Origin of the sequence: Cryobacterium sp. Y62 (assembly GCF_002929785.1) — a bacterium.
Taxonomy (GTDB): domain Bacteria; phylum Actinomycetota; class Actinomycetes; order Actinomycetales; family Microbacteriaceae; genus Cryobacterium.
In genome coordinates, this window is record NZ_PJJK01000112.1 from 1 (window position 1) to 107,010 (window position 107,010).

Here is a 107,010-nt window from a genome sequence, read left to right on the forward strand (position 1 = left end):
GACAGTTAGAAACCTAGACGGAGAGCGGCGTGTACTCGTTAAGGCGCTCGGAAACCACCCACGGTTACGTCAGGAGAGCCGTATTCTCTGGCTGTTCATCCATCTACCCGAGCAACCCTTGAGAACCGTGCACGAATTGCAGAAGTTATACCGCAGCCCGGTGCTATTCGGGCACAATGGGCCAGTCAGACGAACAGCCGAATGCTGAGTTAGGGTTTTCAACATGCCTGCCCCCGAGCGAACCCCGCTTCCCACCCAGCGCCCGCCGACCGTTCCGGCGTTCGTGCTCGCTGAGCTGCGACGCCTGATCGCCGTCGGCGAGTTTGCTCCCGGGCAGCCGCTGCGGCAAGAGGATCTGGCCGAACGCCTTGGCGTCAGCCGGGTGCCGGTGCGGGAGGCCCTCAACACGCTCGAAACCGAGGGGCACGTCGTGCACGAGCCGCATCGCGGCTACCGGGTGACCGAGCTTTCGCTCGCCGACCTGCTCGAGGTGTACCGACTGCGGCAGCTGCTCGAGGCGGAGGCCGTGCGCGCCACGATCGCGCGCGACGGCAAACAGGTGCTCGCCGATCTGCGCGCGGCCGCCGCCGAGGTAGAACAGGCCAATGCGGCCGGCAACCTGCTCGCCATGAACGAGGCCAACCGGCGATTTCACTTCATACTCGTGACGTCATCCGGGCTCCCCCGCCTGGAACGTATTTTGCGCGCGCTCTGGGATTCGACCGAAGCCTACCGCCGGCTCTACTACGAGCAGTCCAGCAACAGGACCTTGGTCGAGCACGAGCATGCCAGCATCGTCGACGCCTTCGCCGTCGGGGATGCCGTGCTCGTCATCCGCCTGCTCGATGAGCATCGCGGCCACGCCACGACCGCCCTCGACGCGCTGCTGGCCTGAGCTGCTCTGCTCTGCTCTGCGGGCAATCGGATGCCGCCGCGGATCAGATGACGCGGAACGCGAGCTTGCCAATCCCGTCGATTCCGGCGGTGACGTCGTTACCGGGCTCGATGCGGCCGACGCCGGCGGGAGTTCCGGTGAAGATGAGGTCACCCGGACGCAGCATAACAAAGCGGGACAGCGCGGCAATAACGCCGGGGACGGGCCAGATTTGGTCGGCGAGGTTCCCGTCTTGACGGGTGGCAGCGTCGACGTCGAGCCAAATGCGGGCCTCGGTCGGATGACCGATCGCGGCCGCGGCGACGATCGGCGAGCACGGTCCGGAAAAGTCGAAGCCCTTGGAAAGGTCCCACGGGCGGCGCAAGGCCTTGGCTGCATCCTGTAGGTCGCGGCGGGTGAGGTCGACGCCCGCGCCGTAGCCGAAGACGTGACCGAGGGCATCCGCTGCCGCGATGTCCGCGCCGCCAACACCGATCGCGACAACGAGTTCCATCTCGAAGTGCAGGTTGTCGGTCTCGGGCGGGTAGGGAACCTCATGCGTCAACACGCCCCGCGCGGGAACGCCCTCGGTCACGGCGAACACAGCGTCGGCCGGTTTGGCGAAGAAGAACGGCGGCTCCCGATCGGGGTTATTGCCCATTTCTCGCGCATGATCGGCATAGTTGCGGCCGACGCAGTAGACCCGGTTTAGATAGAACCGGCCGGCCGAGTCACTAATCGGCAGGCTGGTGGGTTTCGGTGGGGAGAACGGAGCCGGCAAGCCGGTCTCGGGGGTGCTGTGCGACATTTTCATCCTTTCGAGGGGCAAAATCACTAGGTGCCCGTGCACACCCGCGAAACGGCCGTGCGGTGACCCGTTCGATTTCGAGGGATTTGAGTAAAATCTTCGCAGTTCTGCCGGCACTCAGGCAAGGAGGGCCGCAATCACGAGCAGGGCGGGCATAGACAGGATCGTAGTGAGCAACACGGTGTCGCGGGTGACGACCATGGCCCGGTCGTAGCGCGAGGCGAAGTTGAAGATGTTCTGCGCGGTCGGCAGCGCCGCCACGGCGACGACGGCGAACAGTTCGGCGCCAGCGAGGTTGAACACGACGTGCCCGAACAGGTACGCAACGATCGGCATGAGCGCGACCTTGATCACGGTCGCGGCGACGACCTGTTTGCGTCCGGTTCCAGCCTTCAGCAGTCGCTGACCGTGCAGCGACATGCCAAACGACAGCAGCACCAAGGGAATGGCGGCGCCGCCGATCAGTTCGAACGGGGCGAGCACGGGTTCGGGCAGCGTGATTCCCAGCATGGCCACGAACACACCGGCGAGCGAAGCAATAATCATCGGGTTACGAATGGGCTGGGTCACGATCGACCGAAACGACGCCCGGCCCTGGGTGGCCAGGTCGAGAATGGTCAGAATGGTCGGGGCCAGAATGACCAGCTGCAGCAGCAGCACGGGAGCCACGTACTGCGCACTGCCGAGCACATAGATGGCTACCGGAAGCCCGATGTTGTTGGCATTGACATAGGTCGCGGTCGAGGCGCCGAGCACCGTCTCGGCCAGCGGTCGACGAAAAAAAAGGCGGGCGGCGATGATATACACGACGACACCGACCGCGATGGTGCAGACGGTGGAGAGCAGAAACTCGGAGAACAGAACGGTGACATCCGCGTGCGCGAGAACCGTGAACAGCAGCGCGGGAGTCGCCACGAAGAAGGCCATTCGGTTGAGCACTCGTCCGGTACCGACGCCGACGATGCCGAACCGCTCGACGAAGTACCCGATCAGGATCACAAATCCGATAATCGAAAACCCGACCAGTACACCGCCCATTATGTTGAGCCTAGGGGTTGTCATGGGCGGTGATGCTTCACCCGGACCGCGCATCAGGTCACAGCAGTCTCAGCCAATTCCAGCCATCGCACGAGCGCGTCCTTTCGGGCGCACCAGACGTAGCGCTACGCTCAAGCATGCCCAGACTCGACGTTCCAGGCGCTTCGCTCTACTACGAAACATTGGGCAACCCCCAATCTCCCGCACTGCTGTTGCTCCACGCCGGCATTGCGACTCTGCGCATGTGGGATCCACAGGTCGCCGCTCTCGCTGCCCACCACTACGTCATTCGCTTCGACGCCCGCGGTTTCGGCCAGACGACAACCGAGAATGTGGAATTCTCCAATCGAGCGGATGCCACGGCGCTGCTCGATCATCTCGACGTGGCTCGGGCGACCCTGATCGGATGCTCGCGCGGTGGCACGATTGCGATCGACCTGGCCGTGGCTAGTCCCGAGCGAGTGGCCGGTCTGGTCACGATCGGATCCGGCCCAAGCGGATTCCCCGACGTGGAGCTCACCGAGCGGGAAGACGCCCTGTTCGACAAACTGGATGCGGCCTTCACCGCCCGCCAGTGGCCCCGGCTGGCCCGGCTTGAGGTCACCCTGTGGGCGGTCGGGCCGACCCGCAAACCGGCCGACGTCGACCCGGCCTTTCTCGCCCTGGCGCAAGAGCTCAACCTGCGCAACGTCATCCACGCCACGGAGGCGCCGATTTTGGTACCGCTCGAGCCGCCCGCGCTCGACCGGGTCAGCGACATCGATGTTCCGGCGCTCGTCACCGTGGGCGAACTCGACGTCACCTCGGCGCTGGCCCACTACGAATTCCTGTTGGAGATGCTGCCGCAATCAAGCGGATGCACATTTCGCGGCACCGCGCACCTGCCCAGCGTGGAGCAGCCGCTCGAGTTTCAGCGAGTACTGATCAGTTGGCTGGCGACCAACAACCTCTGACTGGCCACTGCGCGGGCACGGGCACCAAAAGGTTGGTGCCCCGGTCCGTCACCGTGGTCACCTTACTGCGGGAAGAGAGCCAACAATGGGAGCGCGAGTGCCACAGCCACACAGGGGAACACTCAGATTTTGGCACCGCGCAAGCTTGATATTTGTCGAAATTCACACTTTCTTCGGCGATCTCGCGCGGCGAACGGGGGCCGCTACCCGCGACCGACCCACCGATCCATCGAGCGGTACACGCCGAAGACGCGACCGGCGACGGCGTCCCAGGCAGCCAGCGGCAGCACTCCGCGCAGCACCTTCGACAGGCTGACCGTCCAGGGCAACAGCAGCTGCGGCTTGCCGGCGAGCATCGCCCGCCAGACCCGATCGACGACATACTGCGGGGTCATAAGCGGGGTGAGCAGCGGCCCGCGCGCGCCCTCGAACATGCCGGTGTCGATGTAGCTCGGGCAGACCGTGGTGACTTTGACGTGGCCGTGACCCTGCTGCACTAGCTCGAGCCGCAGCGAATCGCTCCAGCCGATCAGGGCCGCCTTCGAAGCGGCATAAACACTCATGCGCGGGTTGCTGAGGGTGCCGGCGGCGGAGGCGATGTTCACGATGCGTGACTCACGCCATCCGCTCGAAATCATGGCGGGGAGAAACTCGCGGGTGATGTACATCGGGGCGAGCGCGTTGATCTGCATGGTCGGGCGGGTGTCTGCGCCGTTGTCGTGCTCCCAAAAATATTTGCCACGCACGATTCCGGCATTGTTGATGACGACGTCGGGGTCGCCGATCTCGGTACGCACGCGCTGCGCGGTCTGCGCAATGGCGCCCAGATCGGCGATATCCAGAACGTAGGGCGCGATCCGGGTGAGCCCGTTGGAACGTTCCGTCAGGATGGCAGCGGCCTGGGCGAGGGCAGCACCGTCACGGTCCCAGAGAATGACGGCTTTGGCCCCCTCCGCAACGCAGCGTTCGGCGTACAGGCGGCCCATACCCCTGGCTGCTCCGGTTATCAGCACGCGGGCTCCGGCGACGGTTCGACTCATACTCCCATCATGCCGCCTGCACGGGCCGTTCGGCGCAGTCTGCAGCAGTACTACGCTCGATCTAGCAACAGGAGGAGGCGCGGATGGACTTTCAGACCCTCGCGATCATCTCCGTGGTCGCGCTGCTCGGGCCACTCCTGGCGACGCCGCGCCGCTGGAATATCCCGGTCGTCATCGGCCAGCTCGCCGCCGGCATCATCGTCGGTCGAACCGGCTTCGGCCTCGTCGATGCCGCCGACCCCACCCTGACCCTGCTAGCGGATGTCGGATTCGCGTTGATCATGTTCGTGGCCGGCACGCATGTACCGGTTCGTACCGGCGCGATTCGCGCGGCGTTCTCGGCCGGCCTGGTGCGGGCGATGCTCGTCACGGTCTCGGCGAGCGCCCTCGGCGTAGCCATTGCGATGATGTTCGGAACGAATCACGCACCTCTCTATATAGTGTTGTTGGCCTCCTCATCGGCCGCGCTCGTGCTGCCGCTCATCCACTCCCTGGGGCTGCGTGGGCGCTCGATACTCGAACTCACGGCGCAGGTTGCGATCGCGGGCCGCGCGGCGCTGACCGTGGCCGTGTACCTCTTGCTGTCCCGTTTGGAAAAAAACGGCTCCCGCGCACGGCTGCACAAGCTGTCGGCGAACCGCAAGTTCGCCCTCGAGCTGCGCATCCAGCTGGCCATTCTGTTTGCCCTCTCGGCGGTGGCTGTGTTCAGCCATGTCTCGGTCATGCTCGCGGGGTTCGCGTTCGGGCTTGCCGTCGCGATGCTCGGTGAACCGCGCCGCCTGGCCCGCCAGCTCTTCGCCCTCGCCGACGGATTCTTCGGCCCGCTGTTCTTCGTCTGGCTCGGCGCTTCGCTCGCGCTGCGCGACCTAGCCGACCACCCGCAGATGATCGCCCTCGGCCTGACACTCGGCCTGGCGACCCTGCTGACCCACGCGACCACCCGTATGGTGGGCCTTCCCCTGTCGTTCGGGCTGCTGTCGGCGGCCCAGCTCGGAATTCCGATCGCGGCCGCGACGATCGGCTCCCAGCTGCACGTACTCGCCCCCGGGGAGGCGGCGGCGCTGCTGCTCGGCGCACTCGTGACAATCGTGGTGGCCGCGGCGGCGAGCGGATGGGCGCGGCCGCGCGCGGCATCCGCTGCCGAAAAAACGGTTGGTTAGACGAACATCAGCACGATGCCGGTCAGGCCGGCGAGCACGCCGATGCCGAGCAAGACCAGGCCGATCAGGCGCAGGCCCTTGCCGTCGAGTTCGGGGTCGTGTGTGCGGCAACGCTCGGGGTGGCGGTTACGAAACCACACACACACGTCGTCGCCGGGCACCAGGTGGTGCGTCTCGTGCGTATCGGCCGGGCATTCGTGTACATCTCCGTCGCCATCAAACCAGCGGATGACCGTGGCCGGCCCCGACGCGGCGATCACCGCGGTCGTGCGGGTCCAGCGGCCGCTGATGCCGCGCACGGACAGACCGACAATGTAGAGCAGCGCTCCGATGATGAGGCCGACGAAGGTGAGGATCTCGCTCATGATGCCGGCGAAGTCGAGAGCGTGCACTGCCACCGCCGTCCGTTTATTGTTGTCGTCCTGGCTCCAGAGTAACGTTTGACGCCCCTTCAATGCGGCGGTCCAGGCTGAAACCATACGATTCATACTGTTTGTATCCCCGGGGCTGGCGCCGCGATCTGGTCGGAATCGAACCTGCCGAGCAGTGGGCAACCATGAGCCGCCTGGCCGCCCACGCCGATGCCGGTACCTGGGAATTTATTTGGGAGAGATGGGCATTGGAGCTAGCTGGTACGAGCACGAGTGGCGAGCCTCTGGTTACGGGTTTCCCCTACCCGGCGAGCGCCTGGCCCGCCTCGACGAGGGCGTGCGAATCATGAAAAAGGCCTGGACCACCAGAGCCACCGGAGCGTCGAACTCTCGCAAATACCCCATAAATGGAGTGCTGCGGACAATACTGACCTGCGGAGGGTGCATCGTGTGGCCTCTTCTCGCAGGGAAAAAAAGCCTGCGGTGCGCTCTTGTCAAGGTTGCGCTGGCTAGTTGGGAAGGCCAGCGCCCTCCACCGTGTCTTGGTGATCACGGATGGTCGCGGCGGTCTGCATGACGTGAGCCATCATGCACACCGCTGCCCGGTCGCCGTCATGGTCACGCAGCGCCTCGTAAATCTGGCGGTGTTGATCCCACGAGCCGGCGGCCCGCGTGACGACGACCTGGTAGAAATACCAGCGAATTCGTCGTTGCAGCACTCCCAGCATTCGCGCAATCACCGAATTGTCGGCGGCCTTCACGACAATATTGTGAAAACGGTCGTTGAGCTCCAGCAGGTGCTTGGCGTCCTGGGCCGCGATCGCCGCATCACCATGCCCCAGCAGTTCCTGGAGTCGGGATAAATCGATATCTGAAATATTTTCGGCGGCCAACCGTGCGCAGTCGCTTTCCAACAGTGAGCGGGCGTGGAAAACCTCCTGCACTTCTTTGTCACTGGGGGCGTGCACAAACGCACCCTTCTTGCCCGCCCGGTGTTCGACGAATCCGTCGTGCACGAGCCGCTGAATGGCCTCACGCACCGGGTTTCGGCTCACGCCCAGCTGCCTGGCGACTTCGTCTTCACGCAGGTGGGAACCCGGTGCGATGACACCGTCGACAATGGACTCTTCCAACACCTCGTAAACCCGTTCGCCGAGGGTTTGCGCAGCTTTGAGCAAGCCCAACGTGCTCAAATCATCCCCTTTCGACTCTAAGACGTCCCACACTTCAACTACTCCTCCTTGGCCGTTCCTGCATCGCGGATCGTCATCTGCCGCCGCCCGGCGCGCATAAGCACTGTTGATTATGCCGCAGTTCTCTGGGCGCCTCGCTCCGTGCCCCGTGCAACTAGCGCCCGACGGCGTAGCCCTGGTTGCCCCGGGGGTTGGCCGCGGCCTTGAGCCAGCCGCCATCGCGCGCCACAGCGCTCACTCGCCCTTCGGACCAGGGCTCACCGACCACGACGAGGTGACCGCGGCACCGCAACTCGTCGAGAACGGCCGAATCAAACCGGCTCTCCAGATACACCTCGGCTGGATGCGCATCCCGTGGGAAGAAGGAGTTGGGCATGTGGGTGGAGTGAAAACCGGGCGCATCGATACCCTCCTGGAGATTCATATCCCCGTGCACGAGGTTCAGGAAGTAGTTCAACGACCACTGATCCTGCGCGTCGCCACCCGGCGTTCCGAACGCGAGCCACGGCTTGCCGTCGCGCAGGGCGAAGGACGGCGTCAACGTGGTTCGTGGGCGAGCGCTGGGGCGCAGGGAGTTCGGCAAGCCTTCCTGAAGCCAGAACATTTGTGCGCGAGTGCTGAGGCAGAAGCCCAGCGCGGGGATGGTCGGCGAGGATTGCATCCAGCCACCACTGGGCGTGGCCGAGATCATCATCCCGTTGGAATCGACAACGTCGACGTGGCACGTGTCCCCGCGGGTTTCCCCCGACTTAGCGATCGTCGGCTCGCCGGATCCGATCAAATTCTCATATCCAGCTGGAGACGCCGGGTAGCGCGGCAGTCGCGCCTGGGCTCCACCGGGGTTACCGGGGCGCAGTTCCACGGACGCGGTGTCGGTGATTAGCAAGCGCCGCTGGGCGTTGTATTCCGGGCTGAGCAATGCCGCCATGGGCACGTCGGTGAAATTCGGGTCGCCGTACCAGGCCTCGCGATCGGCAAACGCGAGTTTGCAACTCTCGAGGATGGTGTGCACCCAATCAGCGGAGCCGGGCCCCATCGCGGTCAGATCGAAGCCTTCGAGAAGCGCAAGCTGCTGCAGAAAAACGGGTCCCTGCCCCCATGGGCCCGTCTTGCAGACGGTGTAGTTGTGATAATCGTAGGTGAGCGGCTGTTCAACCGTCGGCTCCCACCGGGCCAGGTCGTCGGCGGTCAACAGCCCCCGATGACGCTCCCCCGAGGTGTCCATCACCTCATTGTGGGCACAGAAATCGCCGATGGCTTCGGCGATAAACCCGCGGTACCAGCAATCCCTGGCCGCGCGGATTTGCACTTCTCGCGACCCGCCGGCAGCTTCGGACTCCGAAATTATCCGGCGCAGGGTCGTGGCCAGCACGGGATTTCGGAAGCAACTCCCCGCTGCAGGCACCTGCCCACCCGGCATCCAGGTCGCAGCTGAGCTGGGCCACTCGTTCGTGAACAGCTCCTGCATCGTTCCGATGGCTGCGGATACCCGCTCGAGCAGTGGATGCCCCTCCTCGGCATAGTGGATGGCCGGTTCGAGCACCTGACGCAGCGTCATCGTTCCGTGTAGTTCCAAGAGCAGCGTCCACGCCCCAAAGGCACCCGGCACGACCGCGGGCAGCAGGCCCGTCCCCGGCATCACGTCAAGGCCCAACCCGGTCACGGCCTCGATCGTTGCCGCAGCTGGCGACACGCCCTGACCACAAATGGTGGATACCTGCTGATCGGTTTCCGACCAGACCAGAATCGGAACCTCGCCACCGGGTCCGTTGAGGTGCGGCTCAACAATTTGCAGTACGAAGCCGGTGGCGACCGCGGCATCGGCGGCATTACCGCCGCGCTCGAGCACGCTCATTCCGGTGGCCGAGGCGATCCAGTGGGTTGATGCCACCATGCCGACGTTTCCGATGAGTTCAGGACGCGTTGTGAACAAGATTCTTGTCTCCTTGTTTAATGTGCGGTGCACCGTTTTCTGCGGTGACGAGGTGGCATGCGCTCTGGTGTTCGGGGCTCGTTACGCCGAGCAGACGCGGCACCTCGGTTCGGCAGCGATCAATCGCAACCGGGCAACGGGCGTGGAACGGGCATCCACTTATTTCTTCGGTCGGACTCGGCAGGTCTCCGCTGAGAATGATGCGCTCACGACCGCGAGCGCTGGAGGGGTCAGCCATTGGCGCAGCCGAGAGCAGCGCCTGCGTGTACGGATGCTGCGGGTCACGAAACAGCTCAGCTCGCGTCGCCGTTTCTACGATTTTTCCCAGATACATCACCGCGATGCGATCGCTGATGAATTCAACGACCGACAGGTCATGGGTAATGAACAAGCAGGAGAATCCTAGTTCGACCTGCAAATCGAGAATGACGTTGAGAATGGATGCCTGCACCGACACGTCGAGCGCCGAAACCGGTTCGTCCGCGATCACGAGTGACGGGCCGAGCACCAGCGCGCGGGCCAGTGCAACCCGCTGGCGCTGGCCGCCGGACAGTTCATGCGGGTAGCGGCCTACCAGCTCCAGACTGAGCCCCGTGCGTTCGAGCATGTCGGAGACGATCCGGTTGCGCTCCGCCCGACCGCCACGGTGATGCTGACGCAACGGCTCGGTGACGATCTGGCCGACCGTCATGCGCGGATTCAGCGACGAGTACGGGTCCTGGAACACGACATGCACTTCGGAGCGGAGCGGGCGCATCTCCCGTCGACTCAGCGTGGAGATATCGCGGCCCAGCAGACGAATCGTTCCGCTAGTGGGCTGTGTGAGCCGGGCGATACAGCTGCCGACGGTGGATTTTCCGCTACCGGATTCACCGACCAGGCCGAGAATTTCACCACGCCCGATGGTCAGATCGACGCCGTCGACGGCCCGAACCACCGTGCGCCCTCCGCCCAACCGCGAACCGGATTGAAAGTGCTTCACCAGGTTGGAAACCTCGAGGACTGGTTGCTCGCTCATAGCATCGCTCCTACTGCGGGGTGGTAACAGGACACGGTGTGCCCGACCGCGACGGGCTCCGCAGTGGGTCGGGCGGCGGTGCACTCGATGCTGGCGCTGGCGCAACGCGGGGCGAATTGACACTGGTCCGGGTCGGTCGACGGTGAGGGCACCAGGCCGGGAATGTCGGTGAGGCGTCGGCGGCCATTGGCCTGCATGATCGCCCGCGACGGCAGCGCACCGAGCAGTCCACGCGTGTAGGGGTGGGTGGGAGCTGCGAAGATTTCGGCCGTTGACGCCATCTCTACGATTCGACCGGCGTACATAATCGCCACCCGGTCTGCGATATCGGCGACCACGCCGAGGTCGTGCGTGATGAGCACGATGGACGTGCCCAGATTGTCCCGCAGCCGACGGAAGATGTCGAGCACACCGGCCTGAATCGTCACGTCAAGGGCGGTGGTTGGCTCATCGGCGATCAGTACGAGCGGGTTGCACGCGACGGCGATAGCGATCATGACCCGCTGCCGCATACCGCCGGACAGTTCGTGCAGGAAAGCGGCCGTTCGACGCTGCGCATCAGGAATCCCCACCAGTTCGAGCAGCTCGACGGCGCGCGCCAGGGCAGCTCGCCGGGACAGCCCCTCATGCTGCAGCAGAACCTCTGAAATTTGGTTTCCCACGGTGTACGCGGGATTCAACGAGGTCATCGGTTCCTGAAAGACCACCGAGATTTCCTTGCCACGCACCTCCTGCATCCGCTTTTCGGAATATGCGGACAGATCGACACCGTTCAGGTGCACCGATCCACCGAGGGTGACGTGTGAATCGCCCAGAAGTCGGGGGATGGACATGGCCACCGTAGATTTTCCGCAGCCCGACTCGCCTACGAGCGAGAGGATCTCTCCCTTCTCCAGCGTGAACGACACATCTTTGACGGCGATGACCGGCCCATTCTCCGTGCCGAACTCAACCCGCAGGTGTTCGACCTCCAACACGCTCATCGGGTCTCCTTGGGGTCGAGTACATCGCGAAGTCCATCGCCGAGCAGATTGAAACCGAGCGCAGTGAGGGCAATGGCGATTCCGGGGAAGAGAGCCAGGTACGGTGCCTGGGCCAGGTATTGCTGCGCGCTGGTGAGCATGATCCCCCAGGACGACATTGGTGGCTGAACGCCCAGGCCGAGAAAACTCAGCGTGGCTTCGCCGATGATGGCCGCCGGGATGGCGACGGTCGCCTGCACGATGAACGCGCCCATAGCGTTGGGGGCGATATACCGGAACATGATCGTCCCGTCACGTGCGCCGTCGGCGACAGCGCCGCTGACAAATTCCTGTTCCCGAATCGCCATCGCCTCGCCACGCGCGATGCGGATCACCTCTGGAACCTGCGACACCGCCAGCGCGATGATGACGTTCGTGAGAGATGCGCCGAGAATCGCCGCCAGTCCGACCGCGAAGATGAGGAAGGGGAAGGCCAGCATCACATCGACGATGCGCATGACGATGACGTCAACCCAGCCCCGGTAGAAGCCGGTGATCAGGCCAATGGTGATGCCGATGATCAGTGCTAAGGCCGTGGACATGACGCCGGCCATGAGCGAAACGCGGGCGCCGTTGGCGATTCGAGCGAACACGTCCCGGCCCAGATCATCGGTGCCCAGCAGATGCGCAAGCGAGGGTGTCTGGAGGATGGCGGCGAAGTCCTGCTGGTTCGGATCGGACAACAGGATCGGCCCGAGCAGGGCGAACAGCACGAAGCCGACGACGAGAATCAATCCGGTCACGGCCATCGGGCGCCGGGCGAAACGCCGAACAACGCGCTGCCACCGCGGTCGCGGTATGCTGCTGACGGTTTTCCGTTTGGCCGTGATCAATTTCTGGCTCATCGAGCTCCTCCAGCCAGGCGCATACGGGGATTCAGGTAGGCATAGGCGATATCGACCGCCAAGTTGACCAGAACGTACCCGGTGACGGCTACGAGTACGGCACCCTGGAGGACGGGATAGTTGCGCGCCGACACGGCGTCAATGATGAGCTTGCCAAAGCCAGGAATGACGAAGATCTGCTCCGTAATGATGGCGCCGCCAATGAGCGCGCCGAGTTGGAGTCCGAGCACCGTGACGACCGTCGTCAGGCTGTTGCGCAGAGCGTGCTTGACTTCGCGACTACGGCTAACACCCTTCGACCGTGCCGTTCGCACGTAGTCGGCCGACAGCTGTCCCAGCAGAGCCGCTCGGGTTTGCCGCATCAAGACCGCCGACAGTCCGGTACCGAGCACCAGAGCCGGGAGGATCATTCGTCTCAGATTTTCGCCCGGATCTTCTGTGAACGCCACGTATCCGGAGGCGGGAAGGACCTGCAGATTGATGGCAAAGAACAGAATGGCCAGCATCCCGAGCCAGAAGTGCGGCACGGACAGCCCGATGAGACCGAACGCGTTGGCGGCGTAATCTGCGAAACTTCCGCGCTTCACGGCCGATACGATGCCCGCCGTCAAACCGATCAGTACACCGACCAGGATGGCCAGCCCGGCCAGTTCGAGGGTGATGGGCAGCCGCTGCAGCAAAATTTCGGCAACGGGAATGCGGTCTCGGGTGGACACCCCGAAGTTTCCTTGCAGCGCCTGCCCCACGTAGTTAAAGTATTGAATCCAGATCGGCTGATTGAGACCGAACTGTTCCCGGATTGCCGCGACAACGGCTGGATCAGCGGTCTCGCCCGCCAGCACCAGGGCGGGGTCACCGGGAAGAAGGCGAACCCCGACGAAGACGACGATGCTGGCGAGAAACAGCGTGACGATCGAGGTGATCACCCGTTGGAGCATGAAGCGAGCCACTGGTCCAGCCGTTCCGTATCGGTTTTCGAGCTACTTGGTCAGTTCAGCGGTCTTGAAGCGCGGGATCGCGTCGGCGGAGTACTCCACCCCGGTGATATCGGCCAGACCGAGGAACCAGGTGTCGTGATACAGGTAGATGAGCGGCTTGATCTCATCGATCCGATCGAGGGCCTGCCCGTAGAGGTCCTGGCGGGCATCCGTTTCGGTGACGGACGCCGCCTCGGAGATCAGGAAATCCACCTCGGAATCAGCCATTTGCGAGTAGTTATTGGTGCCGCCGGTGGTGAGCAGGTCGTTCATGTCGCCGTCCGGGTCCATGCGGCCAGACCACCCGATCAGGAACATGTCGAAGTCGCCGGCCCGGCCCAGGTCAAGCGCCGAGACGAACTCGACTGGCTTGATCGTGACGTCGAAGCCAACATCGTTCGCCATTTGCTGGATGACTTCAGCCGTTTTCTGGTCCGTCGGGCGCGCGGGGATCAGCAGTTCTACCGGAATCGGGAGCGTCTCGCCCGATGCCCCGACCAATGCGCGGGCGGCGTCGGAGTCGAAGTCCGTGCACTGGATGTCATCGGGTCGGAACGCCATTTGTTTCGGCAACGGCACGCAGTCCGGCGTGGTCTGACCGGCGAAGACCACCGTGTTCAGGGCATCACGATCAATGCTGAGTTCGAAGGCCTTGCGCAGTTCGACCGAGCTGGCCAGGGGGCTGGACGACATTGTTGGGTCGGTATTGATGGTCAGGCCCTGGTAGCCAATAGCGCTGACGTCGAGGACGTCGACTCCGTCCGCGTCCAGCTGATCGACATCGCTCGCGTTGAGGCGTTCTGCAACGTTGATATCGGATGAGCGCAGGTTCGCCGCCCGAATGTTCGGGTCGGTGATGAACTTATAGGTCACGCCATCGAGCTTGACCAAGTCCTTGTCGTAGTAATAGTCAGACTTGGTGAAGTTGATCTCACTTCCGGGAACGCGGTCCGTGAAATCGAACGGGCCAACGCACACCGGGTCGGTTCCAAAGTCGAGGCCGAGCGTCTCAAGTGCCGTGGGCGACATGATCGCCCCAGCACGGTCGGCGAGTTGTGCACCCAGGGGGCTGAATGGGCGCGAGAGGGTCAGGCGAATATTGTTCTCATCAACGACTTCAACGCTCTGCAGCGCAGCGAGTTCCTTCTTACGCGAGGAGGTATCGAGCGTGAGGTTGCGGTCGAGGGTGATCTTCACGGCATCCGCATTGAAGGGTGTTCCGTCGTTGAAGAGGATGCCTTCACGCAGCGCGATATCAACCGTCAGACCGTCAGCGCTGGTGACCGGCAGGGACGCAGCCAGTTGCGGCACGAGTTCGAGGCTGTCGTTGGAATCGTAGAGTTTCTCGCAGAAAGCGGTGAACACGACCCTGGCCACAAACGTGTTGGCGACCGTGGGGTCCAACGTGTCCGGTTCGTCCGACAGCGCGACAACGGCAATTCCACCAGCCACGACTTCGTCGGCGCTGGGCGAGGCCGAGGGCGTAGAGGCACACGAAACCAACATCAACGATGCCGCGGCTATACAACCAATGTTCAACGTTCTTCGAAGCATCATGTCTCCAGTGGAAGTAATGAAAAAGTCTGTCCGTTGTCTGGATACTGTATACGGTATAGAGACAGATCGTCTACGAATAGGACAACACGCATGGAAATTGAGATAGGCCTGCTCAATGGCTCGATTATCTTCGTGGCGGGGATCGTGGCCGGAATCATCAACGTGGTGGCCGGCGCAGGCACGCTGATCACTTTTCCGACCCTGCTCGCCCTTGGCATCCCTCCGATCACCGCGAATGTGTCGAACACCGTTGGCCTGGTACCGGCCTCCGTCACTGGCGCTTACGGCTACCGTCGAGAACTCCAGGGGCAGTGGCGCGCCGTGGGGCTCATGGCCATCTTCTCCGCCATCGGCGGGATCGTCGGCGGCGTCCTGCTGCTGGTTCTGCCGGCATCCGCATTTTCCATGGTCGTTCCGTACCTGCTGATCCTTGCGGGTGTGCTCTCCGCAATTCAGCCGCGCATCGCGCGATTCGTGCGGCGCAAATCTGCCACAACCCATGCCGACACCCGCCCGGTGACGATTGGCCTCAGCCTCGGCGTGCTGGCGACGGGCGTGTACGGCGGCTATTTCGGTGCAGCCCAGGGCGTTGTACTTCTCGCCCTCCTCGGGATTCTCTGGTCGACCGACATTCACCGCGCCAACGGGGCCAAGAACGTTTTGGCCGGTGTCGCCAACGTCGTGTCGTCGGTGATCTTTATCTCCAGCGGCACGGTCGACTGGATGATTGTCCTCCTGATCGGCGTGGGCTCAGCCCTCGGCGGCTGGCTCGGTGCCAGAATCGGGCGGCGCCTGCCCGCTCCAGTGCTGCGCACGATTCTCGTGATCGTCGCGCTGACGGCCGCGGCCGTGTTGCTGGTCACGTAGTTACTCCGGTCAGGCAATCTGACACACTGGATGCAATGAGTCTCAGTGACAACGCGGTACCAACCTGGTGGCGGGGGCTCGGCCTGCCCGGGCTGGTCGACCTGCACACCCATTTTCTTCCCGAGCGGATGCTGCGGCGCGTCTGGGCTCACTTCGACGAGATCGAGCCGCTCATCGGTCACCCGTGGCCGATTCACTATCGCGACGACCAGGAGTCGCGACTCGCGACGATTCGCCGACTCGGCGTGCGGCGCTTCACCGCGCTGTCCTATGCGCATCGCCCCGGAATGGCGGCGTCCCTGACCGATTTCTCACTGGACCTCGCGGACGAGCATGCCGACTGCGTTCCGAGTGCCACGTTTTACCCGGAGGATGGCGTGCTCGATCAGGTTCAGTCCGCCCTCGACCGCGGCGCTCGAGTATTCAAAATTCATGTGCAGATCGGGGCTTTTGACCTGCGCGAACCGATCCTCGACCCGGTCTGGGGGCTACTGGCCGACGCAGCGATTCCGGTCGTGATCCATGTCGGCAGCGGGCCGGTTTCTCGACCGGGCATCACCGGGCCGCACACGCTTGCGGGAGTGCTGGTGCGGCATCCGCTGTTGACGGTCGTCGTTGCACACATGGGCGCCCCGGAATACGGCGAGTTTCTCGACCTGGCCGAGCGGTATCCCTGGGTGCACCTCGATACGACGATGGTGTTCACCGACTTTTTCGAGCAGCTCGCGCCCTTCGACCCCGCCCTGCTGTCCCGGCTGGCGGACCTGCCCGACCGTGTGGTGCTCGGCAGCGATTTCCCCAACATTCCGTACCCGTATGCGCACCAGTTGGAGGTGCTCGAACGCCTGCGCGCCCGAGAGCCGCGACTCGACGACGACTGGCTACGCGCCGTCTGTTGGTACAACGGGCTGCGCCTGATCGGCGAGTAGTTCGGTAACGAACTCAGGAAGTCAAAATTGGATTCCGCGGGTGAGCGCGCCATCGATCAGCAGGTTCGCGCCCGTTGTTCGGCTCGACACCGGGCTGGATAGGAACACGACGCTCGCTGCAATCTCCTGCGGCGTGCCCATGCGACCGGTCGGGTTGAGCCCTACCGCCTCGGTGAAGAACTCGGTATCGCTGGTCTCGAGGCTCTCCCAGACTCCACCCGCATGGTACGTATTGCCCGGTGAAACCGTATTTGCACGGATTCCTTTCGCTGCAAGCTGGTAGGCGACACCGGCAATGTAACCGATGATGGCCGTCTTCACCGTGCCATACGGACCGCTCGCGAAGTCCACCTCGCGGCCGGATACGCTCGACAACGCCACTATCGACGGCGCGGTGCTCTGCTCCAGAAATGGGATCGATGCCTTCACGAGGTTGACCGTTCCCATCAGATCGACCTCGATCGAGTCCGTCCAGTTGGCCGCCGTATCTGGAATGGCCAGGGCGCTCACGTTGCTCACCACCATGTCGATGCCGCCGAAGCGCTTGGCGGAGTCGGCAACCCATCGCCCCAGAGCCTCGCTGTCGCGTACGTCGAGCACCGTGCCGACGACAGTGGCTGGGCCATTGGCGAATTCGGATTCGGTAGCGGCGACTTCCGCTGCACTGCGGGCACAGAAGGCGACGTTGGCGCCCTCGGCAACGAAGGCATCGACGATCGCGCGCCCGATGCCCTTCGTGCCGCCGGTGACGAGTGCGGTTTTTTGGGCGATGCGCAGATCCAAGGTGGGTCCTTTCGGTGATGCGGGTTCGGAGCGAGTGAGAAAGTCTCGGAGCAGGTCAGCGGATGGCGGCCCGCTCGCGCAGCTCGCGGTGCATCCCGTCGAAAGCGTGAACGGTGGGGAATAGCGATTTGCGCACCTTCACGACGACGCTGTAATTGGGGTCGACCACGTTGGCAATGGGTGCCTCGGCGGTCTGGCTGAGCAGTTGGTAGGCATCCATTTCGTGAAGATCGAAGAGCTCGCTGAGCCAGCGGATCATCTCGAGCTGAGCGATCCGCCAGGAATCTTCCATGGGTCGGGACGAGCCGACGATCATCCAGTAGTCGTCGGTTTCCAGGCGCGGCCATAGCGGAGCGCGGCCCTTGATCAGGTCGACCAGAATGACGGAGTTCATTGCACCTTCGACGGCGGTGCCGCAGCTCTCACCCTCGCCCTGCCGGTAGTGACCGTCGCCGATAGAGAATAGAGCGCCCTCAACATTTACACCGAGAAAGACGGTGGTGCCGGGCTTGATCTCGGGGGTATCCATGTTGCCGCCAAAACGCTCGGGCACGAGGGAGGAGCGCACCTCGCCCCCTGATGGGGCTACTCCCACCGTGCCGAGCATGGGTGCGAGGGGCAGTGCTACCTCAAAATCACTAAAGCGGGATTGGAAGCCGACGGTGCCAGCCAGCGTATCAACCTCATAGATCCAAGTAGCTTCAGGCAGCGCCTGTTGCAGCATGGCGGTGCGATCGGTGCTCGTCATGCCGCCAAAGAAGGGGATGGCAGCCGAGGCTCCCCAGCTGCGCGCCGGGGTGAGATCAATGATGTGAATGGCCAGAGTGTCGCCCGGTTCAGCCCCTTCTACGTAGAAGGGGCCGGTCTGCGGGTTGAGGTAGCGAAAGTCGAGCACGTGGCTGGCGACGTCGCTGACGCTCGTCAGTGCGTGGTTGAACGCGTCCTCCGACCAGAGGTTGAGCAGGGTCCCTGGCCGCACCCGGTGGCTGGGCGCCGCGCCGCCGAAGGTGTACACGAACTGGCTGCGATCCGGGCGAAAGTCGAGGGAGTCCATAATGCAGCCTATCGCGGCGATATATGCCCACGTCGTCACCATATGCCGATACCTGCATGGCTTGCGTTGGCGGCGGTCGCCCTGCTTCAATCCGCGGCGGGGAGTAGAAAATCGCTCAGACCGGATACCCCGCCCATGACGTAATACCCGTCATCAGCGTCGGTCCCACCCATGAGCACGCCCCGCGCGGCGCGGTAGGCGGCGCGCTGCTCGAGAGTGGTCGGTTGAGTACGTCAATATGATCGAGTGCGTCCCGCACGAGCTCGACATCGGACCTGCTCACAGTGGCACGGCCTCTTTCATTACTCGTTCAGGGAGGTGTTCGCGAAGGCCACTGGCCGGCACGACGTCAACTTTGGTTCCGAGCAGGTCGCCCAGCTCGCGTTCCAATCGAGCCAGCGCGAGCAGTCCCGTTCTTGGCGCAATGTCGGCCAGCAGGTCGATATCGGACTCTGAGGTATCGATGCCGCGGGCAGCACTCCCGAAGACGCGGAGGTTCGTAGCCCCGCGAGCGGCGGCCAGAGCGATTATCTTGCTGCGATGCTGCCATCGCTTTGGCCGACGGCTTAGACCTCGAAGCCGTTCTCACCATGCACCGTGCGCTGTTGGAGAAGTCGAATCCCCTGATTGTCGGACGCTGGCGGAATGAGCAAGTGTGGATCGGCGGTGGTTCATTTTCTCCGCACAACGCCTCGTTCATTCCCCCGCACCAAGACCGAGTCCCCGAATTCATGGATGACGTAATGAAGTTCGTACGTCGCAGCGATCTCCCTGTGATCGCGCAGGTCGCGATAGCGCATGCTCAGTTCGAAACCATCCATCCCTTCCCCGACGGCAACGATCGCACCGGGCGCGCCTTGGTGCAGGGGATGCTCCGCGCAGGCGGCGTCACCAAAAACGTGACGGTCCCAGTCTCCGCCGGTCTCCTCGGCGACACCAAGGGCTACTTCGATGCACTCACTGCTTATCGCAATGGGGATGTGCGTCCGATTATCGAGACGATGACGGAAGCCGCGTTCGCTGCCGTCACAAACGGTCGCAGGCTGGAGAAGGAAATCACGTCGATCACCGCCGGATGGGACGCAACGGTACAAGCGCGCAGCGACTCCTCTGTGCATGGTCTAAAAATTTTGCTGCTGCGGCAGCCGATCGTAACCATCGCGATAGTCTGCCGCGAGCTCGGAGTCAGTGAACCAGCCGCAGACACCTCCATCAAAAAGCTCGTCGATGCCGGCATCCTGTCTCAGTCGACAGCAGGCCGACGCAATCGCCACTGGCAGGCGACAGAACTACTGAACGCGCTGGACGATTTCGGTGCCCGCGCACGTCGTCAACGCTGGGGAAACTGAGGGCTCTCAGATTTCGCATTACGTATCGCGCGCGGAACTCACGCCTCCCCTCTGGCTTGCTCCGCGCGATAGAACGAGACCTCGAAGGGGTTCTGGGGAAGGGGTGACTCCGGTGAGCTACACAGTAGAAGTCACACGCGAGGGAGGCCGAAACTCGGGCGATGGTCACCGACACGTCCGAACGCGCCGTCGAACTGGCCGACGCAGGTTATTCGGTTCGCGATATCGGACACCTCCTCGGCATCACAAAGGGCCGCGTTTCCCAAATCGTCCCCGGCAGGCGCATCAGAGCCTGATTATGCACGCTCCACTCCGGTGCACGGTCACGTCGGTATGAAGTGCGCGCACGCGAGCGGAACGTCGATTCTCCGCGTCCAAACCCGGCACGAGCGACGATTTGTTGCGAAAAATCGCAAGAAAACGCCGCACCGTGCCCGATATTCTGAAGGAGCATTCTTTTCGGTGCGCACGCCCGCCGCGACCGCGGCACTCACGAGAACTGGAGGTTCCCATGTCGATATCTGTTGAAAAAACACACGTAGCTAACGCTCTGGTCGGAGAGCCCGAGGTTCTCGAAGACGGCCTCGCGCAGCATCCGTCCTGGCTTGACCTCAAGGTCGCGGCGACCTCGCTGCAGGGCCTGCAGTCGCAGGACGGCTCGATTGCCGACGCCTCGCGGCATGCGGATGCCGCGGCATCCGTTTCGCGCATCACCGCCGCGGTTACCGACCTGGCGCCACGGTTCACGCACGATGCCACCTACCTTGACGCTCTGATCGTGGACTTTGACCGCTGGGCCTCCGACGGATTCGGAGTGCCCGACTTCTACGATTCCCTGATGGCTTTTCAGCCGCAGCAGCATCGCGTCAACGGGCTGCGCCACCTCGTGGTGTTCCCGATGTACACGCAGAATGGCAGCGCCAATCGCCTGGTCGAGGCCGTGCTGATCGAGGTCATCTGGCCCGAATTCATCGGCGAACTGGAGGCGGGCTACACGAACAAGCTGTTCGTACCGATTCGTTTTCTCGACTTCACGCCGGGTTACGACACCAATTCGGCCGTGCTCTTTCCCGAGACGGTCGCGATGCGCGAGATTCCGACGTTTACCTGGGGAGCGATTTTCGCCGACCGCGAAGCCGCCCGCTTCCGCCGCGTCGTGCGCGCTGCCGCCGAGATCACGCGGCTTGAGCTACCGAAGGATGCGGCGCTGTTGCTCGACGACCAGCACCTCACCGAAGAGACCTTCGTGATGTGGGACCTCATCCATGACCGCACGCACATGCGCGGCGACCTGCCGTTCGACCCGTTCATGATCAAGCAGCGCATGCCGTTCTTCCTCTATTCACTCGAAGAGCTGCGCTGCGACCTGACCGCTTTTCGCGAATCGGTCACAATCGAGCGCAGTGAACTGGCGAGCCCGGACGCGCGTCAACACGCGAAACTGGTGCAGTATGCAGTCATCTTCGACCGCATCTTTCGGTTCGCGATCACCGGCAACCGGGTGCGCAACTATGACGGCCTCGGCGGTCAGCTGTTGTTCGCCTGGATGCACCAGCACGGTGTGCTGCACTGGACCGACACCCGCCTCACCTTCGATTGGGACGCCGTTCCCGAGGTGGTCATTGCACTCGGAGCGCAGATCGACGAGCTGTACTGGGCGTCAATCGACCGACCGAAGAAGGCGCACTGGCTCGCGGCCTACGAGATGATCTCGAAGACCCTCACGCCCAATCCGGCTTCGACCTGGGCCCGCGGGCTGCCGCTCGAGGTGCTCGCCGGTTCTCCCAAGGGCTACACCGACCAGGTTCTCGACGACGAATTTCCGCTGTCGATGTTCTTCGAAGCGCTCGAAAAGAAGATGCGCACGGTCATCGACTCGACGGCCGGCATCACCGGCAGCGCGGTGGACTGATGGGCGCCAGCCGCGCCGTCGCTGGTCGTACCGTGCTGATCGCCGGTGCGACCAGCACGGCCGGCCTGGCCGTTGCGTCGTTACTCGCGGATTCCGGTGCGCGCGTCGTCGCCGTCGGCTCCAATCTCGAACGTCTCCAGTCCGTGCTCGGGGTCGCGCCCGATGCCGCGCTCTATGAGTGTGACCTCACTGACTTTGCTGCGGTGACCGCGCTGGCCGGCGCGACCGGCCCGATCGACGGCTTGATTCACCTGGTAGGCGGCTGGCGCGGCGGCGGAGGCCTCGCCGGCCAGACCGACGAGGACTGGGACTTTCTGCACTCGCACGTGGTCACCACGCTGCGCAACACGACTCGGGCCTTCAACGCCGACTTGCTGGCCTCGTCGGCCGGGCGGCTCGCCATCGTGTCGAGCGTGTCGGTAGACCGGCCGACCGCTGGCGGCGCGAATTATGCGGCCGCGAAGTCCGCGGCCGAAACGTGGGTGCGCGCGGTCGGAGCGGGATTTGCAAAAGCCGGCGACACCGCCGCGGCTGCAATCTTCGTCGTACGTTCGCTCGACGGGCTCGAAACCGAGCTGGCTACCCGGGTGACGGGGCTGTGGGGCAAGGCGGCGGCATCCGTCAATAACAGTCGGCTCGTACTGGCGCCAGAGACTTGAAAAACCTGAGGCCTAGAAACTGCTCGCGCTGCTAGTTTGCCGAACGCGCCAACCGCAAGCACTCCCCTGCAGCTTTTGGCGGCGGCCTCGCGACGATCGGTGCGGATGCTCCTGCCCGGCCGCTCAAGTCGGCAGCCCACGCTAGCGTGGAGTCATGAGCACCACAGACTCCCACCTCAACGCCGAGTGGCAGAGGCCCACCCCCAGCGGGCCTAGCCTGCGCAAAGATCTGTGGGTCACGCTGGTTCTGGCCGCCGCGACCGCCCTGAGCGTGTCGCTCACTCGCAGCGCTGGCGTCTTCACCGAAGCGCCGGTCTGGCAAGTAGCACTGTGGGTCGCGCTCATCACCCTGCCCCTCGCGCTGCGCCGTCGGTGGCCCGAGATTGTGGCCGTCACCGTCTCCGTGGTCTTCGCCGCCGGTGCCATGCTCGAAGCCAGCGACATGCTCTTCTCCAACATCTGCCTCTATCTGGCCATCTATGCGGTCGGAGCATGGAGCCGCCACCGCGTTGCGGCCAAGTGGGTGCGGGTCACCATCGTTGCCGGCATGTTCATCTGGCTATTCGCCCAGCTCATCGTGCAGGCCAACCAGCTCACCATGATGCCCGATCTCTCCCGCGAGGGGTTCTTCTCCCCCTATGCGGCGTTCGGAGTATTGCAGGTCTTGATCAACCTGGTCTATTTCGGTGCGGCCTGGTATTTCGGCGAATCCGCATGGAAATCCGCCCGCAACAGCACCGCCCTGAAGGACAGCACCGCCGCGCTCACCGTCGAGCGCGAGCGCACGGCAGCCCAGGCCATCACGCTGGAACGGGTACGCATCGCCCGCGAGTTGCACGACGTCGTCGCCCACCATGTGTCGGTAATGGGCGTGCAGGCTGGCGCAGCCCGGCGCATCCTCTCGAGTGCCCCCGGGCAGGCGGCCGACGCGCTCACCATAATCGAACAGAGCGCACGCAGCGCGGTCGACGAGTTGCACACCATGCTCGGAGCCCTGCGTGGCCACGATGCCCCAGGATCGGAACCCACTAACCAGAGCAGCAGCACCCGCGGCATCGCTCAGCTCGGCGAACTCGCCGACGAGAGCCGTACCGCCGGCGTTCCCGTACGCCTGTCAATCGTGGGCGAGGAACGCTCGATTCCTGCCACGATCGGCCTGAGCATCTACCGCATCGCCCAGGAAGCCCTGACCAACACCCGCAAACACGCCGGCCCCGGCGTCAGCACGGACCTACGCCTGCGCTACGAAACGGATGCCATCGAGCTCGAGATCACCGACGACGGAGTCGGCCCCCGGCGACAATTCGGCGCGGCAGTTGCCAGCGGCGCGAGCGCCGAAACCACCGGGCTGGGCCAGCGTGGCATGCGCGAACGGGTCGCTGCGGTTGGCGGCGAACTGCACCTCGACAGTCGACCACGCGGCGGCTACCTCGTGCGCGCACGGTTCCCGCTCATGAAGCGAGAGACCGTATGAGCGAGCCGGCCGGCATTCGCGTGCTGCTCGTGGACGACCAGGCGCTCGTGCGCGCGGGGTTTCGTGTCATTCTGCAGTCCGAGCCGGGTATTCACGTCGTGGGCGAGGCCTCCGATGGCGCCGCCGCGCTCGTCCTGGCTCGAACGCTTCAGCCCGACGTCATCTGCATGGACGTACAGATGCCCGGCGTCGGCGGCCTCACTGCCACCGGGTCGATCGTCGACGACCGCTCGATCCACGCCGCAGTGCTCATGCTCACGACCTTCGACCGCGAGGACTACCTGTTTGCAGCGCTGCAACACGGCGCGAGCGGATTCATCCTGAAGAATTCCACGCCCGAAGCGCTGATCGAGGCCGTGCAGGTGCTCGCGCGCGGCGATGCCCTGCTGGCCCCCGACGTCACCCGACGCGTCATTGAGCGGTGTGTGAACCTGACCGGGGCGTCCGTTTTGGCGGCTGCCTCGCCCAAGGCACTGCATGAGCTGACCGAACGCGAGTGCGAGGTGTTTGCGCTGCTCGCCCAAGGGCTGGCTAACGCTGAAATTGCCGCGCAGCTCTTTCTCGGTGAGGCCACAGTGAAATCGCACGTCTCGAAGGTGCTGATGAAGCTGGGGCTGCGCGACCGCATCCAAGCCGTGGTCTACGCCTACGAGCACCGCGTCATTGTGCCCGGCGGCGCCCTCGAAGCGTAGCTCCACCGCCAGGCGGAGACTGGCTTCATCCGCCAGGCGGATGTGGCAGACCGCTACCCCGCGCTACCGTGAAGACACGCACAACGAAAGGGCGGGGAATGCTCGACATCAGGGGAGTCACCAAGAGCTATGGCACGAGAAAGGTGCTCTCCGACGTGAGTTTCACCGTCGGGGACGGCCGTATGACCGGCTTTGTCGGCGCGAATGGCGCCGGTAAGACCACAACTATGCGCATCATTCTCGGCGTGCTATCGCCGAACGCGGGCATCGTTCTCATCGACGGCGTACCGGTCACCCCGAACGATCGCCGTCGGTTTGGCTACATGCCAGAGGAACGGGGCCTTTACCCCAAGATGAAGGTCGCCGAGCAGCTTGTCTACCTGGCCCGCCTGCACGGGCTGACACCGGCATCCGCTCGCCGCAACACCGACGATCTACTTGAGCGTCTCGGTCTAACCGAACGCGCCCGTGACACCGTCGAGTCGCTCTCGCTCGGCAACCAGCAGCGAGCCCAGATCGCCGCAGCTCTCGTGCACGACCCCGAGTTTCTCGTGCTCGATGAGCCATTCTCCGGCCTCGACCCACTCGCGGTGGAGGTGGTGATGAGCGTGCTCGCCGGCTACGCCGCTCAGGGCGCGCCCGTGCTGTTCTCCTCGCACCAGCTTGACATCGTTGAACGGCTCTGCGACGACCTCGTCATCATCGCCGACGGCGAGATTCGCGCGAACGGCTCCCGCGAGGCCCTGCGCGAGCAGCACAGCAGCCCGCGCTATGAAATTCGCACTGCTGGCGACACCGGCTGGATCCGCTCACAGCCCGGCATCACCGTGATCGACTTCGACGGCGATTTCGCCGTCTTTGAAGCCGAAACGGATGCCGCCAGCCAGGCTGTTCTGCACCGTGCGATCACGATCGGCGCGGTGCACACCTTCAGCCAGCAGAGGCCCAGTCTCGCCACCATCTTCAAGGAGGTCATCGCATGAGCAACCCCACCCGCCCGGTACACACCGCGCCCACCTTCGCCCAGAGCGTCTGGCTGGTCTCCAACCGCGAGATTGCGGCGCGATTGCGCAGCAAATCGTTCCTGATCGCGACCGGCATTTTGCTGCTCATTTCGATGGGCTCTGTCATCGTCGGCAGCATCATGAGCCAGAACACGAGCCTGACCAGGGTCGCCGTGGTCGGCACCGCGATCAGCGTCGTCGAGCAGACGCAAGCCTTCGACATCGTGGAAGCTTCCAGCGTCGAAGGCGCCGAGGCCCTCGTACGCGATGGCAGCGTCGATGCGGCCGTTGTGCCGTCGACGAATACCGATTCCCCGCTCGGTATCACCGTGATCACGCTCGACTCGGCGCCCAACGATGTTCACGGCACGCTCACCGTGAGCCCCGACGTGAAAATTCTCGAACCGGCCGAACAGGATGGTTTTCTCGCCTACCTCGTGGCCATCGGCTTCGGTATCATCTTTCTCATGTCGGCCACTACCTTCGGCGCCACCATCGCCCAGAGCGTCGTGGAAGAGAAGCAGACCCGTATCGTCGAGATTCTCATGTCGACCATCTCGGTGCGCGCCCTGCTCGCCGGCAAGGTTCTCGGCAACAGCCTGATGGCGTTCGCGCAGATCGTGTCCATCGGCCTGCTGGTCTCGATCGGTCTGGCGGTCACCGGGCAACGCGTGCTGCTGGCCGATGTGGGACCGGCGATTGTCTGGTTCGCCGTGTTCTTCGCCTTCGGGTTCGTGTTGCTCGCCGCCCTTTACGCGGCGACGGCGTCGATGGTGTCCCGGCAGGAAGACGTGGGATCGGCAACCTCGCCGGTGTTGTTCCTCGTGATGATCCCCTATTTCATGGTGGTTTTCTTCAACGACAACCCGCTCGTGCTGGCGATCATGTCGTACGTGCCGTTCTCGGCGCCGGTCGGAATGCCGGTGCGCATCTTCCTGAGCCAGGCCGAATGGTGGGAGCCGGTGTTGTCCCTGATCGTGCTCGCCCTGTCGACGATCGTGGTGATTCTCATCGGGTCACGCATCTACTCCAACGCGCTGCTGCGCATGGGTGCCCGCGTCTCCCTGCGCGAGGCACTGCACCGGTAGCGGCATCCGCTTCGTGCAGACGGCCAGCCGAATGCGAGAAGATGGAGGGGTGACCCAACTCCATGATCTGACATCCCGCGGTTTCGCTTCCGACAATTACTCCGGCATTCATCCGGAAATTCTGGAGGCGATAATCCAGGCCAATGGCGCCCATCAAGTTGCCTACGGCGAAGACGTTTACACGGCTAGGCTGCAGGAAGTCTTCGTCGAACAGTTCGGCGACGGCGTCGAAGCGTTCCCGGTGTTCAATGGCACCGGCGCCAACGTCACCGGGCTGCAGTCGATGCTGCCGCGTTGGGGCGCCGTGGTCTGCTCGGCCACCGCCCACATTCACAACGATGAGGGCGGCGCTCCGGAGCACGTTGGTGGCTTCAAGCTGCTGCCGGTTGTCACCCCCGACGGCAAGCTCACCCCCGAACTGATCGACCAAGAGGCCTGGGGTTGGGGCGATGAGCACCGCGCCCAGCCGCTCGTCGTGGCCATCACTCAAACCACGGAGCTTGGCACTGCGTACACCGTGGACGAGGTGCGCGCGATCGCCGATCACGCCCACTCCAAGGGAATGACGCTGCACATGGACGGCGCCCGCATTTCTAACGCCGCGGCGAGCCTGGGAGTGCCGCTCCGCGCCTTCACCCGCGATGCCGGCGTCGACGTGCTCAGCTTCGGCGGCACCAAGAACGGCATGATGCTCGGTGAGTGCATCGTGGTACTGAACCCGGCAGCATCCACCGGTCTGAAATTTCTGCGCAAGTCAAACATGCAGCTCTCCAGCAAGATGCGTTTTGTGTCGGCGCAGCTGATCGCGCTACTCGACGGCGACCTGTGGTTGCGAAACGCCAGCCACGCCAATGCGATGGCCGCCCGGCTGCGCGGCGCGCTTGAAACCGAACTCGCCCAGGGCACGATCACCGGCCTGACCTTTAGCCAGGCAACCCAGGCCAACGCAATCTTCGCCACTCTGCCCGACGGTGTCGCCGACCGCCTGCGCGATTCCTTTCGCTTTTACGATTGGGACGCCGCCAGGAACGAGGTGCGCTGGATGTGCGGCTTCGACACGACCGAGGACGATATCGACCAGTTCATCGTCGCCATCACCCGAGAACTGTCATGACTTTCAAGGATCAGCCGTGGCTCGCCTCCTACGCTCCCGGCGTTCCCGACACCATCGATGAGACTGCCGAAACCCTTACCGACATGATCGAGGCCTCGGTCGAGCGGTTCGCGCTTAACATCGCGTTGGATTTCTTCGGTGCCACGACCACCTTTGAGGAGCTCGGCGAGCAAATCTCCCGAGCTGCCAATGGTCTGCGCAAACTCGGCGTGAGCCCGGGCGACCGGGTGGCCCTCGTACTGCCGAACTGCCCGCAGCACGTCGTCGCGTTCTACGCGGTTCTGCGCCTCGGCGCCATCGTGGTCGAGCACAATCCGCTCTACACCGACCGCGAGCTGCGCCACCAATTTGAAGACCACGGCGCGAAGGTCGCGATCGTCTGGGACAAGGTCTACGACGCCGTCCGTGCTTTTCCCAAAGACATGGGCGTAACGGATGTCGTCACCATCGACCTCACCCGCGCCATGCCGTTCTCGAAACGGCTGGCCCTCAAGCTGCCGATCAAGAAGGCCAGGGACGCTCGCGCCTCCCTCACCGCCGGCCCCGGAAAGGGCGCGATCAGCTGGCACTCCATCGTTGGAACGCGCAGGCTGCATGCGTCGCACCAGCGCCCGCTGCTCGGGGACACTGCCGTTTTGCAATACACGAGCGGCACGACCGGCACCCCCAAGGGCGCCATTTTGAGCCACTATAACCTGCGCGCCAACGCCGCGCAGGGCTCCGCCTGGGTGGCGGGCCTACGGCCCGGAGAGGAAACCGTGTACGGCGTGCTGCCCATGTTCCACGCCTATGGCCTCACGCTCTGCCTTACCTTCGCCATGAGCATCGGCGCGCGCCTTGTGCTGTTTCCGAAGTTCGACGAGAAGCTCGTGCTCGACGCAGCCCGGCACGCTCCGCCCACTTTTTTGCCGGCGGTGCCCCCGATCTACGACCGCCTGGTCACGGCCGCAGCGAAGAAGAAGGTGAGTCTGGCGGGCATCCACTTTGCTATTTCTGGTGCCATGAACCTGCCGGTGTCGATCGTGGAACGCTGGGAGAAGGCGACCGGCGGGCTGCTGGTCGAGGGCTACGGCATGACCGAAGCGTCGCCGATCGTGGCCGGCAACCCGATCGGCCCGACCCGACGCCCCGGAACGGTCGGGGTGCCGTTTCCGAGCACCGACATTCGCGTGGTCGACCCGGAGGACCCGACGATCGAGCGCGGCTTCGAGGAGGAGGGCGAGCTGCTCGTCGCCGGTCCCCAGGTATTCTCGGGCTATTGGGACCGCCCGAGCGAGACCGCCCAGGTGCTGCTGCCCGGCGGCTGGCTGCGTACCGGCGATATCGTGCGGGTCTCCGCCGACGGCTTCATCACGGTCGTCGACCGCATGAAGGAACTCATCATCACCGGCGGTTTCAACGTGTCGCCGTCTGAGGTCGAAGGAGCACTGCTCTCGCACCCCGACATCGTCGATGCTGCTGCGGTCGGCCTGCCAAGCGCGAACGGCGGCGAGGACGTTGTGGCCGTGGTCGTGCTGACTCCCGGCGCGGAACTCGATGTGAGCGCGGTGCGCGAATACTGCCGCACCCGGCTCTCCGCCTACAAGGTGCCACGCCGCATCGTCGAGGTCGATGACCTGCCGCGCAGCCTGCTCGGCAAGGTGCTGCGTCGCGAGGTGCGCAACCGACTGCAGGGCAAGTAGGCTGCGCGGCTAACTCGCGGGGCAGTACGAGCGGAGTTGCACGAGAAAGTCCTCGTCGATGGCGGACGCACTGGTTTCCTCGCCACTTTCCTCGCCACTTTCCTCGCCATTTTCCTCGCCACAGAACACCATGGAGCTCATCAACGGACTCGCACTCGTCGTCAGCAGACCGGAGCCAACCTCCTCACCGGCACAGGTGAGGTCGAAGGGAACGCTGACTTGGCCGGTCTGAAACCCCATGATGTAGACACCGATCTGGGGATCGGACGGTTTCGCAGAATCGAAGAAATCGCTCAGCTCACCCGTAAAAGCACCTACCTGGCCGGTTCGGCCGAATTCGCCCATCAGAAAGTCAAGCCACGGAGGTTCAAAATAGGCCGGGGCAAGAAGTTCATCACTGGTCACAGTGGGCGCATAGTCGAACTCGGTATCAACATGGTCTTGCATTCCGTCCGGTGCTACGTTCAGTGTCCGGTAGCCGAGGGCGCCTAGCTCCGCGTCCTGCAGCGGATGCCAGGTCAGTTGCGCATCTTGCGGACTGCAAGCCACCGGTTGGGGACTCGAAACGGATGCCGTCGACGTCACGTCCGCCGGAAAGTAGGCGCTGCAGCCGGTCATGGACACCACCAACGCGGTCGTTGCCGCCAGCACTCCGAAAGGACGCGCACTGGTGTGCTGCTTCACGGTTCCACCTCGGGTCTTCGTTCTGTTACCTAATGACACCTTAGGTGGAATCATGCGTACCCTAAATTGTTGCACCCCATCTGTCGATTCAGGCCCAGCACGCGGGACTACACACGCACCAGATAAGCGCATTCGACGGCGCCGCCATCGCTGCCGCGTTCAATCTCACGCCGGAGCAGGACGAACTACTTCTCGCGAACGACTAGCCCCTCCGGTTGCGCAGCGCGCGGCCCACGGAGCAGAAACGTCGGGATCGACGATCCGACGATAATCACTGCCGTGAGCCACGCGAGGTGCACCACGAGCGGGTACGGCCAGTACATGGTCACTCCCACACCCGCCAGGGTGATGACCAGAGCCGCCAGAGCCGGCCACCACACTCGCCGCCAGGCGAAGATCAAGGCCGCAGCGGGAATCCAATAGGCGATTTCACTTCCCACGCCCATTGCGCGCACCGAGTCAGCTGGCACCTGCAGAAACGGAACCGCGTCGACCCACGGGCCAAAGAACATCGCCGCACAGTGGAACACGAGCAGCAGCCCGCTCACGAACGCGAGGGCAGCCGCCGCCCAGCCCACGCGCACGGAACGGCCACGCAGTACCGGGCGACCCAGCACGAGCCGCAGTACTCCGCTGGCTACCACGACGGCCAGCAGGCTTCCCCACAGAATTGGCTGATTCACAGCTGTCGGTCTCCTGCCGGGCTTAGGGGCGGAGGAGAACTTTGATGGCCCGGCGCTCGTCCATCGCGGCGTAGGCCTCGGCTACCTCGGCGAGGGGCAGCTGCACGTCGAAGACGCGGCCGGGGTTGATCTGGCCCGAGAGCACCTCGGGCAGCAGCTCCTCAACATAGCTGCGAACGGATGCCACGCCACCGTTCACGCCCACGTTCGTTCCGAACAGGGTGCGGATGGGCAGCTCGGCGCCGCCGTTGGGCACGCCGACATAGCCGACCATTCCGCCGGGACGAGCAGAGCGAATGGCCTGGTCCATCGATTCCTGGGTGCCGACGCACTCCAGTACGAAGTCCGCGCCGATCCCGTCGAACAGGGCCTGCACGGCGGCAACACCCGCGTCGCCGCGCGCTTCGATGACATCGGTCGCACCGAATTCGCGGGCGAGAGCCTGACGATCCGCGTGACGGGACATGGCGACGATGCGGCTCGCACCGAGGCGCTTGCTGGCCAGGATGGCGCACAGCCCAACGGCTCCGTCACCGACGACGACCACGTTGCTACCGGGCGTCACGCCGGCCGAGACGGCAGCGTGATGTCCGGTGCCCATGACATCGGCGAGGGTGAGCAGACTCGGCACGAGGTCATCGTTTGGAACGGTCGGTGTGGCAACGAGCGAACCGTCGGCGTGCGGCACGCGAACGCGCTCGCCCTGGGCGCCGTCGGCGAAGCCGCCGAGCTGGTCATCCGCTCCCCACCAGCCGCCGTTAAGGCAGGAGGTGCTCACGCCATTCTGGCAGTTCGCGCAGGTGCCGTCGCAGTCGTAGAACGGGGCAATGACGAACTCGCCGACCTTGATGGTCGACACATCCGGACCGACGGCTTCGACGATACCGACGAATTCGTGGCCGATACGGTGCGGTTTCTTGGTCGGTGTGATTCCGCGGTAGGACCAGAGGTCGGACCCGCAGACGCAGGCCGCGACGACGCGAACAATGGCATCGCCACCGGTCGAGAGTACGGGTTCAGGAACTTCTTCGAGGCGAACATCGCGTTCACCATAAATCACAGTAGCAAGCATTGCTAAACCCTAACCCGCGACTCTGGGTGTCTCCCCCCTCACCTGCATTCGCGTAACGGGCTAGAGCAGGTCCTCCTCGAGGGGAACGTCCAACAGGGCGGGAGCGGATGCGACGGTGAGCGAATCGCCGCCTTCGGCGAGCGCCACGAGCACCGTATCGCCGTCGCGAATCTCGCCGGCGAGCAGCGCCCTGGCCAGGCGGTCGTCGATCTCCCGTTGCATCAGGCGCCGCAACGGACGCGCACCGTAGATTGGATCGTAACCGCGTTCGGCCAGCCAGCGGCGGGCATCCGGTGTCACGGCGAGCTCAAGCCGGCGCTCGGCGAGACGCTTCTGCAAGCGGTCGACGTCGAGTTCAACGATTTCGCCAAGCTCATCGGTGGTGAGCGAGGAGAACACCACGATGTCGTCGAGCCGGTTGACGAACTCAGGTTTAAAGGACTGCCGCACGAGCGACTGCACGGCGTCCTCCTTCTGTTGCACCGAGAGACTCTGGTCGACCAGAAACTGCGAGCCGAGGTTGGAAGTGAGCACGAGGATGGTGTTGCGAAAGTCCACGGTGCGGCCCTGGCCGTCGGTAAGCCGGCCGTCATCGAGCACCTGCAGCAGCACGTCGAACACCTCGGGGTGCGCCTTCTCGACCTCGTCGAACAGAATCACCGAGTAGGGGCGACGCCGCACAGCTTCGGTGAGCTGCCCGCCCTGCTCGTAACCGACGTAGCCGGGAGGCGCTCCGACCAGGCGCGACACCGAGAACTTCTCGCCGTACTCGCTCATGTCGATGCGCACCATGGCTTTTTCGTCGTCGAACAGAAACTCGGCGAGCGCCTTGGCGAGCTCGGTCTTGCCGACGCCGGTCGGGCCTAGAAAGAGGAACGAACCGGTCGGCCGATCGGGGTCGGAGATTCCGGCGCGGGAGCGCCGCACGGCGTCGGCGACCGAGCGCACCGCCCGCTTCTGCCCGATCAGACGGTGGCCGAGCTCATGTTCGAGGTTCAACAGCTTGTCGGTTTCGCCCTGCAGCAGGCGGCCGACCGGAATGCCGGTCCAGGCGGCGACCACTGCGGCGATGTCCTCGCTCGTGACCTGATCGTTGACCATGCGCGGTCCGACAGACTCTTCCTTCTCGGCATCGGCGAGCGCCCGTTCCATCACCGGAATATCGCCGTAGAGCAGCCGGGACGCCTTCTCCAGATTGCCCTCACGCTGAGCTCGATCCGACTCAATGCGCGCGGCGTCAAGGCGCTCGCGCAACTCGCCGACCCGGTTGAGCGAGGCCCGCTCGGCATCCCAGCGCGCCTGGAGCTCCTTCAGGTTTGCCTCGCGCTCCGTCAGATCGCTGCGCAGTTTCACCAAACGCGCTTTGGAGGCGTCGTCCTTCTCTTTCTTCAGTGCGAGTTCTTCCAACTTGAGCCGGTCGACGCTACGCCGTAGCTCGTCGATCTCCACCGGCGAGGAGTCGATCTCCATCCGCAACCGGCTGGCGGCCTCATCGATGAGGTCAATGGCCTTATCGGGCAGCTGACGGGCGGTGATATACCGATTCGAGAGGGATGCCGCGGCCACGAGGGCCGAATCGGCGATCGTCACTTTGTGGTGGGCTTCGTAGCGTTCCTTGAGCCCGCGCAGAATGGCGACGGTGTCTTCCACCGAGGGTTCGTCGACGAGTACCGGCTGGAAGCGGCGCTCGAGGGCGGCATCCTTTTCAATGAATTCGCGGTATTCGTTGAGGGTCGTGGCGCCGATCAGGCGCAGTTCGCCGCGGGCGAGCATGGGCTTGAGCATATTCGACGCCGCCACGGAGCCCTCCCCGCCGCCCGCGCCCATAAGGGTGTGCAGTTCATCGACGAAGGTGATGATCTGGCCGTCAGCGTCATTGATCTCCTTGAGCACGGCCTTGAGCCGCTCCTCAAACTCGCCGCGATACTTGGCGCCCGCCACGAGGGCGGCCAGGTCGAGCGAGACGAGTTGCTTGTCCTTGAGTGAGTCGGCGACGTCGCCGGCGACGATGCGTTGGGCCAGTCCCTCGACCACGGCGGTCTTGCCCACGCCGGGTTGGCCGATCAGTACGGGGTTGTTCTTGGTGCGCCGGGTGAGCACCTGGCTGATCCGGCGAATTTCGGCGTCACGTCCAATCACCGGGTCGAGCTTTCCGCTGCGGGCGATATCGGTGAGGTTCATGCCATACAGTTCGAGGGCCGACTTGGCGTCTTGCTGTGGGGGTTGCTGACCGGCTTGCATGCGCTATCTCCTCTAAAGTTGAGCCTGACTGGCTCAAGTTTAGTCCCCCCGAGGCCACCAGCCGAAATAGGCCACCGAAGATTCCAAAACTGAACAACTTGTTCGGCAAAGTTCGCTGAGCACCAGTCAGATAGTGCAGTTTGTGACGTCCTGATTAGTCGAATTGTCAAACTTCTGCTACATCACTACGCTTTGAACCAGACCCGTCATTGCCGACGCTTTACTCGCCGAGCATGTCTGGCACTTGGTTACGAGTGAGGTTGAAAGATTATGGTGCAGCAGCGCGAAGCCATCAGCAGGCTGCCCGCCTACAAGCAGGGCGCCGCAGCGGGCGATTCGGGAGCATTCAAACTGTCGTCGAACGAGAACCCGTTCCCGCCGCTCGCCTCGGTGACTGGGGTCCTCGCATCCGCTCTTGGGGAGATCCACCTGTACCCGAGCATGGCTGTGACCGAGGTCACCGACCGCATCGCCGCCAGATTCGACGTTGATGCCTCGAACGTGGCCTTCGGTGCCGGCTCGGTTGAGGTACTGTCCCAGATCATCCACGCGAGCGCCGGAGCCGGCGACGAGGTCATCTTCGCCTGGCGATCCTTCGAGGCCTACCCGATCCTGGTGCAGGTCGCCGGAGCGACGCCCGTTCCGGTCGCCCTCACGAGCGACGAACGCCACGACCTAAACGCCATGGCCGACGCGATCACCACTCAGACCCGGCTCATTCTGGTCTGCAATCCGAACAACCCGACCGGCGCCTTCGTCACCATCGACGAGTTGCACACGTTCCTGGCGCGGGTGCCCGAGAACGTGCTGGTCGTCGTCGACGAAGCCTACGTGCACTTCAACCGGGACGCCTCCTCTGCTGTTGGCATTGATTTTTTTCACCGCTACCCCAACGTGGCCGTGCTGCACACCTTCTCCAAGGCCTACGGTCTGGCCGGCCTGCGCATCGGCTACGCGATTGCACCGACCGCTGTTGCCGCGAACCTGCGCCGAGTGGCCCTGCCGTTCGGCGTGACCGCGCTCGCCCAGCGCGCCGCCCTCGCTTCCCTCGATGCGGAGGCCGAACTGACCGTGCGCATCGACCAGATTGTCGCCGAACGCACCCGGGTATTGATCGCATTGCGCGCGAGCGGATGGCGCGTCACCGATTCGCAGGGAAATTTCGTCTGGCTGCGCACCGGCGACGACACCGACCGGGTGAACGCCGTGTTCATCACCGAAGGCATCCTGGCCCGGGCTTTCCCCGGCGAGGGACTGCGCGTGACGATCGGCACGGCCGAGCAAAACGACCGATTCCTGGTCGCCACGGCAGCCGCCCTCGAGCCCGCAACCGTCTAACCCCTGACCGTCCGGCCGCAGATTCCTGCGTGCCGTATCAGCATAAATTCAAAGGAGAATTTCCAGCATGAAACACACCAGATCTTTATCCGGCCTCGCCCTGGTCGCCGCGGGCGCCCTCGCACTCAGCGGATGCGCGGCGAGCGAGCCGAAAGCATCCGCTTCAGACGACATGATCACGATCGGCATCAGCCAGATCGTGCAGCACCAGGCGCTCGACGACGCCCGCGAGGGCTTCAAGCAGGCCTTCGTGGACGCCGGCTACGTCGAGGGCACCGACATTGAGTTCGACGAGCAGAACGCGCAGGGCGAGCAGGCCACCGCGAGCACCATCGCTGCTAAGTTTGCCGCCGACAAGGTCGACCTCGTGCTGGCGATCGCCACGCCCACCGCGCAGGCCGCCGCGCAGACGATCATCGACATTCCCGTGCTGTTCACCGCCGTGACCGAGCCCAAAGAAGCCGGACTGGTCGAGAGCTGGGAGAAGCCGGGCAGCAACATCAGCGGCACTAGTGACCTGAACCCGGTCAAGGAACAGCTCGAACTGATCCAGGAGATTCTGCCAGACGCCCAGACGGTCGGCATCATCTATAGCTCGGGCGAGGTCAACTCCGACGTTCAGGTTGAGCTCGCCAAGGAGGCGGCTAAGGACCTGGGCCTGACCATCAAGGAAGCGACCGTCACCAACTCAAGCGAGGTCGCCCAGGCCACCGTATCGCTCGGCGATGTCGACGCCATCTATATTCCCACCGACAACCGTGTCACCGAGGGCCTCGAAGCCGTCATCCAGTACTCCGAGTCGAACCAGATTCCGCTGTTCGGTGCCGAAAACGGGCAGGTCGAGCGTGGCGCCATCGCGACCTACGGCATCAGCTACACCGACCTCGGCTACCAGACCGGCCAGATGGCCATCCGCATCCTCGAAGACGGGGAGAACCCGGGCGACATGCCCGTTGAAACCCTCGACACGATCGAGTTCATCCTCAACCCGTCCGCTGCCGAGCGCATGGGAGTGACCCTCACCGAAGAACTCATCGCCAAGGCCGACCGAATCATCGAATAACAACCGCTTCTCATACCCGAAGGAATAACCAGATGAATGCGGCTCTCGAACTCGGCCTGCTCTACGGAATCATGGCGTTGGGTGTCTACCTGACGTTTCGAATCCTCAACTTTCCCGACCTCACCGTCGACGGAAGTTTCACGACCGGGGCTGCGGTAGCCGCGTCGCTCATCATCAATGGTGTGCCCGCTCCCCTCGCCACCCTCGCCGGGGCGGCGTCGGGAGCGGTGGCCGGCCTGGTCACCGGTGTGCTCTATACCAAGGGGCGCATCGACGGCCTCCTCGCCGGCATCCTGACCATGATCGCGCTGTGGTCGATCAACCTGCGCATCATGGGCAAATCCAATCTGCCCTTGTTGCGCGAAGACACCATGATGACGCCGCTGCGTGACGCCGGTCTGTTCGGCGGAGCCTGGAGCATCCTGATCTTCGCCGTTGCGGCCCTCCTCATCAAGTTCGCCATCGACTGGTTCCTCAGCACCGACCTCGGTCTGTCGATTCAGGCAACCGGCAACAACGAACAGATGATCCGCAGCCTCGGCGTCAACACGCACCGCACGACGATTCTCACCCTCGCGATCTCCAACGGGCTTGTCGCGCTCTGCGGCGCGCTCATCGCGCAGTACCAGGGCTTCGCCGACGTCAGCATGGGCATCGGCCTCATTCTGGTCGGACTCGCCTCCGTCATCGTCGGCCAGGCCGTTTTCGGGCGTCGCACCATTTTTCTCGCCTCGCTCGCCGTCATCGGCGGCGCCGTGATCTATCGCTTGGTGATCTTCTTTGCCCTCGGCGCCGGCCTCAACCCGAACGACATGAAGCTCATCTCGGCGCTGCTCGTCGTCGCAGCGCTGCTGCTGCCGCGCTGGGGCTTCCTGAAACACATCCCCTCGCTGCGCCAGATGCGTTCCGCCGCCGGCAGTGCCAACTACAGCAAATCCACTTAGGAGTCTCATGCTGCTCATTCAGAACATCACCAAGACCTTCTTTCCCGGCACAATCAACGAACGCGTCGCCCTCAACGACGTATCATTGCAGCTGAAAACCGGTGATTTCGTCACCGTCATTGGCAGCAACGGCGCCGGCAAATCCACCCTGCTCAACATGATCAGCGGCAAGCTGCCGGTTGATTCCGGCGACCTGTCGATCGATGGCAGTTCTGTCAAGCGGATGCCCGACTACGCACGCGCCGCGTATGTCGGCCGAGTGTTCCAAGATCCCATGGCCGGCACCGCGCCCGACCTGAGCATCGAACAAAACCTTGCGCTCGCGCTGCGCCGCGGTCAGCATCGCGGGCTCGCCTGGGGCGTCACCCACAAGCGTCGGGCGTTCTTTCGCGAGGAGTTGCTCTCGCTTGAGCTCGGCCTCGAAAACCGGCTCAAGGCCCGGGTGGGACTGCTTTCGGGCGGCCAGCGGCAGGCCCTGTCACTGCTCATGGCGAGCTTCACCCAGCCACGCATCCTGCTGCTCGATGAGCACACCGCCGCCCTCGACCCGCAGCGGGCTGAGCTTGTCACGACGCTCACCGAGAGCATCGTCGAGAAGCACCATCTGACCACGCTCATGGTCACGCACAATATGGAACAGGCGCTGCGCCTCGGCAACCGACTCATCATGATGCACGAGGGCCAGATCATTCTCGACGTCGACGCCGAGCGCAAGGCCACCATGACGGTGCCCGACCTGCTCGCCGAGTTCGCGAAGATCAAGGGCGCGTCCCTCGACGACCGGGCGCTGCTCGGGTAGTCGGCGGCGGCAAGAAACGCGGGGATGCGAGTACCGGGTCGGCGTTTCTGTCCCTGTGACGGGCCGTAGACTCGATCGCGGCTGGCTCGTCGGCGTGTGCCGCCTGAGCCGAATCACGCGCATTCGCACCCGAGGACGTATACATCTCGGCTCATAAAACAACCTGGGATGTATACCTTGCATTCCTGCACGAATCCGAGCGGCTGATCCGCGAAAGTACCGAATGGTGACCGCGCACGGGGACATCGTCTGGGTCGACTTCGGCTCGCCGCGCGGCTCCGAACCCGCCAAAGTTCGCCCTGCGGTCGTCGTGCAAGAGGACTGGTTATTGGCGACAAACGTCGCCACCGTACAGGTCGTCCCGTTGACGTCGCACTTAGGCCTGAAAGCGTTCCCTGGGAATGTCCTCATACCCGCCGAGGCCTCTGGGCTCGAGAGAGACTCCGTCGCAGTCGTCTCTCAGGTCAGCCCAGGCAGCCGGGAGTTCCTCGAACCGTATCCCGCCGGGCATATCCCTGCGCACCTGCTCGTCGAGATTGGAGCCGGCATCTGACTCGCCCTCGGTTTCTAGACCGGCGCACCATTCATGGAGACGGCGGGAAGTGCCCGGCGGGCGGATGCTGCAAGAACTCCATCGATAGCTCCGAGGACCTGACCAGGCTTCGATATGAACCACCCGGCGTCGTATCACGGCTTCGCTCGCTCGACCTATCGGCAGAACGACTGAGCGGGCGTATTCCGCACCGGAATCACCGACCGAGAAACTCGATCGCAGCCTGCTTGAAGGCCCGTGAGCTCACGGCGTTCAGGTGAGTTCGGGCGGGCAGCCACAGCGTTTCGGTATCGGCGGCGAGGGCCGCCAGCACAGTGGTTCCGGTCGCGAGCACATCACGATCGCCGGTCACGAAGAGAAGAGGCCGCACTGGAACGGATGCGCCCGGCTCGAACCGTTCCGCTTTGATCGCAGCGACCAGCCGCAGCAACGCGGGGGTGTTCGCGCCGGGAGCGAGCTGCATCATGGACATCAATGAGGCGGTCGACTCGTGGTCGATCACCGAGGAGTCGGCGAGAAACCGAGCGGCCGCCTCAAGGTCGAAGTCGGCGAGCGGGTCCACGGCACTCATGCCGCCGAGCACCGCGCGGTTGATCAGGTCGGGCCGCTCGGCGGCGAGTTCCCAGACCAGGCGTGAGCCGAGCGAGTAGCCGACCAGGTCGACGCCGGAGGCGGGCTGGTCGACCTCGCGGGGCCGGACGCCGGCCAGGGTGAGTACCTCGAGCAGGTGGGCGCGCAGGCGGCTGGGGGCGTAGGCATCCGTTTCGAGCGGGGCATGACTCGCGCCGTGGCCGAGCAGATCGACGGTGATGACGCGCCGACCGGCGTTTCGAAGGTCGCGCACCCAGCCGGTCGCCTCCCAGTTGAGAGCGGTCGACGACGCGAAGCCGTGCACGAGCAGCACCGGGGCAAGGCCGGCGTCGAGCGCGGGTTCATGCCAGCGCCAGCTGGTAAGCATTTTTCTAGTCCTCGTCGAGAACGGCGGAGAGGCGCACGCGGCGTTTCGGCGCGGCCTCCTGCGGAACGGTACCCACGATGCCGGCGGAATCGTCGGCGACGGCAAAGGTGATCAGCGGAGTGTCGACGAGTACGACGTCGCCCGGCTCACCGTGCAGCGTGAGCACAATGCCGGCGATCGGCGAGGGCAATTCCACCGACGACTTCGTCGTTTCGACCTCGACGAACGGTTGGTTGCGTTCGACCTGGTCACCGACCTTGACCAGCCATTCGAGCACGGTCGCTTCGAGCAGGCCCTCACCGAGATCGGGCAGGGGGAATGAGATTTCAGCCACGGCGGTACTCCAATACTCGCTGAACTCCGAAAAGAATTCGATCAATGTTCGGGATGTACTCGTCCTCGAGATCGCCGGACGGGTACGGTACATCGAAACCGGTCACCCGTTCAACCGGCGCCCGCAGGGTATCGAAGCAGCTCTGCGACACGAGCGCGGCGACCTCGGCACCGAGGCCAATGGTGCGCGGGCCTTCGTGCACGACGATAGCGCGACGGGTACGTGAAACGGATGCCGCCAGCTGCGCTTCGTCAATCGGCTTCAGCCAGCGCAAATCGAGCACCTCGAGTTCGATGCCATCTTCCGCGGCCAGCTCCGCGACCTGCAAGCAGCGGGACACCATGCCGCCCCAGGCGATGAGGGTGGCGTGCGTACCCGGGCGGGCGATCACCGCCCCCTCGAGGGAGGCGCTGTTCTCAGTCAGGTCGACCCCGGCCTTGTTCCAGTAGCGAGCCTTGGGCTCCATGAAGATGACCGGGTCGGGCATCGAGGCGGCGTGCTTGAGCAGGTGATAGGCCTGCTGCGGGTTGGCGGGCGAGACGACCTTGAGCCCTGGCACGTGGGCGAACAGCGATTCGAGGCTTTCACCGTGATGTTCGGGAGCACGAATACCGCCGAAGCTCGGCACGCGCAGCGTCACCGGCATGGGCAGGGTACCGCGGCTGCGATAGTTCATGCGGGCCAGCTGGGTGATGATCTGGTTCACGGCCGGGTAGGCGAACCCATCGAACTGCACCTCGGGAATCGGGTGAAAGCCCGCCATGGCCAGACCAATCGCGGTGCCGAGAATGCCCGATTCTGCGAGGGGGGTATCAAACACCCGGTTCGCGCCGAAGCGCTGCTGCAGCCCGTCGGTGACCCGAAAGACTCCGCCGAGCACGCCAACGTCTTCGCCGAAGATGAGGGCGCGGTCGTCGGCTTCGAGAATCTCACCGAGTGCCCGGTTGATGGCCTGCTGCATGGATAGCTGCAGGAGCGGGGTCTCCTGTATGCGTTCAAGGACGTCAGACATGCTCGGATTCCTCTCTCCACTGGCGCGCCTGGGCGCCGAGTGTCGGGGTTGATTCTTGAAAAACGAAGTCGAACATTTCGCTGCCTGGGCGACTGGTGAGGGCCACGACACCGTCGCGAATCTCGTCGGCCCGCGTCTGGGCTTGCGCGTCGGCCTCGGCGAAGAACGCGGCGTCGGCAACTTTTTCGGCCAGTAGAATCGTGCGAAAGCGGCTCAGTGGGTCTTCGCCGCCGCCGATTTTCTCGTCCTCGAGGGTGCGGTAGCGACCGGGATCGTCGCTCGTGGAGTGCGGACCGCGCCGGTAGGTCATCGCTTCGACCACGACCGGGCCGAGACCAGCGCGTGCGTGGGCGACAGCGCGCTGGGTCGCGTCGAGCACAGCGAGTACGTCGTTGCCGTCAACCTGCACGGCCGGCATGCTGTAGCCGGCAGCGCGTGCAGCCACCGAGCCACCAGCCACCTGCTGTTCGGTCGGCACCGAGATGGCCCAGCCGTTGTTCTGTACAAAGAACACGACCGGCGCCTTGAGAATGGCGGCGAAGTTCATGGCCTCGTGCACGTCACCCTGCGAGCTCGCGCCGTCGCCGAGAAAGGCCAGGCCCACGCCGAGACCGGTTTTCGAAGCGGATGCCGTGCCGCCAGTCGCCGCAGCCGTCCCGTTCAGCGTCTGGCCGTTCAGCGTCTGGCCGTGCGCCCAGCCGACCGCGTGCAGCACGGATCCGCCGACGACCGCTTGAAACGGGGCGAAGTGGGTGGCCACCGGGTCATAGAGCCCGCCATGCCAGATGGCTTTGTGGGTGGACATGTACCCGACCATGTTCACGCCCAGGGTGTACGCGACCCCCATCTCGCGGTAGGTCGGAAAGACGAAGTCCCGGGTCTTATCGACGCCGAAGCCGGCACCGACCTGGGCTGCCTCCTGGCCGAGCATCGGTGCGTAGCCGGGAATGAGACCCTGGCGCTGCCAGGCCACGGCAGAGGTGTCGAGCCGGCGCACGTTCGCCAGGATCCGATACAGATCGCGCAGCTGATCCGGGGTGAGGTCACCGGCATCCGTTTCTCGAAGCGGAAGGGTGTCGAGGGCGCGAGTCGCCATGCTGGCTCCTTCTGATCGTTGACTGGGTGGGCTACAATAAAGCTAGTGACTTTGCCGAGCGTCTGCCACAGTGACCATTTAGAGTGCACAATCTGTGAATAATTGTGTGTATTTTCTACGTAACACTATACAGTTGGTATATTCACCCGGTGCGGCACCGATGCCCGACCGGATCACCGAAAGGTCCCGCTCATGGATGTCGACTCGCTGGATGCCCGACTCGTCACACTGTTCTGCGAGCGGCCGAAGCTCTCGGTGCTCGAGGCCTCGCGGCGGCTCAAGGTGGCCAGGGCTACGGTGCAGGCCCGACTCGACCGGCTGATGAGCCGCCGGGTGATCAAGTCCTGGGCACCGACCCTGAACCCGAGCGAGTTCGGCTACCCAGTCACCGCCTACTGCTCACTCACCGTGCGCCAAGACTCGGGCCATGCGGTTGTCGTTGCCGCTCTCGCCAGAATTCCCGAGATTCTGGAGTTGCACACGGTCTCCGGTGACAGCGACATGCTCGCCCGGGTGGTCGCCCGGTCGAACGCCGACGTGCAGCGAGTGCTCGACCTCATCGTCGCCACCCAAACGGTGGTGCGCTCCTCGAGCGTGATCGTGCTGCAGACCCACATCGAGGCGCAAGCCCTCGCCCTGCTGCAGGCCACCGCCGCCGGAGCCTACACAACCGCCGTGTCGACCGGCGCTGCGGGCTAATTGGCCGCCCCGACTGTCGCGGCACTCGTTAGAGTTCGGGGCGTCCCTGGTTTTAGGAGTGCCGCCAACTCCACTGAGTGCCGCGAGGGCGAAGTGACGTGAGCCTGGCCGCTCAGGCTTGCGTGAGACAATAAAGGTTGGTCCCTTGTTCTTACGGAGCTCTCCCACCTATGGCCCATTCCCTCAGCACTCACGAGATTGCCCGCATCGTCGGCAGCCAATCGTTCTCGCGTGGTGAACGGTACGCCCGCAACGGACACGTCACCGAACAGTCCTGGGCTTCGTCGGGAACACACCTCACCGGACGCGTGAGCGGCACCAGCCCCCAGCCGTACACCGTTCTAATCTCATTCACCCTCAATGCGGCCGGCCAGGCCGTTCGGGCCAGTGGAACCTGCACCTGCCCGATGGGCAGCAATTGCAAGCACGTCGCCGCCCTACTGCTGGCGAGCCGCAGCACCCCCGCCGAGCTGAACGCCGAGCGCGCGGCGTCCAACGTGCGTGCCATCGGTGACCGCCGCACCCCCGTCTTCGAGTCGACCTTCGTGCCGGCCGCGCATCAGCCGCTCACCCCCGCGCCCGTCGTGCCCATTCGCCCACCTGTTCCGGCCTGGCGCGCAGCCCTGGCGCCGCTCGCGAAGCCGACCAGCGCCGAGACAGCCACGAGCACGGCCCTCGCGCTGCAATTCGACCTGCTCGACCCCGCGTACAGCCCAAACCGCCGCCAGGGACCGCGCCGCCTTGGCGCACGCCCCATGGTCATGGGCAAGAAGGGCAAGTGGATTCGCGGCTCCCTCACCTGGGACAACCTGTCCTGGACCCCGGGCACCTACAACCGCGGCCACCGCAAAATTCTGAACGCCCTCTACGCCCTCTCAGCCACCGGGCAGCGTTATTACAGCTACACCGACCACTGGCTCTACCTCGACAACTTCGAGAACAAGGCCCTCTGGGATCTGCTGCATGAAGCCCAGCTGAGCGGTCTGCCGCTGGTCTGCGCCACGGATGCCCAGAATCTCGTTCTCCTCTCCCCCACGCCCGCCACGCTCGAGGTCGATATTCGGCGGGACGATGACGGCCTGCAGCTGACCCCGCTGCTCGTGCTGAACGAGAAGCTGCACCGCGGCGTCGAATTTGGATTTCTGGGCGATCCGGCACACGGCGCCTACACCTGGACCGCCCCCGCCGACCCGCTCGCGACCGGCAATCAGCTCGTCCTCGCCCCGCTCAAGGCCCCGGTGAACTCTGAGATCCGCGCCCTGGCCGTGACCGGCGGCTTCGACATTCCGGCCGACGACGAGGCAGCATTTCTCGCCGACTTCTACCCTTTTCTTCAGCAAAAACTCACGCTGACCAGCCACGACGCTTCGTTCGATCTGCCCAAGACGGCCCGGCCGCAGTTGGCTCTCACCATCACCCACCAAACGGATGCCCGCATCACCCTGGCCTGGGAGTGGCAGTATGTCGCGCCCACCGATCAGGCCGCAGCCGCCTCGGTCATCGGCGCGGCATCCGCTGCCGAAGGTGATCAGGACGCCGGTAAAATAGAGCCAGCACCCGTGCTCTACCGCCACCCGCTGCGCCCGACCCCCGGCGACACCCACTTTCGCGACGCGACTTGCGAGAGCAACACGCTGCGAAACGTCGAACGCGCAATCAGCTCGTTCGAGCAGCTCTGGCAGCCAGCCACGCCGATCAGCACGGCCCGCCTGCTCGAGCATTCCGGGCTGCAGGGCGCCGTCATGATCACCTTCCTCGGTGAAGGCGTACCCCGGCTCACGGAGGAAGGTGTCATCGTGCAGGTGTCGGCCGACGCGCCCAGCTATCGCGAGGCCGACGAAGCGCCAGTAATCAGCCTCGCCACCACCGAAAGCACCGATACCCGCGACTGGTTCGACCTCGCCGTCACCGTATCGATCGAGGGCGAAGACATTCCCTTCGACGACCTGTTTCGGGCGCTGGCTACCGATCAGGACCTGATGATCCTCGACAGCGGAACCTATTTCAGCCTCGACCGGCCGGAACTGCAGCAGCTGCGACGCCTGATCGAAGAAGCTCGCGGTCTACAGGAGAACAACGCCGGCACCCTCGGCCTCAGCCGCTTTCAGGCTGACCTGTGGGACGAGCTGCAGCTGCTCGGCGTGGTCGCCGAACAGGCCGCTACCTGGCGAAGCGCCGTCGAGGGCCTGTCGGAGGCTGCACCGATCGCCGAACGCCCGCTCCCGCCAGCCGTGCACGCCACCCTGCGCGCCTATCAGCAGACCGGTTTCGACTGGCTCAGCTTTCTCTACGACCACCAGCTCGGCGGCGTACTCGCCGACGACATGGGGCTCGGCAAGACTCTGCAGGCGATCGCCCTCATCGCCCACGCCCGCGACAGTGAACGCGCGCAGCCCGGTACTGTGCGCAAACCGTTCCTCGTCGTCGCGCCCACGAGCGTCGTCTCCAACTGGGCCACCGAGTGCGCCCGGTTCGCTCCCGACCTGGCGACGGTCGCCATCACTCAGACCGCCGGAAAGCGAGGCTCCAGCCTGCAGGACGTGCTGGGCGAAGCGGATGTCGTGGTCACCTCCTACACGCTCTTTCGACTCGACTTCGAAGAGTACAACGCCCAGGACTGGGCCGGGCTGCTGCTCGACGAAGCACAGTTTGTGAAGAACCACCAGAGCAAGGCACACGTCTGCGCGCGCCGGCTGCGCACTCCGTTCAAGCTCGCCATCACCGGCACGCCGATGGAGAACAACCTAATGGAGCTGTGGTCGCTCCTTTCCATTACCGCGCCGGGCCTGTTCCCGAGCCCCAGCCGCTTCGCCGACTACTACCGCAAGCCCATTGAAACGGATGCCGACGGCGAGCGTCTCGCGCAGCTGCGCCGCCGCATCCGTCCGTTTATGCTGCGACGCACCAAAGCCCAGGTTGCCAGCGACCTGCCAGAGAAGCAGGAGCAGGTGCTCGAACTCGACCTGCACCCACGGCACCGCAAGGTCTACGACATGCACCTGGCCCGGGAACGCCAGAAGGTGCTCGGCCTGATCGAGGACATGAATGCGAACCGGTTCGAGATCTTTCGCTCGCTCACCATGTTGCGCCAGCTCAGCCTCGACGCGAGCCTGTACGACAAGAAATACGACAGCGTTCCCTCGACCAAGCTCGATGCCCTGCTCGAGTTGCTCGAAGACACCGTCGCCGAGGGCCATCGCACCCTCATTTTCAGCCAGTTCACCCAGTACCTCGGCAAGGCACGCGATCGACTTGACGCGGCCGGCATCAGCTATTCCTACCTCGACGGCAAGACCCGCAACCGGGCGAAGGCCATCAGCGACTTCAAGGAGGGCTCGAGCTCGGTCTTTCTGATCAGTCTCAAGGCCGGCGGATTCGGCCTCAACCTAACCGAAGCCGACTACGTCATTTTGCTCGACCCCTGGTGGAACCCGGCAACCGAGGCGCAGGCCGTCGACCGCGTACACCGCATCGGCCAGACCAAGAACGTCATGGTCTACCGATTGGTGTCGAAGGACACCATCGAGGAGAAGGTCATGGCCCTCAAAGCCACCAAGGCCCGCCTGTTCGAGAGTGTCATGACCGATGGTGCCCCGGCCGGCACCGCCCTGACCGCCGCCGACATTCGCGAGCTCCTCGCCTAACCGCACGACTTTTCAAGCCCGGGTCCGAAAACGGGGCCCATGATCTGTCGTGGACCTGGTTTCGGGCCCGGCCCAGGGAATAACCACCCGTAACCAGAAGTTCACTCGCCACCCCTAGACTGCCCACGACTACCCCACCCTGCGCTGTAGAAATGGTTTCATGTCCACAATCTTCGATCGCGTCGACGCCCGGCTGGCCAGGGTGATCACTCCGAACCGCCGTCTCACCCTGCAACGACCACGCACCCTGGCCTTGGGGTTTCTGGGCCTGCACGCGGTCTTTCTCGTCGCCCTGCTCCCCACCATCCTCACCGGCCGGGTACTCGGCGATCTCCCGCTCTACCGAAGATGGGCCGAACTCGGCCTGGACAACGGTTTCTGGCAGGGCCTCGATGTGGCGTGGGTGTACCCGATCGGCGCCATGCTGCCGATCGCAGTCGCCAACCTCGCCGGGCCGCTGCTCTACCAACTGCTCTGGTTTCTGATGACGACAGCGCTCAATGCCGTTGCCGTCGGAGCCCTGACCGACTGGGGACGCCGCCGCAGCGGCTTCAAACCGGCCTGGTACTGGTTGCTCTGCTCGTTTCTGCTGAGCCCGGTCGGGCTGCTGCGCCTGGAAGGAATTACCGCCCCGCTCGTCATCGTCGGACTCGTGCTGCTGGCGCGTCGACCGATCATCGCCGCACTCCTGCTGGCCCTCGCCACCTGGATCAAGGTCTGGCCCGCCGCAGTTTTCCTCGCCGTCGTCACGGTATCGTCGCGAAAACTCACGGTGGTGTTGACCGGAGCGGCGTTGTCGGCGGTGGTGGCGGCATCTGTTTGGCTGCTCGATGCTGGGCAGTTTCTCACCGGATTCGTCACCGAACAGACTGACCGTGCGCTGCAGCTCGAGGCTCCGGTCACGACCCCGTGGGTGTGGCTCGCCACGCTCGGCCAGCACGACACGGTCATCTACGAAAATTTTTCCATCGCGACACGCGAGGTGAGCGGCCCCGGAACCGATCTGGTCGCCTCCCTGATGACACCGGTCATGTTCGGCGCCATCGCAGCCATCTCCGTGCTGATGGTTATTGCTCAACGCCGACAAGCGGATGCCGTCGAACTGCTGTTGCTCGGTTCCCTGTCCCTGGTCAGCGCATTCATCGTCTTCAACAAGGTCGGGTCGCCACAATACATGCTCTGGCTGGTGCCGATCGTCGCGGTCGGCGTTGGCCGCAGCTGGGCAATCTGGCGGGCGCCCGCCGTGCTGATGCTGGCCATTGCGGGCCTGACGACGTTGATCTTTCCGATCTTCTACCTGCCTTTGATCGACGGTAACCTGTTCTCGCTGCTGCTGCTCACCGCCCGCAACGGGCTGCTCGTGGTGCTGTTGGGCTGGTCGGTCTTGGTTTTGGCGCGATTGGCCCTGGCCGCAGCGGGACGCAAGGCCGCAGCTGGCGCGCGGCGCGCACTCCCAGTCGGCCAAGGCAGAATAGACGGGTGACCACGACGACGACCTTCGCCCTCATCCGCCACGGCCAGACCGATTGGAACGCCGCTGCGCGCATCCAGGGCGCCACCGATATCCCCCTCAACGACGTGGGGCGCAGTCAGGCCACGGATGCCGTCGCTGCATTGAAACGCTACGACTGGGATTTCATCGTCTCGTCACCGCTCTCCCGCGCAGCAGAAACCGCTGACCTGATCGGTCAGCAACTCGGCCTCGACGTCGTCCGTCGCCTCCCTGCACTGATCGAGCGCAACTATGGGCCGGCCGAGGGTTTGAGCGCCGGCGCCGAACTCGATGCCCTGCGTTTTCTCGGCGGATTCCACGGTGCCGAGACCGAGCAGGCCGTCGCTGCACGAGGCATCGACGCCCTGCGCGACCTCGCTCGCGAGCACCCCGGAGCGCGCATTATCGTGGTCGCGCACGGCACACTCATTCGCTTAAGCCTCGAAAACGCGCTCGACCAGCCCGTCGGCAGTATCAGCAATGCGTCGCTCAACCTCGTGCAGCACCACCACTCGCACTCAAACGGAGCGACGGCCTGGCAGCTCGACATTCTGAACGGCGAGCCGCTCGTGCACGCCTGATCCTCTGGGTCAGCAGTCGCCGTGATCAGCACGGGACGGTAGCCACCCGCCCCGAAAAGGCTAGCGACCAGTTGACACCGTCACCGTGAACTTGGTGTTGCGGCCGACCTGGCGGGTCGAGCCGACGATGCGGGTGAGTATCGGGCGGTAGCCGAGGTGGGTATTCCAGACCGTCCACAGTTCACCGCCGGGCGCGAGCACCCGTGCCGCGTCGATGAACAGCTTCTCGGCCAGGCCCGCGTGCACGGACGCTCCAATGTGAAAGGGCGGGTTGAGCAGGATTAGGTCGGCGGAGTCATCCGCTTGTCCAGACAGGCCGTCGGCCCGCACGACGGTGACCCGCTCGGCGAGCGTGTTGGCGTCGACGGTGGCGCGAGCGGATGCGACAGCAACGGCCGACTGGTCCGTCGCGAGTACTCGCAGCCGGGGTCGCTGCGCCGCGAGAGCCGCAGCGAGCACGCCGGTGCCGCAGCCGAGATCGATCGCACGCTCGGCGTCGGGCTTCATGCGGTCGAGTACCTCGAGCAGTGCCCGGGTGCCGATGTCGATGCTGGTTCCGGCGAACACTCCGCCGTGGCCGCGCACCACGAGGTCGAAGTCCTCGTACTTTTCGCTGTGCGGCCAGTCGGTCGTCGAGGTGGCAAGTGGCGAAGAGGCGATGAGCACGCGGGACTTCTGGCGTGCCGGGCGCACGTTGAGGGCACCGAAGTGGCGGCGCAGCACCTCGTTCATGCTCACGGTCATGTGCTTGATGCGGCCGCCGGCGAAGACGATGACGTCGGGAGCGGCGTATTTGGCGATGGCGCCGGCGATCTCATCGAGGGCGTCGAGGCTTTTGGGCAGCTGCAGCAGCACGACGTGGGCGTCGCTCAGCAGCTCTTCGCCAAGTGGAAGGGAGCGGTAGGCATCCGTCAGATTGACGCCGGAGGCGTTGCTGTCAAGCGCGTACTCGCCCGAGAGTGCATCTTGATAAACGCGAATGCCGCGGGCGTCGTGCAGCGCGGCTGCGCCGAGGGTGAGGGCGCCGTAGCGGTCCTCGAGCACGACGACTCCGCCGCTGCGGTAGGCGGCGATTGCACCGGCGGCCTCATCGAGAATGAGCCGATCGCTCGCGTCGACGGCGAACAAGTTCTCAGCCTCGATGTCGGGGCGACGACGCAGCCGATCGAAGTCGAATTCAAACTCGAATTCGTTCATGCTGTCTTTCGCATTCATTCTGATGTTCCGCGGCGCGGACTGGTCGTGCGTGCCCGATTCGGACATGGTTCCCCCTGAAAGTGGTGCTGGTGCAACCAGTTCGTGCTGTGAAAGCGAAACGTGGAGCTAGCTATGGTCTGGGCTGCCGCCAGATGACAATCTGGTTGCTGCGTCTGGTGCGAGTGCCCGCCTTCATCGAAATAACGTCGCCGGCCGAGCCAGCCGCAAAAACGCGGCGGCCCGGACGGTTCAGCAATTCGTCGGCGAGCGTCGATTCCAACTCGCGCAGGCGATTTTCAAGCCCGCGCACGTGATCCTCGAGTTCGAGGATACGACGAATGCCTTCCAGACTCACGCCTTCTGAGCCTAAGAACGCAATTTCACGGAGCTTTGCCACGTCGAGCATGGAGTAGCGACGGCTCTTTCCCCGGGTGCGTTCCGGGCTGACCAGGCCCAGGCGATCGTATTGGCGCAGGGTTTGCGGGTGCATTCCCGCAAGCTCTGCTGCCATGGAAATCACGAAAACCCGGGTGGTCTCTTCCATGGCTAGCCCTTCGCCCGCTTGAGTAGTTCATCGCGCGGGTTTTCCTTGGGCAGCGCCTCGGCGAAGGCTTCGAGTTTTTCTTCCGCGTCCTTCGAGAGGTGTGACGGCACGGCAACCTGCACGATGGCGAGCAGGTCGCCAGTGCCCTTCGCCGTGGTGACACCGCGACCCTTGACGCGAAGCACGCGTCCTCCGGGAGTGCCAGGGGTCACGCGCAGTTTGACCGGGGGACCACCGAGGGTGGGCACCTCGATCGTCGCGCCGAGGCTCGCCTCCACAAAGGTGACCGGAACCGTCACCCGCAGGTTGAGACCGTCACGTTCGAACACCGGGTGCTTGCGCACGGTGATCGTCAGTACGATATCGCCGGTTTCTCCGCCGTCGGGGCTGGGCTGGCCCTTGCCGCGCAGGCGGATCTTCTGCCCGTCCGCAACGCCGGCTGGGACCTTGACCTTGATCGGCCGGCCATCTTGGGTTTGCAGACTGATCTGGTCGCCTTGGGTGGCCGTGATGAAGTCGATGGTCGTCGACGCGATCACGTCGCGGCCGCGGGTAGGCGCGCCCGACCCGCGATAGCCGCCGGTGGGATTGCCAAAGCCGCCACCACCGCCGCTACCTCTGCCGAACATACCCCCGAGGATATCGTCGAAGCCGCCCTGTTCGAAGGTGTAACTTTGCTGGCGGCTTCCGCCGCCGAACATGCCTCCGAAGGCATCCTCGAAGCCGCCGCTCTGAGTTCGGCCGCCGGGCGCGGCGAAGCGCGCCCCACTGCCCATGGCCCGCACGGCGTCGTATTCCTTGCGCTGCGCGGCATCGCTCAGTACCGAGTGCGCCTCGCTGAGTTCCTTGAACTTCGCCTCAGCGGTGGGGTTCCCCGGGTTGGAGTCTGGGTGGTACTTTCGCGCGAGTTTGCGGTACGCCTTCTTCAACTCGGCCGGCGTGACATCTTTCGATACCCCGAGAACCTTGTAGAAGTCTTTGTCGAACCAGTCCTGGCTAGCCATCGCTCGGTACCTGAACGACGACCTTGGCCGCGCGCAGTAGCGTGGAGCCGAGGTAGTACCCCGTCTCCGCAACGTCGCCGACGGTTTCGGTGTCGACGGCCGCACTCGGCTGCTGGAAGATCGCCTCGTGCATGGTCGGGTCAAAGGGGTCGCCGACTGTACCAAAGGAGGTCAGGCCGAGGCGTTCAACGCTCGCGCGCAGTTTGGCCGCGATCGTGGCGAAGGCGGAGTCGGGCACGAGATCGCCGTGCTTCTCAGCACGGTAGATGTCGTCCAGTACCGGAATGAGTACCTTGACGATATCCCCGGTCACGCGCTCTTTCTCGATCGCACGGTTGGCTTCGGTGCGCCGACGGTAGTTGGCGTACTCGGCCGTCACGCGCTTGAGGTCGGCGAGGTGTTCGCTCGTCGGCTCAGCCTCTTCACGTTCCGCCGCGTCCAAAATGTCCTGAACGGTCAGTTCGTCTTCTTCGATCCCATCGGCCGTACCGTCAGCTTCAGAAGCGGATGCTGCATCAGCAGCGGCCGCGCCCGCTGCGGCAGTGCCGTCATCGGGCACCCCCGCAGCGGACGCGTCGTTGTCTGGATGTTTTTTGTCAGCCATGGTTGCGGCCTACTTCTTCTTCTCGTCTTCGTCGTCGTCGACAACCTCGGCGTCGACAACGTCTTCGTCCTTGTTCTCTTCAGCGGGGACCTCGTCGGTGCTGGTCTCGTCAGCACCGGCTGCGGCATCCGCTTGGCTGGACTTGTAGATTGCTTCGCCGAGCTTGCCCTGGCTTTCGTTGAGCTTGTCGAACGCGGTCTTCACCGCGTCGTCATCGTCGCCGGCCAGAGCGGACTTGAGGGCGTCGACATCAGCCTGCACCTCATTCTTGACGTCTTCGGGCAGTTTGTCGACGTTGTCCTTGATCAGCTTCTCGATCGAGTAGGCGAGCTGCTCGGCCGTGTTGCGGGTCTCGGCAACCTCGCGCAGACGCTTGTCTTCTGCAGCGTGCTCTTCACCCTCGCGCACCATGCGCTCGATGTCTTCCTTCGCGAGCGAGGAACCGCCCGTGATGGTCATCGACTGCTCGGTTCCGGTGCCCTTGTCCTTAGCGGACACGTGCACGATGCCGTTGGCGTCGATGTCGAAGGTGACCTCAACCTGCGGGATACCGCGCGGCGCCGGCGCGATGCCGGTGAGCTCGAAGGTTCCGAGATTCTTGTTGTCGCGGGTGAACTCGCGCTCGCCCTGGAAGACCTGGATAGCAACGGACGGCTGGTTGTCGTCGGCCGTGGTGAAGGTTTCGCTGCGCTTGGTCGGGATGGCCGTGTTGCGTTCGATCAGACGCGTCATGATGCCGCCCTTGGTCTCGATGCCGAGGCTCAACGGGGTGACGTCGATGAGCAGAACGTCCTTGCGCTCACCCTTCAGAACGCCGGCCTGCAGCGCGGCGCCGACGGCGACGACCTCGTCCGGGTTGACACCCTTGTTCGGGTCCTTGCCGCCGGTCTCGCTCTTGACGAGCTCGTAAACGGCGGGCATACGGGTCGAACCACCGACGAGAACGACGTGGGCGATGTCGCCGACCTTGACGCCGGCCTCACGAATGACGTCCTGGAAGGGCTTCTTGGTGCGGTCGAGCAGGTCTTCGGTCATCTTCTCGAACTGGGCGCGGGTGAGCGTCTCGTCGAGGTTGGCCGGGCCATTTTCAGTCAGCGAGAGGTAGGGCAGCTGGATGCTCGTTGACATGCTCGAGGAGAGTTCCTTCTTGGCCTGCTCAGCGGCTTCCTTGAGGCGCTGCTTGGCGATCTTATCCTTAGACACGTCAACGCCAGTGGTCTCCTTGAAGCGCTTGATCAGGTGATCAACGATGCGCTGGTCCCAGTCGTCGCCGCCAAGGCGGTTGTCGCCGGAGGTCGAACGTACCTGAATGGTGGAGAAGTCGTCGTCTTTGCCTACCTCGAGCAGCGACACGTCGAAGGTTCCGCCTCCGAGGTCGAAGACCAGGATGAGCTCGTCTTCCTTGCCCTTGTCGAGTCCGTAGGCCAGCGCGGCAGCGGTCGGCTCGTTGATGATGCGTAGCACGTTGAGTCCGGCGATCTCGCCGGCCTCCTTCGTGGCCTGACGCTCGGCGTCGTTGAAGTACGCGGGCACGGTCACGACGGCGTCGGTGACCTTCTCGCCCAGGTACTGTTCAGCGTCACGCTTGAGCTTGGCGAGAATACGAGCCGAGATCTCCTGCGGGGTGTACTTCTTGTCGTCAATGGCGACGTTCCAGCCGGTGCCCATGTGGCGCTTGACGCTGGAGATGGTGCGGTCGACGTTGGTGACGTTCTGGCGCTTGGCGGTTTCTCCGACGAGAACCTCGCCGTCTTTGGTGAACGCGACCACCGAGGGGGTGGTGCGCAAGCCTTCAGCGTTGGCGATGACGGTGGGTTCTCCACCTTCGAGCACGGCCACCACAGAGTTGGTGGTTCCGAGGTCAATACCTACTGCACGAGCCATGTGGGTTGTTCTCCTTCAATCATGTGTGAAACGAACTACAAAGTGATCTCAAGACTTGAGCCTCGATGACTCAAGTATTCCAGAGCTGTTTCGTCCCTGTCAATTTCTGTGGCTGAAAGTTGAGTGTGAGTGACTCAAGTTTCATTCAAACGGATGCCGTGGCTCGCCAAATCCCGATGTTTACCGGCACGCAGTAGATTGTGCACATGACCCAGACTGTCGCCGTAGACGCGGAAACCACTCCGACGCGTGGTCGGGTGGTCGCCTGGGCGTTCTGGGACTGGGGCTCGGCCGCGTTCAACGCGGTCGTCACCACCTTCGTCTTCACGGTGTACATCACCGGCTCGTCTTTCGGCGATGACGACGTGATCAGCGCCTAACTTGGCTGGGCCCTGGCCATCGCCGGCCTCGTCATTGCCGCACTGGCCCCGATCACCGGGCAACGCTCCGACACCTCCGGCCGTCGCAAATTCTGGCTCGGCGTGAACACCTTCATCGTCGTCGCGCTGACCGCGACCATGTTCTTCGTGCAGGCAAGCCCGAGCTACCTGCTGCTCGGACTGTTCCTGGTCGCGGCCGGCAACGTCTTCTTCGAATTCGCATCCGTCAACTACAACGCTATGCTCGCGCAGGTGTCGACGCCGCGCACCATCGGCAAGGTCAGCGGATTCGGCTGGGGCATGGGCTATCTCGGCGGTATCGTGCTGCTGCTCATCGTGTACTTCGGCTTTATCCAGCCCGATGTCGGCCTGTTCGGGGTGACCGGCGACAACGGCCTCGCCGTGCGCGTCTCCATGCTGCTCGCAGCCGCCTGGTTTGGCCTGTTCGCGCTGCCCGTACTCCTGCGGGTGCCGGAGTATCGGGCGCCCAAGGCCGCCCGCCGCGAAAAGGTCAGCTTTTTTCAAAGTTACGTGGTGCTCGCCCACGATATTGCCCGCCTCTGGAAGACCAGCCGCCAGACGGTCTACTTTCTCATCGCGAGCGCGGTGTTCCGCGACGGTCTGGCCGGCGTCTTCACCTTCGGAGGCGTGCTCGCGGCATCCGTTTTCGGATTCTCACCCGGCGAGGTCATCATCTTTGCCATCGCCGCCAATATCGTCGCCGGCGTAGCCACGATGAGCGTCGGGGCCCTTGACGACCGGCTCGGCGCGAAGCCCGTCATCGTGACCGCCCTGATCGGGCTTCTGATCAGCGGCCTCGTAGTGTTTTTCCTGCACGATGGCGGGCAGATCGTGTTCTGGACGGCGGGACTGGCTTTGTGCCTGTTCGTCGGACCGGCTCAATCGGCCAGCCGTACCTTTTTGGCCCGTCTCATTCCCGTCGGCCGTGAGGGCGAGGTTTTCGGACTCTACGCCACAACCGGTCGGGCCGTCAGCTTTCTTGCCCCGACCGCCTTCGCACTGTCGGTCACGATCTTCGGCGAGACCTACTGGGGCATTCTCGGCATCATGCTCGTACTGCTTCTCGGCCTGCTCCTGCTCATTCCAGTCTCAGCTCGGCAACAGCAGATCCGCTAGTCGGGTTGCGGCACCGCAATCTTTGTTCCTGGCGCGCCTCGTAGTGCCCAGTAGCGGTGAGTGCCACTTCAAGTTCGCGCGCCCGGCCGCAGGTGGCACACCGAACGCCAGTGCGCGTCTTGCTGAGCGTCACCCTGTTTTTTCCTGAGCATCCGCTGGAATGAGGCCGTCCCCTCGCTTGGGGTGCGCGAGCCGGTCAGACTGGCACGCATGACACTTACCCAGCTCCAGAAGGCCGAACTCCTGCTCTCGCTGCACGTACCGGGCGAGCCTCTCATCGTGACCAACGTGTGGGATGCCATCACCGCCAAGATCGTGGCCGACGCCCCCGGCATCAAAGCCCTCGCCACCGCGAGCCACTCCATCTCGAACGTGCGAGGTTTACAAGACGGTGAGGGCCTCTCGCTCGACGAGGCTATCCGTGCCGCCACGATCATCGCCGGTGCCGTCGACCTACCGGTCTCAGCCGACTTCGAAAAGGGTTATGCCCCGGATGCCGTGGGCGTGACCCGCAACGTGCGTCGCCTCATCGAGGAATCCGGCATCGTCGGCATCAACATTGAGGATTCCGTCGGCAGTGAGAAGGCCCCGCAGTTCGACATCGAAACCGCCGCCGCACGCGTAGCAGCGGCCCGTGCCGGAGCCGACCAGAGCGGCATTCCACTGGTGATCAACGCCCGCGTCGACACCCTGGCCGGCGGCGGTGACTGGGACGAAGCCGTCGCCCGCGCGAACGCCTACCTCGGCGCCGGCGCTGACGTCATCTTCTTCCTCGGCCTCACCGACGAAGACAAGGTGTCGCGCGCGATCGAGCAGGTCAACGGCAAGATCTCGGTGATCGGTGCGCCCGGACTCGTTCCGCTGGGGCGCCTCGCCGAACTCGGCATCAGCCGAGTCAGCTTCGGTCCTGGCACGCTCGCCCTCACCCTCACGGCTCTGCAGACCGCGGCCACGAACCTCACCGCCCTCGGTGAGTACCCCGACGACCTCGGCTTCAAATTCGCCCTGTAGGCCGCCCACTCGCCGAGGCTACTGGCATCCGTTTTTTCAGCGGATGCGGGTGGCCTCGTTGTGTTCGATGAGTTGCCAGGTCGTTCCCTCGTCGGCGGAGACCCAGCCCTCCCACTTGTAGCTGTCGGGAGTGATAGCAGTGAAGTTCCAGCGGATCGGGCGGCCGTCGGTGCGGGTGCCCTCCTGCCGCACACCGTGGCGGTATGGGGTTGCTATGAGCTGGCAGTATTCGCCCAGTGCCGGGGCGAAGTAGCTGACGCGCCAGGCTCCGGCCAAGGGGTCGTAGACGCGCACTGTGGTCGCGACGGTTTCGAATCCAGACGGGTGCGTCGTGCTCGCGACGACCTCCACATCTTGCACGGCCCGACCGTCGAGGATGAATTCGACCATCCAAACAAAGTCACGTTCGAGCCACTCACCGGTGGTCTCGTCAAGTCGGGTGCCCTTGGCGGCCCAGGACCCGACCATCTGGCCGAAACGGTGCATGCGCCCGGGGTACTCCGGCGTCGGACCGTGCGCGATGAGCGCCTCGTCGAATCGGGTGGGCATGGAAGTCATACCTAGATTTTACCCGACGCGAGGTTACGTTCGGATTACCCGGGCATCCGCCTTCTTTCGAAGGGGGTTCAGCGCTTGATGGCGGTGCGGTGAAAGTTTTGGAACGAGCGCGAAGCCGTCGGGCCGCGCTGTCCCTGGTAGCGGGAGCCGTATTCGCTCGAGCCGTACGGCTTTTCGGCCGGAGAGCTGAGCTGAAAGAAGCACAGCTGGCCAATCTTCATTCCGGGCCAAAGCTTGATCGGCAGTGTCGCGACGTTGCTGAGCTCGAGCGTGACGTGGCCCGAAAAGCCCGGGTCGATGAACCCGGCTGTGGAGTGGGTCAGTAGACCGAGACGCCCGAGCGAGCTCTTGCCCTCGAGCCGGGCGGCAATGTCGTCGGGCAGGGTCACCTGCTCATAGGTGGCGCCGAGCACGAACTCGCCCGGGTGCAGAATGAACGGCTCGTTGGGCTTGGTCTCGATCAGGCGGGTCAGTTCCGGCTGATCCTCGGCCGGATCGATGTAGGCGTACTTGTGGTTGTCAAACAGCCGAAACAGGCGGTCCAGGCGCACATCTATGCTCGATGGCTGGATCATGGCCGGGTCGAGCGGCTCCAAACCGATTCGTCCAGCGTCGAGTTCAGCTTTGATATCGCGATCTGAGAGCAGCACGGTGCCAGCCTAGCCGCGCCGGGTTGATATGCTGGCACCGTTCCGATTGTTGTTCGCTCACGGTCGGGCGCGCGGATGTAGTTCAATGGTAGAACTTCAGCTTCCCAAGCTGATAGCGCGGGTTCGATTCCCGTCATCCGCTCCACTGCATAAGTCCCGTGAGGGCGTCGACGCCCAACCGGGAAGCATTCGCTCAGCGGGCACAACGGAGGGCACCGTGGAGGGCACCGACCTTTAGCAGTGCCCGACAGCTTCGCTACGCTCTCGTATGGTGCGATTTCAGCACATCGCGCGGATCGGCAGCCAGGCTGGTGCGCCTTCTACAACAGGTACCGATCTCGGGTCAGTCGTTCCGGTCCAGTTCCACGGATAGCTCGTGGAGCTGGCGGGCTAAGTCCGCGGCGTGAGCTGCCAGCTGGGGGCGGGTCACACGGCCGTCGGCGTGCGCTAGGTCAGGTGCGATAGCCGGCGCATCGGCGTCGACCACGTCGAGGTCGAAAACCACGCGGTCGGCACGGTGCCAGGTGGAGAACATCTCGATGGGCACGCCATGTTCGTCAAGACTCGTACCTTCGAGCAGTAGCAGCGGCTCCCCCACACTGATCTGCAACAGCTTCGCCAGGCCCTCCGTGGCAGCTACAGCGCGCACCTGCCGGCGGCCCGAGACGAACGACACGCCCAGGCGAGAACGCAGAACGGTGTGCAGCGAGGCATCCGTCAGCTCGACGGCCGTGAGGCCGGCACCAATCGACAGGGGCAGCCAGGTGTGAATGACCGCGAGGGGGCCGGTGCCGGCAGATCTCAGTCGACGGATACCGACGACCTCAGCCCCACCCAGCGCCGCTGATGCAGCAGCATTCTGCTCGGGCGCCAGTGCGAGCACGGCGGTGAAGACATCAGCGCCCTCGGCCGAGATCTGGGTGGACAGGCCCGACATGCGCTGCACGAGTCGATGGTGCTCACCGCGCGGCGACACCACGCTGCCGCGCCCGCGCCCGCGCTGAACGAGGCCTTCAGCACTGAGCGTGGCGAGTGCCTGACGCACGACCGAGCGGGAAACGGAGAACCGTTCCTGCAACTCCGCCTCGGTGGGCAACTGCGACCCGGGCGGCAGTTGCCCATTGACGATATGGGAGCGGATGATTGCCCCAACCTGGCTGTGCAGTGGGCTGCCGTTGGCGGCATTGACCGCCCCGGCGGGCACTTCATCTAGCCACATCACTCCATCGTAGGGCGCAGAGTGCCATCGCCCCGGCCGCGCTGCCTGCGCGGACCGGGCATGCGCTCGGCTGGCCATGACGGTTAGGCGGCCTGCGCGGCCCGCCACACGTGGTCCCACCCGGGCGTGAGTGCTGCGGCGCGTTCCAGCGACAGCACGAGGCTGGCCTCGCGGGCGATTCCCTGACCGGCGATGTCGAACGCGGTGCCGTGGTCGACTGACACGCGCACGACTGGCAGTCCGACCGTGATGTTCACGCCGTCGTCACCGTAGACGGCTTTGAAGGGTGCGTGACCCTGGTCGTGGTAGCAGACCACGGCGAGGTTGTACTTTCCGCGTACGGCCGCGGGAATCAGAGCGTCGGCGGGCAGGGGGCCAACGACGTTGAGTCCACGAGCCCTGGCCTCGACCACGGCCGGTGCCAAAATGTCGGCATCTTCATTTCCGAAGAGCCGATTTTCGCCCGCATGCGGGTTGAGGCCGGCGAGTCCAATCAGCTCATCGGGCTTGCCCATGGATTTGGCGAAGGCGCCAGCCAGTTCTAACACCGAAAGAGTGCGCTCGATCGTGATGTTCTCGATAGCCTGGCGCATCGACACGTGCGTGGTGAGGTGAAAAAAATACAGGTCCCCGGCCGACAACACGAGGGAAAAATTTTTCACCCCGAATTCGTGAGCGAGCAGCTCGGTGTGGCCGGGCCAGTTGTGCCCACCGGCGTGCATCGCAGCCTTGTTCAGCGGCGCCGTCACGATTCCCTGCACCTCGCCGGCGCGGGCGAGCCGGCAGGCCTCCACCACGAAACGGTAGGAGGCATCGCCGGCCGCGGCACTGAGCACGCCTTGCTCCACGTGTTCGAGTGACGGGCCGGTCTGCAACAGCTCAATTGTTCCGGGCTCGTTACGGGCGTCGGCCACATTAGCGATCACGCGAATCGCCGCCTGATCGCCGCCCACGTTGAGCACGCCGCGGCGCATCGCCGCCTCATCGCCGATTACGACGGGAACGCACCGCGTGCGAACGTCTCCGTGACCGAGCAGTGACTTGGCCGTAATCTCGGGACCGATTCCGGCCACGTCTCCAATGGTGACAGCAAGGATGGGAAGTGTCATGGGTGTACTCCTATGTTCGGGCTGATAGAGGGGCTAAGCACGTGGTCAGCCAAGAGTTCGGGAAGAATATCGGCAATCGACGATGTGACGCCGAAGCCGCCGGCCTTAGTGACGACAGTCAGGCCGTCAGCGAGGCCGCCTTCGATTAGGCCTACCGGAATTCCCTCGCGAATGGCATCCGTCACCACGATGGCACCGGCCTCAAAGCGATTGAGCACGGCCCGCGCGCCCTCGCCGCCCATGAGCACCAAAGCTCCCACGGAACGGTGTGCGAATACCGCCGCGGTGATTGTCGCGAGCCCGTCGGCGATAATTACGGCCGCCGTTTCAGTTGCAGTGGATGCCGCGGGCCGCTCCGATGGGGTTGCCACGATCACGATCGCGGGAAGATATGGTGCCGCCGCTAGCTCCGCGGCAATCCAACGGCCAACCGCAGCCGGCTCGAGCAACACGCTCAGGCTCGGCGCGAATGTGCGCACGTGTTGCGGCGGGGTGCTGCCGACCAGATGATCGTACTGAGACCGGGCGACATCGTGCAGCGAACTGACCACGATGACCACACGCCCTGCCCACACCCGCCGTGACTCTGCCGCGGCGGCCAGGTCACGGCACCAGACCTGCGAGAGCGCAAGCGCCAGCCCGGCGCTCCCGGCGGGAACGGCCTCGGCCCCGAGCAGGGCCACAGCTTCGGCCAGTACCATCAGGTCCGCATCCGTTGCTGCGTCGACCGTGACGACGCGGGTCTGGTTGCGTGCCGCGGCGCGCAGTTGTTCGGCGTGTTCCAGGGGCGTTCCCCGGCCAAGGGAGATGTGAACGCTTCCCGGCACCAGTTCCGACAGCAAATTCGTTGTCACGGGCGTCACCGGATCGGTGCCAACGGCCGTCGTCTCCACACCCTGACCATTGGCCAGAACCCGACCGTTCTGCACGGTTCGTTTCATTGCCGGATACGCGGGGCAAACAACAGCGAAAGCTGCATCGTAAAGCTTGCGCCACGCGGTGACCGCGCCGTGAATTTGAGCGTGAACCGAGCCCCGCATGGTCGAGTCGATTTTAAGCAGGAGCCGATTGACGCCCGCATTCCCGAGCGCCTCCACGGCCTCTGATGTACTCATTCGGGCGAGCTGCGCCGACTGCGCGCGGGCGTCGGACACCACCGCGAGAACCGTTCCGTGGCTGGTGGCTCCGCTGTCGGGCGCGGTCAATGCGAGCCGGGTGCGCCATCCGTCGCGGGCAAATTGCACCGCTGAATCGCCGCCACCGGTGAGGTCATCGGCCACGATGCCTACGGAAACATGGTCGGCACGCGTTCCGTCGGCCAGGGGGCCTGACTCCGGATGCTCCACGTCATGTCGGAAGGGCTCAACCATGGTGGCGGGCGTGATACTGGCGGATGCGGCCGGTCATGAGTGTTCGACCGTGTGTGCCGCAACAGTGTCGCCGGAGGATTCGGCGGCCGGCTCATTGGCAACCAGGCCACCTTCTCTTTTGAGTACCCAGGCTGCCAGCAGCGGCGCGAACACCGCGGTGACGAGTACTGCGGAGGCGACCTGGGCCGTTGCGACCTCGACGAAGGGTGCAAAGGTAGGGTCGGCGAGGGCGATGATGGCCGGGGTGGCGATCGCGTTGCCGGCCGTGGTGGCCGATGCGATACCGATGCCGGACTTGTTACCGCGGCGCAGAATGAATCGGTAGCCGAGATAGGCGAGCGTGCCGGTGAGTAGGGTGGCGACGATGCCCACGATGATACCGGACAGTCCCCCGGTCAGCACATTCTGCAGGTTGATGCCGGTGCCCAACGCGAAGGCGAAGAACGGAATGATCATGTTCGGGATCGGGCGCATGATCTCGGTCCATTTCTGGTCGAGGTTGCCCACGATCACGCCGATCAGCAACGGAATGACGGCCGCCAGAAGCAGTTGGAAGGGAATGTTGGCCAGGCCAGCGACGCCCAGGAAGAGCATTGAGAAAAAGGGCCCGTCATTGATGGCGGAAGCCATGTATGCCCCGCGGTCGCGGGCATCTCCATAGCGCCCGGTAAAGGCAAGCCAGAGGCCACCGTTGCTGTTGTCCATGGTCACGAGCAGCGCGAGAATGGAAACGCCCAAAATTCCATCGATGCCCACGATCTGGGCGAGGAGCACGACGATCGTGGCCGGAATAATGGACTTGCAGAGCAGCAGGACTCCGGAGGTGGCGAGCACCGGACCGGATGTTTTCAGGGTGATCTGCATGCCTGTGGCGAAGATCAGCAGGCCGATCAGTGGAAGCGCACTGGCTTGGAATAGTGCGGTGGTGAAGTTACCCATGCTGAGAAAGCCAGGGAAGAACGTGCCCACGACAGAGCCGAGAATAAGTGGAAGGAGCATCAGTCCACCGGGAATGCGGTTCATGCCATCAAACAAAGGCACTCGGCTGACGATTTTGGATCCGGCTACCATGGCGAATCTCCTTAACTAGGGGCTGCGATGCCCGCGAATAATGTGTACGTACACAATGTACTTATTTTATCCGGCCAAGCCGCGATGTTAACCCGTTTCTACCCCCTAGCGCGCTTCCAGCTCGATCGTTAGTCGGCACCCACGTCGTGGCGATGATGCACGATATCGTGCAGAAAGTACGCCCCGAGCGTTGCTGCAGTAAACGACGGCCCGTCACTGCGGCGCGCGGTCCGCTGGCGGGCATCCACCGCGACCTTCGCAAAGCGCTCGGCAACGGATGCTGCAGCCGCAGCAAGCTCGCTACCCACCGTCTCCGGCACCTGCAGGTCGTACCGCTCGGCGATCGCCGTGGCATCCTGGTCCCAGTTCGCCAGCAGCGGGTCGTCTTCGGTCAGCACCAGGTGCAGGCGTTCCTCGAAGAGCCGACAGACATCGCGCACGTGGGCCGCGTATTCCAAAGGCGACCAGGTGTGATCGTTCGGGCGCACCGCAGCATCCGCTCGCACCAACACTGCACCCCACGCCGCCGCATTCTCGCGAATCAAGCGCGGAAGGTCGTCGAAGGCCACCGCATTCGCCCGAAATCCACAGTCGGGGCAGGGTCGTTCGAGCACCCAGGTCCAGTCAGACGTGTCAGGAACAATAGCCATGGCTTCATGGTAGCGGCCACCTTTCGACGCATCTGCGGCCGGTCGCAGCACCTGATTAGACGCATGCGCCGCCCGGCTACCGGGCGGCGCGTCGATGCCAGGCCGAACTTAGCGCTTGCTGATCTTCCAGATACCGTCGGCGAGCGCCTTGTCGGGGTGCTGCACGCTCACGTAGAGGTCCTTCGGATTCTTACCGAAGTAGATGCCGGTCGTCTCGGCGCCCTGGTCTGTCAGGGAAGCGAAGAGTTCAACGTTCGTGGAGTTACCGACCTTATTGGTGCGCGTGCTGGCCCGGTAGACATCGCTGAAGCTGTTGTCCTCGACGATCCACAGGGCGCCGTCGGGACCCTCAGCCAGGTTATCGGGGTTGTTGAATCCCGTGATTCCAGCGGTCTGGTTCTCGACCGGCGCGTTGACCCCGGCCTGCACGAAGGTGCTGAGTAGGCTCTTCTTCAGGTCGATGGCGATGACGCGGTCTTCCGAGGTGTTGGCCACGTACAGCGTGTGGTCAATGATCTCGACGTCTTCGGGGCGACCGAATTCGGTCGCGACGACCGCGTTCGACGCGACGTCGGCATCCGTTTGAACCTGATTCTGGTCGAGGGCAACCCAGGTGAAAGAGCCGACCTTGTTCGCGAAGGTCGCCTGATTCCAGAGCTGATCGGCATCGGCCAGCCCGGTCAGCTTGAGCGCGTAGAGCTGGCCTATTGCAAGGTTGCCCTTGCGGGTGGGTACGAACTTGTAGACCGAACCACCATTGAGCTCGTCGATGACGTAAACGTTGCCGTCCTTGTCGACGTCGATGCCCTCATGGCGCAATACGCCGAGCGCGATTCGCTCCTCGATCTTGACGACCTTGGTGAGGTCTTTCTTGTCGAGGAACAGCTCGTAGACCTTGCCGCCAGCCGTCTCTTCGGTAATCAGCAGGGAACCCCACGGCGTCCAACGGATGCCGTCCAGGCGATTCCAGTCGGCTCGCTGGGCGATGACCGAGGCTTTGCCGGTCTTCAAATCAGTGACAGCCACAGCGCCGTTCTCGCCGACCTCGTAGGTGTTGTACAGATAGCGTCCGGCTTCGTGGCCGGTCTCATTGTGGGTATTCATATCGTGCAGGTCATCGACGCCGGGGTAAACATCGAGCACGGTCTCGTCCTTCACCAGGGTCTGCGTGAAACCGGCTGGCACGAGGTACGGCACGGTCCAGTCACTGCTGGCCTGATCGTAGGCGGATGCGGCGAGGGGCTCAAATGCGAACGCACCTTTTCCGTGGTCGTCAGAACCCGCCTTGGGGCCAACCGAACCTGCGTGGGCAGCATTTCCGAGGCTGAGCAGCAGGGAGACGAATACAGCGCCAGTTGCAATCTTCTTGATCATGTCAATCCTTCTGAGTCGATGGCTGAGAACTTCTCAAGAGTATTTTCCCGAGGTGAACAGGCGGCAACGCTCACCCCACGTTTCAGTGACTATCCCGGATTGTCCATTTCGGCGCCGAAGCCAGCTAGCGTTGTCCCTGAGCACAAGGAGACAGATGACGGTACTCATCGCTGGATGCGGCGACCTCGGCACCGAGGTGGGTCTGCGATTTGCCCGACTGGGGCACGCTGTGGTCGGGCTGCGTCGCACGGCGAGGGTGCTACCCGCAGAAATCACCGGCCAATCCATCGACCTGAGCATTCAAAAACCCGTCATTCCATCAGATACCAAGTTTGTGGTCGTGGCTCTCTCAGCTGGCAGCCCAACGGTCACGGCCTACCGCGCCGCCTACCTCGACGGCCTGCGCAACCTGCTCGACGCTCTCAGGGATGCTCGGGTCACGCCGCGCCGCATGCTGCTGGTGTCTTCGACGGCGGTCTACGACGTCAATGACGGCAGCCGGGTCGACGAGCAGACCCCGGCAAACCCGAAACCGGGCACCGATTCAATTGTGCTCGATGCCGAACGGATGCTCCACTCCCGTCTCCCCGCCGCGATCGTTTTGCGCCTGGCCGGCATCTACGGCCCCGGTCGTGAACGCCTGATCGAGCAAGTACGAGCCGGTGCCGGGCTCTCCGCCCAGTCACGCCACACCAACCGCATCCATCGGGACGACGCAGCCGCCGCTATCGTTCACCTGCTGCTGCGTTCTGAGCAACCGGCGCCGCTCTATCTCGGCGTCGACAACGAGCCGGTACGCAGCGACGAGGTGCTGACCTTTCTCGCCGCCGAGCTCGACCTACCCAAACCGACGCTGAACGAGTCGGACCAGCCGACGCGCACCCGCGAAAGCCAGCGTGGTGGCGACAAGCTCCTGAGCAATCAGCTCCTGCGCGATACGGGCTTCACCTTCAGCTACCCCACCTATCGGGAGGGCTATCGATCCATGCTGGCCGGGCGTGGAATCCGCCACCCCTAACGGCTGCCCAGCCGAACAAGCCCGGACCGCCAAACTCAAGCAGTCAAGCAGTCAGACTCAGGCGGTCAGACTCAGGCGGTCAGACTCAGGCGGTCAGACTCAGATCGGCGTCCGCATCCACGGTCAACGCCATAGCGGTCAGCATAGCGCCCAGCCGCGACTGTTCCTCCGGGCCGATCTCGCGCACGGAGTGGGCGATGAGCGCCTCAAAGTCGTCGTAAATTTTCTGCGTGAGCTGCTCTGCGGCGGGCGTCAAGGTCAGCAGCAGACTGCGCCGATCATGCGGGTGGGCACCACGCGTCAGCAGTTGCAAGGCCACAAGGCGATTCGAGATCGCCGTCACGGCGCCGGTGGTCATTTCCATCGATAACGCGAGTAATTTCGGGGTGATACTTCCCGCTTCGGCCACGCGAGCCACGGCCCGTAGCTCGCTGCCGGTCAGGCCGCACTCGGCCGCGACCCGGTTTCGATTGCGATCCATGGCGCGCAGAAAAGTTAAAGCGGATGCCGACAAGGCATCTTGGGCGCGTCCGGAAGTGTCCCGACCGTACATGAGTTCTCCTGACCTCTGGTCTGTTTGTTTCGCCCAACTTCAGGCGCGCAAAATTGCCCGTGAGGGCATTCTGTTCTGTCAGTGTAGCGGTTAGATCAATTCGTAAGTTTCTTAACTTTTAAATAGTTTGCTGTTTGAGGTAAATCCCGTATATTGAAAGTCGCGCTGGCGGTCTAGCGCGGCGCGCGGAGTCTATGGTGGCCGCGAAGCCCCGCACGCTTTTGACCGGCAGCGCGCCCACGAACCTGTCACAACGAAATGGACCATGCAATGCAGAGCTACCGGTTGACGATCAATAACGACTGGTTTTACCTGTCGTCCGAGTACAACATCGCCGGCCTCAAGTCAGCCCTGTCCGCCGCCGTGCACAGCGGTGGAGGCTTCGTCGACGTCGTCAGTTCCATGCGATCGCATGTGTCCCTGCTGATCACGGCTCACTCCATGGTCAAGATTGAAACGATCAATGCCGTCGACCTTCCCGATATCAACGACGCAACCCCGGCGATCGGTCCGCAGTACCTTGATGACGACTACTGGCTGGACTGAAGCCGTCCACCGACATCCGCTGGTAAATCGGATGGTTGGCCCGGGCCATTGACGACGCGCACGCCCGCGGGTAGGTTCACGCGAACGGCACACGTCCGCGCCGCATCCAAGTCAATCTGAAAGGCAGTTCTCATGAGTTTCCTCGGTTTTCTCCTGCTCGGTCTCATCGCCGGAGCCATCGCGAAGGCGATCCTGCCCGGCCGCCAAGGCGGGGGCTGGATTATCACCCTGCTACTCGGGGTCGTCGGCGCCTTCCTCGGCGGTTGGCTCGGCGGGCTCTTGTTCAACGTCAATCTGGGCGAATTCTTCTCGCTCACCACCTGGGCCCTGGCCATCGTTGGTTCGCTGATTGTACTGCTCATCTACGGCGCGATCACGAACCGCCGCAAGGCATGATCCGTCTCAACATTATTCGCGGCCAGCGCGTCACCCGATTCTTCGGGTGACGCGCTGTTTTTTGATCTCAGTGCGTCCGCGCCCCCCTAAACGGGGAGATCAGGGCCACAATTAGTACCAATCCGAAGCAGATGGAGCTCCGAACACATAGCAACCACGCTTAGCCGTGAATCACATAGGAGGCACCTGAAATGCGCACATCACCCAATCGCCTGATCGCCACCGTCTTCGGCGCGGTCTACGTTCTCGTCGGACTACTCGGCTTTGCCGTCACTGGCAGTATCGGCTTTATTGCCACCGAGGGCGGATTGCTCCTCGGCATCTTCGAGGTCAACCCGCTGCACAACATCGCGCACCTCTTGATTGGTGCCGCGCTGCTTATCGCCGGTCTCTCCAACGCCATGGCGGCCAAGGCCACCAACACCACGATCGGTGCCGTCTACCTGCTCCTCGGTATCGTCGGATTCTTCATTGCGAGCACCTCGCTGAACATCCTGGCGCTCAACACCGCCGACCACTTCCTGCACCTCGCCAGTGCGATCGTGCTCCTCGGTGTCGGTCTCACCGCTGATAAAACGGTTCGCAGCACGGCCAGCGTCTAACCCACCACAACGCACCATAACTTCATCCTTTTGCACCAAGATAATAGGAGCATCATGTCCCCGGTCGTTCGCACCTGGCTCGGTTTCGCCGCTTTCGGCGCCGCCCTGATTCATTTGGCCGTGGGTGTGACCGCTCCGCTTCCCTTGTCGGTTCTCCTGTTCGGGTTCGGCGTTGCCGAACTCGGCTGGGGAATCGCCACCCTCGCTGCTGGCCGGGTGCTCGTGCCCCGGGTCATCGTCGGAGCGGCGCTCACCCCGGTTTTCATTTGGGGTGTCACCGCCGTCGTCGGCAGCGGCCTCGGGGTGACCAGCGGCCAAAGTGGCCTGCCTCTGTACCCAATGGCCGTAGCTTCACTCTTCAACGTATTCCTGGCCGCCACTGTGGCCATCGCACTGCGCCGCTCATGGACTGGGCCTCGTACGCCCGCAACCTCGAGCCCTGCCATAGTAAGGGCTGCCCCACCGAGCGGCTGGTGCTTTATCACCGGGCTCGTCGTTGGAGGCTTCCTGCTCTCGGCGCTCACCACCCCGGCCCTCGCCGCCACGGAGGTCGGCTCGCACGCCGTGCCCCACGGTTCACACGGAGTGACCGAACCGGCCATCCCCGACTCCGGCCACGGCGCGCACTAGAGTCCCTCGCAGAGCTCAAGAACGCATGACACCACGGGTCAGGCGGGCAGCTCGGTTTCGGGGTCGATTGACTCCTCGCCCGACGTGTCAAGCCCCGCCAGGTCGGCCACCGGCGGCACCACCTCGATGTTCATGAACCGTTTGACGTTCTCGTCGACGATGATGTCACTCGGTCGCAACGGTCGGGTCAGGTACAGCCCGTCGAGGCTGGTCAGCCGGCTCAGCGCTACATAGGTCTGGCCGGGGCTGAACACCCGCGCACCGAGGTCGACGACGGCCCGCTCATAGGTGGCGCCCTGCGATTTGTGAATGGTGACCGCCCAGGCCAGCCGCAGTGGAAATTGCGTGAATTCCGCCACGACATCCCGACTCAGCTTCTTGGTCGCTGCGTTGTAGGTGTACTTGTACTTCTCCCACACCGTCGGCTCGACCTCGTGCACGTCACCATCAATATTCACGAACACCGTAGAGGTGACCTTGGTGACCGTGCCGATACTGCCGTTCACCCAGCGCGGCCCGCCATCGAGCGGCGAGTCGTTGCGCAAGAACATCACTTGCGCGCCCACCTTGAGCTCGAGTACCTCGTCGGCCGGAAACTGCTTTCCGCCGAAATCCCCGGTGATATCGGCCTTCGCGGTGAGCGACTTGCCCGACAGCTTCTTCAAAGCGGATGCGTTGATGCGGTTCACAGCATCATTGCGCGTCGCGAGGGTGATCACGCCATCGCTCGGCGGGGTTCGTGCCCCTGCACCGTTGAGGTCACCGCCGATCTCGGCGGTGACCTGACCGTGGCGTACGGCGTTGAGCATGAGCTTGAAGTCGTTGTCACGTTGGCGGTGAATTTCGGTGAGCTCGAAGATGCGCAGCTCGGCATCACGCCAGACCTTGGCGTCGAAGAACCACATCGACCGGTAGTGGTCGGCGAAATAGGCGCGTTCGTCGGGGCCGCCTGGTACCGGGGCCAGCTGGTACGGGTCGCCGAACAGCACGATCTGCACCCCGCCGAACACCTCGAACGGGCGTTGGCGGGCCTGACGCAGGCTGCGGTCGATCGCGTCCATCAGGTCGGCGTTAACCATCGAGACCTCGTCGATGACGAGGGTGTCGATGGTATTGAGAAGTTTGCGCACCTGATCGTTCTGGTCGATCGGGCTGTCGGCGATGACTCCGATCGGCAGGCGAAAGAGCGAGTGAATCGTCTGGCCACCCACATTGAGCGCAGCGACACCGGTGGGTGCCGCAATCACGATCTGCTTGCTGGTGTTCCACGAGAGGTGGTTCAGCAGCGTCGATTTACCCGTTCCGGCCCGACCGGTGACAAACACGTTCTGCTTGGTTCCCTCGATCGCCGCGAAGACCAGCGCCTGTTCACGGCTGAGCGGAATCTCGGACACGGCACACTTTCTCTGGCAGGCTCATGCTGCACGGGGGACATACCACTGTAACGTCCCGTGGACCCGCTGCGAGCACTGGATCGGGCACTGGCCGCAGGTCCGACCCACCCCCCGTACAATATTTATGTGACCACCCCGGCCGAAAACCAGCGGGCGAGCGGGCGCCGCGGCAGAATGCTCCGGGCCGTCCTCGCCCTCGTGGTCGTCGCCGCCCTCCTCGCGGCCGGTCTCGTGGGCACCATCACCGCCCTCAATCGCACGGTGTACAGCGCCGGCGGATTCGTGGAGCAGTACCTCGATGCCCTCGCCCGCGGCGACACCGTCGGAGCCCTCGCCCTCGGTGGGGTCATGCCAACAGCCGCGGAACTGGCCGCGGCGGAGCTCACAGGAGATCTCCCGGAGACGCTGCTGCGTGCATCCGTTTTGAGCGGCCTGAGCAATATCGAGTTGAAGAGCGACACACCCAGCAATGCGGCCGGCGATGACACCCACCGTGTCGTATTCGAGTTTGATTTGAACGGTACCGCGTCGAGTATGGCGTTCACGATCGAGCGGGCCGGAACCTTCGCCGGCGTCTTCAATGCCTGGACGTTTGCCGTCAGCCCGCTCGCTATGCTGCAGGTGTCGGTGCTGCACGAACGCACCTTCACGGTCAATGGCCTCACGCTCGATACCCGCGCCCACGCGGCAGCGGATGCGCCAGCCACCTTCTCGACGTCCGCCGCGTATCTCGCCTTCGCCCCGAACCGCTACACCTTTGAACACTCCTCAGCCATGCTGACCGCGGAGAAGACGAGCGTGCGCGTGACGGCATCCGGGGCCACCGCGGTCGAGATCGACGCCCTGCCCAACGAAGAGATGATCGTGCAGGTGCAGTCAGAACTGAATAAGTTCCTCGACGAGTGTGCCACCCAGACCGTGCTGCAACCGACCAGCTGCCCGTGGGGTATCACCATCGATGACCGCATCGAGGGCGCCCCGGTCTGGTCGATCACCGGTTACCCCGCAGTTGAACTTACCGCCGGGGAACGGTCCTTCGAGATGGTGGCGACGGCTGGACAAGCCCACATCGTAGTCGAGGTGCAATCCCTGTTCGACGGCGACGTCAGCACCCGCGACGAAGACGTGCCGTTCACCATGGGGCTCAGCGTTGTCTTGCAGCCCAGCGGCGCCCTGGCCATCCAGCTGCACTAGCCTCCCGTACCCCGACTGCGACGGGACAAGGTGGCCGCCCGGTGGGGTCGCAAATCGACCTCAAAACGCCCCCTCAGGGTGACCAAGCGCCGACCCTAGCCGCGCGGACTTTGTGCGTCGCGCTCGCTGATCCGTGCCAGGTTCGCGTTGTAGGCGATCAACTCGGCGTCCTCGTTGCGGTCGGCCTTGCGATCCAGCCTCCTTGTGACCTTGGTGTCGTCGCGACTCCACTGAATCGCCACGACAACAGCCAGCACAAAGGTCGGCAGCTCGCCGATACCCCAGGCGACGCCGCCGCCCATCTGCTGGTCGGCGATGGCGGAGAGGCCCCAGGTGCGGCCCATCGCGCCGTACCAGTCGGCCAAGAGCAGCCCGGTGCCGCTCATCAGGGCGAGGCCGAAGAAGGCGTGGAAAGCCATCGTGACCAGAAGCAGGAGCAGGCGGAAGGCGTAGGGCAGGCGGTACGGCACCGGGTCGATGCCGATCAGCGACTGCACGAACAGGTAGCCGGTGATCAGGAAGTGCACGATCATCCACTGGTGGCCGATGTGGTCGGTCGTCGCCCAGCTGAAAATGGAGGTGTAGTAGAACACCCAGAGCGAGACACCGAACAGCACTGCGGCAACGATCGGGTTGGCGACGATTCCGGCGAAGCGTGAGTGCACTGCGGTGAGAATCCACTCACGCGCTCCGCGGCTGCCATCCTGTCGCTTGGCGATCGCGCGCGCGGCGAGGGTCACCGGGGCGCCCGGAACGAGCATGAGGGGAACGAGCATGGTCAGCAACATGTGCATGAGCATGTGGGTGGAGAACAGGTACTTCTCGTACACGTTCACGCCACCGTTGGTGATGTAGAACAGGGTGAGGATGCCGAGAATCCAGACCACGCTGCGGTAGATCGGCCAGGCGTCGCCGCGGCGATGCAACCGCCAGACACCGGCCAGATAGAAGAAGATGCCAAACGCGCAAAACAGAATCCAGGCGAGGTCGAAGTTCCACTCGGTGAAATAGCGGGAGAAGGTCAGCTCCGGCGGCAAGAGTTCGCCGGTGAGAATCTGGGCCGGTGTTGACTGCGGAATCTCGGTGGCGACGACCTGGGCGACCGGCGTCGCCGTGCGGGCGAGGGCGGCGGCTACACCAGAGGCGAGCCCCATGAAGCCGAGTTCGGTCACCACGAGCCACCAGAACCAGCGGCCGCGCGCGGGCTCGGCCTGCTGCATCCGCTTGATGAAGAACCGGCGTTGCAGAATGCCGAAGCCGCCGAGGGCCACGAGGGCGGCGACCTTCACGAGCACCAGAAAGCCGTACGGGCTGAACAGGTTTTCCCAGCTGCCGATGCGCAGTTCGGCGCTGACGTAGCCGGAGGCCGCTACCACGACGAAGGAGACCAGGGCGAGGGAGGAATAGCGTGCAATCACCGAGTGGATGCGTTCACCGTCGAGCTGAGTGCGCAACACGATGATAGTCAGCAGGCCGCCGAGCCAGATCGCCGCGAAGACGAGGTGCAGGCCGAGGGCGGTGATCGCGGCGTTGTGGCCGGCGGCGCCCGCCGAGTGGCCCTGCTGCGCCATGGGCAGCAGCGAGAGCAACGCCAGCACTGTGACGAAGATCAGGGCGGTCTGATTGCGCACGGCGAAGCAGAGCACGGTGACGCCGGCGGCGATCAGCGTGGTCGCGAGCCAGGCCTGGCCGAGTTCGATCTGGCTGAAGAACTGTCCGACCGTGGCGCTGAACTGATCACTAATGCCGAAGGGAACATTGGTGACCTGGAGAAAGGTCAGAAAGCCGGTGACAGCAGATGCGACGGCGAACAAGGCTGCCGAGGCTGCAGCGAAGTCGAGAGCGGTTCCGAACTCGCGTTCCTTGGGGCTCAGGGCGAAAAGCGTGAGTACGAGGGCGCCGATGGTTCCGGCCGCTGCAATATTGACGACGACCTTGGCGAGGGGGAGTCCCCAGCGCACCACCGGCCCCGGGTCGGCGAGCAGCTGGGCCGAGGCGCCACCACCATAGGCGAGTGCGACAAGGGTGGACAACACAGCGACCAGCAGCAGAGCTGCCGGTCCGAGAACACGGACGAGACGGGGCACCCGTCCAGCTTATTAGCCTAGCCCTGGGCATCTGTCTCGCCTGAGGCCGCGCGCCATGCGCCCGCGCCGCCGAACCGTGAGTTTTGGCCCCTTTACCGGCTTTTTTAGGGTCGAGATTCATGTCTCGGTGATCGAAACTCACGTCCCGACACAAACCCTCGAGCACCGGAAACAGATGCCCAGGGGCGCCAAAAGGGGCGCCGACCGTGGTCGACGCCCCTTTTCAGTACTGAAAGCTACTTCGCGGCAGCCTTGAGCTTGCTTCCGGCGGTCAGCTTGACGCGGTGGCCGGCCGCGATAGCGATTTCTGCGCCGGTCTGCGGGTTGCGGCCGGTGCGAGCAGCGGTTGCGGTGCGCTCGACGCCCAACCATCCCGGGATGGTGACCTTGCCGTCAGCGGCAACGGTCTCGGCCAGGGTTGCAAAGAATGCATTCAGAACGCCGTCAACGGCGGCCTGGCTCTGTCCGGAGTCAGCGGCAACCTTGGCAACGAGCTCGGTCTTGTTCAGCGACTTGTCAGCCATTGAGTGTCCTCCTCGGACCTTCGTCTGTGTAAACAGCAATATTCGTAATACGGATGCTCCTCGAGAGAAAAGCCCCGCTGGTCGGTTCGACCGAGTTGAAATCTAGCATTGATCCGCCAGAATCCCCGGATTTACGGTGATTATCGACCATTTCAAGGTACTTTTACCCACTCAGGCACCCGATTTTCGCTCTCCGCGAAAACGTCGTGAACATCAAAATGGGATGTCGACCGAAGTCGACATCCCATTTTGATGGTTCAGAGACCGGCGAAACCGGCTACCAGAAGGAGTTACCAGCTGGACTTGGTGATGCCGGGCAGCTCGCCGCGGTGCGCCATGTCGCGAAAACGAACACGCGAGATGCCGAACTTGGAGAGGTGGCCACGGGGACGACCGTCAACGGCGTCACGGTTGCGCAGGCGCACCGGGCTCGCGTTGCGCGGCAGCTTCTGCAGGCCCTTGCGAGCGGCTTCACGCGACTCGTCGGTGCCAGCAGGGTCAACCAAGGCCTTCTTGAGCTCAAGGCGCTTGACGGCGTACCGCTCGACGATGACCTTGCGCTGGTTGTTCTTGGCAATCATGCTCTTCTTCGCCATGTTTAGCGCTCCTCACGGAAGTCAACGTGCTTACGAATGACCGGGTCGTACTTCTTGAGTACCAGACGGTCGGGGTCGTTACGGCGGTTCTTCTTGGTTACATAGGTGTAACCGGTTCCAGCCGTGGAACGAAGTTTGATGATCGGACGTACGTCATGAGCCTTAGCCATTAGATCTTCACCCCACGAGCGAGAACGTCTTTAACGACACTCTCGATACCACGAGCATCAATTACCTTGATGCCCTTTGCGGACAAGGTCAAGGTGACCTTGCGACGAAGCGACGGCACGTAGTACGTCTTCTTCTGAACGTTCGGGTCGAAACGACGCTTGGTGCGTCGGTGCGAGTGCGAAATGTTGTGTCCGAAGCCGGGAACAGCTCCGGTCACCTGGCATACAGATGCCATGGTTTCCTCCATTACCGAAGAGCGAATGCTCTTCCCAAGATCCCTTGTCGACGGGCACAACCCCACATCAGCCCCGAACTAACTCGAGACCGGGGAGAAACGCCCGCAGTGTACGCACACAGGCGTAGCAGTTGCCCATGCTACTAGATCCGCGCGCCTCCCGCAAACTCGCCTGGCCGCGGAAGCGGGTGAACGGTTACTTCATCGAGCACGAAGCAACTGTTCACCCGCTTCCGCGCCGCTTGTTAAGCGGATGCGGCGGCTGTGGCCGTGCAGGCGGCGCACAGCCCGAAGACGTCTACGACGTGGGCGGCCTGAGCGAACCCATTCTGGGCGGCGACGTCTTTGGCCCAGCGTTCAACGGCATCCGCTTCGATCTCGACCGTGAGTCCGCAATTGCGGCAGATCAGGTGATGGTGGTGCCCGTTGCTGCTGCACGCGCGGTACAAGCTTTCACCCTCAGGCGATTGGAGTGAGTCAGCGTCACCCTTGACCGCCAGATCGGCCAAGGCCCGGTAGACCGTGGCCAAGCCGATCGGGGATCCGGTCGCATGCAGGGCGGAGTGCAACGCCTGGGCGCTGACAAAGCCGTCGTTATCATCGAGGGCGCCTCGAACGGCCTCGCGCTGCCAGGTGTTTCGCTTCATGAGTTCAACCGTAGCGATGTTCGCGCAGGCGGGCGCGCATCCACTTTTCTGGGTATCCGAGCGCTACCGACCAGTCGCCGCGCGACCAGGGCGAGCAGGAAGAACGCGGCCGCCGTGAGGGCGATGGTCGGGCCGGCGGCCACGTCGAGCGAGCGGGAAAGCAACACGCCGACCACGGCGGCAACTGCGCCGACCACGGGAGCAATCACGAACATCTGAGTGGTCGTGCGCGAGACCAGCCGGGCGGCTGCGGCGGGGGCAGCAATCAGGGCGATGGCGAGGATAGCCCCGACGGCAGGCATTGCGGTTACGACGGTGGCAGTGATGAGTACCAAGGTAAGCAGCTCGATCGGCCATTCGCGGTAGCCAGCGGCGCGAAAGCCGTTCACGTCGAAGGTCGAGAACATAATTTGCTTGCCCAGGAACACGACGGCCAGTACGGCGAACGCCAGCACAACGGCCACGAGCGTCACATCTCTGGTGGACACCGTAAGGATGGAACCGACCAGGTAGGAGTCGACCTTCACCGGCAGGGAGGGATTGAGCCCCTGCAACAGAACACCGAGCGCGAACCCGGCGGTGAGCAGAATGCCCGATGCGACCTGGTTTCCCTGTCGTTTGACTCGACCGATCATCGTCATGATACCCACGATGAAGACGCTGGCCACCGCGGCGCCAAGCGGGATACTCACGCCCAGGATCGCCGCACCCACCGCTCCCGGGAAGGTCGCGTGGGTCAGGGCCTGGGCGAAGAAGGTGCGCTGGCGCAGCACCACGAGGGTTCCGACGAGGCCGCTGAGCGCCCCGATCAACAACGCGGCCACCAGCGCCTGTTCGAAGTAGTCCATCAGCGCACCACCGCGCCCGCAGTGCGACGAGGGACGTCGATCCGGTCAATCCCAAGCCGAGCGACCAGGACCAGCACGTAGCCGGCAACGAGTACGAGCACGACGGTGGCGCCGCTCGGCAAGTCGACACCGCGGTTCACCGAAGCTTCGTAGCCGAGCGCGAGACCCAGCCAGGCGGCCAGAATCGCAAAGCCGGCCGCCACCGGAAAGAGCAGCCACAGGCGATCGGTCACCAGGCGCGCGACGGCGCCGGGTACGATCAAAACGGCGAGTACGAGCAGGTTGCCCACGGCGCTGCTCGCGGCCACGACGACGAGGGCGATAGCCACGTTGAGCAGAATGTCGAGCACGAGGGGTCGGTAACCGGCGGCCCGAGAACCCTCGAGGTCGAAGGCGCGAAAAACCTGCTCCTTGAGCGTGAACCCGACGATGATCAGGGCCGCGAGGCAGACGATCACGGTCTGATTGACCTCGGCTTCGCTCACGGTCAGCAGGCGCCCGAACAGCAGGGCGTCCAGCTGACCGACGTAATTTGTTTCCCGAGAAACCACGATGATTCCGACGCTGAACATGGCCGTGAAGACGATGGCAATTGCGGCGTCCGATGTCACCGCGCGTTTGACGATGACCGTGAGCACGACTGCGGCGATGAGAGCAGCGACCATCGCCCCGACGAAGAGGCCGTCGCGTCCGCCCCAGACGAATCCGATCGTCACACCGGGAAAGACGGCGTGGGTGAGCCCGTCGCTGATGAATTCCAGCCCCCGCAGGTTCACCAGCACTCCGACGAGGCCGGCCACGAGGCTCAGCACGACGAGGACTAGCAACGCCCTGGCCATGAACGGCAGGTCAAATGCGTTGAATAGCGGCGTGAAGACATCCACTCAGTGACCCCCGTGGCCGGGAACGACAATGGTGTGCTCGTCCATTTCGACGCCGACCGAACCGAACGCCTGCTGCACGTTAGCGAGGGTCAGCACGGTATCGCGCGGCCCGAATGCCACCTGGGCGCCGTTGAGCAGCAACACGCTTTCGCACACGGCGCGAGCCAGGTCGAGGTCGTGGGTGGACACGAGCACGGCCACTCCCGCCAGCTTGAGCCGCTTCACCGTTTCAATGAGGGCGTCTCGGTTCACCTGGTCGAGTCCGTTGAAGGGCTCATCGAGCAGAAGCAAGCGGGGGGCGGATGCGACGGCGCGAGCGAGCAGACCGCGTTGTTGCTGTCCGCCCGACAGTTCACCAAAGCGCGTTCTCGCACGGTCGCTGAGGCCGACAGTCTCGATCGCCTCGGCAACCGCCTGGCGATCGGCCCGACCGGGCAAATGCCACCAGCCGAGCGAGCGATAGCGGCCCATCATGACGACCTGCTCGAGCGAAACCGGAAAATGTGGGTCGAGCTGGTCGGTCTGCGGCACATAGCCGATGTACCCCGCCGGGGCCGGCCACTGGCCGAGCACCTCGACGGTTCCAATCGTACGGGGAATGAGTCCGAGAATGCCTTTGAGCAGGGTGGACTTGCCCGAGCCGTTCGGGCCGATCAGGGCAACGGCCTGGCCCGACAACACGGTAAAATCGATGCCGGTAAGGGCGGGCTCTGCGCCGTAGGCAAACGACGCTGCCGCCACTCGAAGAGCGGCGGCAGCGTTCGATATTGGCGTTTCTTGAGAAGTGTTCTCGATCACGAGTTAACTATTGCAGGTCGGCGGGCAAAGCAGAGGGTGTAACGCCCCACGATCCCAACATCAGGGTCGTATTGTGCAGCTGGGCGTTGATGTAGGTGTCACCGGCGCTATCGTCGGGCCCGAGCGAGTCGACGTAGAGGGCATCATCGCCGGAATAGACGGTGACGCCGGCTTCGGTCGCGATGGTCTCCGCGGTCTTGGGGCTGAGCGACGCCTCGGAGAATACGGCGGTGACACCGGTGGCCTGGATGGCGTCGACCAGCGCATCAATCTCGGCCGCACTCGGCTCGGCGTTATCATCGAAACTCGGAATAACCGAGCCGACATAGTCGATGTGGTATGCCGCGGTGAAGTAGCCGAGGGCGTCGTGGTTGCTCACGAGCAGACGCTCGCTTTCCGGCACGGTCTCCACGTTGGTGCGGATCCAGTCGTCTAGCGCACTGAGTTGGGCGGAATACGCTGCTGCGTTGGTCTCAAAGTCCGCGGCGTTGTCGCTGTCGGCAGCCACCAGGCCGTCGGTGATCGTCTGCACGATGGTCTCGGCGTTGTGCACGTCGGTCCAGATGTGCGGGTCGCCGTCCTCGTGGGCGTGCTCGTCCTCGCCGGCGTGCGCATCCGCTTCCTCGTCAGCGTGCTCGTCCTCGGAGTGGTCCTCGCCGGCCCCTACCTCGGAGATGGTGATGCCCTCATCGGCGTCGATCATCACACCGTCGAAACCCGACGCGGCAATGGCGTCGTCGAGCCACTCTTCGAGCCCGACCCCGTTGATCACGAGCACGTCCGCCGCACCAAGAGCGGTCAGGTCCGCCGCGGACGGGTCGTAGCTGTGGGCACTCTGGTTGGGCTGGATCAGCTGGGTGAGATCGACGCCGCTGGCGTTTCCGATCACGTTGCGGGTGAAGTCGGCGACCTGCGTGGTCGTAGCGACGACCTTGAAGTCATTGGCCCCGTTGTCGGCGCTGGCGGTCGTGCCGGCCGAGCACCCCGAAAGGGCGAGTGCGGCGGACGCGAGGAGTGCAGGTACGGCTAAATATCTCTTGTGCATGCTTCGAGATTAGCTCTGTTGATAATGATTGTCAAAACCATTACCCGTTCTGGGGGGCACTACTGGTAGGTGACGAGGTCGGGCGCCGGCACGACCGAAGCGAACGCCTGCAGGTACAGCTGGTCCACCGACACCAGCACCAGCACGGCGGCGGCGGCACCAGCCGCCCGTGCCGTGGCTACCCCGGCAAGCTGCGCTGGGGCATCCGTCGCGAGAATCCACACGTCGGTCAGGCTCTGGGGTCGTGTCACGCACGGCAGTGGTTCGGTCGCGGCCCCGGCAGTACAGCATTGATGGCGGACGCCGTCGCAGGCATCCACAACCTAGTGTGGTCACCCGCTGTTTCCGTGTTCTGTACTCCATCGTCCCCACCAATACTGAGAACGGTTGACGCCCCCAGGCGGGTGAGCTCATGGTCGAGCGCTATGCTCTTTCCGGAGGTCGGTGTCAACAGCAGCGGAACACCCAGCTCGACCGCCGCCGAACCGGCCAGCAGTTGCGCATCGGCCAGCAGTTGCGCATCGGCCTGAGACGCCGGTGCCGTCCTACTCGAGCAGCAGGGCCGGCTCCTCGATGATGCTCGCGACGTCGGCGAGAAAACGGCTCGCGACATCACCGTCAACGACGCGGTGGTCGAAGCTCGCACCGATGGTGGTCACGTACCGCACCCGCACCTCGCCGTCGACGACCCACGGCTTCTGCTTGATCGTACCAAGGGCCACGATTCCCGCCTCAGGGGAGTTGAGAATGGGGGTGCCGGTATCCATGCCGAACACGCCGATGTTGGTGATCGTGATCGTGCCATTGCTCATCTCGGCCGGGCTGGTCTTGCCGTCGCGCGCGGTCATGGTGAGCTTCTCAAGCGCACGAGCGAGTTCGAGCAGGCTCATGTCCTGCGCTTCCTTAATGTTGGGCACGATCAGCCCGCGCGGCGTCGCCGCTGCAATGCCGAGGTTCACGTAGTGCCGCACGATGATTTCCTCATCGGTGAAAGTGGAGTTCACCGTTGGATTGCGCCGAACCGCCCAGATCATGGCCTTGGCCATGATCAGCAGCGGCGATACGCGCACTCCGGCGAAGTCGGTCGAGGCCTTGAGGCGCCTGACGAATTCCATCGTGCGGGTGGCATCCACGTCGACGAACAGGCTAACGTGCGGCGCGGTGAAGGCACTCTTCACCATGGCTTGGGCAATGGCCTTGCGCACGCCCTTCACCGGAATGTGTTCGTCGCGATCCACCGGCCATTGGGGCGTCTGGATGTTGCGGAACACACTGGCCTGGGTCGCCCCGCGCAGCACGTCTTCCCGGGTCACGTCGCCGACCGGACCGGTCGCCTCAACGAGCGACAGGTCGACGCCGAGGTCCTTGGCGAGCTTGCGAATGGGCGGCTTGGCCATAACCGGTCCAGCGGATGCCGACCGCCGAGTCGGCTCCAGCGGCTCCGCCCGCGCACGCACAGCGGGTTCCGGCGCGAGCGTCTCGTGGGCAACGTTCGTTCCGGTGTGCCGGCGACGCCGCGTCGGCATCGTGGCGGCAGCACCGCGGCCGACCAGTACCGGCTCGGGGGCTTCGTCGCTGATACTGCTGCTGGTATCCGTGGCCAACGTGTTCGTGTCGTCCGCCTGCAGAGCGGATGCTGCGGCATCCGCTGACGAAGAGGCCGCCGGCCGGTCTGCACTCGCGTCGGCCTGGGAATCAATCGTGATGATCACCGTACCCACGTCGACCGTCGTACCGGCCGCGACCAGAATTTCAGCGACGACGCCCACGAACGGAGACGGCAGCTCGACCAGGGATTTGGCCGTTTCGATCTCGACCAGCACCTGGTTGATCGCCACGGTGTCGCCGGGGGCGACCTTCCATTCGACGATTTCGGCCTCGGTCAAACCTTCGCCGACATCGGGGAGGGTGAATTTCGACACGCTCATAAGGTGCCCTTCTTAAAGTTCATCAGTGCCCATTAGTAAGCGAGAGCGCGGTCCACGGCTTCGAGTACCCGGTCGGGGCTCGGCAGAAAGTGCGTCTCGACCGCCGCCGGGGGGAACGGGGTGTCGAAGCCGGAGACGCGCAGCACGGGCGCTTCGAGCGTGTAGAACGCCCGCTCGGCGACCGTGGCGGCGATCTCGCTGCCGACACTGACAAAGCCGGGGGCCTCCTGGGTGACCACAAGATGACCGGTTTTCTGCACGGAATTCAGAATCGGTCCATAGTCAATCGGGGAGATCGAGCGCAGGTCGATCACCTCGAGGCTGATGCCCTCGATGGCGGCCAATTCGGCGGCCTGCAGCAGCACACTCACCATGGCGCCGTGGCCGACGACGGTCACATCGGTGCCGGCCCGCACGACGCGGCTGGCGTGCAGCGGCGTTCCGCTCTGCTCAAACCGCACCTCGCCCTTGGGCCAGTAGCGGCTCTTCGGTTCGAAGAAAATAACCGGGTCATCGCTCTTGATTGCTTCCTGCATCATCCAGTAGGCATCGTGCGGGTTCGACGGGCTGACCACGCGCAGGCCGGGGGTGTGCGCGAAGTAGGCCTCCGGGCTCTCCTGGTGGTGCTCGATCGAGCCGATGTGTCCGCCGTAGGGAATGCGAATCACGACGGGCATGATCAGGCCGCCCTCGTGCCGGTTGCGCATCCGGGCCAGCTGGCTGGTGATTTGGTCGAACCCTGGGAAGACGAATCCGTCGAACTGAATCTCGCAGACTGGGCGAAAACCGCGCATGGCCAGGCCGATGGCCGTGCCGATGATACCGGATTCGGCCAGCGGGGTATCGAGCACGCGCTTGTCCCCGAATTCGGCGATCAGCCCCTCGGTGACCCGAAAAACGCCGCCGAGCGGGCCGATGTCCTCGCCCATCAGCAGCACCTTGGGGTCATCAAACATCGCCCGGCGAAGGCCAGCGTTCAGGGCCTTCGTCATCGGCAGCGAAGCGGATGCCACGTTCGTGTCAACTACAGCGTTCATCAGTTCTTACCCTCATCAAAAGATGCTTCGTAGCGTTCCAGCCAAGCCTTTTGCTCAGCCACCAGCGGATGCGGTTCGGCATACACATTGTCAAAGATCACCGATTGCTCCGGTCCGGTGATCTCCAGCGCGCGCTTGCGCGTGTCAGCAGCGAAATCGGCCGCTTCTTCATCGACGGCGTCGAGGAACTCCTGCTCAATACCCCGGCCCTGCAGGTAAGTGCGAAAGCGCACGATCGGGTCGCGGGCCACCCAGTAAGCGAGTTCATCGGGATCACGATACTTGGTGGGGTCGTCGGCGGTGGTGTGCGCGCCGACCCGATAAGTGAGTGCCTCGATCAGCGACGGGCCGTAGCCGGCACGGGCGTCATCCATCGACTTGGTGGTGACCGCGAAGCTTGCGAGCACGTCGTTGCCGTCGATCTGGGTGCCGGGCATGCCGAAGCCGCCAGCGCGCAGGTACAGCGGTGTGCGCGACTGCCGAGCGACGGGTACCGAGATGGCCCAGTGATTGTTCTGCAGAAAGAACACCTGCGGCGTCTGGTAGCTCGCCGCGAAGACCAGGGCCTCGTTGGCGTCGCCCTGCGAGGAGGCACCATCGCCGTAATAGACAATAACGGCCTGATCGGTCTGGGGATTGCCGGTCGCGGTCGATCCATCGAGCTGCATACCCATGGCGTAGCCGGTGGAATGCAAGGTCTGCGAGGCGAGTACGAGGGTATAGAGGTGAAAGTTACCGTGCTCTTCCGGCACCCAGCCGCCGAGGGTGACGCCGCGCAGCATCCGCAGAATATCAACGAGGTCGAGGCCGCGAATCATGCCGACGACGTGCTCGCGGTACGACGGGAAGACGTGGTCCTGTGGCCGGGTGGCGTAGGCGGAGCCCACCTGGGCGGCTTCTTGGCCGTGGCTCGGCACCCAGAGGGCGAGCTGCCCCTGGCGCTGCAGGTTGGCCGCCTCGCTGTCAAACTTACGCACCACGACCATGTCACGGTAGAAGCGACGGTGATCGGCCTCGGTGAGCCGGTCGAGATAGGGCAGAAACTCCTCGGCGGCGGCGTTGGGTTCGAACGCGCCGTTCGGGGAGATCATTCGTACGCAGGTCTCGGCACCATCGAGGCCAAAGGCTGCTGACGTGGGCGCTGCTGTCATGGGCACAGTCGCATCGTTTCGGGTGGCTGACACTGTACTAACCTATCTTTCGTGCCGGGTGACCGACGGGAAGGGCGTCGACAAGATCCGCGCTCATTAATAGGAGTGTCGCCACAGCCTGCTCCTCACCGATCGACACTCGAATGCCCTCCGGCACGAAGGAGCGCACGACGAGGCCGGCCTCGTCGAGAGCCTCGGCCACACTCGCGGTTTCGGCGCCCGTGGGCAGCCAAAGAAAGTTGCCCTGCGGCTGGGGAATGTTCCAGCCCTGCCGGGTGAGTGTTGCCCAGGTTGCATCGCGACGCGCAGCAACCGTTCGAACCCGGTCAAGCAGTTCCTTTTCGGCGTTGAGGGAGGCCCTCGCTGCCGCGGCTGCTTGCGCGGTGACCGAGAGCGGAATGGCGGTCGAGCGGGCGGCGTTCAGAATGTCCACCGGGCCGAGCGCGTAGCCGATGCGCAGTCCGGCCAGGCCGTAGGCCTTGGAGAAGGTGCGCAGCACGACCAGATTGGGGTAGCGGGCCAGCAGCGACGGGCCGGTCACGGCATCCGCTTCGGTGACGAATTCGATATATGCCTCATCGAGAATGACCAGCAGATCGGTCGGGACGACGGCCATGAAGGCCTCGAATTCGTCCTTGGTGACGATGGTGCCGGTGGGGTTGTTGGGCGAGCAGACGATGACGACCCGGGTCTGGTCGCTGATCGCGGCGGCCATTTCCGGCAGGTCATGACCGTGATCGGCGCGGTTGGGCACGCGCACGCTGGCCGCGCCCGCGACGGTGACGAGCGAAGGATAGGCCTCGAACGATCGCCAGGAGTAGAGCACTTCATCGCCAGGGCCGGCGGCAGCGAGAATCAGCTGGGCCAGCAGGGCCACCGAGCCCGAACCGACGTGCACCTGGTCGACATCGACGCTGTACTTGGTGGCAAGGCGCTCACGCAGGGCCAGCGCCGAGGCATCCGGGTAGCGGTTGAGGGCCGTTTCGGCGGTGACCGCCGCGATGACCCCCAGTAGCGGGTCAAAGGGGTTTTCGTTGCTGGAGAGCTTGTAGGCACTGGCATCAGCCGGTTTGCCCTGCTGATAGGCCGGGAGTGCGATGATCTCCGGGCGCAGGCGGACGGAGGGTCGGTCGAAGAGGCTCACTCGTGGAGTCTACGCCCGCATATATTCGCAATGGCGAATGAATGATTGCACGACTTTCGACCGCGCGGCCCGGGTACCGCCCTGGCGGCGCTTCCCGGTGAGATAGTAGGGACATGGCCAGATTCCTGATCAAGTTGATCGTCAACGCGGTGGCCTTGTGGTTCACCGCACTGCTCGTCACCGGGGTGCACGTCATTCCGTACGCACCCGACTCGGGTGCCAGTGTGATCACCTACCTGCTCATCGCGCTGATCTTCGGGTTCGTGAACACCGTCGTCGGCGGCGTCGTGCGGGTCGTCGCGTTTCCGCTGTACATCCTCACCCTCGGACTGTTCGCGCTCATCGTCAACGGCCTGCTGTTGCTGCTCGTCGGCTGGCTGTCCGGTTTTCTGGGGTTCGGTCTCGTCGTCGATGGCTTATGGTGGGGCGTGCTCGGTGCCTTGGTCCTCGGCATCATCTCCTGGCTGCTCGGCCTGATCGTGCGCCCGGTCACCGACCGTAACTGAGCCGGGCTGTCACTTCGGGGCTGGCCCTGCCGGCAAGCGGATGCCTCGCCATAAGACGGCCTCGCCCGCCCCGTTTCCGACAATACCGGTCACTGTGTCCTGAAAATTTTGCAGGCTCTTTTCTGGGGAAGCGTCGATGAGCTGCGCCGTTTCCTGGTATCGGTCGAGGTTGTGCGCCGGCAAGGCCTCATTGGTTGGTGGTCGCACCATCGCAAAGGCCTCCCGGCGCACGGTGAGGCGATCATCTGATTCGACCCGACTGTCCCCGCCCGTCGCGGGCACCACGTCATCGGTGTGCTCGACGGTAAGGATGGCGACGCCCGGTGGCACCGGCACGCTCGATTCGGGTGCTCCAAAGGTGGCGACCGCCTGCACGTTGAACGTCCCTACGGCGGCGACCTGGGTGGCGACCAGGCCCCCCTGCGAATAACCGGAGAGAATGACCGGGTCGTCCGACGCAATTCCAGCGAACGACATCGCGGCCACGACCGCGGCGAAGGAGCCCGCATTCTGCCCGGCGATGGCTGTCACGTTGGCGGTGAGGTCCCACGGCTCGCTCGAGGCAACCGTGTTCCAATCGACCGTTCCACCGATATAGACCACCCATGATGGTTTCCCGGCTGGACCGTATCTCTCGATCCGTACCTGCGGCTGGCCCACAGCGGCATTCGGGATTGCAGCGGCCAGGTCAGCCACCCCGCTGGGTGCGGTGACTCGTCTCGGTGCACCCACCTGCACCACTTTCACCGGCGCTTCGCGAAACCGGCCTGTGGCCCGTGCTGTAGTCAGCACTCCGAGCGCGGTATTAGAGACCCCGATCACCCCCAAGCCCTCGTCGCCCAATACTCGTCCAACAATCCGCGGCGTTCCCATCAAGCCTGCTTTCACATCGTCGACAGATGAGACCGCCACCCGAACCAGGGAAACCACGGTTGGATTGGTGAGCAGACGCTGGTCGATCGCGACTCCACCCACCGAACCGCTTTTCGACCCGCTGATCACTCCCAGCAGGCCCAGGCCCGGCACAGCCACGCTCACCATTGCCAAGGGCGAGAACATCAACGCGGATCTTAGGAACTGGCCGAGGTTATGAGCCAGATCTGCACCGTAGATGAGGGCGATGCGTTGCGCGACAATCTCTGCGTGACCGTAATTCTCCGCCGCCTTCACCAGGTGGTCGGCCAACTCGCCGCAGCGATGTTGAAACTGATCGAGCAGCCACTCTGCGTGGAGCAAATCCGGCAAAGGCTCCGGCACGGACAGAGGAGCGCGCAGATCCAATTGCCCGATGCGGCGCGCACGAGTGCGCCAGTTCACCGCCTCGACCTGCACGGCGTGCAGGAACTGCGAATGGGCCAACACCACTTCGGTTGCCACAATGGTGGTGCCACCGACCGAGACAAGCAGCTCCCCACCCGCCTGGTCAGCGCTCACGCTCGACACATTGCCTCCGCAAACTGGATTTAGGCGCGCACGCTGTCGCGCGCCTCGTCGAGGTAGTGAAGCACGAGATCAAGGTCCACCATCACGTCTGCCAGGCAAAGCTGAAATGCACACTGGGACGCTGAATTCCAGAAGTCGCTGGGGTCGAGCACCACCAGGTTTCGGCGCGCGGCAGCGATTTCCTCATACAACGTGAAAAGGAGATGCCGCTGTGATCGCAGCAGGTCCAGACGATCCGCGGGATTCTCGGCCGGTGGAAAATCGTAAAAGCCCATGGCACCTCCCAATCAGTGCCGATCGTCGCAGAATCTCCGGCCGCCGGGTCTCCCCTCGACGATTCTGTGCCCAGACCCCGAAAACTGCCCGTGTGCAGGAGCCGAATCTACTCCACAATGGAATACATGTCTTTCGCGTCGCTCACCCCAGACGAGTCGACGCCATTCCGCATCATTTTCGTCTGCACCGGCAACATCTGCCGGTCGCCCATGGCCGAGGTCGTGCTGCGTGATCTGATCACGAAGCTCGGCTTGGAGCGACTGATCGCGACCAGCTCGGCCGGCACCGGAGACTGGCATGTGGGTGAGCAGGCCGACGGTCGCACGATTACCGCGCTGGCCAAGCGGGGTTATGACGGCAGCCACCATCGGGCTCGACAGTTCGATCCGCTCTGGTTCGCTGATCACGACCTGGTCGTCGTCCTCGACCGCGGCCAGGAGCGCATCCTGCGAAACTGGGCACTGGCTGATCGCGATCGCGCCAAGGTACGCCTGCTGCTGAGTTTTGACGCCGAGCAGGCCGCCCTGTGCGACGTGCCAGATCCCTACTATTCCGACGATGCGTTGTTTGACTCCGTATTGGGCATGATTGAGAGTGCCAACCACGCACTTTTGAAACAACTTGCACCCGCAATTCGACAGGGAGTCCAATGAGTCACCTACCCGTACAGGTTCTAAGCCCGCTTGACGGCCGCTACCGATCCGCCGTTTCCGATCTGGGCGAATACCTGTCCGAGGCTGGCCTTAACCGCGCCCGGGTGCGCGTGGAGGTCGAGTGGCTGATCACACTCACCGACCGCAGCCTGTTCGGCTCAGGCCCGCTCACCGGCGAGCAAAAGCTCGACCTGCGCGCCCTCGTGACGAACTTCGGTCAGGCCGAGATCGATGAGCTCGCCGAGCTCGAGGCAACCACCCGTCATGACGTGAAGGCTGTCGAATACCTCGTGCGTCGCCGCCTTGGCACGCTCGGTCTCGCCCACATCAGCGAGCTCACCCACTTCGCCGCGACCAGCGAAGACATCAACAACCTCTCCTACGCCCTCACCGTGCGTGACGCCGTGCAGACGGTCTGGCTGCCCAAGCTTCGCCTGGTCATCGATGCGCTGCGTGGCAGTGCTCTCGAATTTCGAGCGGATGCGATGCTAGCCCGCACTCACGGGCAGCCCGCTACTCCGACCACCATGGGCAAGGAACTAGCCGTGTTCGTCTATCGGCTTGAGCGCGTTGTGGCACAGATCGACGCCGGTGATTACCTCGGCAAGTTCAGCGGCGCTACCGGCACGTTCGCCGCCCACGTCGCCGCCGAGCCGTCGGTGGACTGGCCCGCCGTTTCCCGTGAGTTCGTCGAGGGCCTCGGCCTCGGCTGGAACCCACTCACCACCCAGATCGAGTCGCACGACTGGCAGGCCGAGCTCTACTCCCGCGCCTCCCACGCCAACCGCATCCTGCACAACCTGGCCACGGACATCTGGACCTACATCTCGATCGGCTACTTCCGTCAGATTCCACAGGCCGGAGCCACCGGATCCTCCACCATGCCGCACAAGATCAACCCGATCCGATTCGAGAACGCCGAGGCGAACCTCGAATTGTCCTGTGCCATTCTCGACTCGCTTGCCGCGACGCTGGTGACCAGCCGGCTGCAGCGCGACCTCACCGACTCCACCACCCAGCGAAACATCGGCGTCGGTTTAGGGCATTCCCTGCTCGCCCTCGACAACATTCTGCGCGGTCTCGGCGAGATCGACATCGACCGCGCCCTGCTGGAGCGCGACCTCGACTCCAACTGGGAGATTCTCGGCGAAGCGATCCAGACCGTGATTCGCGCCGAGGTTTCGGCCGGCCGGTCCTCGATCGAAGACCCCTATGCCCTGCTCAAGGAGCTGACCCGCGGCAAGCGCATCACCAGCGCCGATCTCGCCGCTTTCGTCTCAACCCTCGACATCGGCCCGGCCGCAAAGACTCGTCTGCTACACCTCACCCCGGCCGGCTATATCGGTCTCGCTGACTCTCTGATCGACTATCTGCCGTAGTCGGTCCAGCCAGGTGAACCAGCGCAGGTTCGGGTTGGGCCGGACGTGCGCAGCTTCATCACCGACCGGCGTAGAGGATGACCTTCATCTGGCCCGGCTCGCGACCGGCAGTGAGAGTCTGCTCAGCGTCGGCGAGCACAAAAGTGCTCGTGACCAGCACGTCAAGCTCGACGACGCCGCTCTCGACCAGCTGAATTCCGAGCGGCCAGGTGTTGGTGTAGCGAAAGACGCCGTCCAAAATTGCATAAGCAAAGTCCGTTTGAATCGCCACGTACTCGCAGAATGCCCGTCGATCGGCGGCGTCGCAAAGAACTCGATGTCGGGACAAAGGTTGTAACGGCCGGCTTTGCATTGCTCGCAGGCGCGGCACGGCCGCTGCGGTTCAACGGCCACACGCTGCCCGATGCGAGCGGGGGTCGACCCCCGCTCGGATAGGTGACTCCGAGCCGCTTTCGACGGCTGGATGCCACTGAACGCCCCACGGGACAGTCCCCAAGTCTCGACCTCAAGACCCGGCGACCACCGTCGGCGCTTGAGTCCGCGGCGGGCATCCCTGTTTAGAACACCCGAGCTGGGCGTGCCACGCGATATGCCAGCGAGTGCTCAGTGCCCGTTTTGCTCATCAAGGTCAGTCTGCTCCAACGCGTTCGGCTTCATGCCGAGTACAAGCATCGCAATCACCACGAGGGCCACGATGAAGGTCACGCCGAAACCAATCGCCGAAAATATCAGGTCGCGCGTGGTCAAAAGAACCGTGCCGGCGATGAACAGTCCCATCAGACCGGAAATACCGAGCAGTTCAGCCGGTTTCAGCCGATCGGACCGACTCGGCTGGTGCGCGGGGTTGGGCGTACCGGGAATCTTCTTGGTCACTTTTTTTCTTGGCACGCGTTTAAATGTCACAGGGAATCCGAATCGTTGGGGACGGGAACGCCGCGGCGCTGCCGCGGGGAATCCCACTTGAGGGAGAGCCCGGCAATGGGCAGGAAAACCGCGAGAAAGACCAGATAAGCTCCGAACAAACCTACCGACACGACGGGGTTGGGCGGAAGCAGGAGAAACAGCAGCGCGAGGATGGCGGTGCTGATCCCCGTGAACAGCCAATCCTTCGCGGGTACGGCGCGCTTACGCACGCGAATGCCGGCATAGATCTCCAGGAACCCAGTGACGGCCCCCCAGACGCTCACTACGAACAGGAAGAACCCGTGCCCGCCGGTGTAAAATGCGAGGGCCACTCCGCCGGCTACCATGCTCACGATTCCATTGATCAGGAACAGGCTGCGGTCGATAGCTACAGTCAGTGCGCGCGGCCCGGTCAGAATGAGCAACAGGCCACTTGCGAGGGCGAACGCGCCGAACACGACCAATCCTAGTTGGGCTGAGTGATCCCGATTGAAGGTGATGATCGCAGCGGGAATCACCGCGATCATGGCGCGCCCAAAGGGAACGGTCCAGTACCCCGGACCGACGTTTGATGGCGCCTGGGTCTTCGCCACGCACGACCTCTTTCGTTGCACAATTTTGTCGTGTCCAGTCTACGTGGCGACTCGGCCCGGGACTGCGAGCGGGCTGCGTGCCGAGGCTAACCGCCGGTGACCATGTCGGCGAACCGGGAGTAGTGGCCGTGGAAGGCGACCGTGACGGTGCGGGTGGGGCCGTTACGGTGTTTGGCCACGATGAGGTCGGCCTCGCCGGCACGCGGGTTGTCTTTCTCATAAGCGCTCTCGCGGTGCAACAAGATGACCATGTCGGCGTCCTGCTCAAGCGAACCCGATTCTCGAAGATCGGAGATGGCCGGCATCTTGTCGGCCCGCTGCTCCGGACCACGGTTGAGCTGGGACAGCGCGATTACGGGAACCTGCAGTTCTTTGGCGAGCAGCTTGAGCGCGCGCGAGAATTCACTGACCTCCTGCTGGCGCGATTCGACCTTCTTGCCGCTCGTCATGAGCTGCAGGTAGTCGATGATGACCATCTTGAGCCCCACCCGTTGCTTGAGGCGGCGGCACTTGGCCCGAATCTCGACCAGGGTCATGTTCGGGCTGTCGTCAATGTACAGCGGCGCATCGTTGATGCGACCGCGGGTGGCCGCGATCGTGGTCCAGTCCCGGGCCTCGACGGTTCCCTTGCGCATGCTCTGCAGTGGAACGGATGCCTCGGCTGCGAGCAGGCGCATCGCAATTTCACTTCGTCCCATTTCGAGCGAGAAGAAGATGCTGGGCATGTTGTTGTGAATCGAAGCCGAGCGGGCGAAGTCGAGCGCGAGGGTGGACTTTCCCAGGGCCGGACGGGCGGCGACGATAATGAGCTGGCCGCCGTGAAATCCGTTGGTCAGTTCGTCTAGATCGGCGAAACCGGTCGGTACACCGCTCATCTGTCCGTCTTTGAGCTTGGCCGCCTCGATCTCCTCGATGGCGGCGGTGACGGCATCGGTGAGCGGTACGTAGTCTTCGGTTTCGGTGCCGCCGGTGACCGAGTAAATTTCGGCCTGTGCGGTGTTGACGAGGTCGAGCACCTCACCCTCGCCGGCATAGCCCATTTGAGCAATGCGGGTACCAGCCTCGACCAGGCGGCGCAGCAGGGCACGCTCAGCCACGATGGTCGAGTAGAAGCCGGCGTTGGCTGCCGTGGGCACAAGGCTCGTGAGAGTGTGCAGGTAGTCGGCACCACCGGCTCGCGACAACTCACCGAGCTTGGTCAGCTCGTCGGTGACCGTGATGACGTCGGTGGGCTCACCCTGCGCGTAGAGCGAGAGAATGGCATCAAAGATGATCTCGTGCTTGGGAATGTAGAAGTCCCCGCCGCGCACGGTCTCGACGACATCGGCAACGGCGTCTTTGCTGAGCATCATGCCACCGAGGGCGCTCTGCTCGGCGAGTAGATCGTGCGGCAGGGAGCGCTCCGACTTCCAGGCTTCAGCGGGCCGCTCACCTCGATTCTGGTCGACTGCGCCACCGCGGGCTGACGAAGCGTACTCGTTTGACGCTGGCTGTTTGGCCAGGCCCAGGTGAGCGATCGACACTCGATACCTCTTTCTCTCTTGTGCTTTCAGGTGTATCAGGACCCACCGACACGGGCCGCGATTCACCAGCTTGGGTTAGAAACCAGCACTGCATCACCTTAGGTAGGTAGCGGCGCCCCCACAAACCCCCCTGTGGATAACCTTGTGGAGAATCTGCGCGAAACGCCGTGCGGATTGTGCAGAACCTGTGCACTCAGCTGTGTATAAATAGTTTAACGCAGCCGCATAAATCGATTTGATCAGGTGATTCATAGAATTTACAGGCTGTGAATAAAGTAACCTCAATCAACCGTTGAACCTTGACGAGACGAATGCTCACCTGTGTACAAAAGTGTTGCGTCTACCCCGACAAAATGGCTCTTAACGCCGCATAGCGGAGGATTCCTTTCGGAACCCTCCGCTATGGAAGAGGCAAACGTACCGGTGACTCGCGAAACCGGCAGTGACCTTACTTGGCTGAGACGACCACCAGGGTGATCGTAGCGCTGAGCTCGTCGCGAAGACGAACCGTTGCCGTGTGCTCACCGGTCAGCTTGATCGCGGTGAGTTCAATCTTGCGCTTGTCGACCGTGCCGAGACCGGCGGCTGCAACGGCGTTCGCCACATCCGTGGTCTTGACTGAACCGAACAGACGCCCGCCGGCACCGGCCTTGACGACCAGTGTGACCTTGGTGTTCTCAAGCTTGACCTTGAGCGCCTCGGCCTCTTCGAAGGTGGCGTGCTCGCGCGCTACGCGGGCTGCCTTGATCTGCTCGATCTGCTTCTCGCCACCGCGGGTCCACGCCACAGCGAAGCCCTTGGGAACGAGATAGTTACGAGCAAACCCGTTCTTGACGTCTACGACGTCGCCGGGTGCACCGAGGCCGGAGACCTCATGCGTCAGAATCAATTTCGACATTTGGTTTCCTTACCGGCCTGAGCCTGCGTAGGGCAGCAAAGCCATTTCGCGGGCGTTCTTGACGGCACGGGCGATGAGGCGCTGTTCCTGAACGGAAACGCCTGTGATGCGGCGGGCGCGGATCTTTCCACGCTCGGAGATGAACTTGCGCAGGGTGGGGACATCTTTGTAATCGATGACACCAACCCGAATCGACTTCGCGGGAGCGGCGTTCTTGCCACCCTTTGCTCCGCGAAGCGGCTTGCGGCGGTCGCCGCTCGACTTTCCAGCCATGATTTCCTTACTTTCTAAAAGAAGACGTTAGCTCCGCGCGAGGCGAGGCTTAGAAGGGGGTCTCGTCACTGAAGTTGCCTGGGCTATTCCAAACGTCCCCGCCGGATGCTGCGGGCGACGCAGTCTTGGCGGGTGCGCTGGGAGCCCACGGCTCATCATTGCCCTGGCCACCGGCAGCGGGAGCGCTGCTACGGGGGCCGGACGACTGCGCGCGAGTGAGGGAAGCGGTGGCGTAGCGCAGCGAAGGACCAATTTCGTCGATCTCGAGTTCCATGCTCGTGCGCTTTTCACCTTCCTTCGTCTCATACGAACGCTGCTTGAGACGACCGGAAGCGATGACACGCGAACCCTTGGTCAGTGAACCTGCCACGTGCTCGGCGAATTCACGCCAAACGCTCGCACGCAGGAACAGCGCGTCGCCATCTTTCCACTCGTTGGCCGCACGATCGAACGTACGCGGAGTGGAAGCGATGGTGAAGTTGGCAACCGCCAGGCCGTTCTGCGTGTAACGCAGCTCCGGATCGCTGGTGAGGTTGCCCACCACGGTAATTACGGTCTCGCCAGCCATGGGCTACTTGTCGCTTGCCTTGTCGGCAACGGCGGTCGGAGCGGCCTTGGCAGCAGCAGGCTTAGCGCCAGCAACCTTCGCGGCCGGAACCGCGGTGGAGGCAGCAGCAACCGGAACAGCAGCTTCGACCGTGGCAGCAGCGGCCGGGACCTCGGCCACAACGGCCTCGGCAACGACCGGCTTCGCGGCAGCGGCAACCTTGGCGGCCGGTGCTGCAGCTGCAGCAGCTGCAGCGTCAGCTTTGGCAGCGATAACCTTCGGGTTGGCAGCCTTGCGGGCAGCCTTCTCGGCGGCCAGCTTGCTCGCGACGACGACCTGGGCGATGCCCTCTTCTGCACGGAGCACCTTGGTGCGCATAACGGCTTCGGACAGGCTCAGCTGGCGGTCGAGCTCGACCGTTGCTGAAGCGTTAGCGGTGAAGTCCACGACGGCATAAATGCCTTCGGTCTTCTTGTTGATCTCGTAAGCGAGACGACGACGACCCCAGACATCAACCTTGTCAATGGTTCCGCCATCGTTGCGAACAACGTTGAGGAACTTGTCAAGGCTGGGAGCTACGGTGCGCTCATCGATCTCGGGATCGAGGATAACCATAAGTTCGTACTGATGCATGACTAACCCACCTCCTTCGGACTAAAACGGCTGCAGACTTTCTGCAACAGGAGGGTTGTGCATGTGCTGCTTGCGCTAGTCCGGGGAATCCGGCACGCAGGCAACCTACCCATGCTACCGGATGCCGCCAGCTTAAGCCACTGCACCCCTAGCGGCTCCACCCCGCCCACCACTCCTGCAGTCGGTGAGTGGCTTCCGCTTGGCCCAGCGGACCGTCGTCGAGTCGTTGTTCGAGCAGATACCGGTAGGCCTCGCCCACCTCACGCCCTGGCTTCAACCCGAGCACGGCCATGATCTGCTCGCCGTCAAGGTCGGGACGCACGGCACCGAGCTCTTCCTTCTCGTTGAGCTCGGCAATGCGCTGTTCCAGGTCGTCGTATGCGAAACCGAGCCGGTCGGCCTTGCGCCGGTTACGGGTCGTCACGTCCGCCCTGGTCAGAATGTGCAGTCGCTCCAGCTGGTCACCGGCATCGCGCACGTAGCGGCGCACGGCCGAGTCGGTCCAGGCACCCTCGGTGTAACCGAAGAACCGCAGGTGCAGTTCGATCAGCTGGGCTACGGCATTAATGGTGTCGTTGTCGAAGCGCAGCGCGCGCAGTCGCTTCCTGGCCAGCTTCGCCCCGACCACGTCGTGGTGGTAAAAACTGACAACCCCGCCGGGTTCGAGCCTTCGGGTGGCCGGCTTTCCAATGTCGTGCAGCAGTGCGGCGAGGCGCACGATCAGGTCGGGCGCCTCAAAGTTCCCGCGTGATTTCTCGTAGCCCATCGCCTGCTCCAGCACGGTGAGGGTGTGCTGGTAAACGTCTTTGTGGTGGTGATGCTCGTCAATTTCCAGCCGCAGGCCGGGAATTTCTGGCAGCACGATCTCGGCCAAACCCGACTCCATCAGCACTTCGATACCGGCGCGCGGGTCCGCCGACACGAGCATCTTCGAGATCTCGTCACCGATGCGCTCGGCCGACACGATGCGGATGCTATCGCGCATCTTTTCCATCGCGAGTGCGGTATCCAGATCCAGCGTGAAACCCAGCTGTCCGGTAAACCGGGCCGCGCGCAGCATTCGTAATGGATCATCTCCAAAGGAGATCTCCGGGGTGCTTGGAGTGCGCAGGCGCCCGGCCAGCAGGTCATCGATGCCGCCGGCCGGGTCGACCAGAGTCAGCTGCGGCAGGCGCAGCGCCATGGCATTGACCGTGAAGTCACGGCGGAGCAGGTCGGGTTCGAGCTCGCGTCCGAACACCACGTCTGGTTTGCGGGTGGTCCCGTCGTAGCTGTCGGCGCGATATGTGGTGATCTCCACGGTTTCACCGGCCAGGCTCGCCCCGATCGTGCCATAGTTCCGACCGATGTCCCACTGCGCTTCAGAGAGTGGTTTGACGAGCGCGAGAATTTCGTCCGGCATCGCATCCGTGGTGAAATCGAGGTCATGAAGCGGCCGATCGAGGAACGCATCTCGCACCGGACCGCCGACCAAAGCCAGCTCATGGCCGGCCGCCGCAAATGCGTTCGCCAGACGGGATACCGTGGGAGAGGCAGCCAGGTCGCCCAGTCGTGCGAGGGCTGCCGCGACGCTCTGCATATATCCATATTAGTTGTCAGAGCACGGCGTGCAGACTCGGTGCAGGTGGCTTCCGGCTGGCACGCCGTAGAATCCCCCTATGGTCGCCGAGTCAGATTCCGCGCATCGGCCCGCGCTCCCGGCTGCCGCACGCACTGCCGTGCGTTCGGCCCAGCGCACCAGCAGGGCAGGGCGCTTGCGGCCGACGGCGGGGTTAGTGGCGGGCGTCCTCACTCTGGCTGCGCTGATTCTCACGCCGGTCGCGGGGCTCTCTGCAGCCTTGGCCCAGGCCCCACAGACTGCTGTCGGCACCGCCATAACCTCGGCTGATTCAGTCGGGATCACCGTCTCCGGCACGAATTCCTCCGAGCTATCGCCCGGCCAGGATCTGCTCCTGACGGTTGCCGTGCAGAACAATACCGACGCGGCGATTCCGATCGGCCGGGTCGATGTGTATCTCGCCGATCTCGCCCTCACAACCCGAGCGGCCCTCGAGTCCTGGCTGCGCCCTGACGCTGACGCCAATTCGGGCGATCAGATGCTGAGCGTACCGACTACACAAGCTATTGCGGCCGGTGCGAACACGAACCTGTCAATCACCGTTCCCGCTGCGTCCGTCGGCTTGACCGACCAGAACGCCTGGGGAGCGCGCGGAGTTGCGGCCATTCTCACCGTCGATGATGTCGTTCGCGCCGAGGGCCGGGGAACATTCGTCTGGTCACCCGGGAGCGCCACCACCCCGGTCGGGCTGGCATCGATCATGCCGATCACAACCCCGGAGAGCGCGACCGGCCTGATTACAGCCAAGGCGCTCGAGTCTTATACGAGTTCGGTCGGCTTGCTCTCACGCCAGCTTGATTCGGTGATCGACCTGCCCACGATGGCGATCGCCATCGACCCGCAGATCATCGCGTCCATTCGAGTTCTGGGCACCGCCGCTCCCGCCTCCGCCGTGGCCTGGCTCGATCGCCTTGCCACGGCGAGCAACGACATCTTCCCTCTTAGCTATGCCGATGCCGATATCTCCCTGCAGGCCCAGACCGGTGCGTCCGCCCTGCTCGCGCCAACGTCCTTCGCGCAGGCCATCGATCCGAGTCTGTTCGTCGTCCCCTCGAACACTCCCGTTCCCGAGACAACCACCGATGTGCCGAGCGTCATCTCCCGCACATCTACTCAGACCACGCCGTCACCGACTCCGACGCCCGGCCCGACGGTGACGCCGGGCGAGACGGTCATTCCCACAACCAGTGACCTGCTGGCTTGGAACTATTCCAGCACAACTATCGGCTGGCCCATCGCCGGCCAGGTCGCCAGCACCGACCTCGACGTGTTCGCCGCGAGTGGGCTGACCACCACCATTCTCTCCAGCGGCAACGTAAAACAGTCTGACGGCTTCACCCCGAACGCCGCGGTTACCCTCCCCACCGGGCTCGGCCTGGTCAGCGACAGCGCGCTGTCCTCGGCCATTCGTGCTGCCGCCGATGCCGCGACCGACCATGACTGGCGGGTCAGCGTGTCAGAAGCCGCCTCGCTGCTGGCAATCGTTTCGGCCGAGAACCCGAACTCGGCGCGCACGCTGTTGACCACGTTTGAACGCGGCGGTCCGACCTCCGCCAATCGGGTCGGGCAAACCATGGCCGCTCTGGCTGGTTTTTCCTGGGCGAATGCCGTCTCCCTGGCGGCCGCGCAGGAGTCCACGCCGGCCACCACCGTGACGTTCCAGGACGAGGCCATCGACCCCGCCCGGGTCACGCTAGCCCGTTCCCTGCTCGATCGTGAGGCCGCTGTCGCTGATTTTGCCACGATCCTGGCCGATCCGGTCGTGGTGACAGCGCCCCTGCGCCTCGACTTGCTCGCACTGCTGGATACCTCGTGGACCGCGCAGTCATCGGCCTGGGCTGACCACGTGGCGGCGAGTCTGGCGTCATCCTTCGACCTCATGCATGCCGTCACCGTGACTACGCGCGGACCGATCATCGTCGTCGGCAGCCAGGTCGACCTCCGCATCACCCTCAACAACGCCCTGGATCAGGCCGTGACCGTGCGCACCGAGGTCGTACCGTCGAATGGGCGCCTCGTCGTGGGGGACACACTCGAGACGATCATCCAGCCCAACTCCGCGCAGGCGGTGTCTGTGCCGCTAAGCGCTGCCGTCGGAAACGGTGACGTCATTCTTCGGGTCACCCTGTTCACCCTGAACGGTACCCCCCTCGGCCAGCCCGCTCCCATCGACGTCAGCGTGCGCGCCGACTGGGAAGGCGTCGGCGCGAGCATTTTTGCGATTCTGGTCGTGGGTTTCTTCGGATTCGGCATTTGGCGCAATATCATCAGCCGTCGTCGGGAACGCTTCACTGAGTCGAATACTGCGGCATCCGCTGGTGAAAACACCGTGAGGCTGACGGTGACCCCCGATGTCTGAGACCCCGACCAGCACGGGCGGCAGCATCGGCCGGGCCAGCGCCTTCCTGGCCTCCGGCACGATCGTGTCGCGCATTCTTGGCTTCATCAAGCTCATCGTGCTGGCCGGAATGATCGGCCAGCTCGGCGACAGCGCTGACGCGTTCGCGCTGGCCAATCAGCTGCCCAACACCGTCTACGTCATCGTCGCCGGTGGAATCCTCACGGCCGTTCTGGTGCCGCAGATCGTGCGCGCCAGCCAGCACCTCGACGGCGGCACCGCCTACATCAACAAGCTCCTCACCCTCGCCCTGTCGATTCTCGCGGTGACAACGATCCTCGGCACGCTGTTCGCGCCGGCCATCACCGGATTCATCGGCATCAACCTGCCAGCCGACCAAAAAAACCTCGCCATCGCGTTCGCCTACTGGTGCCTGCCGCAAATGTTCTTCTACGGTCTGTACACGTTGCTCGGGGAGGTACTCAACGCGCGCAAAATGTTCGGACCGTTCACCTGGGTTCCGGTGCTCAACAACGTAGTGGCGATCGCCGGTCTGCTGGTGTTCGGCGCCATGTACGGTGCCGATGCCACCGGCGACCGGGCAGCCGATGAATTCACCCCGGCCATGATCGCAGTCCTGGCCGGCAGCGCCACCCTCGGCGTCATCGTGCAGGCCGTGGTGTTGTTCTACTTCTGGAAACGCATCGGCCTGCGCTTTCACCCCGACTTTCACTTTCGCGGTGTGGGCCTCGGAGCGGCCGGCAAAATGGCGACCTGGACCTTCGGCATGCTTATCCTGACGACCATCGCCGGCATTGTCGAGACACAGGTCGTGTCGCTCGCCACCGGCAAAGCGTCCATCGCGGTGCTCGCCACCGCCTGGCTCATCTTCATGCTGCCACACTCGGTCATCACCGTCTCGGTGGCCACCGCCTATTTCACCCGCATGAGCGAGCATGCTGCGTTGGAAAAGTTTGATCTGGTGCGAGCGGATGCCTCCTCCGCGATCCGCGGCACCACCCTGATCATCGTGCTCGCGGCGGCCGTGATCGCCGTGTGCGCGTATCCGTTCGCCGCGGTATTCGTGGCACCGTTCGAGCAGATCCAAGGCATCGGAAACGTCATCATCGCCTTCATTCTCGGACTGATCGCCTTCTGCATCCTGTTCGTGCTGCAACGTACCTTCTACGCCCTCGGAGATACCCGCACGCCGTTCTTCTTCACCCTGTTTCAGGTCGTGCTGACCGTGCTCGGGGTCATGGGCTGCGCTCAACTGCCGGTGGAGTGGATCGCGGTCGGAATCGCCCTGGTCATCACCATCTCCGGCGCGCTCCAGTGCCTGCTGGCCGCCGCGCTGCTGCGCCGACGCCTCGGCGGGATCGATGGCCGCCGCATCGTGCGCAGCCTCGTGAAGTATCTCACCGCAGTGATCATTCCGGTCGGCCTGGGAATCACGTTGTTGTTCATTCTCGGCGGAAACGTCGGGGACGGTTTTGCCGTCGCGTCCCGACTGAGCGCCATCCTCTCCATGCTCCTGATCGGGGTCGTCATGGCCGCGGCGTACTTCGGTCTGCTCCTGGTCATGCGCAGTGCCGAGCTGACGGCCTTTCTCGCGCCCCTGCAGAGACGCCTGGGCCGGTAAAAGTACTTCGAACCTGACGAGCAGCTCAGCGCTCCCGTGAGCGCTTCAAGATAGTCTTCCGCCAGCTGAACACCGCCTCACAAGCTGGGAGAGCATGGAATAGCATCCGATTAGGATGTGTTGTATCGGAACGTAAGGCGGGATATTGTCCGTCTCCCCACCACTTCAAGGAGCGTGCGCGTGCGTCAGATCATCATTATCGGTTCAGGACCGGCCGGTTACACCGCGGCGATTTATGCCGCCAGAGCCAACCTCAAACCGCTTCTGATCGCCAGTTCGGTTGAGGCCGGCGGCGAATTGATGAACACGACCGATGTTGAAAACTTCCCGGGTTTCCCGGAGGGCGTGCAGGGCCCCGACTTGATGACCAAGATGCAGGAACAGGCCGAACGATTCGGCACCGAGGTGGTCTACGACGACGTCGACTCGGTCGACTTGTCTGGGCCGATCAAGACGGTCGCCCTCGGCAATGGCGATGTTGAACAGGCCCTCACGGTCATTTTCGCCACTGGTTCCGCCTACCGCAAGCTCGGCCTCAGCGACGAAGAGCGTTTGTCCGGCCGCGGCGTCTCCTGGTGTGCCACCTGTGACGGCTTCTTCTTTAAGGGTAAAGAAATCGCCGTCATCGGCGGCGGGGACTCGGCCATGGAAGAAGCAACGTTTCTCACCCGGTTCGCTTCCAAGGTGCACGTCATCCACCGCAAGGGTGAGTTGCGCGCCTCCAAAATCATGCAGGAGCGCGCCTTCGCCAACGACAAGATCGAGTTCATCTGGAACTCCGAAGTCGTCGGCATCACGGGGGTGGACGCCGTCGATGGCCTGACTCTGCGCGATACTGTCTCCGGCACCGAGACCAGCCTCCCAGTAGGCGGCGTGTTCGTGGCGATCGGCAACGACCCCCGCACGCACCTCGTGCACAAGCAGCTCGATCTCACTCCCGAGGGAACCATCGCCGTCGCCGGCCGGTCATCATTGACCAGCCAGCCCGGAGTGTTCGCGGCCGGTGATGTCATCGACTCCAGCTACCGGCAGGCCATCACCGCGGCCGGTTCCGGCTGCGCGGCCGCTCTCGACGCCGAGCACTACCTCAGCACACTTCCCCAGAACCTGCTGGCCTCGGCCAGCGAGCCCGAACTCGTTTAAATTACTCAAGAAGGAGATACACATGACTGCACGCGCCGTAACTGAGGCTAACTTCGACCAGGAAGTCATCAACAACGAGAAGACCGTGCTGGTGGATTTCTGGGCAGAGTGGTGTGGCCCCTGCCGCGCCGTCAGCCCGATCCTCGACCAGATCGCAGCCGAGAACTCGGACAAGATCGACATCGTCAAGCTCAACGTTGACGAGCACCCGGCCCTCGCCGCCAAGTACCAGATCACCTCTATCCCCGCGATGAAGGTCTTCCAGAAGGGCGAGGTCGTCAAGACCGTCATCGGCGCCAAGCCGAAGCCGCAGCTGGAGAAGGACCTGGCCGCGTACCTCGTATAACTGATCCACCGCACCACCCGACCCGCCCGGCTTCCACCGGGCGGGTTTTTTTCTGCCCGGCGCCACCCCATACGATGAAGTGAACAGCAGAACGGATGTGACGTGACAAATCAGGGTTCCACTGACGTCAGCGCTGTGCAGTCGAGTACTGTACAGGCGGGAAACAACCTCGACCCGTGGTACCACCACTACGCCGAACGAGCCGCAGGCTTGAAGGCCTCCGAGGTGCGTGCCCTTTTCGCCGTAGCCTCCCGCCCCGAGGTGGTGTCACTGGCCGGCGGCATGCCGTACGTTGCAGCACTGCCCGAGGAACTCGTCATCAATGCCATGGACCGGGTCATGCGCCAGAAGGGTGCAACAGCCCTGCAATATGGCTCTGGCCAGGGGGTTCCCCTGTTGCGCGAGCAGATTCTCGACGTCATGGCGCTCGAAGGAATCAAGGCCAACGCCGATGATATCGTCGTGACTACAGGCTCTCAGCACGCCCTCGAACTGGTCAGTAAACTGTTTCTCGACCCCGGCGATGTCGTCATCTCCGAGGGGCCGAGCTACGTCACCGCCATGGTGATCTTCAAGTCTTACCAGGCCGAGGTCGACCACGTTCCGATGGACGAAAATGGCCTCATCCCGGCCGCGCTGATCGAACACATCGCGGCCCTCAAGGCGGCCGGGCGCACGATCAAGTTTCTCTACACGATCCCGAGCTTTCATAATCCAGCCGGAGTCACCCTCAGTTGGGAGCGCCGCCTGGAGATTCTGGAGATTTGCCGGACGAACAACATCCTGGTCCTCGAGGACAATCCATACGGCCTGCTCTATTTCGACCAGCCGGCACCGGATGCGATCCGCTCACTCGAACGCGACGGCGTCGTCTACCTGGGTACCTTCTCGAAAACCCTCGCCCCCGGCTTTCGGGTCGGCTGGGCGCTGGCTCCACACGCCATCCGCGAAAAACTTGTGCTCGCCAACGAGGCCGCCGTTCTCTCTCCCAGCTCCTTCACGCAGATGGTCATCTCTGAGTACCTCTCGACGGCCGATTGGAAGGGCCAGATCAACACCTTCCGCGGCGTTTACCACGAGCGCAAGAACGCCATGCTCGCGGCGCTCGACGAGTACCTCCCCGACCTCACCTGGACCGACCCCACCGGCGGCTTCTACGTCTGGGTTACCCTGCCCGAACAGCTTGATTCGAAAGCCATGCTGCCCCGCGCTGTGAAGGAGCTCGTGGCCTACACGCCCGGAACAGCCTTCTATGGCAACGGTCAAGGTCGCCAGAACATGCGGCTCGCATTTTGTTATCCCACGCCGGACAACATTCGGGTGGGCATCCGTCGTCTAGCCACCGTGATTCGCGGCGAGCTCGACCTACTCGATACTTTCGCCGGAACGGGCGCGCTCAGCGCAGTACCCGATCGGCCCGGAGCTAAGAACCAGCGCTTCGCAGGCCCGTCGGCAAACATCTCCTAAATTCGCCACCCCACCCACACTCAGCTAGGAAAAGTCCTGATCATGAGCGAATTCACCCCCCTAAACATTACCGTCCTAGCCGGCGGCATCTCGCACGAGCGCGACGTTTCACTCCGCTCCGGGCGGCGGGTAGCGGATGCCCTAACTAACGAAGGTCACATAGTCACCGTGCTGGACCCCGGCGCTAACCTGCTCACAACCCTCATGGACCAATCCCCCGACTTGATCTGGCCCACCCTGCACGGCGCCACCGGCGAAGACGGTGCCCTGCTCTCCTTGCTAGAAACAACCGGCATTCCGTTTCTCGGCTCCCGTGGGCCAGCCGCAGCCCTCGCCTGGAACAAAGCCACCGCCAAGGAACTCGTGCTCCGCGCTGGCTTTGCCACTCCCCCCGCTATAGCACTCTCGACCGAGACCTTTCGCGACCTCGGTGCCACGAGCGTGCTCGATCACTTGGTCAGCGCGATCGGCCTACCCCTGGTCGTCAAACCAGCACAGGGTGGCTCCTCACAGGGCGTCACGATCGTGCGCACGCCCGCTGACCTGCCACGCGCCATGGTTGACGCCTACACCTACGCCGATACAGCCCTGGTTGAGGCGTATATTGACGGCACCGAGGTCACCGTGGCCGTGATCGACTCCGGCGAGGGCCCGACCGCACTGCCCATCGTTGAAATCGTGCCCGTCGACGGCGTCTACAGCTTCGAAGCGCGCTACAACGCCGGTGAAACCGACTTCTACACCCCCGCCCGCCTCGCAAACGCGGTCTCACTCGTCGTATCCGACACCGCGGTGGCAATTCATATCCTGCTCGGTCTGCGCCACCTGAGCCGCGTCGACCTCATCGTCGACGCGGCGGGCACCCCGTGGTTTCTCGAGGCCAATGTACTCCCCGGACTCACCGAGACATCCCTAGTCCCCCAGGCCATCGAGGCCGCCAACCAGACCCTCGGCGCCACATACTCCGTCCTGGCCACCCACGCCCGCACCGCCCAGTAGCCAACCCTGTTTCACGTGAAACATCACCAGGCTCAAGCCACCGGCACTGTTTCACGTGAAACAGCGCGGCACGCCTTTTGCAAATAACCCCAGAGCAGGCATTATCGCTGCAGAAGTCACAGGGCATGCCGTTGCTGGCCACGACGTTCTCGGTTTGCATTATCTGGATGCCTTNCGAGCACATTTCTTCTGGGCAGATAGGACTGGACGACGTCCGCCAAGTGAACAGCCATCTGAAGTTCGTGGCGGAGGATCGCAATGCACCGGTTCCTCATGGGAGCGCTGCCGTTATGGTCTCCCCGAGAAGTATCTTCAAACGGGATGCGACAGCAATTGCGGCCGAGCGGACATTCAATATCGGAATCGCTGACGTGCTTGCTCTAGCGACTTCAGTCGAGCGGCTTTGGCTAGTTCTGTCCACTCTTCGTAATATCGCTGACGAAACCGATCGAAAGGCTTCCGTGCTTGCGGCCTTGCGTGATGCACATCTCTTACCCGGGGATGTCCTGGACCGATTCACGATAAGTCCAATAGGTTCTCTCTAGCGCCGTGTATCTCTTCGAGCGTTCTCGGCAGCAGCACATTGCCGGCCAGAGCGAGTCCTCACTTCCAAAGTTCGAGGTCGACCGGACAGTCGCGCTACGCCCGTAGGAAATGATCGCCGACGTCCTCCGGGCGAAGCCAGACGTTGAAGATCACTGGGAGCATCGAGTGAAAATGTTGTCTGTGTCGGGCACGAAATAACTCGGATGGGATCTCACTCCCATAAGACTGTCTGACCATGCCAGCGCACTCCTATCTGGACAGAGTATGCCGCGATTATTGGTTGACCAGCTTCGACCTCAGCGATCCAGCAGTCCGATCACCGACATCAGGTTCACCGTCAAATCGGGAATCCGAGCGACTGCCCGGATTCCCTCATTTGAATTGCCACGCCTCTTGCAGATCGAGGGCGAGCAGGCATTATCGCTGCAGAAGTCACAGGGCATGCCGTTGCTGGCCACGACGTTCTCGGTTTGCATTATCTGGATGCCTTGTCTTTACTAGGCCTCATGGATCGTGTTACCTTAGATGCAACATAGTGATTTTATAGACAACCGGGGTGAAGCGGATGGCTGGCGAGTTTCCGGGTTCGGCGCGGATGTTGCTGGTCCCGGGTGTGGTGCACCTGAACGAGACCGCGGCGGTGTTTGAAGCCATGGTGACGGGGTGGTCCCGCCAGCAGCGATCTCGACAGCTCGGTGAGGGCACGGTCAGGACTCGTGAGCGGCTGATCCGCCGATTCCAGGAGTTCTGCGATTCGTATCCGTGGCAGTGGACCCCCGTCGATGTTGAAGACTTCACGGTTTCGCTGACGTCCGGGTCCGAGCGGTTGGCTTTGTCGACGATCCGCGGATACCACCTGACGTTGCGGATGTTCTGCGACTACATCACGGACTCCCGCTATGAGTGGCCCGCGCAGTGCCATGACCGGTTTGGGCAGGTGCCTTCGCAGGTCTGTAACGAGTGGAACACGGTCGCTCATCTGAACGAATACGAGGGGCAACCTCAGCGGCGTCCGCTGACGTATCGCGAGTTGGAGTTGTTGTTCGACTGGCTCGACGACCGTGTTGATCGGCTTGCCCGGTCGGGCCGCAAGGGTGCGTTGGCGGCGTTGCGGGACGCGGTGATGCTGAAGACCACCTATGCGTTTGGGTTGCGGCGTAACGAGCTTGCACGCCTGGACGTTGCGGATTTGCGCCCGAATCCGCACATGCGGAAGTGGGGAACCTACGGGTCGGTGCACGTGCGGTATGGAAAAGCGTCGGCCGGATCGTTGCCTCGTCGACGGACAGTGCTGGCAGTCCCGGAGTTCGACTGGGCCGTCGATGGCCTGCGGCAGTGGGTCGAGCAGGCGCTGCCGCTATATGAGGCTGGCGGGCATCCCGCGTTGTGGCTGACGGAGCGGAGTACCCGCGTCAAGGTCCGGCAGATTGACGACCTGTTCTCCGTCGCCCGGACCGAGATCGGGTTGGACGAGCATTTGAGCCTGCACTGCCTGCGGCACTCGTATGTGACGCATTTGGTCGAGCACGGCTACCCGGAGCGGTTCGTCACGGAGCAGGTCGGGCATGCGTTTGCGTCAACGACAGCGATCTACACGTCGGTGTCGGACGACTTCAAGAACAAGACCCTGCAGGCGGCGCTGGCCAGGGTCTATCGCATAGACGAGAAAGGAACACGATGACCAGGACGATCCAGGTGCAGTGGAACCTGCGGCAGGTGATGGCCGACCGGGGACTGTTCCAAACCAGCGAGCTGCGGCCCTTGCTGGAAGAACGCGGCATCCAGCTCACTCGCGAGCACGTCTACCGGCTCGTGACGAAGACCCCGCAACGACTGAACACCGAGGTACTCGTCGCACTCTGCGACGCCCTCGGCTGCACTCCGACGGACCTGATCACCCCCGTCGTCGCTGAGCAGAAGCAGGCCAAGACTGGTACGACCGGCGAGGGCGGCCCGAAGATCGGCCAGCTGCGCCCCATCCGTGCCAAGGTGCGGCGCCCCGACGGCGTTGGAGAGTGAGCTCAGGGCGATACCCGGAGTGCATGCGCTGCGGCCGCACCGGCACGACGGTCAGGCTGCCGACCGGGCCGATCTGCTCCTGCTGCCGCCGCGACATCGCCTACCACCCGTCCGTCTGCCCTGAGTGCCTCGAGCTGCGCCCCGTCGCCTATCCCTCGACGAGCAACTTCGGGACGTTCGTCTGCGCCGCATGTTCGGGCGAGGAGTCTGTGTTTGCCTGCACGCAATGTGGTCGCGAGGATAATCCCTACGGCGCTGAGCGCTGCGCACGTTGCATCTTGACCGACCGGCTCACTGCGCTGCTCACCGACCCCATTACCGGCCTAGTTCACGAGCAGCTGCGCCCTGTCTTCGATGAGCTAAACGCCGCGCCACGGCCGCAGAGCGTGATCACCTGGCTGAAAAAGCCGCCAGCCACCGGCGCGAGACTACTCGGCCAGATGGCCCGACGGCAGACTCCGATCAGCCACGACACCTTCCGGAATCTACCGGCGGACAGGTCGCACAATTATCTGCGTGAACTGCTCGCTTCAACCGGCACCCTGCCGCGCTATCACGCCCCGATCGAGCAGATGGAGCGCTGGCTCGACGACAAGCTCGAGCTCGTCGACACCGAGGATGCGGCGGTGATTGGCCGCTACGGCCGATGGCATCTGCTGCGCAATCTCCGCACGACTGCCGATCGTGGCGGCCTGTCCACGAGCGCGATCTATGGCGCACGCTCGCACATCAACGGAGCGATCCGGCTGAGCCGATGGGCAACCACCCGCAGGACGACCATCGCTGGCCTTACTCAGTCGCAGCTGGAGGCCTACCTTGCCGAGCATCCCGGCGGCCGCAACGCTCAGCAAGGCTTCGTCATCTGGCTCGGCCGAAGCCGCACCAACACCGCGATCACCATGCGCTGGCGCGAGTCAACCCTGCCCGAAGTCGTCGTCGCCGACGTTGACCGCTGGGAACAGATCGACCAGCTCCTTCATGACGAGCAAATCGCCCTCTACGCCCGTATCGGCGGCCTATTCACGCTCCTGTTCGCGCAGCCCTTGGAGGCGATCGTCTCGATGCGCACCGACCAGGTCGCCATCGACGATGCAGGCCGCGTCATGGTGTCCTTCGAGGCCGTTCCCGTCGAGATGCCGCCCGCCCTTGACGACCTGATTCGCCGCCACCTCACACGCCCCGGCGCCCCGTCGATCGCGAGCACCGACCACGGCTGGCTGTTTCCCGGCAGACATCCCGGCCGCCACATGGTCCGCGAGAACTTCCGCTCCAAGCTCGTCGCAAACGGCATCCATCCGGGCCAGTCTCGCCAAGCCGCGATGTTCGCCCTCGCCGGCGGCATACCCGCGGCCGTCCTCTCCGACCTGATCGGTATCGCCGACACAACCGCGATCCGCTGGGCAGCCCTGGCCGCCCGCGACTGGTCCGGCTACATCGCCCAACGCCAGCTATAAAACCTGCCCTGAATAACGCGCGTCCACCGGTA

105 protein-coding genes, 1 tRNA gene and 3 pseudogenes are annotated in these 107,010 nt (G+C 63.7%); 45 read left to right on the forward strand and 64 right to left on the reverse strand.

What is annotated here, in order from left to right:
* Positions 1 to 223: 223 nt before the first annotated feature.
* On the forward strand, positions 224 to 895 hold the full coding sequence (locus CXY71_RS12520) for a GntR family transcriptional regulator (RefSeq protein WP_104135938.1): 672 nt from the start codon (positions 224 to 226) through the stop codon (positions 893 to 895).
* A gap of 43 nt (positions 896 to 938) precedes the next feature.
* On the opposite strand, the gene CXY71_RS12525 is transcribed toward CXY71_RS12520, so the two are convergent.
* Both CXY71_RS12525 and CXY71_RS12530 read right to left on the reverse strand, forming a co-directional pair.
* On the reverse strand, positions 939 to 1,682 hold the full coding sequence (locus CXY71_RS12525) for a fumarylacetoacetate hydrolase family protein (protein ID WP_104135939.1): 744 nt from the start codon (positions 1,680 to 1,682) through the stop codon (positions 939 to 941).
* A gap of 117 nt (positions 1,683 to 1,799) precedes the next feature.
* Complete coding sequence (locus tag CXY71_RS12530) at positions 1,800 to 2,720, reverse strand: AEC family transporter (protein ID WP_104135940.1); 921 nt, start codon at positions 2,718 to 2,720, stop codon at positions 1,800 to 1,802.
* Between the two features lie 137 nt (positions 2,721 to 2,857).
* Here CXY71_RS12530 and CXY71_RS12535 point away from each other — a divergent pair, with 137 nt between their 5' ends.
* Entirely contained in the window at positions 2,858 to 3,673 is an 816-nt protein-coding gene (locus CXY71_RS12535) for an alpha/beta fold hydrolase (RefSeq protein ID WP_158253083.1), read from the forward strand.
* 203 nt (positions 3,674 to 3,876) lie between these two features.
* On the opposite strand, the gene CXY71_RS12540 is transcribed toward CXY71_RS12535, so the two are convergent.
* Positions 3,877 to 4,713, reverse strand: a complete 837-nt coding sequence (locus CXY71_RS12540; protein ID WP_104135942.1) for an SDR family NAD(P)-dependent oxidoreductase — start codon at positions 4,711 to 4,713, stop codon at positions 3,877 to 3,879.
* Between the two features lie 83 nt (positions 4,714 to 4,796).
* On the opposite strand from CXY71_RS12540, the gene CXY71_RS12545 reads away from it, so the two are divergent.
* Entirely contained in the window at positions 4,797 to 5,873 is a 1,077-nt protein-coding gene (locus CXY71_RS12545) for a cation:proton antiporter (RefSeq protein ID WP_104135943.1), read from the forward strand.
* On the opposite strand, the gene CXY71_RS12550 is transcribed toward CXY71_RS12545, so the two are convergent.
* From CXY71_RS12550 to CXY71_RS12590, 8 genes are all read right to left on the reverse strand, one after another.
* Positions 5,870 to 6,361, reverse strand: a complete 492-nt coding sequence (locus CXY71_RS12550) for a sortase (protein ID WP_233198505.1) — start codon at positions 6,359 to 6,361, stop codon at positions 5,870 to 5,872. The two genes, CXY71_RS12545 and CXY71_RS12550, sit on opposite strands and share 4 nt — an antisense overlap.
* A gap of 392 nt (positions 6,362 to 6,753) precedes the next feature.
* Positions 6,754 to 7,437, reverse strand: coding sequence for a GntR family transcriptional regulator (locus CXY71_RS12560; RefSeq protein ID WP_158253084.1), 684 nt, complete (start codon positions 7,435 to 7,437; stop codon positions 6,754 to 6,756).
* Positions 7,438 to 7,591: 154 nt separating this feature from the next.
* Positions 7,592 to 9,370: a gamma-glutamyltransferase family protein gene (locus CXY71_RS12565; RefSeq protein ID WP_368665886.1), complete on the reverse strand. Its 1,779-nt coding sequence runs from the start codon at positions 9,368 to 9,370 to the stop codon at positions 7,592 to 7,594.
* Positions 9,351 to 10,388: an ABC transporter ATP-binding protein gene (locus tag CXY71_RS12570; protein WP_104135945.1), complete on the reverse strand. Its 1,038-nt coding sequence runs from the start codon at positions 10,386 to 10,388 to the stop codon at positions 9,351 to 9,353. The genes CXY71_RS12565 and CXY71_RS12570 overlap by 20 nt, the downstream gene beginning before the upstream one ends.
* Positions 10,385 to 11,371, reverse strand: a complete 987-nt coding sequence (locus tag CXY71_RS12575) for an ABC transporter ATP-binding protein (RefSeq protein ID WP_104135946.1) — start codon at positions 11,369 to 11,371, stop codon at positions 10,385 to 10,387. The genes CXY71_RS12570 and CXY71_RS12575 overlap by 4 nt, the downstream gene beginning before the upstream one ends.
* The gene (locus CXY71_RS12580) at positions 11,368 to 12,255 is read right to left on the reverse strand and encodes an ABC transporter permease (protein WP_104135947.1); all 888 of its coding nucleotides are present in this window, start codon (positions 12,253 to 12,255) and stop codon (positions 11,368 to 11,370) included. Before CXY71_RS12580 ends, CXY71_RS12575 begins: the two co-directional genes overlap by 4 nt.
* Positions 12,252 to 13,193: an ABC transporter permease gene (locus CXY71_RS12585; RefSeq protein ID WP_233204618.1), complete on the reverse strand. Its 942-nt coding sequence runs from the start codon at positions 13,191 to 13,193 to the stop codon at positions 12,252 to 12,254. Before CXY71_RS12585 ends, CXY71_RS12580 begins: the two co-directional genes overlap by 4 nt.
* 42 nt (positions 13,194 to 13,235) lie before the next feature.
* Positions 13,236 to 14,789 (reverse strand): ABC transporter substrate-binding protein, encoded by a 1,554-nt coding sequence (locus CXY71_RS12590; protein ID WP_104135949.1) that lies wholly within the window; start codon positions 14,787 to 14,789, stop codon positions 13,236 to 13,238.
* A gap of 90 nt (positions 14,790 to 14,879) precedes the next feature.
* On the opposite strand from CXY71_RS12590, the gene CXY71_RS12595 reads away from it, so the two are divergent.
* Complete coding sequence (locus tag CXY71_RS12595; protein ID WP_104135950.1) at positions 14,880 to 15,656, forward strand: sulfite exporter TauE/SafE family protein; 777 nt, start codon at positions 14,880 to 14,882, stop codon at positions 15,654 to 15,656.
* Between the two features lie 35 nt (positions 15,657 to 15,691).
* Positions 15,692 to 16,585 (forward strand): amidohydrolase family protein, encoded by an 894-nt coding sequence (locus tag CXY71_RS12600; RefSeq protein ID WP_104135951.1) that lies wholly within the window; start codon positions 15,692 to 15,694, stop codon positions 16,583 to 16,585.
* Positions 16,586 to 16,606: 21 nt separating this feature from the next.
* Here CXY71_RS12600 and CXY71_RS12605 read toward each other — a convergent pair whose 3' ends face one another.
* The 3 genes from CXY71_RS12605 to CXY71_RS22670 form a co-directional block, all read right to left on the reverse strand.
* Entirely contained in the window at positions 16,607 to 17,368 is a 762-nt protein-coding gene (locus CXY71_RS12605) for an SDR family NAD(P)-dependent oxidoreductase (protein WP_104135952.1), read from the reverse strand.
* A 55-nt stretch (positions 17,369 to 17,423) separates the two neighbouring features.
* Complete coding sequence (locus tag CXY71_RS12610; RefSeq protein WP_104135953.1) at positions 17,424 to 18,422, reverse strand: acetamidase/formamidase family protein; 999 nt, start codon at positions 18,420 to 18,422, stop codon at positions 17,424 to 17,426.
* A 279-nt stretch (positions 18,423 to 18,701) separates the two neighbouring features.
* Positions 18,702 to 18,953 (reverse strand): nucleotidyltransferase family protein, encoded by a 252-nt coding sequence (locus CXY71_RS22670; RefSeq protein WP_104135954.1) that lies wholly within the window; start codon positions 18,951 to 18,953, stop codon positions 18,702 to 18,704.
* A 23-nt stretch (positions 18,954 to 18,976) separates the two neighbouring features.
* Between CXY71_RS22670 and CXY71_RS12620 the strand changes: the two genes are divergently transcribed.
* The 10 genes from CXY71_RS12620 to CXY71_RS12660 all read left to right on the forward strand — a co-directional run bounded on the left by CXY71_RS12620 (position 18,977) and on the right by CXY71_RS12660 (position 29,396).
* Complete coding sequence (locus CXY71_RS12620) at positions 18,977 to 19,771, forward strand: Fic family protein (RefSeq protein ID WP_233204620.1); 795 nt, start codon at positions 18,977 to 18,979, stop codon at positions 19,769 to 19,771.
* Positions 19,772 to 19,932: 161 nt separating this feature from the next.
* Positions 19,933 to 20,067, forward strand: a complete 135-nt coding sequence (locus tag CXY71_RS22380) for a hypothetical protein (protein ID WP_255411408.1) — start codon at positions 19,933 to 19,935, stop codon at positions 20,065 to 20,067.
* Between the two features lie 215 nt (positions 20,068 to 20,282).
* Entirely contained in the window at positions 20,283 to 21,683 is a 1,401-nt protein-coding gene (locus tag CXY71_RS12625) for a DUF6421 family protein (protein WP_104135955.1), read from the forward strand.
* Entirely contained in the window at positions 21,683 to 22,342 is a 660-nt protein-coding gene (locus CXY71_RS12630) for an SDR family NAD(P)-dependent oxidoreductase (protein WP_104135956.1), read from the forward strand. The genes CXY71_RS12625 and CXY71_RS12630 overlap by 1 nt, the downstream gene beginning before the upstream one ends.
* Positions 22,343 to 22,496: 154 nt before the next feature.
* On the forward strand, positions 22,497 to 23,816 hold the full coding sequence (locus CXY71_RS12635) for a sensor histidine kinase (protein WP_104135957.1): 1,320 nt from the start codon (positions 22,497 to 22,499) through the stop codon (positions 23,814 to 23,816).
* Positions 23,813 to 24,508, forward strand: coding sequence for a response regulator transcription factor (locus CXY71_RS12640; RefSeq protein WP_104135958.1), 696 nt, complete (start codon positions 23,813 to 23,815; stop codon positions 24,506 to 24,508). The genes CXY71_RS12635 and CXY71_RS12640 overlap by 4 nt, the downstream gene beginning before the upstream one ends.
* A gap of 98 nt (positions 24,509 to 24,606) precedes the next feature.
* Positions 24,607 to 25,491, forward strand: a complete 885-nt coding sequence (locus tag CXY71_RS12645; protein ID WP_104135959.1) for an ABC transporter ATP-binding protein — start codon at positions 24,607 to 24,609, stop codon at positions 25,489 to 25,491.
* On the forward strand, positions 25,488 to 26,600 hold the full coding sequence (locus CXY71_RS12650; protein ID WP_104135960.1) for an ABC transporter permease: 1,113 nt from the start codon (positions 25,488 to 25,490) through the stop codon (positions 26,598 to 26,600). Before CXY71_RS12645 ends, CXY71_RS12650 begins: the two co-directional genes overlap by 4 nt.
* Before the next feature lie 49 nt (positions 26,601 to 26,649).
* The gene (locus CXY71_RS12655; protein ID WP_233198503.1) at positions 26,650 to 27,714 is read left to right on the forward strand and encodes a low specificity L-threonine aldolase; all 1,065 of its coding nucleotides are present in this window, start codon (positions 26,650 to 26,652) and stop codon (positions 27,712 to 27,714) included.
* Complete coding sequence (locus tag CXY71_RS12660) at positions 27,711 to 29,396, forward strand: long-chain-fatty-acid--CoA ligase (RefSeq protein WP_104135962.1); 1,686 nt, start codon at positions 27,711 to 27,713, stop codon at positions 29,394 to 29,396. The genes CXY71_RS12655 and CXY71_RS12660 overlap by 4 nt, the downstream gene beginning before the upstream one ends.
* Before the next feature lie 9 nt (positions 29,397 to 29,405).
* On the opposite strand, the gene CXY71_RS12665 is transcribed toward CXY71_RS12660, so the two are convergent.
* The 4 genes from CXY71_RS12665 to CXY71_RS12680 form a co-directional block, all read right to left on the reverse strand.
* Positions 29,406 to 30,080: a hypothetical protein gene (locus CXY71_RS12665; RefSeq protein ID WP_104135963.1), complete on the reverse strand. Its 675-nt coding sequence runs from the start codon at positions 30,078 to 30,080 to the stop codon at positions 29,406 to 29,408.
* A gap of 185 nt (positions 30,081 to 30,265) precedes the next feature.
* Positions 30,266 to 30,763, reverse strand: a complete 498-nt coding sequence (locus tag CXY71_RS12670; RefSeq protein WP_104135964.1) for a hypothetical protein — start codon at positions 30,761 to 30,763, stop codon at positions 30,266 to 30,268.
* A gap of 22 nt (positions 30,764 to 30,785) precedes the next feature.
* The gene (locus tag CXY71_RS12675) at positions 30,786 to 31,835 is read right to left on the reverse strand and encodes a zinc-dependent alcohol dehydrogenase family protein (RefSeq protein ID WP_104135965.1); all 1,050 of its coding nucleotides are present in this window, start codon (positions 31,833 to 31,835) and stop codon (positions 30,786 to 30,788) included.
* A gap of 60 nt (positions 31,836 to 31,895) precedes the next feature.
* Entirely contained in the window at positions 31,896 to 34,076 is a 2,181-nt protein-coding gene (locus CXY71_RS12680; RefSeq protein WP_104135966.1) for an ATP-dependent Clp protease ATP-binding subunit, read from the reverse strand.
* 270 nt (positions 34,077 to 34,346) lie between these two features.
* Between CXY71_RS12680 and hisC the strand changes: the two genes are divergently transcribed.
* The 5 genes from hisC (at position 34,347) to CXY71_RS12705 (ending at position 38,773) form a co-directional block, all read left to right on the forward strand.
* Positions 34,347 to 35,414: a histidinol-phosphate transaminase gene (hisC, locus tag CXY71_RS12685; RefSeq protein WP_199184299.1), complete on the forward strand. Its 1,068-nt coding sequence runs from the start codon at positions 34,347 to 34,349 to the stop codon at positions 35,412 to 35,414.
* 67 nt (positions 35,415 to 35,481) lie between these two features.
* Positions 35,482 to 36,477: an ABC transporter substrate-binding protein gene (locus tag CXY71_RS12690; RefSeq protein WP_104135968.1), complete on the forward strand. Its 996-nt coding sequence runs from the start codon at positions 35,482 to 35,484 to the stop codon at positions 36,475 to 36,477.
* A gap of 32 nt (positions 36,478 to 36,509) precedes the next feature.
* Positions 36,510 to 37,421 (forward strand): ABC transporter permease, encoded by a 912-nt coding sequence (locus CXY71_RS12695; RefSeq protein ID WP_104135969.1) that lies wholly within the window; start codon positions 36,510 to 36,512, stop codon positions 37,419 to 37,421.
* 7 nt (positions 37,422 to 37,428) lie between these two features.
* The gene (locus CXY71_RS12700) at positions 37,429 to 38,220 is read left to right on the forward strand and encodes an ABC transporter ATP-binding protein (RefSeq protein WP_104135970.1); all 792 of its coding nucleotides are present in this window, start codon (positions 37,429 to 37,431) and stop codon (positions 38,218 to 38,220) included.
* A gap of 223 nt (positions 38,221 to 38,443) precedes the next feature.
* Positions 38,444 to 38,773: a type II toxin-antitoxin system PemK/MazF family toxin gene (locus tag CXY71_RS12705; RefSeq protein WP_233198502.1), complete on the forward strand. Its 330-nt coding sequence runs from the start codon at positions 38,444 to 38,446 to the stop codon at positions 38,771 to 38,773.
* Positions 38,774 to 38,969: 196 nt separating this feature from the next.
* Here the strand turns inward: CXY71_RS12705 and CXY71_RS12710 are convergent, their stop codons facing one another.
* The 4 genes from CXY71_RS12710 to CXY71_RS12725 are packed head-to-tail and all read right to left on the reverse strand — an operon-like array spanning position 38,970 to position 42,173.
* Positions 38,970 to 39,731, reverse strand: a complete 762-nt coding sequence (locus tag CXY71_RS12710) for an alpha/beta fold hydrolase (protein ID WP_104135971.1) — start codon at positions 39,729 to 39,731, stop codon at positions 38,970 to 38,972.
* A gap of 4 nt (positions 39,732 to 39,735) precedes the next feature.
* Positions 39,736 to 40,065: a biotin/lipoyl-containing protein gene (locus tag CXY71_RS12715; RefSeq protein ID WP_104135972.1), complete on the reverse strand. Its 330-nt coding sequence runs from the start codon at positions 40,063 to 40,065 to the stop codon at positions 39,736 to 39,738.
* On the reverse strand, positions 40,058 to 41,077 hold the full coding sequence (locus CXY71_RS12720; protein ID WP_104135973.1) for an alpha-ketoacid dehydrogenase subunit beta: 1,020 nt from the start codon (positions 41,075 to 41,077) through the stop codon (positions 40,058 to 40,060). The genes CXY71_RS12715 and CXY71_RS12720 overlap by 8 nt, the downstream gene beginning before the upstream one ends.
* On the reverse strand, positions 41,070 to 42,173 hold the full coding sequence (locus CXY71_RS12725) for a thiamine pyrophosphate-dependent enzyme (RefSeq protein WP_104135974.1): 1,104 nt from the start codon (positions 42,171 to 42,173) through the stop codon (positions 41,070 to 41,072). Before CXY71_RS12725 ends, CXY71_RS12720 begins: the two co-directional genes overlap by 8 nt.
* A gap of 192 nt (positions 42,174 to 42,365) precedes the next feature.
* On the opposite strand from CXY71_RS12725, the gene CXY71_RS12730 reads away from it, so the two are divergent.
* From CXY71_RS12730 to CXY71_RS12745, 4 genes are all read left to right on the forward strand, one after another.
* Positions 42,366 to 42,872, forward strand: a complete 507-nt coding sequence (locus tag CXY71_RS12730; RefSeq protein ID WP_104135975.1) for an Lrp/AsnC family transcriptional regulator — start codon at positions 42,366 to 42,368, stop codon at positions 42,870 to 42,872.
* Positions 42,873 to 43,042: 170 nt separating this feature from the next.
* Complete coding sequence (locus CXY71_RS12735; RefSeq protein WP_104135976.1) at positions 43,043 to 46,516, forward strand: DEAD/DEAH box helicase; 3,474 nt, start codon at positions 43,043 to 43,045, stop codon at positions 46,514 to 46,516.
* A 160-nt stretch (positions 46,517 to 46,676) separates the two neighbouring features.
* A complete protein-coding gene (locus tag CXY71_RS12740; protein WP_104135977.1) occupies positions 46,677 to 47,999 on the forward strand; it encodes a glycosyltransferase 87 family protein in 1,323 nt (440 codons plus the stop codon).
* Entirely contained in the window at positions 47,996 to 48,589 is a 594-nt protein-coding gene (locus tag CXY71_RS12745) for a histidine phosphatase family protein (RefSeq protein ID WP_104135978.1), read from the forward strand. The genes CXY71_RS12740 and CXY71_RS12745 overlap by 4 nt, the downstream gene beginning before the upstream one ends.
* 60 nt (positions 48,590 to 48,649) lie before the next feature.
* On the opposite strand, the gene CXY71_RS12750 is transcribed toward CXY71_RS12745, so the two are convergent.
* From CXY71_RS12750 to dnaK, 5 genes are all read right to left on the reverse strand, one after another.
* A complete protein-coding gene (locus CXY71_RS12750) occupies positions 48,650 to 49,786 on the reverse strand; it encodes a class I SAM-dependent methyltransferase (RefSeq protein ID WP_233204621.1) in 1,137 nt (378 codons plus the stop codon).
* A 130-nt stretch (positions 49,787 to 49,916) separates the two neighbouring features.
* Positions 49,917 to 50,330 carry a heat shock protein transcriptional repressor HspR gene (locus CXY71_RS12755; protein ID WP_104135980.1) on the reverse strand — a complete coding sequence of 138 codons (414 nt, stop codon included), beginning with the start codon at positions 50,328 to 50,330 and terminating at the stop codon, positions 49,917 to 49,919.
* A 2-nt stretch (positions 50,331 to 50,332) separates the two neighbouring features.
* Complete coding sequence (locus CXY71_RS12760) at positions 50,333 to 51,334, reverse strand: DnaJ C-terminal domain-containing protein (RefSeq protein WP_104135981.1); 1,002 nt, start codon at positions 51,332 to 51,334, stop codon at positions 50,333 to 50,335.
* A complete protein-coding gene (locus CXY71_RS12765) occupies positions 51,327 to 51,938 on the reverse strand; it encodes a nucleotide exchange factor GrpE (protein WP_104135982.1) in 612 nt (203 codons plus the stop codon). Before CXY71_RS12765 ends, CXY71_RS12760 begins: the two co-directional genes overlap by 8 nt.
* A 9-nt stretch (positions 51,939 to 51,947) precedes the next feature.
* Positions 51,948 to 53,822: a molecular chaperone DnaK gene (dnaK, locus tag CXY71_RS12770; protein WP_104135983.1), complete on the reverse strand. Its 1,875-nt coding sequence runs from the start codon at positions 53,820 to 53,822 to the stop codon at positions 51,948 to 51,950.
* A gap of 206 nt (positions 53,823 to 54,028) precedes the next feature.
* Here dnaK and CXY71_RS12775 point away from each other — a divergent pair.
* Positions 54,029 to 55,339, forward strand: a pseudogene (locus CXY71_RS12775) (MFS transporter).
* A gap of 210 nt (positions 55,340 to 55,549) precedes the next feature.
* Positions 55,550 to 56,350, forward strand: a complete 801-nt coding sequence (locus tag CXY71_RS12780) for an isocitrate lyase/phosphoenolpyruvate mutase family protein (RefSeq protein WP_104136031.1) — start codon at positions 55,550 to 55,552, stop codon at positions 56,348 to 56,350.
* A gap of 36 nt (positions 56,351 to 56,386) precedes the next feature.
* Here CXY71_RS12780 and CXY71_RS12785 read toward each other — a convergent pair whose 3' ends face one another.
* Together CXY71_RS12785 and dcd are read right to left on the reverse strand one after the other, a co-directional pair.
* Positions 56,387 to 56,908 (reverse strand): hypothetical protein, encoded by a 522-nt coding sequence (locus tag CXY71_RS12785; protein WP_104135984.1) that lies wholly within the window; start codon positions 56,906 to 56,908, stop codon positions 56,387 to 56,389.
* A gap of 68 nt (positions 56,909 to 56,976) precedes the next feature.
* On the reverse strand, positions 56,977 to 57,558 hold the full coding sequence (gene dcd / locus CXY71_RS12790; RefSeq protein WP_104135985.1) for a dCTP deaminase: 582 nt from the start codon (positions 57,556 to 57,558) through the stop codon (positions 56,977 to 56,979).
* A gap of 71 nt (positions 57,559 to 57,629) precedes the next feature.
* On the opposite strand from dcd, the gene CXY71_RS12795 reads away from it, so the two are divergent.
* Positions 57,630 to 57,703 (forward strand) — tRNA-Gly (locus CXY71_RS12795).
* Positions 57,704 to 57,901: 198 nt separating this feature from the next.
* On the opposite strand, the gene CXY71_RS12800 is transcribed toward CXY71_RS12795, so the two are convergent.
* The 6 genes from CXY71_RS12800 to CXY71_RS12825 form a co-directional block, all read right to left on the reverse strand.
* A complete protein-coding gene (locus CXY71_RS12800; protein WP_158253086.1) occupies positions 57,902 to 58,777 on the reverse strand; it encodes a GntR family transcriptional regulator in 876 nt (291 codons plus the stop codon).
* An 83-nt stretch (positions 58,778 to 58,860) separates the two neighbouring features.
* Complete coding sequence (pdxA, locus tag CXY71_RS12805) at positions 58,861 to 59,886, reverse strand: 4-hydroxythreonine-4-phosphate dehydrogenase PdxA (RefSeq protein WP_104135987.1); 1,026 nt, start codon at positions 59,884 to 59,886, stop codon at positions 58,861 to 58,863.
* Positions 59,883 to 61,256 (reverse strand): four-carbon acid sugar kinase family protein, encoded by a 1,374-nt coding sequence (locus CXY71_RS12810; RefSeq protein ID WP_104135988.1) that lies wholly within the window; start codon positions 61,254 to 61,256, stop codon positions 59,883 to 59,885. Before CXY71_RS12810 ends, pdxA begins: the two co-directional genes overlap by 4 nt.
* A 33-nt stretch (positions 61,257 to 61,289) precedes the next feature.
* Positions 61,290 to 62,327: a 2-keto-3-deoxygluconate permease gene (locus CXY71_RS12815; protein WP_199184300.1), complete on the reverse strand. Its 1,038-nt coding sequence runs from the start codon at positions 62,325 to 62,327 to the stop codon at positions 61,290 to 61,292.
* A 128-nt stretch (positions 62,328 to 62,455) separates the two neighbouring features.
* Complete coding sequence (locus tag CXY71_RS12820) at positions 62,456 to 62,977, reverse strand: methyltransferase type 12 (RefSeq protein WP_104135989.1); 522 nt, start codon at positions 62,975 to 62,977, stop codon at positions 62,456 to 62,458.
* A gap of 108 nt (positions 62,978 to 63,085) precedes the next feature.
* Positions 63,086 to 64,351: an alkaline phosphatase PhoX gene (locus tag CXY71_RS12825; RefSeq protein WP_104135990.1), complete on the reverse strand. Its 1,266-nt coding sequence runs from the start codon at positions 64,349 to 64,351 to the stop codon at positions 63,086 to 63,088.
* A gap of 154 nt (positions 64,352 to 64,505) precedes the next feature.
* On the opposite strand from CXY71_RS12825, the gene CXY71_RS12830 reads away from it, so the two are divergent.
* Positions 64,506 to 65,369, forward strand: coding sequence for an NAD-dependent epimerase/dehydratase family protein (locus tag CXY71_RS12830; protein WP_104135991.1), 864 nt, complete (start codon positions 64,506 to 64,508; stop codon positions 65,367 to 65,369).
* Positions 65,370 to 65,454: 85 nt separating this feature from the next.
* Here the strand turns inward: CXY71_RS12830 and CXY71_RS12835 are convergent, their stop codons facing one another.
* Positions 65,455 to 65,922, reverse strand: a complete 468-nt coding sequence (locus CXY71_RS12835; protein ID WP_104135992.1) for a MarR family winged helix-turn-helix transcriptional regulator — start codon at positions 65,920 to 65,922, stop codon at positions 65,455 to 65,457.
* A 270-nt stretch (positions 65,923 to 66,192) separates the two neighbouring features.
* Here CXY71_RS12835 and CXY71_RS12840 point away from each other — a divergent pair, with 270 nt between their 5' ends.
* The 4 genes from CXY71_RS12840 to CXY71_RS12855 all read left to right on the forward strand — a co-directional run bounded on the left by CXY71_RS12840 (position 66,193) and on the right by CXY71_RS12855 (position 68,096).
* On the forward strand, positions 66,193 to 66,468 hold the full coding sequence (locus tag CXY71_RS12840) for a hypothetical protein (RefSeq protein WP_146072819.1): 276 nt from the start codon (positions 66,193 to 66,195) through the stop codon (positions 66,466 to 66,468).
* Between the two features lie 132 nt (positions 66,469 to 66,600).
* Positions 66,601 to 66,864: a GlsB/YeaQ/YmgE family stress response membrane protein gene (locus CXY71_RS12845; RefSeq protein ID WP_104135994.1), complete on the forward strand. Its 264-nt coding sequence runs from the start codon at positions 66,601 to 66,603 to the stop codon at positions 66,862 to 66,864.
* A 191-nt stretch (positions 66,865 to 67,055) separates the two neighbouring features.
* A complete protein-coding gene (locus CXY71_RS12850) occupies positions 67,056 to 67,466 on the forward strand; it encodes a DUF4383 domain-containing protein (protein WP_104135995.1) in 411 nt (136 codons plus the stop codon).
* A gap of 54 nt (positions 67,467 to 67,520) precedes the next feature.
* A complete protein-coding gene (locus CXY71_RS12855) occupies positions 67,521 to 68,096 on the forward strand; it encodes a hypothetical protein (protein ID WP_104135996.1) in 576 nt (191 codons plus the stop codon).
* A gap of 38 nt (positions 68,097 to 68,134) precedes the next feature.
* Here the strand turns inward: CXY71_RS12855 and CXY71_RS12860 are convergent, their stop codons facing one another.
* Positions 68,135 to 69,490: an ATP-dependent RecD-like DNA helicase gene (locus CXY71_RS12860; RefSeq protein WP_104135997.1), complete on the reverse strand. Its 1,356-nt coding sequence runs from the start codon at positions 69,488 to 69,490 to the stop codon at positions 68,135 to 68,137.
* A 126-nt stretch (positions 69,491 to 69,616) separates the two neighbouring features.
* On the opposite strand from CXY71_RS12860, the gene CXY71_RS12865 reads away from it, so the two are divergent.
* The gene (locus tag CXY71_RS12865; RefSeq protein ID WP_104135998.1) at positions 69,617 to 70,684 is read left to right on the forward strand and encodes a hypothetical protein; all 1,068 of its coding nucleotides are present in this window, start codon (positions 69,617 to 69,619) and stop codon (positions 70,682 to 70,684) included.
* Positions 70,685 to 70,779: 95 nt separating this feature from the next.
* On the opposite strand, the gene CXY71_RS12870 is transcribed toward CXY71_RS12865, so the two are convergent.
* The 15 genes from CXY71_RS12870 to CXY71_RS12940 all read right to left on the reverse strand — a co-directional run bounded on the left by CXY71_RS12870 (position 70,780) and on the right by CXY71_RS12940 (position 83,779).
* Positions 70,780 to 72,771 carry a cytochrome c oxidase assembly protein gene (locus CXY71_RS12870; protein ID WP_104135999.1) on the reverse strand — a complete coding sequence of 664 codons (1,992 nt, stop codon included), beginning with the start codon at positions 72,769 to 72,771 and terminating at the stop codon, positions 70,780 to 70,782.
* A 236-nt stretch (positions 72,772 to 73,007) separates the two neighbouring features.
* Positions 73,008 to 73,295, reverse strand: a complete 288-nt coding sequence (locus CXY71_RS12875; protein ID WP_092447981.1) for an HU family DNA-binding protein — start codon at positions 73,293 to 73,295, stop codon at positions 73,008 to 73,010.
* 290 nt (positions 73,296 to 73,585) lie between these two features.
* Positions 73,586 to 73,891 (reverse strand): 30S ribosomal protein S14, encoded by a 306-nt coding sequence (gene rpsN, locus CXY71_RS12880; RefSeq protein ID WP_092110538.1) that lies wholly within the window; start codon positions 73,889 to 73,891, stop codon positions 73,586 to 73,588.
* A gap of 2 nt (positions 73,892 to 73,893) precedes the next feature.
* Entirely contained in the window at positions 73,894 to 74,061 is a 168-nt protein-coding gene (gene rpmG, locus CXY71_RS12885) for a 50S ribosomal protein L33 (RefSeq protein ID WP_035880539.1), read from the reverse strand.
* Positions 74,061 to 74,297 carry a 50S ribosomal protein L28 gene (rpmB, locus tag CXY71_RS12890; protein ID WP_035835252.1) on the reverse strand — a complete coding sequence of 79 codons (237 nt, stop codon included), beginning with the start codon at positions 74,295 to 74,297 and terminating at the stop codon, positions 74,061 to 74,063. Before rpmB ends, rpmG begins: the two co-directional genes overlap by 1 nt.
* A 245-nt stretch (positions 74,298 to 74,542) precedes the next feature.
* Positions 74,543 to 74,944 (reverse strand): Fur family transcriptional regulator, encoded by a 402-nt coding sequence (locus CXY71_RS12895; protein WP_104136000.1) that lies wholly within the window; start codon positions 74,942 to 74,944, stop codon positions 74,543 to 74,545.
* Positions 74,941 to 75,792, reverse strand: a complete 852-nt coding sequence (locus CXY71_RS12900) for a metal ABC transporter permease (protein ID WP_104136001.1) — start codon at positions 75,790 to 75,792, stop codon at positions 74,941 to 74,943. The genes CXY71_RS12895 and CXY71_RS12900 overlap by 4 nt, the downstream gene beginning before the upstream one ends.
* Positions 75,792 to 76,676, reverse strand: coding sequence for a metal ABC transporter permease (locus CXY71_RS12905; RefSeq protein WP_233204622.1), 885 nt, complete (start codon positions 76,674 to 76,676; stop codon positions 75,792 to 75,794). The genes CXY71_RS12900 and CXY71_RS12905 overlap by 1 nt, the downstream gene beginning before the upstream one ends.
* Positions 76,677 to 77,474 carry a metal ABC transporter ATP-binding protein gene (locus CXY71_RS12910; RefSeq protein WP_233198499.1) on the reverse strand — a complete coding sequence of 266 codons (798 nt, stop codon included), beginning with the start codon at positions 77,472 to 77,474 and terminating at the stop codon, positions 76,677 to 76,679.
* A gap of 7 nt (positions 77,475 to 77,481) precedes the next feature.
* A complete protein-coding gene (locus CXY71_RS12915) occupies positions 77,482 to 78,519 on the reverse strand; it encodes a metal ABC transporter substrate-binding protein (protein ID WP_104136003.1) in 1,038 nt (345 codons plus the stop codon).
* Between the two features lie 59 nt (positions 78,520 to 78,578).
* The gene (locus CXY71_RS12920) at positions 78,579 to 78,770 is read right to left on the reverse strand and encodes a hypothetical protein (RefSeq protein ID WP_104136004.1); all 192 of its coding nucleotides are present in this window, start codon (positions 78,768 to 78,770) and stop codon (positions 78,579 to 78,581) included.
* 294 nt (positions 78,771 to 79,064) lie between these two features.
* The gene (locus tag CXY71_RS12925; RefSeq protein WP_104136005.1) at positions 79,065 to 80,447 is read right to left on the reverse strand and encodes a dihydrolipoamide acetyltransferase family protein; all 1,383 of its coding nucleotides are present in this window, start codon (positions 80,445 to 80,447) and stop codon (positions 79,065 to 79,067) included.
* 32 nt (positions 80,448 to 80,479) lie between these two features.
* Positions 80,480 to 81,484 carry an alpha-ketoacid dehydrogenase subunit beta gene (locus CXY71_RS12930; RefSeq protein ID WP_104136006.1) on the reverse strand — a complete coding sequence of 335 codons (1,005 nt, stop codon included), beginning with the start codon at positions 81,482 to 81,484 and terminating at the stop codon, positions 80,480 to 80,482.
* Entirely contained in the window at positions 81,484 to 82,635 is a 1,152-nt protein-coding gene (locus CXY71_RS12935; RefSeq protein ID WP_104136007.1) for a thiamine pyrophosphate-dependent dehydrogenase E1 component subunit alpha, read from the reverse strand. The genes CXY71_RS12930 and CXY71_RS12935 overlap by 1 nt, the downstream gene beginning before the upstream one ends.
* Before the next feature lie 37 nt (positions 82,636 to 82,672).
* The gene (locus CXY71_RS12940; RefSeq protein WP_104136008.1) at positions 82,673 to 83,779 is read right to left on the reverse strand and encodes a histidinol-phosphate transaminase; all 1,107 of its coding nucleotides are present in this window, start codon (positions 83,777 to 83,779) and stop codon (positions 82,673 to 82,675) included.
* 113 nt (positions 83,780 to 83,892) lie between these two features.
* Here CXY71_RS12940 and CXY71_RS12945 point away from each other — a divergent pair, with 113 nt between their 5' ends.
* A complete protein-coding gene (locus CXY71_RS12945) occupies positions 83,893 to 84,285 on the forward strand; it encodes a phage holin family protein (protein WP_104136009.1) in 393 nt (130 codons plus the stop codon).
* Between the two features lie 9 nt (positions 84,286 to 84,294).
* On the opposite strand, the gene CXY71_RS12950 is transcribed toward CXY71_RS12945, so the two are convergent.
* Together CXY71_RS12950 and CXY71_RS12955 are read right to left on the reverse strand one after the other, a co-directional pair.
* Positions 84,295 to 85,719: a hypothetical protein gene (locus CXY71_RS12950; protein ID WP_146072820.1), complete on the reverse strand. Its 1,425-nt coding sequence runs from the start codon at positions 85,717 to 85,719 to the stop codon at positions 84,295 to 84,297.
* A gap of 29 nt (positions 85,720 to 85,748) precedes the next feature.
* On the reverse strand, positions 85,749 to 86,003 hold the full coding sequence (locus tag CXY71_RS12955; RefSeq protein WP_104136011.1) for a hypothetical protein: 255 nt from the start codon (positions 86,001 to 86,003) through the stop codon (positions 85,749 to 85,751).
* Positions 86,004 to 86,129: 126 nt separating this feature from the next.
* Here CXY71_RS12955 and CXY71_RS12960 point away from each other — a divergent pair, with 126 nt between their 5' ends.
* Positions 86,130 to 86,657 (forward strand): low molecular weight protein-tyrosine-phosphatase, encoded by a 528-nt coding sequence (locus CXY71_RS12960; RefSeq protein WP_104136012.1) that lies wholly within the window; start codon positions 86,130 to 86,132, stop codon positions 86,655 to 86,657.
* Complete coding sequence (purB, locus tag CXY71_RS12965; RefSeq protein WP_104136013.1) at positions 86,654 to 88,036, forward strand: adenylosuccinate lyase; 1,383 nt, start codon at positions 86,654 to 86,656, stop codon at positions 88,034 to 88,036. Before CXY71_RS12960 ends, purB begins: the two co-directional genes overlap by 4 nt.
* Positions 88,037 to 88,094: 58 nt before the next feature.
* On the opposite strand, the gene CXY71_RS22100 is transcribed toward purB, so the two are convergent.
* From CXY71_RS22100 to CXY71_RS13010, 10 genes and pseudogenes are all read right to left on the reverse strand, one after another.
* Positions 88,095 to 88,307: a hypothetical protein gene (locus CXY71_RS22100; RefSeq protein WP_233198524.1), complete on the reverse strand. Its 213-nt coding sequence runs from the start codon at positions 88,305 to 88,307 to the stop codon at positions 88,095 to 88,097.
* A 32-nt stretch (positions 88,308 to 88,339) separates the two neighbouring features.
* Positions 88,340 to 88,429: pseudogene (locus CXY71_RS22105) on the reverse strand (alcohol dehydrogenase catalytic domain-containing protein); the annotation flags it as partial.
* Between the two features lie 210 nt (positions 88,430 to 88,639).
* Positions 88,640 to 88,909: a hypothetical protein gene (locus CXY71_RS12975; protein WP_233198498.1), complete on the reverse strand. Its 270-nt coding sequence runs from the start codon at positions 88,907 to 88,909 to the stop codon at positions 88,640 to 88,642.
* Between the two features lie 26 nt (positions 88,910 to 88,935).
* Positions 88,936 to 89,532 carry a hypothetical protein gene (locus CXY71_RS12980; protein ID WP_104136014.1) on the reverse strand — a complete coding sequence of 199 codons (597 nt, stop codon included), beginning with the start codon at positions 89,530 to 89,532 and terminating at the stop codon, positions 88,936 to 88,938.
* An 86-nt stretch (positions 89,533 to 89,618) separates the two neighbouring features.
* The gene (gene dnaB / locus CXY71_RS12985; RefSeq protein ID WP_255411409.1) at positions 89,619 to 90,926 is read right to left on the reverse strand and encodes a replicative DNA helicase; all 1,308 of its coding nucleotides are present in this window, start codon (positions 90,924 to 90,926) and stop codon (positions 89,619 to 89,621) included.
* Between the two features lie 577 nt (positions 90,927 to 91,503).
* The gene (rplI, locus tag CXY71_RS12990; protein WP_104136015.1) at positions 91,504 to 91,953 is read right to left on the reverse strand and encodes a 50S ribosomal protein L9; all 450 of its coding nucleotides are present in this window, start codon (positions 91,951 to 91,953) and stop codon (positions 91,504 to 91,506) included.
* A 9-nt stretch (positions 91,954 to 91,962) separates the two neighbouring features.
* Positions 91,963 to 92,226 (reverse strand): 30S ribosomal protein S18, encoded by a 264-nt coding sequence (gene rpsR, locus CXY71_RS12995; protein WP_035835236.1) that lies wholly within the window; start codon positions 92,224 to 92,226, stop codon positions 91,963 to 91,965.
* A gap of 49 nt (positions 92,227 to 92,275) precedes the next feature.
* Entirely contained in the window at positions 92,276 to 92,794 is a 519-nt protein-coding gene (locus tag CXY71_RS13000) for a single-stranded DNA-binding protein (protein ID WP_092448003.1), read from the reverse strand.
* A 264-nt stretch (positions 92,795 to 93,058) separates the two neighbouring features.
* Positions 93,059 to 93,406: pseudogene (gene rpsF, locus CXY71_RS13005) on the reverse strand (30S ribosomal protein S6); the annotation flags it as partial.
* A gap of 148 nt (positions 93,407 to 93,554) precedes the next feature.
* Complete coding sequence (locus CXY71_RS13010) at positions 93,555 to 94,985, reverse strand: CCA tRNA nucleotidyltransferase (RefSeq protein ID WP_104136016.1); 1,431 nt, start codon at positions 94,983 to 94,985, stop codon at positions 93,555 to 93,557.
* A gap of 79 nt (positions 94,986 to 95,064) precedes the next feature.
* Between CXY71_RS13010 and CXY71_RS13015 the strand changes: the two genes are divergently transcribed.
* The 9 genes from CXY71_RS13015 (at position 95,065) to CXY71_RS13065 (ending at position 106,978) form a co-directional block, all read left to right on the forward strand.
* Positions 95,065 to 97,383 carry a DUF6049 family protein gene (locus CXY71_RS13015; protein WP_104136017.1) on the forward strand — a complete coding sequence of 773 codons (2,319 nt, stop codon included), beginning with the start codon at positions 95,065 to 95,067 and terminating at the stop codon, positions 97,381 to 97,383.
* Positions 97,376 to 99,004 carry a murein biosynthesis integral membrane protein MurJ gene (murJ, locus tag CXY71_RS13020; protein WP_104136018.1) on the forward strand — a complete coding sequence of 543 codons (1,629 nt, stop codon included), beginning with the start codon at positions 97,376 to 97,378 and terminating at the stop codon, positions 99,002 to 99,004. The genes CXY71_RS13015 and murJ overlap by 8 nt, the downstream gene beginning before the upstream one ends.
* Positions 99,005 to 99,184: 180 nt before the next feature.
* A complete protein-coding gene (gene trxB, locus CXY71_RS13025) occupies positions 99,185 to 100,147 on the forward strand; it encodes a thioredoxin-disulfide reductase (RefSeq protein WP_104136019.1) in 963 nt (320 codons plus the stop codon).
* A gap of 22 nt (positions 100,148 to 100,169) precedes the next feature.
* Positions 100,170 to 100,493, forward strand: a complete 324-nt coding sequence (gene trxA / locus CXY71_RS13030) for a thioredoxin (RefSeq protein ID WP_104136020.1) — start codon at positions 100,170 to 100,172, stop codon at positions 100,491 to 100,493.
* A gap of 102 nt (positions 100,494 to 100,595) precedes the next feature.
* Positions 100,596 to 101,960, forward strand: a complete 1,365-nt coding sequence (locus CXY71_RS13035; RefSeq protein WP_233204623.1) for a PLP-dependent aminotransferase family protein — start codon at positions 100,596 to 100,598, stop codon at positions 101,958 to 101,960.
* Between the two features lie 42 nt (positions 101,961 to 102,002).
* Positions 102,003 to 102,959: a D-alanine--D-alanine ligase gene (locus CXY71_RS13040; protein WP_104136021.1), complete on the forward strand. Its 957-nt coding sequence runs from the start codon at positions 102,003 to 102,005 to the stop codon at positions 102,957 to 102,959.
* Between the two features lie 1,111 nt (positions 102,960 to 104,070).
* Positions 104,071 to 105,186, forward strand: a complete 1,116-nt coding sequence (locus CXY71_RS13055; RefSeq protein ID WP_104136024.1) for a tyrosine-type recombinase/integrase — start codon at positions 104,071 to 104,073, stop codon at positions 105,184 to 105,186.
* Complete coding sequence (locus tag CXY71_RS13060) at positions 105,183 to 105,524, forward strand: helix-turn-helix transcriptional regulator (RefSeq protein WP_104136025.1); 342 nt, start codon at positions 105,183 to 105,185, stop codon at positions 105,522 to 105,524. The genes CXY71_RS13055 and CXY71_RS13060 overlap by 4 nt, the downstream gene beginning before the upstream one ends.
* A 278-nt stretch (positions 105,525 to 105,802) precedes the next feature.
* A complete protein-coding gene (locus CXY71_RS13065) occupies positions 105,803 to 106,978 on the forward strand; it encodes a hypothetical protein (RefSeq protein ID WP_146072821.1) in 1,176 nt (391 codons plus the stop codon).
* Positions 106,979 to 107,010 lie beyond the last annotated feature (32 nt).

What these genes read in the sequence shown, in the direction of transcription:
- CXY71_RS12520 (WP_104135938.1), top strand. Translation starts at nt 224, where the DNA reads ATGCCTGCCCCCGAGCGAACCCCGCTTCCCACCCAGCGCCCGCCGACC.
- CXY71_RS12525 (WP_104135939.1), bottom strand. Translation starts at nt 1,682, where the DNA reads ATGTCGCACAGCACCCCCGAGACCGGCTTGCCGGCTCCGTTCTCCCCA.
- CXY71_RS12530 (WP_104135940.1), bottom strand. Translation starts at nt 2,720, where the DNA reads ATGGGCGGTGTACTGGTCGGGTTTTCGATTATCGGATTTGTGATCCTG.
- CXY71_RS12535 (WP_158253083.1), top strand. Translation starts at nt 2,858, where the DNA reads ATGCCCAGACTCGACGTTCCAGGCGCTTCGCTCTACTACGAAACATTG.
- CXY71_RS12540 (WP_104135942.1), bottom strand. Translation starts at nt 4,713, where the DNA reads ATGAGTCGAACCGTCGCCGGAGCCCGCGTGCTGATAACCGGAGCAGCC.
- CXY71_RS12545 (WP_104135943.1), top strand. Translation starts at nt 4,797, where the DNA reads ATGGACTTTCAGACCCTCGCGATCATCTCCGTGGTCGCGCTGCTCGGG.
- CXY71_RS12550 (WP_233198505.1), bottom strand. Translation starts at nt 6,361, where the DNA reads ATGAATCGTATGGTTTCAGCCTGGACCGCCGCATTGAAGGGGCGTCAA.
- CXY71_RS12570 (WP_104135945.1), bottom strand. Translation starts at nt 10,388, where the DNA reads ATGAGCGAGCAACCAGTCCTCGAGGTTTCCAACCTGGTGAAGCACTTT.
- CXY71_RS12575 (WP_104135946.1), bottom strand. Translation starts at nt 11,371, where the DNA reads ATGAGCGTGTTGGAGGTCGAACACCTGCGGGTTGAGTTCGGCACGGAG.
- CXY71_RS12580 (WP_104135947.1), bottom strand. Translation starts at nt 12,255, where the DNA reads ATGAGCCAGAAATTGATCACGGCCAAACGGAAAACCGTCAGCAGCATA.
- CXY71_RS12585 (WP_233204618.1), bottom strand. Translation starts at nt 13,193, where the DNA reads ATGCTCCAACGGGTGATCACCTCGATCGTCACGCTGTTTCTCGCCAGC.
- CXY71_RS12590 (WP_104135949.1), bottom strand. Translation starts at nt 14,789, where the DNA reads ATGATGCTTCGAAGAACGTTGAACATTGGTTGTATAGCCGCGGCATCG.
- CXY71_RS12595 (WP_104135950.1), top strand. Translation starts at nt 14,880, where the DNA reads ATGGAAATTGAGATAGGCCTGCTCAATGGCTCGATTATCTTCGTGGCG.
- CXY71_RS12600 (WP_104135951.1), top strand. Translation starts at nt 15,692, where the DNA reads ATGAGTCTCAGTGACAACGCGGTACCAACCTGGTGGCGGGGGCTCGGC.
- CXY71_RS12610 (WP_104135953.1), bottom strand. Translation starts at nt 18,422, where the DNA reads ATGGACTCCCTCGACTTTCGCCCGGATCGCAGCCAGTTCGTGTACACC.
- CXY71_RS22380 (WP_255411408.1), top strand. Translation starts at nt 19,933, where the DNA reads ATGGTCACCGACACGTCCGAACGCGCCGTCGAACTGGCCGACGCAGGT.
- CXY71_RS12625 (WP_104135955.1), top strand. Translation starts at nt 20,283, where the DNA reads ATGTCGATATCTGTTGAAAAAACACACGTAGCTAACGCTCTGGTCGGA.
- CXY71_RS12630 (WP_104135956.1), top strand. Translation starts at nt 21,683, where the DNA reads ATGGGCGCCAGCCGCGCCGTCGCTGGTCGTACCGTGCTGATCGCCGGT.
- CXY71_RS12635 (WP_104135957.1), top strand. Translation starts at nt 22,497, where the DNA reads ATGAGCACCACAGACTCCCACCTCAACGCCGAGTGGCAGAGGCCCACC.
- CXY71_RS12640 (WP_104135958.1), top strand. Translation starts at nt 23,813, where the DNA reads ATGAGCGAGCCGGCCGGCATTCGCGTGCTGCTCGTGGACGACCAGGCG.
- CXY71_RS12645 (WP_104135959.1), top strand. Translation starts at nt 24,607, where the DNA reads ATGCTCGACATCAGGGGAGTCACCAAGAGCTATGGCACGAGAAAGGTG.
- CXY71_RS12650 (WP_104135960.1), top strand. Translation starts at nt 25,488, where the DNA reads ATGAGCAACCCCACCCGCCCGGTACACACCGCGCCCACCTTCGCCCAG.
- CXY71_RS12660 (WP_104135962.1), top strand. Translation starts at nt 27,711, where the DNA reads ATGACTTTCAAGGATCAGCCGTGGCTCGCCTCCTACGCTCCCGGCGTT.
- CXY71_RS12675 (WP_104135965.1), bottom strand. Translation starts at nt 31,835, where the DNA reads ATGCTTGCTACTGTGATTTATGGTGAACGCGATGTTCGCCTCGAAGAA.
- CXY71_RS12680 (WP_104135966.1), bottom strand. Translation starts at nt 34,076, where the DNA reads ATGCAAGCCGGTCAGCAACCCCCACAGCAAGACGCCAAGTCGGCCCTC.
- hisC (WP_199184299.1), top strand. Translation starts at nt 34,347, where the DNA reads ATGGTGCAGCAGCGCGAAGCCATCAGCAGGCTGCCCGCCTACAAGCAG.
- CXY71_RS12690 (WP_104135968.1), top strand. Translation starts at nt 35,482, where the DNA reads ATGAAACACACCAGATCTTTATCCGGCCTCGCCCTGGTCGCCGCGGGC.
- CXY71_RS12695 (WP_104135969.1), top strand. Translation starts at nt 36,510, where the DNA reads ATGAATGCGGCTCTCGAACTCGGCCTGCTCTACGGAATCATGGCGTTG.
- CXY71_RS12700 (WP_104135970.1), top strand. Translation starts at nt 37,429, where the DNA reads ATGCTGCTCATTCAGAACATCACCAAGACCTTCTTTCCCGGCACAATC.
- CXY71_RS12705 (WP_233198502.1), top strand. Translation starts at nt 38,444, where the DNA reads ATGGTGACCGCGCACGGGGACATCGTCTGGGTCGACTTCGGCTCGCCG.
- CXY71_RS12710 (WP_104135971.1), bottom strand. Translation starts at nt 39,731, where the DNA reads ATGCTTACCAGCTGGCGCTGGCATGAACCCGCGCTCGACGCCGGCCTT.
- CXY71_RS12720 (WP_104135973.1), bottom strand. Translation starts at nt 41,077, where the DNA reads ATGTCTGACGTCCTTGAACGCATACAGGAGACCCCGCTCCTGCAGCTA.
- CXY71_RS12725 (WP_104135974.1), bottom strand. Translation starts at nt 42,173, where the DNA reads ATGGCGACTCGCGCCCTCGACACCCTTCCGCTTCGAGAAACGGATGCC.
- CXY71_RS12730 (WP_104135975.1), top strand. Translation starts at nt 42,366, where the DNA reads ATGGATGTCGACTCGCTGGATGCCCGACTCGTCACACTGTTCTGCGAG.
- CXY71_RS12735 (WP_104135976.1), top strand. Translation starts at nt 43,043, where the DNA reads ATGGCCCATTCCCTCAGCACTCACGAGATTGCCCGCATCGTCGGCAGC.
- CXY71_RS12740 (WP_104135977.1), top strand. Translation starts at nt 46,677, where the DNA reads ATGTCCACAATCTTCGATCGCGTCGACGCCCGGCTGGCCAGGGTGATC.
- CXY71_RS12750 (WP_233204621.1), bottom strand. Translation starts at nt 49,786, where the DNA reads ATGAACGAATTCGAGTTTGAATTCGACTTCGATCGGCTGCGTCGTCGC.
- CXY71_RS12755 (WP_104135980.1), bottom strand. Translation starts at nt 50,330, where the DNA reads ATGGAAGAGACCACCCGGGTTTTCGTGATTTCCATGGCAGCAGAGCTT.
- CXY71_RS12760 (WP_104135981.1), bottom strand. Translation starts at nt 51,334, where the DNA reads ATGGCTAGCCAGGACTGGTTCGACAAAGACTTCTACAAGGTTCTCGGG.
- CXY71_RS12765 (WP_104135982.1), bottom strand. Translation starts at nt 51,938, where the DNA reads ATGGCTGACAAAAAACATCCAGACAACGACGCGTCCGCTGCGGGGGTG.
- dnaK (WP_104135983.1), bottom strand. Translation starts at nt 53,822, where the DNA reads ATGGCTCGTGCAGTAGGTATTGACCTCGGAACCACCAACTCTGTGGTG.
- CXY71_RS12780 (WP_104136031.1), top strand. Translation starts at nt 55,550, where the DNA reads ATGACACTTACCCAGCTCCAGAAGGCCGAACTCCTGCTCTCGCTGCAC.
- CXY71_RS12785 (WP_104135984.1), bottom strand. Translation starts at nt 56,908, where the DNA reads ATGACTTCCATGCCCACCCGATTCGACGAGGCGCTCATCGCGCACGGT.
- CXY71_RS12800 (WP_158253086.1), bottom strand. Translation starts at nt 58,777, where the DNA reads ATGTGGCTAGATGAAGTGCCCGCCGGGGCGGTCAATGCCGCCAACGGC.
- pdxA (WP_104135987.1), bottom strand. Translation starts at nt 59,886, where the DNA reads ATGACACTTCCCATCCTTGCTGTCACCATTGGAGACGTGGCCGGAATC.
- CXY71_RS12810 (WP_104135988.1), bottom strand. Translation starts at nt 61,256, where the DNA reads ATGGTTGAGCCCTTCCGACATGACGTGGAGCATCCGGAGTCAGGCCCC.
- CXY71_RS12815 (WP_199184300.1), bottom strand. Translation starts at nt 62,327, where the DNA reads ATGGTAGCCGGATCCAAAATCGTCAGCCGAGTGCCTTTGTTTGATGGC.
- CXY71_RS12820 (WP_104135989.1), bottom strand. Translation starts at nt 62,977, where the DNA reads ATGGCTATTGTTCCTGACACGTCTGACTGGACCTGGGTGCTCGAACGA.
- CXY71_RS12825 (WP_104135990.1), bottom strand. Translation starts at nt 64,351, where the DNA reads ATGATCAAGAAGATTGCAACTGGCGCTGTATTCGTCTCCCTGCTGCTC.
- CXY71_RS12830 (WP_104135991.1), top strand. Translation starts at nt 64,506, where the DNA reads ATGACGGTACTCATCGCTGGATGCGGCGACCTCGGCACCGAGGTGGGT.
- CXY71_RS12835 (WP_104135992.1), bottom strand. Translation starts at nt 65,922, where the DNA reads ATGTACGGTCGGGACACTTCCGGACGCGCCCAAGATGCCTTGTCGGCA.
- CXY71_RS12840 (WP_146072819.1), top strand. Translation starts at nt 66,193, where the DNA reads ATGCAGAGCTACCGGTTGACGATCAATAACGACTGGTTTTACCTGTCG.
- CXY71_RS12845 (WP_104135994.1), top strand. Translation starts at nt 66,601, where the DNA reads ATGAGTTTCCTCGGTTTTCTCCTGCTCGGTCTCATCGCCGGAGCCATC.
- CXY71_RS12850 (WP_104135995.1), top strand. Translation starts at nt 67,056, where the DNA reads ATGCGCACATCACCCAATCGCCTGATCGCCACCGTCTTCGGCGCGGTC.
- CXY71_RS12855 (WP_104135996.1), top strand. Translation starts at nt 67,521, where the DNA reads ATGTCCCCGGTCGTTCGCACCTGGCTCGGTTTCGCCGCTTTCGGCGCC.
- CXY71_RS12875 (WP_092447981.1), bottom strand. Translation starts at nt 73,295, where the DNA reads ATGGCTGACAAGTCGCTGAACAAGACCGAGCTCGTTGCCAAGGTTGCC.
- rpsN (WP_092110538.1), bottom strand. Translation starts at nt 73,891, where the DNA reads ATGGCGAAGAAGAGCATGATTGCCAAGAACAACCAGCGCAAGGTCATC.
- rpmG (WP_035880539.1), bottom strand. Translation starts at nt 74,061, where the DNA reads ATGGCTAAGGCTCATGACGTACGTCCGATCATCAAACTTCGTTCCACG.
- rpmB (WP_035835252.1), bottom strand. Translation starts at nt 74,297, where the DNA reads ATGGCATCTGTATGCCAGGTGACCGGAGCTGTTCCCGGCTTCGGACAC.
- CXY71_RS12895 (WP_104136000.1), bottom strand. Translation starts at nt 74,944, where the DNA reads ATGAAGCGAAACACCTGGCAGCGCGAGGCCGTTCGAGGCGCCCTCGAT.
- CXY71_RS12900 (WP_104136001.1), bottom strand. Translation starts at nt 75,792, where the DNA reads ATGGACTACTTCGAACAGGCGCTGGTGGCCGCGTTGTTGATCGGGGCG.
- CXY71_RS12915 (WP_104136003.1), bottom strand. Translation starts at nt 78,519, where the DNA reads ATGCACAAGAGATATTTAGCCGTACCTGCACTCCTCGCGTCCGCCGCA.
- CXY71_RS12925 (WP_104136005.1), bottom strand. Translation starts at nt 80,447, where the DNA reads ATGAGCGTGTCGAAATTCACCCTCCCCGATGTCGGCGAAGGTTTGACC.
- CXY71_RS12930 (WP_104136006.1), bottom strand. Translation starts at nt 81,484, where the DNA reads ATGAACGCTGTAGTTGACACGAACGTGGCATCCGCTTCGCTGCCGATG.
- CXY71_RS12935 (WP_104136007.1), bottom strand. Translation starts at nt 82,635, where the DNA reads ATGACAGCAGCGCCCACGTCAGCAGCCTTTGGCCTCGATGGTGCCGAG.
- CXY71_RS12945 (WP_104136009.1), top strand. Translation starts at nt 83,893, where the DNA reads ATGGCCAGATTCCTGATCAAGTTGATCGTCAACGCGGTGGCCTTGTGG.
- CXY71_RS12955 (WP_104136011.1), bottom strand. Translation starts at nt 86,003, where the DNA reads ATGGGCTTTTACGATTTTCCACCGGCCGAGAATCCCGCGGATCGTCTG.
- CXY71_RS12960 (WP_104136012.1), top strand. Translation starts at nt 86,130, where the DNA reads ATGTCTTTCGCGTCGCTCACCCCAGACGAGTCGACGCCATTCCGCATC.
- purB (WP_104136013.1), top strand. Translation starts at nt 86,654, where the DNA reads ATGAGTCACCTACCCGTACAGGTTCTAAGCCCGCTTGACGGCCGCTAC.
- rplI (WP_104136015.1), bottom strand. Translation starts at nt 91,953, where the DNA reads ATGTCGAAATTGATTCTGACGCATGAGGTCTCCGGCCTCGGTGCACCC.
- rpsR (WP_035835236.1), bottom strand. Translation starts at nt 92,226, where the DNA reads ATGGCTGGAAAGTCGAGCGGCGACCGCCGCAAGCCGCTTCGCGGAGCA.
- CXY71_RS13000 (WP_092448003.1), bottom strand. Translation starts at nt 92,794, where the DNA reads ATGGCTGGCGAGACCGTAATTACCGTGGTGGGCAACCTCACCAGCGAT.
- CXY71_RS13010 (WP_104136016.1), bottom strand. Translation starts at nt 94,985, where the DNA reads ATGCAGAGCGTCGCGGCAGCCCTCGCACGACTGGGCGACCTGGCTGCC.
- CXY71_RS13015 (WP_104136017.1), top strand. Translation starts at nt 95,065, where the DNA reads ATGGTCGCCGAGTCAGATTCCGCGCATCGGCCCGCGCTCCCGGCTGCC.
- murJ (WP_104136018.1), top strand. Translation starts at nt 97,376, where the DNA reads ATGTCTGAGACCCCGACCAGCACGGGCGGCAGCATCGGCCGGGCCAGC.
- trxA (WP_104136020.1), top strand. Translation starts at nt 100,170, where the DNA reads ATGACTGCACGCGCCGTAACTGAGGCTAACTTCGACCAGGAAGTCATC.
- CXY71_RS13040 (WP_104136021.1), top strand. Translation starts at nt 102,003, where the DNA reads ATGAGCGAATTCACCCCCCTAAACATTACCGTCCTAGCCGGCGGCATC.
- CXY71_RS13055 (WP_104136024.1), top strand. Translation starts at nt 104,071, where the DNA reads ATGGCTGGCGAGTTTCCGGGTTCGGCGCGGATGTTGCTGGTCCCGGGT.
- CXY71_RS13060 (WP_104136025.1), top strand. Translation starts at nt 105,183, where the DNA reads ATGACCAGGACGATCCAGGTGCAGTGGAACCTGCGGCAGGTGATGGCC.